We start from the raw sequence: 111,708 nt of genomic DNA, 5'->3' as shown, positions 1-111,708 counted from the left end.
TGACGAAGTCGACGCGATGTACAACTCGCTGTTCCGCGAACTCCTCACCTATATGATGGAAGATCCGCGCAACATCACGCAGTGCACGCACCTGCTGTTCTGCACCAAGAGCCTCGAGCGCGTCGGCGACCATGCGACCAACATCGCCGAAGCTGCCTACTACCTCGAAACCGGTCGCCACCTCGGCGCCGAGGAACAGCAGCGCCAGCCGCGCTAAGTCCCTTCGCCGTCTCATTGCGACGGCGAAGGTCTAAGCCTTTGATTTACAGAGCTTTCAGGTCCGTAGCTTTCCTGAAAGCGCTCTAGGGGTGATCCGATGTCAGCCACCATCCTGATCGTCGAAGACGAAGCCGATCTGGCCGTCCTGCTGCGCTACAACCTCGAAGCCGAAGGCTTCCGGGTCGCCACTGCCGCCTCGGGCGACGAGGCGGTGGAGCGCATCCGTGACGGCGTTCCGGACCTCATCCTGCTCGACTGGATGTTGCCGGGCCTTTCCGGCATCGAACTCTGCCGCCGCTGGCGCTCACGCGAGGAAACCGCGCGCACCCCGATCATCATGATCACCGCCCGCGGCGAGGAAGAAGAACGCGTCCGTGGCCTTGCCACCGGCGCCGACGATTATGTGGTGAAGCCGTTCTCGATCCCCGAGCTGCTGGCCCGCATCAACGCGCTGCTCCGCCGTTCGAGCCCGCAGCTCGTCACCGCGGTGCTGAAGGCCGGCGACCTCGAGCTCGATCGCACCAGCCACCGCGTCCGGCGCGGCGGCCGCGAGGTGCATCTCGGTCCCACCGAATACCGCCTGCTCGAATACCTGATGCGCCACCCCGGCCGCGTCTACTCCCGCGAGCAACTGCTCGACGGGGTCTGGGGCAACGACGTCTATGTCGACGAGCGCACCGTCGACGTGCATGTCGGGCGCCTGCGCAAGGCGATCAACCGCCACCGCGACGCCGACCCGATCCGCACCGTCCGCGGCGCCGGCTATGCGTTTGACGAGCGGTTTGCGGCGGTCAGCTGAGCGCCACATCAAGGGTGGGGGTGCCCCACGCTCTGATGTGGAGCCCCCTAAATCACCCGCTCCGCGCAGATCCGATAACTGTCCGCCCACGGCCGCAGCCGCTCGAACGTCGCGCTGGCCGCCAGCACATCGGCATCGGCATAACGCCGGCCGATGATCTGCATGCCGACCGGCAGCCCATCCACCAGTCCGGCCGGGATCGACGCAGCCGGATGCCCGGTGAAGTTGAGCGGGTAGGTGAGGCACCAGCCGATCCCCTGGTCGACCGCCTCGCCGTTCACCTCGCGCGGCCCGTGCGTATTGCCACCAACCTCGTTCTTCACCGGCAGCGCGGCAACCGTCGGGGTGATCACCAGGTCATAGGTGGCGAACGCGGCCTGGAACGCGTCGTAAATCTCCGACCGCATGGCCTGGTCGCGTCGGAGGTCGGCTGCCGTCATCGTCTGCCCGTAGCTTTCGATCCAGTGCAGGTACTCCGGCGGGAAGTCGCCGCGGTGGTCCGCCAGAAGGTCGAGCCCGCCCGCCTTTACCGCCTCCAGTGTCCCCATGTTCAATGGCATCATCAGCCGCAGCCAGAGCTCGCTCAGTTCGCGCTGCGAATAGCGGATGCCGAGCTTGATCTCTTCGACGTGCGCGCCGGCTTCGCTGAACGCCGCGACGGCCCGCTGTACCGTTTCCGCCACCCGCGGATCGACCGGGAACACATCGAGGTTGGGGCTGTAGCCGATCCGGAAACCCTTGATCGATTGCTTCAGCGCACCGAGATAGTCGACCGTCTCGCTAAGGCTCAGCGGGTCGCGCGGATCGTACCCGCCGAGCACACTCATCGCCAGCGCCGCATCTTCCACCGTGCGGGTGATCGGCCCCTCGAACACATAGGGCAGGTCGCCGGCAAAGGCGTTGGGTCGCATCACCACCGGCACGCGCCCGAAAGCCGGCTTGTAACCATAGACTCCGCACCAGGCTGCCGGGATGCGGATCGAGCCGCCGGCATCGGTGCCCTCGGCGATCGACACCAAGCCGTCGGCGACGATCGCCGCGCTGCCGCCCGATGAACCGCCCGGGTTGCGTGTGGTATCGAACGGGTTATTGGTCGCCCCGAACAGGTAGTTGTCGGTCACCCCGCGCAACCCCATCACCGGGGCATTGGTCTTGCCCACGAGGATTGCGCCGCCCTTTTCGATCCGCTCGGCGAACGGGCAGTGGAACTGCGCGATATTGTCCTTGAGCGCCCGCACCCCGCCGAAGGTCGTCGGCCAGCCGGGCTTGAAATCGAACAGGTCCTTGATCGCTGCGGGTACCCCGTGCAGCGGCGGCAACGTCGCACCGCTCATCACCGCCGCCTCGGCTGTTTTCGCCTCGCGCCGCGCATCGTCGAAGCCGAGATAGATCAGCGCATTGAGGCTCGGGTTGCGCGCCTCGATCCGGCTGATGGTCGCCTCCATGAGCTCGACCGGCGACACTTCGCGCTGGCGAATCCGCCGCGCCAGTTCGGTGGCGCTCAGATAGGAAAAGTCGCTTGTCGGCATGTTTGCCCCCCGCTTGTTGTTGAGGGGGATACTCGACAGGAAGCGCGCCCCGCACAATGCACCGTTCGACGGGGCAGCGGGCGCCTACCATACCAATTCCCGCTTGCCTTAACCCGCTGCTTTTGTTCAGGTCTCCCGCCGGTCAGCGGCGAGGGAAGCGGACTATGAAGACAGCATTGGTCGTATGGGGCGGGCTCGAGCTGCACGAGCCCGAAAAAGGCGCGCATATCGTGCGCGAAATCCTCGAGGGCGAGGGTTTTGAGGTCGATGTCACCGGCGACTACACGGCGCTCGGTGGCGAAAGTGTCGGCTCCTACGACCTGATCGTGCCGCAGATCACCGGCGGCGAGCTCGACCGCGAGAACTCCATCCGCTTCTGCGCCGCCGTCGAAGCCGGGACCGGCCTTGCTGCTTTCCACCACGGCCTCGCCACCAGCTTCCAGGGCAATGCACGGATCCGCTTTCTCGGCGGCTGCACCTTCGCCACCCACCCGGGCGATATCATCAGCTACCAGGTCGACCCCAAGGTGACGGACGACCCGATCATGGCGGGCATCAAGAGCTTCGAGCACACCTCGGAGCAGTACTACATGCATGTCGACCCCACCGTTGAGGTGCTCGCCACCACCACTTTCTCGGGCGAGCACGCCTTCTGGAAGAAGGGCGCCGAGATGCCGGTAGTCTACAAGTCCGCTTATGGCCGCGGTCGCGTCTTTTACACGGCGCTCGGCCACAAGCCGGCCGAGCTAGACAAGCCCGAGATCAAGACCATCCTGCACCGGGGGCTGCTATGGGCGGCCCGCTGATCCCCTCCCGTCCGGTCGGCGCGACCGGCCTCGAGATCAGCCGCATCGGCTTCGGCGGCGCGCCGCTCGGCGACCTCCGGCGGGCACCGACCGATGCCGGGGCCCGCGAAGTGCTTGAGGCCGCCTGGGATGCCGGTATCCGCTATTTCGACACCGCCCCGTTCTACGGCGCCGGCCTGTCGGAGCGTCGGATTGGCGATTTCCTGCGCGATAAGCCGCGGGATAGCTATGTGCTTTCGACCAAGGTCGGCCGGTTGCTGGTCCCCGACCGCGCCTTTTCGATGGAGCGTCACGGCGATCCACGCGCCCTGCCGTTCCGGCCGAAGTTCGATTTCACCTATGACGGGGTGATGCGGAGCTACGACAACTCGCTGCAGCGGCTGGGGCTCGAGAGCATCGACATCCTGTTCCTCCACGATATCGGCGCCTTCAGCCAGCGCGAGCGCCATGCCGAGACCATGAAGCAGGCACTCGAAGGCGGCGGTATCCGTGCGCTCGAAGAGCTGCGGGCCTCGGGGGCGGTGCAGGCCATCGGGGCGGGGGTCAACGAGTGGCAGATCATCGATGAGCTGATGAACCATGCCCGCTTCGATATCTTCCTGCTCGCCAATCGCTACACCCTGCTCGACCAGCAGGTGATCGACACCCTGCTGCCGCGGGTGAAGCGCGAAGGCGTGGCGATTGTCGACGGCGCCCCGCTCAACAGCGGTATCCTCGCCACGGGTCCGGTTCCCAACGCGATTTATGACTATGCGCAGGCGAGCCCCGAGATGATCGAGAAGACCCGCCGCATCGAGGAGTTGTGCAGCAAGCACGGCACCACGCTGATCCGCGCTGCCCTCAACTTCCCGCTCGGCCATGAGGCGATCACCGCCATCATCCCCGGCTTCTCCAATGTTGCCGAGTTCAACGACAATCTCGCCGGCTACCGCAAGCCCATTCCCGACGCGCTCTGGGCCGAGCTCCGCGAGGCGGGCCTGCTGCATCCGAAAGCGCCTGGCCCCGTTACCCCGGTCCTGGCGTAAGATAGGCTTCAACGTCCAACCCCCGGAGGCCCCATGGGCGAACGCATCAAACTCACCGCTGCCGATGGCTTCGTCCTCAACGCCTACCGCGCCGCCCCGGAAGGCAAGCCGCGTGGCGGCGTGGTGCTGATCCAGGAGGTCTGGGGCCTCAGCAACTGGATCCGCAGTGTTGCCGACCGCTGGGCCCGCCACGGCTACCTCACCATCGCTCCGGCGATGTTCGACCGCGCCGAGTATGGCTTCGAGAGCGAGAACTATGGCGCCGACCACTTTCCGCTGGTCGGCGAGCTGATGAAGAAGTTCTCGATGGATAGTGCCATGACCGACATCGAAGCCGCCATCGCGGCCGCTTCCGAAGCCGGCAAGGTGGGCATCACCGGCTACTGCTTCGGCGGCCGCGTCAGCTGGATCGCCGCCAGCAAGCTTGAGGGCCTCAGCGCTGCTTCCGGCTACTATGGCGGTGGCGTGCCGAACTATATCGAGCTGACACCCAAGGTGCCGATCGAGATGCATTACGGCGACAAGGACCAGGGCATCCCGCTCGAGCAGGTCGAGCAGTTGAAGGCCCGCCACCCCGAAGCCGACATCTACGTCTACAGCGGTGACCACGGCTTCTGTAACAGCGACCGGCCGGAAAAGTTCGACGAAGCCTCGTGCACCAAGGCCTCGGTGCGCTCGCTGGAGTTCTTCCATAAGCACCTCTGACCTCGCCCGTCACCTCGCCTATCTCAAGGAGGCAGCGGCCGACGCCAAGAAGGCCATGCTGTCGCGCCGGAAGGCGATGCTCGCGGCCCATCTCGTCGATGCCTACGCCGACCGGGTCTTCAGCTCCCGCGCCGAGCCGGCGGCCGATGTGCTGGAATTTCGCTCCGGCTTGGCCGGCGCCCACCCGGCGCTCGCCACCATCTTCGAGGTGGTCGCCGGCCGCGCCCAGCTCGTCACCGAAGCCGTCGAAGTGCCGCTTGTCGACTACGGCAAGCTCGGCGTCGAGGATTTCATGGTCAGCCTCTACAACGGCCACACCGTGCAGCGCCTGCGGATCATTGGTCCGGATGGCAGCCGGCAGGACGTGCATGAGGTGCTCGCGGCGGCGGTGGCCTACCTTGGAGGTGAGGGGGCAGCGCGCTAGTTCGAGGGGGTGGCACCACCCCCTCCGAGCTTCGCTAGTTCGCTTGCGCTCACAAGCTGCGCTTGCCTCCCCCATCGAGGGGGAGGTGGGGGCCGGTGCGTGGATTGGATCGTGCCTCACACACTGAACGGCACCTCCCCCTTGATGGGGGAGGATGGGAGGGGGTGGGGCGGCAGGCGGGGTGGGGCGGTTGAGGTTCCAGACTGGCTCGACTACTGCTTCATCGCCTCCAGCAGCTCCAGCAGTTTCTGCGTCGTCTGCCAGCTGCGGATGGTCATCGATTTATAGAGCGGGGACTCCATGATCTTGCTGAGCCGGCTCTTGGTCCGCTCGGCGCTGAGCCGCTGCGAGTAGATCATGCCCTCGCCGGGCCACACCTGGTCGACGCCATCGCGCGGCTTGAACAGAGCAAAGGCCTCGTCGCGGTCGATGTCCATCAGGAACACCGCATCGCTGTGATATTTGTCGGGCGTGTCGCCGAACCCTTTGGGGCGTTTGTCGACAATCGCCTTTATCTGGTCGTGGCTGAGCACCAGCACTTTGACCAGCTCGTCATCCAGCTTGAACGCCGAGGTCAGCCCGTCCTCGATCTTTCGGGCGATGCTCGAGGCCGTGAGTTGCGAGCGGAACATGGCGTTGCCTGAGGCGATGTAGGTCGAGACATCCTCGAGCCCGATCTCCTCCAGCAGTTTCTTCAACCCCGCCATCGGCACCTTGTTCTTGCCGCCGACATTGATGCCGCGCAGCAGCGCCAGGTACGTCGTTGTCGCCATGCTGTCCTCCCGCTTCGCTCAGACGCTACAAACGACAAAGGCCGGGATTGCTCCCGGCCTTTTGGTGAAACCTCAAGCGATGCTCAGCGCTTCTTCTTGTCGATCTGGTGGTAGGCCCGGCGCGAGTGGAACTCGCAGTAAGGCTTGCCCTCGTTCGAGTGCTGGCCGCAGAAGTAGAAGTCCGGGGTCAGCGGATCGCCGATCGGCCACTTACAGGTGTGTTCGCTGAGCTGCAGCAGGGTCAGCCGCTGTTCCACCGGAATGAAGAGTTCGGCCGCCTGCGGCGCCATCTCCATCTCGACCGCGAATTCCTCTTCCATCTTCAGCGCCGTCGCGCCGTGAATGGCACCGCCACCGCCGCCGCCCCCGACATTCATCGAGTTGCGGGTCTTCATCACCGTGCCCAGCCCGCTCGAACGCGAGGTGCTGGCAGGCGACGAGACGCGACGGGCAGCCGGGCGCGGTGCGCTGCGCACCCGCGGGGTCGACGTCGCCGGTTTGGCACGGCCCGAGAGCTTCAGCCGATGCACCTTGCCGATCACCGCATTACGGGTAACGCCTTCGCCCAATACGCCCGCGATCTGACTGGCGCTCAGCCCCTCAAGCCAAAGTTTCTTGAGCAGCTCGACGCGTTCTTCAGTCCAGCCCATCAACTATCCGCTCCTAAACCGCCATTCAGGACTCTGACAGACTCCTCAGCCGTGCCGTTGCCTCAGCAACAGCCCGATACGCTACGCATCGTAGGTCTGATGGGTCCGCCACACGAGATATCGTGTCCCAATGCCTTGATACTACACGGGTCGCGGAATCCGGTGCAAGAGTCGCCGCCGTTTTACACGGGGAAAAAGCGTCTGCAATTTGGCCGTCGTCGGAAGCCGCTTCAAATCAGGCACTTGAGGGTGGCAAGCCCCGTTTCCGTTGACTTAAGTACTCCACAAAGGCATATGGAGAGCCTGCAACGCGCCGCATTTTCGCAGCGCGTTTTTGGTTTTTGTGGGGCTTTTGCAACAGTCCCGGAACGAGCCCATGAAAGGGGTGCGAAGATGTCTGCGCTGTACGGTACGTATGCCCGGTCCGACCTCGCTTTTGAGCGGGGCGAGGGCGTGCGATTGTTCGCGCAGGACGGCACGCCCTACCTCGATTTCCACGCCGGCGTGGCGGTCAATGCGCTGGGCCACGGCGACCCGCACATGGTGGCGGCGCTGAAGGCGGCGGCCGAGAAGGTCTGGCACACGGCCAACACCTTCACCATTCCCGAGCAGGAGCGGCTCGGCCAGCGGCTGGTCGAGAACACCTTCGCCGACGCGTGCTTCTTCACCAACTCGGGTACCGAGGCGGTGGAGTGCGCGGTCAAGACCGCCCGGCACTATTTCTGGGCCAAGGGTGAGACGGACCGCTACGAGATCATCGCCTTCACCGGCTCCTTCCATGGCCGCACCATGGGCATGATCGCCGCCTCCGGCAACGAGCACTATCTCGAAGGTTTTGGCCCGGCGCTTGAAGGCTTCAAGCATCTGGCGCCCGGCGACCTGAAGGCCGTCGAGGCCGCGATTACTCCCAAAACCTGCGCCATCCTTATCGAACCGGTACAGGGCGAGGGCGGCGTCACCGCCATGACCGCCGAGTATATGCGGGGCCTGCGCGCCCTCTGCGACAAGCACGGCATGCTGCTGATCCTCGATGAAGTGCAGTGCGGTTACGGCCGCACCGGCAAGTTCTTTGCCTATGAGTGGAGCGGCATCGAGCCCGACATCATGGCCGTCGCCAAGGGCATCGGCGCCGGCTTCCCGCTCGGCGCCTGCCTCGCCAAGGGCGAGGTGGCCAACTCGATGATCCCCGGCACGCATGGCTCGACCTATGGCGGCAACCCACTGGCCTCGGCCATGGGCAATGCGGTGCTCGACCGCATGCTGGCGCCCGGCTTCTTCGATCATGTCGACAAGATGGGCCAGCGGCTCAACTGGCACCTGCAGCAGCTGGCGCAGCGCTTCCCGAGCCAGGTGCTCGAGCTGCGCGGCAAGGGCCTGCTCGCCGGCATCCGCATCGCCTCGCCAGTGCGCGACGTGGCAGCGCGGCTGCGTGACGAGCATCACATGCTGGCCATGACCGCCAATGAGAACGTGCTGCGCCTGTTGCCGCCGCTGGTGGTGACTGAAGCCGATATCGAGGAGGCCGTAGGCAAGCTCGCGGCCGTCTTCGAGGCCATCGAGGCCGAAGCCCCCAGCAAGGCGGCAACTGCCTGATCCCATTCACGGCACGCGATCTGAAGGGCGGGAGACAGCAGCTCCCGCTCGGCGCGTTCCGAAAAGGAGAGGTCCCAAAATGACCGCTACCCCACCTAGGCACTTCCTCAATCTCGACGATTTCGATGCCACGACGCTGCGCGGCATGCTCAACCAGGCCGTCGAACTCAAGGACCGACTGAAAAAGGGCGATCGACCGCTGCTCCTCAAGGACAAGGTGCTGGCGATGATCTTCGAGCGCCAATCCACCCGCACCCGCGTCAGCTTCGATGTCGGCATGCGCCAGCTCGGCGGCGAGACCATCTTCCTCACCGGCCAGGAAATGCAGCTGTCCCGTGAGGAAACCCTCGCCGACACCGCCAAGGTGATGTCGCGCTATGTCGATGCGATCATGATCCGCATCCTCACCCATCAGGATCTGCTCGACCTGGCCGAGGCCGCCACCGTGCCGGTGATCAACGGCCTGACCCGCCGTGCTCATCCCTGCCAGGTGATGGCCGACGTCATGACCTTCGAAGAGCACCGCGGCAACATCAAGGGCGCCAAGGTGGCCTGGGTCGGCGACAGCAACAATGTGCTGGCCAGCTGGGTGAACGCCGCCGAGCTGTTCGGCGCCGAGCTCACCATCGCGGTTCCGGAGGAATATGCCCCGGAAAAGGACCTGCTCGCCGACATCAAGAAGGCCGGTCCGGCCGTCCGGCTGATCGAGGATCCCGAGGAAGCGGTGCGCGGCGCCGACCTCGTCATCACCGACACCTGGGTGTCGATGGGCGATACCGATGCCGCCGAGCGTCGCCGGGCCTTGAAACCCTACCAGGTGAATACCCAATTGATGGGCTTGGCCGAAAAGGACGCGCTGTTCATGCACTGCCTTCCGGCCCATCGCGGCGACGAGGTGACCGACGAGGTCATAGACGGGCCGCAATCGGTGGTCTTTGATGAAGCCGAAAACCGGCTTCACGCCCAGAAGGCGATCCTGTGCTGGGCACTGGGCCAAGACCGGCAGAACATCTAGCCGTTCTGCGATACTATTATGCGCGACACGAACCAGCGCGGGACCTCGATCCAATAGCGGAGCGGGGTCGCTTCCGCGAGATTGGAATATGGATGACTCAGACTGAGCTCAGCACCTATGGCCTCGATCGCCCGGAGTCGGGCGATGATGTCGTGGTGCCCTTCACCCTCGATGGGCTCGACAGCCGCGGCCGTGTGGTTCGCCTTGGGCCGGCGCTCGATGCGATCCTCACCCGCCACAACTACCCCGCTCCGGTGGCGCGCCTGCTCGGCGAAGCCGTGGTGCTGGCATCGCTGATCGGCTCCTCGCTGAAGTTCGAGGGCCGCTTCATCATGCAGACCCAGACCGATGGGCCGGTGAACCTGATCGTCGTCGACCTCGATGCGCCGGATGGCCTGCGCGGCTATGCCCGCTTCGATGCCGACGCGGTGATGATGGCGATCGAGCGCGGCGAGACCAAGCCGGGGCAATTGCTCGGCAAGGGTCACCTTGCCATGACCGTCGACCAGGGCGTCCATATGGAGCGCTATCAGGGTATCGTGGCGCTCGAGGGCGGTACGCTCGAGGATGTGGCGCATGCCTACTTCCAGCAATCCGAGCAGATTCCGACCCTGGTGCGCCTCGCCGTCGCCGAGCATTCGGTGCGCGGCGCCGGTGGCCCGCAATGGCGGGCCGGTGGCGCGCTGGTGCAGTTCCTGCCGCCGCACGGCCAGTCGGTGATGCCGGACCTGCCGGGCGACGGCGATTTCGACAACCCTGAGATGGTCGACCCGGATTTCGTCGAAGACGACAAGTGGACGACCACCCGGGCGCTGCTGTCGACCGTCGGCGACGACGAGCTGGCCGACCCCGACGTCTCTGCCGAGCGGCTGTTGTTCCGGCTGTTCCACGAGACCGGCGTCCGCGTCTTCGAGCCGATCGCGCTCGAGGAGCGCTGCACCTGCTCGGCCGAACGGATCGAGGCGATGCTGCGCGACAATTTCTCGGCCGAGGAACGCCAGGAGATGGTGGTCGACGGTGAGATCGAGGTGGTCTGCGAGTTCTGCTCGGCCGACTATCACTTCAAGCCGCACGAGTTCGACGAGCAGCACCCGCACCAGCATTAGGCTGGCTCTCTTACCTGAGCGTGCAGTCGGCGGCCCTCTCCCGTTTACGGGGGAGGGAGGACCAGCCGAAAGGCTGGTGGGAGGGGGGTGCCACAAACACTGCCCTGCGCCCGTCCGCCCACCTTCAGAGCGTGGGGCACCCCCCTCCCACCACGCTTTCGCGTGGTCCCCCCTCCCCCGCAAGCGGGAGAGGGCACGTCGACTGCTGGTTTTAGCGGTGAACTCAAGTGCCCCAGCCAGTGGCCACAAGCGCACGTGACTCCGCCTCCACAACGGGAGTAAAATCCCCTTGTCAGCGGAGGCCTCCCATGTCCGACGCCACACATCCCCGGTTCGGCTCCGACGAATACCGCGCGCTTGGCTCGCTCGCGGTGACCCTGCTGGTCATGGCCGTGCTGCTGTTCCTGCCCGCCGGCACGCTCGAGTGGCCCCGGGCCTGGTGGTACCTCGCGATCTTCGTCGCCGCGATCCTCGTCGCGATCGTCTACATCTGGCGCGTCGATCCCGAACTCTTCGCCATCCGGCGCAAGCCTCAGGCTGGCGGCAAGTCATGGGACCTCGCCTTCGTCGCCGTGACCCTCACCTCGATGGCCGCCATCCTGCCGGTGGCCGGGCTCGACTATCGCTTCGGCTGGTCGCAATTGCCCGATGGGGTGGTCTGGCTTGGTTATCTGATCTTTGCCGCCGGCTTCTGCCTCACCGCCTGGGCGCAGGGCGTCAACCGGCACTTCGAGCTCACGGTGCGCATCCAGACCGATCGGGGGCACAAGGTCATCGATGCCGGCCCTTACGCCACGATCCGCCATCCCGGCTATATCGGCGGCGTGGCGCTCGGCATCGGTACAGCGCTGGCGCTGGGCTCACTGGTGGCGGTCATCCCCGCCGCCATCTGCACCGTCGCCCTGGCGCTGCGCACCCTCGCCGAGGAAGCCACCCTCAGCGAGGAGCTCGAGGGCTATGCCGATTACATGCACAAGGTCCGCTTCCGCTGGATTCCGGGCGTCTGGTAACTCCAGGCCACCGCCTCACTCGCTGGCCAGCGCCACCACCGGATCGAGCCGCGCTGCCGAACGCGCCGGCATGAAGCCGAACAGCACGCCGATCAGGCTCGACGAGACGAACGCCGCGATGATCGTTGTCGGCGAGTAGATGAAGCTGAGCCCGCTCACCAGTTTCTCGACGCCGAAACCGATCCCTAGCGACAGCAGAACGCCCACCGTGCCGCCGATCAGGCAGACCAGCACCGCCTCGATCAGGAACTGCTGCAGGATATCGCCCTGCCGTGCCCCGACCGCCATGCGCACCCCGATCTCCCGGGTCCGCTCGCGTACCGACACCAGCATGATGTTCATCACGCCGATGCCGCCGACGATCAGTGAGATCACCGCGATCGCCGAGATCAGCAGCGTCAGGGTCTGCGCGGTCGACTGGATGGTCTCGCGGATCGTGTCGGTGTTCTGCAGGCTGAAATCCACCGTGCCGTGCCGCTGCTCGAGCAGCGCCTGGATCTCCGCCTGTGCCTCGGTGACATCGGCGCTGTCGGCGATGCGGACGGTGATGCTCGAGAGCCAGCTCTGCCCCAGGATCCGCGACATCGCCGTGGTGTAGGGCATCCAGATGCTGATCGAACTCGACTGCGGGCCGAAATTGTTGGTGCTCGCCGCCACTACGCCGATGATCCTCAGCGGCACGTTGCCGACCAGCACCACTTGCCCGACCGCATCTTCGCCATTGGTGAACAGCGTGTCGCGCGCCGTGGTGTCGATCACCGCCACCTGCGCCAGCGCACTGGTGCTCGTCGCATCGAAGGCTGCGCCTTCGATGAAGCTGCGGTTGTTCACCCGGAAGTAGTCGGCGCCGACGCCCTGGATCTGCGCCGCGGCGCTGACATTGCGATAGCGCGCCTGGCCGCTGCTCGACACCTGCGGCGTGACGCTGTCGGCGTATTTCTCGGCCGCAATAGCTGCCGCATCCGCCGGCACCAGCGTGCGGATCGCATCGCGCCGCCGATCCGCGGCGCTGGTGCCGGGCATGACGTTGATGGTGTTGGTGCCGATCGAGCTGATCCGGTCGAGTACCGTCTGCTGGCTGCCTTGCCCCAGCGCCACCACCGACACCACCGAGGCGATGCCGATGATGATGCCGAGCATGGTGAGGAAGGTGCGCAGCCGATGGCTCGACAGCGCCCTGAGCGCCATCTGGAACGCCTCGCCGACCCGGTCCAGCGCCTCGCGCCAGCGCGGGATCCGCCTGATCGTCTCGACGGCCTTCTGCACCGGCGGGGCAGTTTCATCCTTGCGCCGGTCGGCGACGATCACGCCGTCGCTCAGCTCCACCACCCGGTCGGCCTCAGCCGCGACGGTCGGATCGTGGGTAACGATGATGATGGTGTGGCCTTCGGCGTTGAGCTCCTTGAGCAGCGCCATCAGCTCCTTGCCGCTCCTGGAATCGAGCGCTCCGGTCGGCTCGTCCGCGAGGATGATCTCGCCGCCATTGATCAGCGCCCGGGCCACGCTGACGCGCTGCTGCTGGCCGCCGGACAGCGCGTTCGGCCGGTGCGTCAGGCGCTCACCCAGCCCCAGCCGTTCCAGCAGCTGGTGGGCCCGCTCCCGCCGCGCTTGTTTCCGGGCGCCCGCATAGATCGCCGGCACCTCGACATTCTCGAGCGCATCGAGATCGGCCAGCAACTGGTAGCGCTGGAAGATGAAGCCAAAATGCTCGCGGCGCAGTTCGGCCAGCTCATCGGGCTGGAGCCGCGCGATGTCGCGTCCGGCCAGCCGATATTCGCCGGTCCAGCCATTGTCGAGGCAGCCCAGCACGTTCATCAGCGTCGATTTGCCCGAGCCTGATTGGCCGATGATGGCGATCATCTCCCCGGCCGCGATGTCGAGGTCGATATCCCTGAGCACCGTGATGCTCTCGGCCCCGATCGGATACTCCCGGCGCAGTTGCCGGATGGAAATCAGCGGTTCGGTCATCGCCGCGGCCTCAGCGCCCGAACCCGCCCGGCGGGCCGCCTCCGGCGAGGATGTTCCGGTTGGCGCCCTGGCCGTTACCGCTGCGGGCCGCCGGAGCGGCTGCCGTGGCATTGACCACCAGATCGCCTTCGTCGAGGCCCGAGAGCACTTCCGCCGTCACGTTGTTGTTGAGCCCGATGGTGACCTGCTTGGGCTCGGCCGCCTCCTTCTGCTGGTCCCACACCTGAAGCGTGTAGCTGCCGTCGCGGCCCTTGCGGCCGAGCACCGAGGCCGGAACCGTCAGCACGTCATCGGCTGATTTCAGCACGATCGTCACCTGTGCCGTCATCGAGATGCGCAGCTTATGGCCGGGGTTATCCACGTCGAACAGACCATTGTAATAGACTGCAGTGCTCGATGAGCTCGATGTGGTGTCGTCCGAGGCAATCGAATCCGGCGCCGGCTCGACCGCGCGGAGCGTTGCGTCGATGCGGGTATCCGGGTCACCGAGGATGGTGAAATAGACCTGCTGTCCCGGTTCAACCCGCGGCACGTCTGCCTCCGAGATCTCGGCCTTCACCACCATCTTGTCGAGGTTGGCGAGCTTGACGATGGTCGGCGACGAATTGTTGGCGTTGACCGACTGCCCGACCTCCACCGACACGGCGACCACCGTGCCGTCGGAAGGGGCCACGATCTTGGTGCGGTCGAGGTTCAGCTCCGCCGCTTCGACATTGATCTGGGCCTGCTGGATCTGCGCCTCGATCGCCTGCAACTGGCCTTCGGCCGTCTGCACCGCCAGTTGCGCCGTCTGCAGGTCGGCGTCCGAGATCAGCTTTTGCGGGCTGAGCTTCTCGGCCCGGTCCAGGGCGGTCTTGGCTTGTCCGAGGTTGGCGGTCTGGATGGTCTTCTGCGCCTCGGTATTGGCGAGCGAGGCCTGCGCCGCCTTCACTGCGTTCTGCTGGTTCAGCGAGTCGATTTCGGCGATCACGTCGCCGGCCTTCACGTCGTCGCCGAGCTGAACGTTGAGCGTCTTGATCCGACCCGAAACTTCGGCGCCGACGCTGACCAGCGAACTGGCCTGGATCACCCCGGACGCGAGCACCGTCTCCTCGATAGTGCCGCGCGCCACCGGCGTTGTGCGTGGCACCTCATCCTTGGCAGGTGCACTGAACACCAGCCAGCCGGCGCCGCCCGCGCCGAGCAGCACCACGAGGACGATCCATTTCAACCACCGCTTCATCGCCGCACCTTCGAAGCCCAATACCCATTGCGCTTAAAGTAGAGCGCACCGGTCAAGACGTCGCATTAGAGCTTGGTAAGGTGGGTGAATTCTTCGCAAGGTCGGGTCGGTTCAGCCAACTGTCAGCTAGGCTTCGCTATCGTCGGCTATCGCAATCTGAATTCAGGCGATGGAAATGACGATGCCCAGATATACCGTCACGCTCTACGACTTCCGGGCCAAGCCACCCAGCGTCAGCCTGCCGCAGACGGTAGAGGCGCCTGAACCGATGTCGGCGGCGCGTCAACTGACCGACGAACCCCTGATGCTGAACGGCCATTTCGGCAACCTGGTCGCCGAAGTAACGCGCTTCGACGGCACCCAGCTCGCCCAACGGGTGATGTTCTACCGCAAACCCTAGATCGAACGGTTGCGGGCTGCGTCGACTCTGCTATTTTGCCGCTACCCTGCTGTTCGAGCAGGGAATTTTTTGAGGCATATTATGAAGAAGACCTATTCTAGGCCTGTGCTCGTCAAGGAACAGAAGCTGAGCTCGATCACTGCCGAGCCGACTTCCAGCAAGGGCAACAGCAATCCCCCGTGATCCGGGAGGCCGGAGCGCTGCTCCGGTCTTTCTTCGTGTGACAAAAGACAAAAATGCGGTTCTCGCACGCGGCGATTCTGCTAGCGTGCCGCGGTCGCCGTTGGGGCGCATGTGGAAACAGTTATGAAGAAAATCTATACTAAGCCGGCGCTCGTCAAAGAGCAGAAGCTGACAGCGATTACTGCCGTGCCGCTTTCCAGCAAAGGGTCGCAGCCGCCGCAGTGATCTGAGGCGGCCCCAGGCTGGCCGGGCCGGCCGACGTTGCAGAAACTGGAGATAAAGATGAAGAAGATTTACGCTAGGCCGACGCTCGTCAAGGAGCAGAAGCTGAGCACGGTCACCGCTGCTTCAACGTCCAGCAAGGGGCCGCTCCCGCCGGGCTGACCCGGGCGGCGCGACCACCTGACCTGAACACGGTTCGCCCACTGCGGCGCACAGTCCTCGATTTCCGCGGTCCTTCAATAGGTGGACGGCACGGTGACGAGGGTTTCGGCCATGGCGCGGTCATGCTAGCGTTACTCGGTGGCCCTTAGCAGGCCGTTGGGAGTGAACATGAAGAAGAAGATTTACGCCAAGCCGACGCTCATCAAGGAGCAGACGTTGACCTTGATCACTGCCAAGGTAATCAACAGCGGTTTGCCGCCGACTTGATCGCCTTGATGGCGAGACGTCAGCCCTTGAGGGCAGGGAGCAGGACTATGAAGAAAGTCTATTCCAGACCGACTCTCATCAAGCAACAGCGGTTGAGTGCAGTTGCGGCTGCGACTGCCAGCATGCCTGTCAAAAAGTGACCCGCTCGGGGCCGCTCCTGCGGCCCTCGACCTTCGACTGTGGTGCGTAGATGGATGCAGTGTACCGCCTCGGCGACGACGTTTCGTTCGAACCGGTAGGTGAGGGTGCTGTCATTCTGCTGCTTGGCAGCGGGCAGCTCTACTCGTGCAACGACACCTCGCTGTCCTTCCTTCAACATCTCGATGGCGTCCGCAACGTCGAAGACGTGGCGCGTCGCATGGCCGATGAGTTCGAGATCGACGCCGCGACGCTTGCCGACGACCTGCCGGAGCTGATCGCCGGTCTGGTTGCAGAAGGCATCATCGTGCATGCCGCCTGAGGCAGCCGACGCGCCTGGGCCACAAGCTCTCGATCGGCTGGTGTTTCGCCTCCGGCTTTGGCTGAGCGCACGGACGCTTCCGGCTCGTATCGCTGGACGCGGCTTCTCCGAAATCCTGACGCAGGCCTCGTCGGCTCAGCCCGATACCTGGCCGCGATTTCCAGTGCCCTATATTGCCAAACGGGTAGGCCGTGTGGCGCGATGGCCGATCCTGATGCGCAACAACCGTTGCCTCCGGACCGGGCTGGTCGGCTTCGCCGCACTCCGGCGCTGCGGCTATGATCCGAAACTGCATTTCTCCGTCGACCCCAAATCGGTCGGCAAGCCGCGCCTCTCCGCCCATTGCTGGGTGACGCTCGACGGTGTCGAAGTCATCAACGCCAGCATTCCCGGCCAGGTGCAGATCCACGTCCACGCCGCTCCGGCGCTCGACCATCACGACCCGCGGGGAGCCCGAGCATGATTCAGAAATTCTTCGATCTGCAGGGCGCATCCCTGCGGGTGTCCGCGATTTCGCCGGTGCTGGTCGACTGCTACGGCCGCATCTTTGCCGGCCGCTCGCGTCCGCTGCCGACCGCACCGCTGGCCTATGGCCTGACCATCATCTCCGGCGAACCGCTATCGATGCCCGAGGGAACCGATCCGCTCTACGAAGGGCCGATCCTCGACGAGGGCGAGGCCTGCTTCTGGCAGGGCCCGGAAGGGCGCACCCTGGTGTTCCCCGGCGTCATCTCGCTGACTCTCTCCGACAAGGCGCGAGAGGCCACCATCACCGTGGCGCCGGGCGCCGAAGAGCGCATCGTCATGACTTGCGGGCAGCTTGCGCTGCAGGCGGCGCTCATCGCCGCAAAGCAGTTTCTGGTGCACGCCGCGGGATTGACCCTGCCGGATGGCCGCGTAGCGCTGATTTTCGGCAAGAGCGGCGCCGGCAAGACCACCTCGACCCTCGCTCTTGCAGCGGGCGGGCTAGGCCTTTGCTCCGATGATGCGATGGCGTGCAACGTCAGTGGCGATCGCCCGACCGCCTGGGGCATGCCTCGAAGCCTCAAGGTCCATCGCCGCACCGCCGAGATGCTGCCCTGGGTGCAGCCGCTGCTGAGCGGCGATTGGAGCGTCGAGGACGAGCGGCCGGTGACCCTGTCGGCGCTTCGCACCACCGTCAGTGTCGAGAGCATCGCCGCCCGCGAGATCGCCGCTGTCTTCGTGCTCGAACGCAGTGGCGTGACGGCGAGCCGTTGCGCGCCAACCAGCAAGGCCGAGGTGCTTGCCCTCGCAGCTGCAGACAACCTGCGCTCCACGCGCGCGGGAGTACCGCAGGTCGAGCGCGAACTGTTCCAGCGGCTCGGCGAGCTGGTGCGCGCCGTGCCCACCTATCGGCTATCTGCCGGGTCCAATCCGACCGATCTTGCGCCCGTCATGCTGGCAGCGCTCAATATCCAGAAGATCATCGCATGATGGCGGCCGAGCTCGACAAGCTGCTCTGCCGACTGGCCGACCCTGAGGCGACCGCTGCCGCCGTGCCGGCGGGCGCCGTTGATCGGCTGCTCAAGCTGGCGCGCGATCACAATGTCCTGCCTGTAGTGACCCGCAAGCTCGCGGCGCAGCACAGCACTGGCGACCTCAGGGTGGCGCAGAGCGAGTTGACGATCCTCGTCGGCCTGTCGATGCACCTACGCGGCATCGCCGCCAAGGTCGACCGCTACATTGCCGAGAGGCAGCTCGAGGCGGTGATCGTCAAAGGCCCGGTCTTCGCGCGCCAGCTCTACCCGACGCCGTCAGATCGTCCGTTCACCGATATCGACATCATGGTCGCGCCCTCGGCCCGCGCCCCGATCGGCGAGCTGCTGACCGGGCTGGGCTACCAGCTGTTCCGCAAGCCGCTGCTCGATCACACCGAGCAGAATCAGGAAGAAAAGTGGATCCAGCCCGACATGGATGCACTGCTGATCGAAGTGCACGGCAACCTGGTGCACTATCAGGGCCTGCGCCGGCGCGTCAGCTTCGGCTATGGCGAGTTCATGGCCAGTGGCCAGGGCAACGCGAGCGCCGGTCTGCCGCAGTTCTTCGTGGCAGTGGTCCATGCCGCGCTCGGCCACAAGTTCCACCAGCTCCGCCTGCTGGTCGACGTGCTGCAGGCCTTTCGCCATCTCACGCCCGATGAGGTGACCGCGCTGCCGGATATGGCGCGCCGGCTGGGTCTGGGCCTCGAGGCGCGCCTCTGCCTTGAGCTGGTCGCCGCGCTGTTCGAGGTCCCCGGGGCCGGCGCCGCTGCCGGTCGCATCGCCGGCGGCAGCGCCAGCAGCCTCGCGACGCGGCTTGTCGATGGCGCGGCAGTGCTGGCTGCGCCGACGGCTTTCCTCTCGAAAGTCCGCCGCCACAGCTTCCGCGGCCTGCAGCGCATCGTGCCGCGAGGCGCCGGATGATCGGCAATCTGTCCTTCACCGGCATGCTTCCGGCCACCGCGACCCTCGTCGACGTCCGGACCGGCATGGCGCTTGACGCCGAGGGTATCCGGGGGCGGGTGAAGGAGAAGTCTGCCGAGCTCTCGCACCACGGGGTAGCGCCCGGCGCTCGGGCGGTGGTGGCCGAGGTCAATCCGGTCGATTACCTGATCGCCATCTTTGCCTGCTGGGAGATCGGACTCGTCGCGGTGGCGGTCAATCCGGGCCTTCGGCCGGAAGAATGCGAGAACGTGCTCGAGACCACCGGTGCATCGCTATGGCTCGGGCCGCAGCGGCCGCGCATGGAAATATCGGGCACCGCCGGAGCCGTGCCGTTGCGCCTCGATGATCCGGCGCTCATCCTGATGACTTCGGGCACCACCGGCCGACCCAAGGGCATCGTGCATTCGGTGCGGAGCCTGTTCGCCCGCGCCGCGCTGAACATCGCCGAGATCGGCCCCAAGGTGCTGCGCGAAACGCTCTGCGTGCTGCCGGTGTTCTTCGGCCACGGCCTCATCGGCAATGTCCTGACGCCGTTGCTGGCTGGSGGCCGCGTGCATCTCTGGCCCAGTCCGGCGCTCAACGAGCTTGCCGGCCTTGCCGGCTACCTGACGTCGAACCGCATCAGCTTCATGAGTTCGGTCCCCTCGTTCTGGAAGCTCGCACTGCGCCTCTCGGCCCGGCCCGGGCCGGTGCTCGAGCGCGTGCATGTCGGTTCGGCGCCGCTCTCGATCGAGCACTGGCGGGCCATCGCCGAGTGGTGCGGCACGGGCCGGGTGTTCAACATGTTCGGCATGACCGAGACGGCGAACTGGATCGGCGGCGGCAGCCTCGATGAGGCCGAGGCGCGCGACGGCTATGTCGGCCGGCTCTGGGGCGGCAGCGTTGCCATCGATGGCGACGGGCGGGGCGAAGTGCTGGTGCAGAGCCCATCGATGATGCTGGGCTACTGGCAGCGGCCCGATCTCGACGAGGCGGCGTTCGTCGACGGTTGGTTCCGCACCGGCGATATCGGCGAGCTCGATGAGCAAGGCAAGCTGATCCTTGTCGGGCGCAGCAAGTCCGAGATCAACCGCGGCGGCATCAAGATCCAGGCCGAGGAGATCGACATGCTGCTGGAGCGGCATGAGGCCATTGCCGAGGCCTGCGCCTTCGGCATTCCCGATGCGATTGCCGGTGAGGCGGTGGCGGCGGCCATCGTCCTCGCTGATGGAGCAGCGTTCGATCCCGAAGCGCTGAAGGCCTGGTGCCGGGCGCGCGCGCGTGACGAGGCGGTGCCCTCGAAGCTGTTCGCCGTCGCCGCCATTCCGCGCAACGATCGCGGCAAGATCGTCCGCGCCGACGTCCGCGCCATGGTCGAACGCCAATGAGCAAGCTGGTCATCGGTCCGCTGGAAACCGAGCGCTTCATTTTGAAGCCGATGGGGATGATCGAAACCCTGCGCGTCACCAATAGCTGGCGGTATGACCCGGACATCCTCAATGGGCTGATGCAGACGACCAAGCCGCGGTCGTTGCCGCACTGGTTGCTGCGCGGGCCGCTGCCTCGCAGCAAGAACCGCTTCGCTTTCGCCATTATCCCCAAGGGCGAAGCGGCGCCGATCGGCGCTCACATGGTACGGCTGCAGGGCTACCGCTCGGCCTTCGGCACTGTCGCAGTGCATGATCGCAACTGGTGGGGCAAGAACGTCGTGGTCGAGGCCCGCGCCCGGCTGCTCAACCACTTCTTCGCCCATTGCGGCATCGAGCGCTTCTATGGCGTGGTGGATTCCCGCAACGCCTCGTCGATCTTCAGCTATCGCCGGCTTGGGTTCGAGCATGTCGGCACCTGGCACCGCCAGAAGCAGAATCCGGTCACCGGCGAGATCATCGACTTCGTCAACTTCGAGATGTTCCGCGATCAATGGATGCGTGGGCCGTTCTGGGAGGCACCCGATGAGCCTTGATGAGCGGGCCTGCGTCATCGTCGGCGAGGCGCTCAATTGCCCCGGCGCCATCGCCATCGGCGCCGACATGAGCTCGGTCGCCGCCTGGGATAGCCTCGGCCATATGGCGATTGTCGCCGGCATCGAGAACGAGCTCGGCCGCAATCTGACGGCCGAGCAGATCGCTTCGATCACCTCAGTCCGGCGCGTCGCCGAACTGTTGGGCGGCTAGCTCGCACTAGACCTGGCTGAGCCCGTACTCGAGATCGCGGATCAGATCGTCCGCATCCTCGAGCCCCACCGACAGCCGCAGCAGCCCGGGGGTGATCCCCGATTCGAGCCGCACGTCCTCGGTGAACCGGGCATGCGTCGTGGTGCCCGGATGGGTGATCAGCGACTTGGCGTCGCCAAGATTGTTCGAGATCAGGATCACCGCCAGCGAGTCCGACAGCGTGAATGCCGCCTCGCGCCCGCCCTTCACCTCGAACGCCACCAGCGTCGAGCCGTTCGCCATCTGCCGCTTCGCCAGCTCGTATTGCGGGTGCGACGGGTGGAACGGATAGGAGATCCGGTCGATCTTGGGATGGTCGGCGAGGAACTCGGCCACCTTGGCAGCGCTCTCGGTCATCTGCCTGACGCGGATCGGCAGCGTCTCGAGCCCCTTCAGCAGCACCCAGGCATTGAACGGCGACAGCGACGGCCCGGTCTGGCGCAGCAGCGTGTGCACGTCGCCCTCGATCAGCGCTTTCGAGCCGAGCACGATGCCGCCCAGCGCCCGGCCCTGGCCGTCGATATGCTTGGTGGCCGAATAGGTGACGAGATCGGCGCCCAGTTGCAGCGGCTTCTGGAACAGGGCGGTGGCGAACACATTGTCGACGATCAGCTTGGCGCCATGCGCCTTGGCGATCTTGGCGACGGCAGCGATGTCGACCAGCTCGAGCGTCGGGTTGGTCGGCGTCTCGATGAAGATCACCTTGGTATTGGGCTGCATCGCCCGTTCAAAGTTCGCGGGGTCGCGCCCATCGACCAGCGTCGAGTTGACGCCGAACCGCGGCATCAGGTCTTCGACCACATAACGACAGCCGCCGAACAGCGCCCGCGCCGCAACGATATGGTCGCCGGCCCGCACCTGGCTCATCACCGCGTTGGTAACGGCGGACATGCCGGTGGCGAAGGCCCGCGCCGCTTCCGCCCCTTCGAGCAGCGCCATCCGGTCCTGGAACATGTCCATCGTCGGGTTGGCAAAGCGCGAGTAGTTATGCGCCGGCTTGTTGATCTTGTTGAGGAACAGGTCCTCGGCATATTGCGAGCTCGGGTAGGAATAGCCCGAGTTCATGAAGATGGCTTCCGAGGTCTCTTTGAACTGGCTGCGCTGTGTGCCGCCATGGACGAGCATCGTGGCTGGGGCGCGGTTCTTTTCGTCGCTCAGCGGGTTCTTCGACTTCGACATGTCCTTGCCTCGAAAACAAAAAAAGCCGGCACGCATGGGCGGCCGGCTCGAAGGTCCCTTTAGCGACTTGTTTTAGGTGGCTGCAATCAGACCGGCCAAATCACCACCATGCACTTCTGGCGTTACCGCAAAGGCGCATAGCGTGGATATACGACCCATGCGGTCTTGGCGTCAACGCCTCAGGTTGCTAGGGGATGTAGCCGGAGCGCTTTCAGGAAAAGTTGCAGACTTTTCCGGTTCGAAAGCGTGACAAAATCAAAACCCTGCAGCGTTTCGCCGTTTCACCGAAACGGTGAAACGCTTCAGGTTGCGGGGTAGACCATTGGATAGTGAACTTTGGGCCAAGGGCGTGTTTCCCGCTCGTTTCATCGAGCGTTTGGCAGCGCGCGGCAACATCGTCACCGATCGACCGTTCGATGCTGACCAGGTGCAGCCGGCGAGCCTTGACCTGCGGCTGGGCAAGGTCGCCTATCGCATTCGCTCGAGCTTCCTGCCCGGCCCCGAACACACCGTCGCCGAGCGCATCGAGACGCTGAAGCTGCATGAGCTCGATCTCACCAACAGCGCCGTGCTCGAGCGCGGCTGCGTCTACCTGGTGCCGCTGCAGGAGAGCCTGAACCTGCCGGACACCGTGTCGGCCGGGGCGAACCCTAAAAGCTCCACCGGCCGGCTCGATGTCTTCACCCGCGTTATCGGCGACCACGCCCGCGGCTTTGACACCCTGCCGCACGGCTACAAGGGGCCGCTCTATCTCGAGATCAGCCCGCGCACCTTTCCGGTCCGTGTGCGCACCGGCTCACGGCTCAGCCAGATGCGCTTCCGCGTCGGCGACAGCCGGCTGAGCCTCTACGAACACAAGTCGCTGCACAACGTCGAGACCCTGGTGTTCGACGCCAATGCCGAGGTCGGCGAGGGCGTGCTGTTGTCGATCGATCTGAAGGGCGCCGACCGCAACGGCCTGATCGGCTTCCGCTCGAAGCGCCACACCCCGGTGATCGACATGGACATCAAGGACAATCTCGATGTCCTCGATTACTGGGAGCCGCTGATCAAGCGCGGCGCCGACGAGTTCATCCTCGATCCCGACGAGTTCTACATCCTCGTGTCGCGCGAAAGTGTGCACGTCCCGCCGGCCTATGCCGCCGAGATGGTGCCGTTCGATCCGCTGGTCGGCGAGTTCCGCGTCCACTATGCCGGCTTTTTCGACCCCGGCTTCGGCCATTCCGCCGCCGGTGGCACCGGCAGCCGCGCCGTGCTCGAAGTGCGCAGCCGCGAGGTGCCGTTCCTGCTCGGCCACGGCCAGACCATTGGCCGCCTGATCTACGAGCGTCTCGCCGAGGCCCCCGATCGGCTCTACGGCACGGGCCTGGGCTCCAATTACCAGGCCCAGACGCTGAAGCTGAGCAAGCACTTCAAGCCGTTCGCGCTGTAGCGCCGACGCCGATCACCCCCGCTGCGCCGCGGCTGCGCTTGCTCGGTCGCAAACAGCGCCGGCGAGCAGGTCGGTCCCTCAGTACTGATCCGACGAATTTACTTGCACCAACTGTCGATCAGGCAGCGGGCAAGTCTGTCCGCCTTGCGTTGCCCTCTCGCACAGGCCGTCTAGAGCAGTCGTTACGCAGCGATTTCAGCCACTTGCTTGGTTGTCAAGTCGCCCGCGAGCGTGCCTGCGTAAATCTTCGTTAAGGTTAAGTAATTCTCAACAGGTTATCGACAAGGTGGCGTAAGCCGGGGGTTTTGCCGGCATTGATCATACTTGGCTCATTTGAAGGTGGGTGGGGGCATGCGCCTGAAGGTTGCGCTTTTGGCTGGTATCAACGCGGTTCTGCTGGGGACGACGGCCGCCAGCGCCGCCGACCTGGATCAACTGGTCATCGAGGAGCCCGGGAACCCCTGGGTCGTGACCATCGGCGCCGGCGTGGCGGGGTACGCTGTGCCCGGAGTCGTCGGATCCTACTTCGAGGTCGATGGCAGCCAGGTCGAGCTGGAGTCCGATGGACTGGCGCTGGGTGGCCTCGTTGGCATCAGCGCGTCCACGCAGCTGGGTGAGCAGAACGGTACCATCAGTTCGCTCGGCATCTCCGGCTTCATGTCGTTCGCGACCCGCAGCTCCAGCAGCACCATGACCCTGGGCAATGACAGCTCGCTGTTCATCCCCGGCATCACCACCCCAGCGGGCACGATCACCCTGACCACGGACCCTGCTGGCCCGACGGCCGGCGCCGTGGTCAGTGGCACCGCTGACATGAACCAGGTAGCAGCTGTTCTGTCCAACTCGGGAGGCGCCACCAACGGCTACGGCGTCAATCCCGACGCAGCGGGGGGCGGCTTCTCATACGTCGGCATCGCGACCCTGACTGGCGCTCCGAACCTCGCCTATGCCTTCGGCGCCATCGCCGATGAAACCGGCGGCGTTTTCCTCGCCGTCGGCGACCTCGAGGGCTGGACGGTCAACACCGACATCTCGCACGACATCGTCTACACCGGCGGCGACGTAACCTTCGCCCTCACCAAGGCCCCAGAAGCGGGCGAGCCCACCATTACCGGCTATGCCGGTCCGAGTTACCGCTTCCTGGGGCAGGGTATCACCACCGAGATCTCGGTCGACCCGGCTGAGCTCCAGCCCACCGCGCCCGCCAATTTCGCCTATCCGCTCTACACCCAGACCACCGACGAGACGCTCGACTCGCACTATGTCGGCGGCATCGTCGGCGGCAACATCACCATGCCGGTCGCCGAGACGGCGAGCCTCACGCTTGGCCTCGAAGGCGGCGCCTATTTCATGGGAACCAGCTACGACGTGCGCGAGACCTACGCCGTCTCCGGCGGCGTGCCGAGCGCTGTCGACCACTCGGTCGAGAATGTCATCGAGATGGGCGAAGACAGCGGCTTCGCCTACGCGGTGCGGACCCAGGCGAACTACACGACTGCCATAGGCGAGGCGATGCAGTTGAGCTTCGGCGTCGGTGGTGAGTATTTGTCGCGGGTCGCCTCCATCGGGCGCGATCCGGCAGCGATCGCCAGTGCATTCCCCGACCCGGTCGCTGGGGACGACGCCACATATGTGGGGCCCAACGACAACCGTGGCGGCAGCTTCCTGACTTTCGGCGATATGTGGTCGTTCACCTTGACCGCCGGAATTGCCGGGCAGTTCTGATCAGACGCCGGCATATGGGCAAAACGGGCGGCGCAGGGCGTCGCCCGTTTGTTTTTGGCTCGCTACAGCATGTCTCCCGAAAGTGGGTACCGGTTTCGGGACAAAGACATGCGTGGAAACAAATAGCTAAAGCGCATGGAGCGAATCTGAAAGATCGCGACGCGCTTTAGCCGCGAGCATCGCGCAGCTTATTCCTGCGTGATGATGGCGATCTGACCGACGCCGACCTGGCTGACGACGGCAGTGTTGCCGGTGCCCTTCTGATCGATGATCGAGAGCTGCAGGAGGCCATCCTGAATGGTCACGGCCTCGTTGAAATCGCCGCGCTGCGTGGTGCTCGACGCCTGCAGCGAGCCCCACTGCTCGGTGTGGGAGAAATTGCCAACGCCGCGCTGCTTGGTGTGCGCCGCCTGGAAGCCGGGGAAGCCGACCTGCAGGGTGTTCGAGTAGTTGGCCGCACCCTTCTGGGTGGTCACTGCGATCTGGGTGCCCACCACGGGCGAGGCTTGGGTGATATAGGCAGTGTTGATGCCCCAAGCGAAGGCGGAGTTCGTGGCGAGAAGCACGACGGCGGCGGAAAGAACAACGCGATACATCTTTATTCTCCTGAGGAATGAAAGTCGCTTTGAAATAAACAGCGACCGAAATCCCCGCCGCTGCCGCCGGTGAAAGAAACTCAGGAGGCTAAATTCTACAACAACGTTATCGTAATGCTGTGGTGAGGTGAGTAATGGGAAGTCCTGCATATTTACCAATTGAAACTGCAGGGCAGATCGAAGTGATGGGGTATTTGAGTATTTCGATCGTCATCTGAGACGCGGCGGGCCAGGGCATACCGTTCCGATGACGCTGGTGAACCAGCAACCTGGTATGAATGTCCTGTCTGGTGATGCGCTGTCGCCGCTGTCCGGATCGATCTGCCCCGGAGCGGCCGAGGTCGGCTGCGGCGCCCTGGACCTGGGGCGCGGATGCGCCATGGCCGGTCGGCCGGTAACCATCCTCATGGTATACATGTGGTAAACGCCGAAAACCGGCCTAGAACTGGCGGCGAGCTCGAGGATGGACTGCAGGCGACGGCGACGTGCCGGACCTCAGCAAAATCGGGACGACAACGTTGTTGCGGAAGAAGGGGCGAGTAACCTTCTCGGCGCTTGTGACAAGAGTACAAACGCATGGGTTTTGCGCAGAACAGTCTCACCAGCTGCATCTATGACATGGCGCTGGGCCGCTCGAACTGGGACACCATCCTCGATATCCTCGCGGCAACCTTTCCCGGCTGCATCATCACGGGGTCGGCAGACAACGTCGCAACCGGCACGAACCTCGCCTTCGCCTCGCGCGGCTTGGCGCCGTCGGCTGTCGCCAGCTATGTCTCCACCTATGCCTCGCTGAATCCGATCCTGCCGGCGACCGCCTTGCTCGCCGCCAACCAGGTGTTCCACGATAACCATCTGCTCGATCGCGCCGTGACCGCCGCAGCGCCCTTCCACCGCAAGTGGGTCGCGCAACTGGGGGATTTCGCCGCGTCGTCGGGGGTGGTCCTGCTCCGCCAGGGCACCCGCCAGCTTACGCTCGAGGTGCGTTACTCGGCACAGCGGCAGGCCGAGCTGCGGCCGCTTATCGCCGGCGTGCTCTCCGAGGCCGCTCAGCATTTCGAACGCGCCTTCGAGATCGCCAGCCGCACGCGTTTTTCCGGTGGCCGCGGCTATCTGGAGGGCGTGGTCGCCGACTTGCCGTTCAGCGTGTTCTTCGTCTCCGAGGACATGCGGATTCACTATTCCAACGTCCATGGCGAAGCCCTTCGTCGTCAGCACGGTGGCCCGTTCAGCAGCGCCGATGGCATCCTGCGCGCGGCGGACGAGCGGGCCGACCACCAGCTGCGCACGCTGGTGGAACGCGTGACCACCTCCAAGCGCACCCCAACCTCGGTGCAGCAGATTTCGCTGGGTGGAATGGACGAGCGCTACTTCGCCATCGCGCGGCTGGCCTTGCGCGGCAACCAGCACTACCAACTGCACGACGCGGTCCTCGACCCCGGGCCGCTGGTGATGCTCATCATCCACGGCAGCCTCGAAATGTCATCGTTGCCGACCGACCTGCTCTGGCGCGCCTTCTCGCTCACTGAATCCGAAGCCCGTCTGGCCGAAGCGCTGCTCAACGGCGCCACGTTGGCGGATTTCGCCAAGGAGCGTGAGGTATCCAAACAGACCCTGCGCAACCAGTTGGTGGGGGTCATGCGCAAAACCGGCACGCGACGGCAGTCGGAACTGGTGTCGCTGCTGACGCGCCTTGCACTCACCTGCCTCTAGGCAAACTCCTGCGCATCGGCTCGCCGGACGGCAGTTCGATGTCATCGATGAAGCAATAGCGCCAGTTCTCGCCGATCTCGTAGGACTGGATCACCGGATGGCCCGTGGCATGGAAATGCCGGCGGGCGTGGCGGTTGGGCGATTCATCGCAGCAGCCGACATGGCCGCAGACGAGGCACACCCTCAGGTGGACCCAGTCGTCGCCGCGCGCCACGCACTCGGGACAGCTGTCAGCCGAGCTCGGCTCGACATCGCGGATCAGTGCATCATGGGCGCAACGCCCGACCTCATCGAACGACATAGGTCTTCTCCGGTGTCGCCGGGTGGCCCAGCCGCAACGGCAAGACGATGCGGAACTCCGTCCGTCCGGGGCGAGAGGTGAAACTGATGCGTCCGCGGTGCCGGTTGACCACGATATTGTGCGCGATGTGGAGCCCGAGGCCGGTGCCGACGCCCTGCGCCTTGGTGGTGAAGAACGGCTCGAAAATGCGCCGCCCGACCTCCTCGGGGATGCCCGGTCCGCTGTCGGCGATCAGCACTTCGACTTCATCGCCCAGCCGCTTTGCCCCCACTTCGAGCCGGCCCTCGCCGCCCATCGCCTGCACGGCGTTGTCGATCAGGTTGGTCCACACCTGGTTGAGCTCGCCGGCATAGGCCTCGATCCGGGGGAGGGCCGGCTCGTACATTCTCGTGACCGCCACCCCATGCTTCAGCTTGTGATTGAGGATCATCAGCGTGTCGTCGAGGCTCATGGCGATATCGACATCCTGCACTGGCGCCTGGTCGAGATAAGCGTAGGCCTTCACCGACTTGACGATGCCCGAGATGGCCTTGGAGGCGACCTCGATTTCTTCCATCAGCTGCTGCGCCGCCAGCCCGCGCCCCAGCCACTGCAGCACCGGATCGACATGTGCCGTCGCAAAGGTGGCCAGCACCCGCTCCAGCCGTTCGACCGACCAGCCATAGGCCGCCATGGCCGGAGCGATTTCCCAGGGTTCGGCCACCCCGAGCGTTTCGAGCCGCTGGCTGAGGCGAGATTCGATCCGCCGTGCTTCGGCGTCCGAGCAGCGGGTCGCGCGGCAATCGGCGATGCTGCGCTCGAGTTCCGCCAGCCCCTGCCGCTCCTCTTGTGTCATCGCCAGCATGCTGAGTTCGACCGTCCGGCGGCGCCACCCCTCGAATGCTTCGCTGAGATAGCCGGTCGAGCGCTGGATCGCCGCGGCGGGGTTGTTGAGTTCATGCGCCAGCCCCGCCGCCAGGGTACCCAGCGCCGCCAGCTTGTCCGACTGCACCAGCGAGGCTTCGGTGCTCCTCAGCCGCGAGGTTACCGTGCGCAGCAGCGTTGCCGCCGCCTCCGGCCGGCGCGCCAGCAGCTGGCGGAACGCCTCCGAGCCGATGGCGAGCAACTCGCTCGGCTCGGTGGCCCGCACCGATGCGGTGCGCGGCGCCTGCTCGAGCAGCGACATCTCGCCGAGGAACTCGCCCGGCCCGCGCGTTGCCAGCGTCACCTCGTGCTCGCCATCCTGCTTGGTCACCTCCACGGCGCCTGCGAGGATGATGTAGAGCGAGCCGCCTTGCTCGCCCTCACGGATGAACACTTCGCCGGGGGTGACGTTGACCCGCTGGCCGGCATGCCAGAGCTCGCTGGCTTCGGCTTCGCTCAGTTCGGCAAAGATCGGCACCTGGCGGATCAGGTCGGTGCTGTGTCCCGCGTCGGTGGCGGCTGCGGACATGGCTCAGCCACCGGCCGCCGGCGGTGGCCGCTGCGCCGGGGCAGGGCCGCGCAGATGCTGGTGCACAAAGGTCACCGCCATCGCCCCTTCGCCGACCGCCGACGCGATCCGCTTGGTCGATTGCCGCCTTACGTCGCCGGCGACGAATACCCCTGGCACGCTGGTTTCCAGCCAGAACGGCTCGCGCTCCGCCATCCAGCCTTCGGGCTTGCGCCCGGGCTCGCGCACCAGGTCCGGACCCGAGAGGATGAAGCCCTGCGCATCGAGCTGCAGCTTGTCCTTCAGCCAGTCGGTGCGCGGCGAGGCGCCGATGAACACGAACACCGCCCGCGCCGGCACCTCGGTCACCGTGCCGCTGGCGCTGTCGAGCACCGCCACCTTTTCGAGACTTTCCTCGCCGATCAGCGCACTGATCGAGGCGCCGGTCTCGACCGTAACGTTCTCGGCCTCCTCGATCCGCTCGATCAGGTATTGCGACATGCTGTCGGCGAGCGATTTGCCGCGCACCAGCAGCGTCACCGAGCGGGCAAAATGCGCGAGGTGCAGCGCCGCCTGGCCGGCCGAGTTGCCGGCGCCGACGACGAACACGTCCTGGCCGGCGGTGCCCATCGCCTCGGTCATCGCCGCGCCGTAGTAGAGCCCGGCTCCGGACAGCCGCTCCGCCCCCGGCACGTCGAGCAGCCGATAGGAAACGCCGGTCGCGACGATCAGCGCCTGCGCCGCGACCTTGCTGCCATTGCTGAGCGTCAGGATGTGATAGCCGTCCTGCGTCTCGAGGTTCAGCGCTTCCACCGGCGTCAGGATCTCGGCGCCAAAGCGCCGCGCCTGCTGCACGCCCCGGCGCGCCAGGTCGGCGCCGCTGAGCCCGACCGGAAAGCCGAGATAATTCTCGATCCGCGAACTGGTGCCCGCCTGTCCGCCGGGCGCTTCACGCTCGATCAGCAACGTCCTGAGCCCTTCGGACGCCCCGTACACTGCCGCCGCCAACCCAGCCGGGCCGGTGCCGACCACCACGAGGTCATAGGTCTCGGCCACCGCATGGGTGTGCAGCCCGACTTTTTCGGCCAGCGCCGCGATGGTCGGACGCGACAGCGCCGTGCCGTCGGCGAGGATAACCAGCGGCAGCGGTTCGGCCGCGGCCCCCGCCAGCTCACGCAAGGTCGTCGCCTCGGCGTCGGTCTCGATGTCGAGCCAGCGATACGGCACGAGGTTGCGGGCGAGGAAGTCGCGCACCCGGTGTCCATCGGCCAGCCAGCGATGGCCGACCACCCGCACCCCCTCGAACACCGGCTGATAGTTGGCCCGCCAATCGTCCAGGAGGTCATCGAGCACCGGATAGAGTTGTTCCTCCGGCGGGTGCCACGGTTTCATCAGGTAGTGGTCGAGCTTCACCTCGTTGATCGCCCGGATCGCCGCATCGGTATCGGCATAGGCGGTGAGCAGCACGCGCCGCGCCTCAGGGTAGAGTTCCATTGCCCGCGCCAGAAACTCGACGCCGCTCATCTCAGGCATCCGCTGGTCGGCGATGAACAGGGCGATCACCCGGTTGGCGAGCTTGAGCTCGCCCAGCACCTCCAGCGCCTCCGCCCCGGAGGCCGCGCGTTCGATATCGTAATGCGCGGCGTAGTGCCGCCTGAGGTCGCGCGTCACCGCGGCGAGAACCGAAGGTTCGTCGTCTACGGCAAGGATCACCGGTTTTTCCATGGCTAGGCCTGGATGATGTGGGGCAAGGCCGCCGTCGGCGGAGGTAGCTTGATCTCGTCCCGAAGGCTCGCCGCCTCCTCGCGCGCCGCGGCCGCCGCCTCGCGGTCGTCCAAGGCATCAGCGACGTCGCCGAGCACGCTCAGGGAATTGGCGAGATAGGGCTTCAGGTCCATGCGGCGGAAATAGGCGATGGCCGCAACGATGGTGTCGCGCGCTTCGCTTGCCCGCTTGAGCCGGAGGAGCGCCCGCGAGAATGGCATGGCCAGTGCCGCGACGACGAAATCGTCGTCGGTCGACCGGGCGCTGTCGATGGCGCTGCGCAGCTTCTCGACCGAACCCGTCGAGCCCTGCTCGAACTCAGCCTCCGCCACCCCGGCGCGGATCAGGTTGATGTAGTAGTCCATGCCCACCGCATCGGCGAGCTTCAGCGAGCGCCGGAACTGCGCCAGCGCATCATCGATATTGCGTTTGTCGAGCTCGCCGCGACCCACTCCGAAATAACCGGCGCAGGCGCATTCGAGCCCGTTGGCCGACATAGCCAGATCCGCCCCGATATGCGCGTGCTCGAGCCCCGTCTCGATGTCACCCATATCGTAATACGCCATGCTGGCGCCGATATGCACGTCTGCCCGCTTCACCGGCGAGCCGATGCTGGGGATCAGCGCCAGGGCCTCCTCGACCAGTGCGCTGGCCTCGTCGAACTCCCCCAGTCGCGCCAGCGCAATCGCCCGATAGGTCAGCGCGTGGCCGAGGATATCGGGCGCGTCCTGCTTGCGCGCCATGTCGATCACCTCGGCCAGCTTTTCCTCCCCCGAGCGGGCATCGCGCTCTACCAGCGACCAGGTGGCGATGAACAGCGGCAGCAGCAGCACCTGGTCATCACCGGTCTCGGTTGCCAGCGCCTGCGCCTCTTCGAGGTAGGGGAAGCCGCGCGACGGAAAGCCTGTGACCATGTGGACGTTGCCCATCCACGACAGGGTAAGACCGAGCCTGCGCTTGTCGCCGAGCTCGCGGGCGATCTGCACCGCCCGCTCGATCTTTTCCAGCATGCCTTCGTACTGTCCGCGGCGGTTGCGCACCCACGCCCATTCGAGCACCGCATCGATCAGCTCGGCCGGCATGGCGCCCGGCATCTTCTCGAGCGTCGAGAGAATCCGGTCGCGATGTTCGAGCTCTTCGCGCACGGCATAGACCCGGCGCGCGTTGTCGGCGGCGACCCTCGCATATTGCAATGTCCGCTCGAGATCGCCGGCTTCCTCGAAATGGTGCGCCAGCATCGCCGCGAACTCGTCGCGCCGCTCGGCGAACAGCAGCTCCAGCGCCGAGCCGCAACGTGCGTGGAGGTCCTTGCGCCGCGACCGCAGCAGCAGGTCATAGGCCGCCTCGCAGGTCAGCGCGTGCTTGAAGATATATTCCCGCTCGGGGTCGCGGGCCTTCTCGCGCACCAGTTGCTCGTAGCTGAGCGTCGCCAGATGCGGCTCGATGTGCTCGATCCGCTCCAGCGCCGGCCCGCTATGCAGCACCGATTCCAGCACCCGGTGCTGGAACACCCGGCCGATCACCGCCGCCGTCTGCGCCACCCGCTTGGTGGCGTCGGGCAGCCGGTCGATGCGCGAGCTGAGGACGCCCGCCAGCGTGTCCGGGATGGTCGCCTCGAGGATGGCGCGGGTGGCGCGCCAGTGCTCGCCCTCGCGCACCACCTGGCCGCCGTCGATCAGCGAACGCAGCACTTCCTCGAGATAGAACGGGTTGCCCTCGGAGCGCTCGAGGATCTGCGCCCGGATGCTCTCCGGCAGCTCCTCGATGTGGAGGAGGTTGCCCAGCAATTCGCTCGATCCCGCCGCATCGAGCGGCTCGAGGTCGATGCGCGAAAAACTGCTGCCGAGGCTCCCCTGCAGCCGATCCAGCAACTGCCAGCTTTCCGCCTTGCGGTCGGGCCGCATGATGGTCACCAGCATGATCGGCTCGAACGCCGCCAGCGTCGCCACCTGGGCGATCAGTTCCAGCGTCGCCGAGTCCGACCAGTGCAGGTCATCCATCACCATCACGTAGGGTGTCATGCCGCTATCGGCGTGCATCACGGTCTTGATGGCGTTGACGATCCCCGCCGCAACGCCGTTGACCACCATCTCGCCGGACATGGCGCGCAACGCCATGCGGCTCGCATCGCCTTCGACCGCAATCATCGTTTCGTAGAACGGGATGTCGCTCGGCTTGAGCCCCAGCCTTTCGACCCACGCGGCGATCTTGTCGCGTACGGCGGGCGCCGCATCCATATCGTCGGCCCCGACAATCATCCGGCCCAGCTGTCGCCACGGATAGTAGGGCACCGACTGGCCGTAGGAAATTGCCCGCGATTCCCGCCAGATCGGCCGCGGTTCCGGCAGCGCATCGCGCAGGTGTTTCAGTTCGGCGATCAGCCGCGATTTGCCGAGGCCCGCTTCGCCGAGCACCGCCACCACCGAGCCGATGCCCATGGTGAGGTCGCTCAGCCGGTCGCGCAGCAGCCCGATCTCGCGCTCGCGTCCGACCAGCGGCGAGGACAGCCCCTCGAGGCCCCGCGTCGCCTCGGGCACCGCCTTGATGCCGGCAACCTCGTAGGACTCGACCGCCTCGGTCTTGCCTTTCATCTCGATCCGGCCGCGCGGCCGGAAATCGAACAGCGCATGCACCAGTTTGTGGGTATCGGCGCTGATCAGCACGGTGCCGGGTTCGGCCGCCGACTGCAGTCGCGCCGCGATATTGGCGGCGTCGCCGAGCGCCGTGTACTCGGTCCTGATCGCGTCGCCGACGAAAGCCAGCACCGCCATACCGGTATTGATCCCGACCCGCAGATCGAAATCGACGCCGTGCTGCTGCTTGATGCCACCGGCATAGCGCATCGCCGCGTCCTGCATTTCGAGCCCGGCGCGCACCGCGCGCTCGGCATCGTCCTCATGCGCGATGGGCGCCCCGAACAGCGCCAGCACCGCGTCGCCCATCAGTCGCGAGACCGTGCCGCCATAGTGCGAGACTGCCGCATTCATGAAGGCAAAGGCGCCGTTCATGATGCCGGCCCAATCCTCCGGATCCATCTGCTCGGCAATGGCGGTGGAGCGCGCCACATCGGCGAACAGCACCGTCGCAAAGCGGCGTTCGCCTTCGACGGATCGGGCGACCTCGAGCGCATTGCCGCAATTGGCGCAAAACTTAGCCGCGTCCGGGTTGTTGAAACCACACTTGAGACACGTCTGCATCGCCATCTCTCGAAGGACCTGCCGATCGGACATCAAGCCCATCGGCTACAAGTCCAAGCGCCACCTTAGCGTTCAGAACTGGCCCAAACAAGCCACGGCTTCGGGAGCGTGTCGCGGCTGTCATCGACCGGCTGCGGGAATTGGTCGCAATTGACAAGTCCGTGTGCCGATGTGATCATCAAGTCCTAAGTGCCGGTGCCTAAAGCAAATATGGCTCCGATTCTAGCTGGACTGCGACCATCCGGGCCGTATTTGCTCTGTAGCGACGCGCCACTCATGGCTGAAGACGAGCAGAACCTCTGCTGCGCCCGATGTCTGTTTTGTGCCCCGCATTAGGCGCCGACTGCCTCATCGTCTGCCCTCTGGAGGAGGAGTGGGATGGTCGTAGCAGTCGTTCTCGTCCTGATCGTCGTCGGCTCGGTGGTATTCCACTTCCTGAGCCCCTGGTGGTGGACGCCGATCGCCTCCAATTGGGGCTATATCGACAACACGATCATTATCACCTTCTGGATCACCGGGGCGGTTTTCGCGGCGGTGGTGCTGTTCGTCGCCTATTGCGTCTGGCGCTTCCGCCACAAGGATGGGCAGAAGGCCGACTACGAACCCGAGAACAAGCGGCTCGAGAACTGGCTGATGGGGCTGACTGCGGTCGGTGTCGCCGCCATGCTGATCCCCGGCCTGTTCGTCTGGGGCCAGTTCATCAGCGTGCCGGCCGAAGCCACCGAGGCCGAAGTGGTCGGCGCGCAGTGGCAATGGGCCTACCGGCTGCCCGGCGCCGACGGCAAGCTGGGGCTCTCCGACACGCGCCTCGTTGCCGCCGACAATCCCTATGGCATCAAGCCGGACGATCCGAACGGCCATGACGACGTGTTGATCGAGGCCGACTACCTGCACCTGCCGATCGACAAGCCGGTGAAGATGCTGCTGCGCTCGGTCGATACGCTGCACGATTTCTACGTCGCCGAGTTCCGATCCAAGATGGACATGATCCCGGGCGCCGTCACCTATTTCTGGTTCACCCCCACCCGCACCGGCCAGTTCGAAGTGCTTTGCGCCGAGCTCTGCGGCACCGGCCACCCCTATATGCGCGGCGGCGTCGTCGTCGACACCCAGGAAGATTACGACGCCTGGCTCGCCGGCCAGCAGACCTACGCTCAACTCTATGCGCCGGAGGTGCTCAAGACGGCCGATATCGACTAGTTTTTGTCGCGCTTCCGAACCTGAAAGCGCTTCAAGGCCGCCGGGACTTCCGGGCGCGATTTTGCATCAGATGACGTGCGAGGAGGCACTCTGATGGTCGACGCCACTCACGGGCCCGATGCCCATGCTGCCGAGTTTCCGGATGTCGAACTCTACCATCCGCGAAGCTGGTGGACGCGTTACGTCTTCTCGCAGGATGCCAAGGTCATCGCCATCCAGTACGCCAGTACCGCACTGGCCATCGGCATGCTGGCGCTGGTGCTCAGCTGGCTGATGCGCATGCAGCTGGCCTTCCCCGGCTTCCTCACTTTCATCGACGCTGCCGCCTACTACCAGTTCATCACCATGCACGGCATGATCATGGTGATCTACCTGATCACCGCGCTGTTTCTCGGCGGCTTCGGCAATTACCTGATCCCGCTGATGCTGGGCGCGCGGGACATGGTGTTCCCCTACGTCAACATGCTCAGCTACTGGACCTACCTGCTCGCCGTGCTGGTGCTGGTGGCGAGCTGGTTCACCCCGGGCGGCCCTACCGGCGCCGGCTGGACCCTCTATCCACCGCAGGCCATCCTCTCCAACACCCCCGGCCAGGAATCCGGCATCGTCCTGATGCTGGTGTCGCTGATCCTGTTCGTCATCGGCTTCACCATGGGTGGGCTCAATTACATCGTCACCGTGCTGCAGAGCCGCACCCGCGGCATGACGCTGATGCGCATGCCGCTGACCGTCTGGGGCATCTTCATCGCCACCGTCATGGCCATGCTGGCCTTCCCGGCGCTGTTCGTCGCCTGCGTGATGATGCTGTTCGACAAGCTGCTCGGCACCAGCTTCTTCATGCCGGCTTTGGTCGAGATGGGCGAACTCCTGCCGCATGACGGCGGCAGCCCGATCCTGTTCCAGCACCTGTTCTGGTTCTTCGGCCACCCCGAAGTCTACATCGTGGCGCTGCCGGCCTTCGGCATCGTCTCCGACCTGATCAGCACGCACGCCAGGAAGAACATCTTCGGCTACCGCATGATGGTCTGGGCCATCGTCATCATCGGCGCGCTGAGCTTCGTGGTCTGGGCCCACCACATGTATGTGAGCGGCATGAACCCCTATTTCGGGTTCTTCTTTGCCGTCACTACCTTGATCATCGCGGTGCCTACGGCGATCAAGGTCTACAACTGGGTGCTCACCCTGTGGCGCGGCGACATCCACCTCAATCCGCCCATGCTGTTCGCGCTGGCCTTCATCGTCACCTTCGTCAATGGCGGGCTCACCGGGCTGTTCCTCGGCAACGTGGTGGTCGACGTGCCGCTGTCCGACACCATGTTCGTCGTGGCGCATTTCCACATGGTGATGGGTGTCGCGCCGATCCTCGTGATCTTCGGCGCCATCTATCACTGGTACCCCAAGATCACCGGCCGCATGCTCGACAACACGCTGGCCCACCTGCACTTCTGGGTCACCTTCCTCGGCGCCTACCTGATCTTCTTCCCCATGCATTATCTCGGCATCATGGGGGTGCCACGGCGCTACTTCGAATCCGGTGACATCTCGTTCCAGCCACCCTCGGCGCACGATCTCAACATCTTCATCACCGTGATGGCGTTGATCGTCGGCGCAGCGCAGCTGGTGTTCGTCTTCAACCTGATCTGGTCGATCCGGCACGGCAAGCCGTCCGGCGGCAACCCATGGCGAGCCACCACGCTCGAGTGGCAGACCCCCGAAACGCCGCCCGTCCACGGCAATTTCGGCCGCGAGCTGCCGGTGGTCTATCGCTGGGCCTATGACTACAGTGTGCCTGGCGCCGCCGAGGACTTCATCCCGCAGAACCAGCCCGGCACCAACCCGCCGCATTCCGAAGCACCCAAGAAGCGCCGGGGCGCCAAGTCATGAGCGTCGTGGTGATGTTCTTTGCCATCATCGCCGGCCTCGCCGGCTGGTGGCTGGCGCGCCAGCGGCTGACCGTCAAGCCGTGGCTGGAGCAGGGGGTGATCGAGGGTGTCCCCGATTTTGAGGCCTCTCGCGATCCGGCCAAGCGGGTCGGCCTCGGCTTCCTGCTTGCGGTTGTCGGCTCGCTCTTCGCCTTGCTCACCGGCGCCTATTTCATGCGCCGCGAGCTCGGCGACTGGCAGCCGCTGCCGGTGCCGCCAATCCTCTGGTTCAACACCGCGATGCTGGTGCTGTCGAGCCTCGCGCTCGAATGGACCCAGCGGGCGGTGCGCCAGCGCAACCAGACGCAGCTCCGCCTCGGCCTCGCTGCGGCGGGCGTCTTCGCCATCACCTTCCTGGCCGGCCAGTTGATCGCCTGGGGCGAGCTCGCTGCGTCCGGCTATCTCGTCGACGGCAATCCGGCCAACAGCTTCTTCTATCTCGTCACGGGCCTGCATGGCCTCCACATCCTCGGCGGCCTCGTGGCGCTGGGCTGGGCGGGCATCAAGGCCTGGGGCAGGGGGGGCATCGAGAGCGTCCGGCTCAATGTCGAGCTCTGCGCCACCTACTGGCTGTTCATGCTGTTCGTCTGGATGGTGCTGTTCAGCCTGCTGGCCGGCTGGGCCAGCGATTTCATCGCATTCTGCCAGCAGTTGCTGAGCTGAGGGGAGCCTCACATGTCCGATCCGGCCGTGACCCACACCGACCCGCAACCAGGCCTCACCGGTTTCGTCTCCGACTGGTCGTCCGACAAGACCGCCTTCAAGACCGCCTCCTGGGGCAAGGCGATGATCTGGATCTTCCTGCTCTCGGACACCTTCATCTTCAGCTGCTTCCTCATCGCCTACATGACCGTGCGCATGTCGACCACCGAGGCCTGGCCGAACCCGTCCGAGGTGTTCGCGCTCGAGATTGGCGGCGTGCACATGCCGCTGATCCTCATCGCCATCATGACCTTCGTCTTGATCTCCTCGAGCGGCACCATGGCGATGGCGGTGAACTTCGGCTATCGCCGCGACCGGGTGAAGACCACGGTGCTGATGCTGCTGACCGCAGCGCTCGGCGCCACTTTCGTCGGCATGCAGGCGTTCGAGTGGACCAAGCTGATCTCCGAAGGCGTCCGCCCGTGGGAGAACCCCTGGGGCGCGCCGCAGTTCGGCTCGGTGTTCTTCATGATCACCGGCTTCCACGGCACCCACGTCACCATCGGGGTGATCTTCCTCCTGCTCATGGCCCGCAAGGTCTGGCGCGGCGATTTCGACACCGGCAAAAAGGGCTTCTTCACCTCACGCAAGGGCCGCTGGGAGATCGTCGAGATCACCGGCCTCTACTGGCACTTCGTTGACCTGGTGTGGGTCTTCATCTTCGCGCTGTTCTACCTGTGGTGAGAGGCAATCATGGCTGAAGCACACATGAGCTCACAAACCCTCGCGGCCCCGACCGACCATGCCGAGGGCCAGCAGCACCCCATCCGCCTCTACCTGATCGTCTGGTTCTGGCTGTTCGTGCTCAGCGCCTGCTCCTATGCGGTCGATCTGCTGCAGTTCCAAGGGTACCTGCGCTGGGGCCTGATCCTCATGCTGATGGTGGGCAAGGCCGGGCTGATCATCGCGGTGTTCATGCACATGGTGTGGGAGCGGCTGGCGCTGAGCTACGCCATCCTGGTGCCACCAGTGCTGGTGCTGGTCTTCGTGATCCTGATGGCGTTCGAGGCGGACTACACCTTCTTCACGCGCATGGAGTTCTTCGGCGCGAGCCCCGCAGTGCCCGCGCCGGTGGTGCATTGAAGCTGGTCTGGCGGCCTACTGGGCTGGCGGCGGCGACAGTGACGCGAGATAAGCGATGACGTTCATCGCGTCTTCGGGCTTCGCGAGCCCGGCGAAGCTCATCTTGGTGCCTTTGACGAAATCCTTGGGCTTGGCGAGGAACTGCGCCAGGTTCTCGGGTGTCCACACCAACCCGCCGGCGCCGGCATCCTTCATCGCCTGCGAGTAGTTGAAGCCCTCGTAGGTCCCGGCGGTCCGCCCGACCACCCCCGTCAGCACCGGGCCAACCTTGTTCGTCGCCCCTTCGCCCGCCGCGTGGCAGGACATGCACTTCTTGAACACTGTTTCGCCCAGCGTGGCATCGCCGCCCTGAGCCAAAGCTCCTCCGCCGCTCAGTATGAGAACGGCAATTGCAATCGCAGTCCGAACCATCTCACGACCTCCATGGCCACCCGCACCCGAAAATCAGCTCCCGGGACGTCGGGCCAATGGCGGGAGTATAGCGCTACCAGACCGAACCCCAAAGCGAGTCTACCGCCCCACCTTGACGCCCGCGCCGCACTCCGGCACATACGAACCCGTCGCGGGTGTAGCTCAATGGTAGAGCAGAAGCTTCCCAAGCTTACGACGAGGGTTCGATTCCCTTCACCCGCTCCAGCCCGCCAGTCGGGCCTTTGAGCCACTTTCAGGCCTTGCTGACACTTGGTGGTTTTACACCGGTCGCTTCCTGTTCTCGCCCCCATCTTCAGAATCGCTCCCTGAGCGGCGACCTTCCGCTCGACATGTCTGCCAGGTAGAAGCGCGTTGCAGCTGTGCCCTACATCGCGGCCAGATACCCGGTGCCAGTCGCGCTCCCCGCGTACTTCCTGGCGGGCAACGCTGCCGGTTCGCAGGTGACGGGCGGCCGGTATGCTTAGCGGCGGAGCTGATCGCCACGTGTCAACACGATGTCTCCCGCGAGGGTCGGGAGATCATCCGCCGAGACGGCCCGAAGGGGCTGTCCGAAAAGCGCGAGGTGAACATTGAACCGCTGCTCCCGGATGACCTGGAGCGTCATCTCGGTCGAGCTTGGTAGCACCGCTTCAGCGGTGAGGGGGTTCCACTCAAGGATGAGAGCAATATCAGGATTGTCGGTCAGCGTTCGTCGTGCACCCTTGAGCATCAGTGCCTCGAACCCCTCGATATCGGCCTTGATCAAGTCGACCCTCTTGCCGACTAGCTCATCGTCGATCGTGGTCGCGTCAACCTCGATATGATCCACTGCTTCTGGGTTCTCCTTGGCGAACATCTCGAGCCGCAAATCATGAACTGCGAAGCCTGACATGGCCGCGTGCGACTTGAAGTCGGCGAACTTCAACCTACCCCTGACGTCTGCCACAGCGAGGTTGTGCACGGTGACATTGTTCATGCCGTTGACCTCGGCGTTTAGCCGGATCAGTTCAGCCATGCGGGGGAGGGCCTCGAAACTATGCACTTGGCCAGTAGGGCCAACGATCGAGGCGCCAAACAGGGCGTGCAGTCCCACGTTACCGCCGACATCGACGAAGGTGTCGCCGGGCTTGAGCAGAAGCATCATCACCTCGCGCACCTGAGGTTCCCAGTTCCCGTGCTCGAGGACATGCAGAGTGATGTGCATGTCATTGGCATCGAGGAAGATGCGATGACCGTCGGATGTATGGGTATAGAACCGGTCGTTTCCAACGAAATATGCCGGTGGCGCTGCTGTCGGCACAATGACAGTTGTTGCGCCAGATGACGGGATCGACGAGGCAAGCCGAGCAGCAATACGCGGCGCGAGTCGGTCTGCAAGCGCATCCAGCGCGCGCCGTACCAATTGCTTCATCTACACTACCCCGATCCAGTCCAGCCTCAGCACCACGCCCGGTCCGCACCACCAGTACGAGCGGCAGTAGGGACAGCTCTCGCTCCTGCGGGTGACGCCAAAGTCACCCGAAGTCGCTCACTGCCCCACGCATAGCCGAGTTCCTCAACCGCCGCACCGTCGCGCGGTGGCGCAACCGCGTCAACTCGCCAACACAGGAATTGCCTGGAGTGTGCGGTTCATCATCGCCGCGGCATTGCTTCTCCGCCCTAGGGGGGCTGCCCTGTAGTTCCTGCGCCTGCCAATCCCGCCGACCTGTTCGCCTCGTGAAGTCTGGAAGCTTCCATGAACCAACGTCCCCTGGGGGCGGCGATGCTGCTCGACTTCATCGCCGGCCTCGAGACGCGCGCAAGATGCCTGCTTCAAACGTTGAACACACACACAACGTGTACCCGCAGGCGGTAGGGCTTCACGGACACTCCCGAATCCTTGACGGCACGCCATCGACGCTAATCCGGAGGAACGAATCTTGCTGGGTGTCCATCGTAGGATCTGCGCGCAGTTACCCGAAGCCACTCGCTTCGGTCGGTCGTGAAGACTTCAGGAAGCGGCGCCAGCCATGTACCAAGCAGCGGTCTCGGCCAAGCCTCTTTCAAGCGATAACGGTGCGTTCCACCCGAGTTCATGCCGAATTCGCTGGGTGTCAACGACAAGTGAGCCGATCAACCGCTCGATTTCAGACCGTCTTCCTAACATCTGCGCCGCTGTCCGCAGCAGAGCAATGGGCACAGGCACCAGATGCGAGGGCCTATCCATCAAGCGTGCAAGCAGCTGAACAAGCTCAGGCGTGGAGATCGTCTCTGTGTCAGCGACGAGATAGGCACGGTTTGCGGCGCTGGGGTGCTCTAGACCAATCAGGATTGCGTCGGCCAGATTGTGAACACCAACAAAGCTGCGCGCGTTTCGGACCGCGCCAAAGGGCATCGGAAAGCCCGCACGGCACCACTGTAGCAGTTGCAGGAACCGAGCGCCGACGTTAGGTCCATAAATAAGCGGCGCCCGAAGGATGGTCACCTCAAGGCCCGTTCGTTCGGCGACGTGGACGAGGCCCAGCTCCGCCTCCAGTTTTGAGACACCGTACGGTGTCTGCGGATCAAGCCCAGCCGCTTCCCGCAACACCTCGCCGTTTTGTTGGTGCACGGCAACCGAACTCAAAAAAACCAGGCGACGAACTCCGGCGTTTGCGGCCGCGCGTGCTAGTGTCAGTGTTCCTTCGGTGTTGACTTGGCGAAACGCAGAAATTGGATTCGCGCTGGATTCTCTCAGCACATGGGCGCGCCCGGCGAGGTGCACTACTGCGCTACATCCTTCAATGGCCTCCGACCAATCAGTGTCCGAACTTACCGCGATTCGTTGCAGACCTTCCGAGGCATTCCGGTACCCGGTGGCACGCACCGACCAGCCGCTCTGCGAAAGCGCCTTGTGAACAGTGCGCCCAACGAACCCGCTAGCACCCGTCAGTAGTACAGTCCGACCCGACACTAGCCCCACCCCTTGTCCTCAAGCAAAATGAATATCGAAACCGCCGCACGGTATCCCATCGTGATGAAGCCCTCGTTCTGCCGACAACGGGTTAGGACTGGCGCGACCGGTGGTGCGGGGCCGGCGAAACGGCTGCGTCGCATCCACAGGCGTGTTCGAGCGTACTAGGCCAGTGAGTGGCGATCGAGGGACGATTGACCTACTCCGCAGGACTTCCACGACGGGCACCTACTGGGCAGCGAATGAGCGTCCTCCTCCTACAAGGCGGGACCACCAGGCTTTCCTTGGTTCCGTTAGTGCTTCCGGCTCCGGGCCAGTTGCGGCGCAGGTTGCGTCTTCGCGGAGGGCGGGAGAACGGATGGTTCGCCTCTCTTAGTCAGGTGTACGATGAACTCGTCTCGCTCGCAATTCTCGACTGGCGTGCCGATGTCGATGGCAAAGATCCCCAGCGCTGTCAGTCGGCTAAACACATCGACGAAGCTCTCTGGCGTCCAGACAGTGCAATGCACGTCCAGGTAATAGGTCTCGTTGTGAGTGAACACCGCAAAGTCGAGCGCTTGCTGGTCCGCATATTCACGCGGAACCTGTTCGAACACGAGGCCCTGCTCGAACGGTTGGGGGCGCACCCCCACATCCCTGAAAGACTGGCTCAAAAAGTCCATTACCTGGGCAGGAGTTGGGATGGTCCGATTCTCGATCCAGTTTCCGACGAGTTCGCCGAGGGTAGTCTCTCGCCGATAATAGTCCATCGTCCGCCGCTTATCGGGCACGCACAGCGCTAAAACCGCATCTGGACGCATCACAGATAAGATGTCGTTGACCCAGCCGATCACGTTGGGGGCGTGCTCAATTACGTGCGAGGCCACTGCGTAGTCGAAACGCTCGTTCGTGCATTCGCTGAGAGGCACGCCGCGGCTCCACACAAAGTCGACCGCAGGAACTTCACGACCTACCGCCCCGGGGTTTCGAGACGCCTTTTCGCGCAGTATCTCAGTTGAAGCGTAGTCTGTGTAGGCAACGTTGTGCTCCCCCTTCAACAGCAATGGGTTGGAGTATGGTGCCACTTCAAGACCTCGGCCTTCGAGGTTAAGTTGCCCAAGAACCATCTCTGAACGACTAAGCATCAACGGCGCCCCAAAACATATGGGCAGACTTAGGGCACTGCGCGGTCGGCTGCAACAGTCCGGATGAATGTCCACGCCAATGACTCCGGCTAATTCGTCGATCTTCTTACTGGTTTGGACGCAACCGCCCAGACAGATCGGAGTCTCCCATGACTTTTCCCGGGTCCATTTCGTGGTCCGCTCGCCGAGCAGCAGGTCAATTCCATAAGGCCATCCTTGACGCCTAGTCGATCTATGGCGGCGGCCCGCCTAAGATGAAGCATCGATACGCTATCTGTCTTGGGTAGTATTTAGGGGACGCTTGGAAAGCAATGTTTCATATAGATGGTAGTAGCTTCTGGCCATCGTCTCAGAGGTGAAGTTGCTCTTGAACGAGTCCGCGGCGTGATGTCCCATCCTTTGTGCTATCTCGACATTCTGCGACACATACGTCATGGCGCTGGCGAGCGCCGCTGCGTTCGCAGGAGGCACAACAATTCCGGTCACCCCGTCGGTATTAACGAAACTTGTGCCTGTGCCGATTTCGCACGAAATCATCGGCCGCCCGGCCCTCGCCGCCTCAACCAGGGCGACGCCAAACGCCTCGGAGCGCAGGTGCGAAGGAAAGACGAATGCCTTGGATAGTTCGAGCAGTGCCTCTTTGTCCTCGTCGGATACTTTGCCTACGATCTTGGCGTTCGTCAGATCATTATGCCCCAGGTTCTCAACTTCCTCTCTGCCGGCACCTGCGATAACGAGGGGGAGCCCAGAGAGTCTTGCTGCCTCGATCAGAAATTCCAGGCCCTTGTAGTATCGAGGCGCGCCCACGAACAGAAAGAACCCTTCGCCTACGCGCTCGCGCCACCTGGACAAGGTCGCCGAGCTGAAGGCCGGCCTGACTCCGTCGATGCCAAGTGGAATCATCGAAGTTTTGCCGCGGTATCTCTGCAGGACGGGGCTGCTCTCTAGATAGTTCGGCGAGGTGGCAACGATGCAATCGACCCGGTCGAGGAAGCGGTGCATCAGTGGACGATAGAGCGCCAGCAGACGCTCCTGTCGCACGATATCGGAATGATAGGTCACAACGGTCGGGCATTTGGGCGGTTTGAGCAGATGGACGACATCCATCATTGGCCACGGGAAATGAAAGTTGACGATGTCGGCCTTGCTCGACAGCTGCTCGAACTTCTCGACTACCGATAGCGAGAGACCAGTGGATGCCACGTAGAGGTCAAGCTTGGCCTGGTGGGCAAAGTGATGGGCGATCGGCAGCGGTGCGCTGGACGGGTGAGGGCTCAGCGAGAGGACGTCACTGTGCACCCCCAGGGAATAGGTCCCTTCCGCGATGTTCCAGATGACCCGCTCGATTCCAGTGAAACTCTCGGGAAGGTAAGTCTTGAAGAGGTGGAGTACTTTCAGGAGATCACTGCCTTATCGAATCGAAGCTTGCCCATTCAGCGATGCTATGAACGGACGGCCCCGACGCTCGCTAACACTGATGCTATCGGCCCTTTGCCGGCAGCCGAAACCAGATCCCACATTGCTTCAATCGAAGCAATCTCCTCCGCCCTGTGTTGAGGCGTACCGTCAGCCCGTACTTGGATGGAGGCCCAACTGCATGGGTAGTTTACGCGGGCGGATAGGAGAGGTCGAGGCCGCCTTTGCGGGGCGCGTCGTTCACAGACAAGGCCTCCTGATAGGCGGCCACCCTGTCTGGCGTGATGAGTGCTGCTCAGCGGTGGATCGGGGAGAAATTACAGTGTATGGCACGTTCCACGCAGGGGCGGGCGGCAATGTGCCCAGCCCGCTAGTTTGATCGCCCGCTTGGCGGAATGCCAGCGACGCATTCTTAGAACGTTGGAATAAGTTGTGCCGAACATTGGATCAGCGGCCCTGCTGGCTGGCTTCGCGGATCTCGCCCAGGCTTGGGCGAGGCGGGAACTGCCGCTATATTTCGCATGGACCGAGACAATCGCTCGCTATCGTCGCAGTGTGCTCGGACCACTTTGGCTCGTGTTTGGCACAGCAATCGGTGTGACTGGGCTAGGGTTTGTCTGGAGTATCCTTCTGAACTCGGACTTCCAGACTTTCATTCCGTCGCTGACGATCGGTCTGATCGTGTGGCAATTCCTTGCCGGGTGTATCACTGAGTCGTCCGGGGTGTTCGTGCGATCGGCGACCGCGATCACCAATATCAAATCACCAAGTTTCATCTTCTCTATTCAGTTGGTTATTCGTCAGCTGATCAATCTAGCGCACAACATGGTCGTGGTTGTTGTCGTTTTCGCGATCTTTCCGGAGACGCTGTCGCCGTCCGCATTTCTGTCGATTGTTGGCCTGGTGATAGTTGTACTGAATATGCTTCCGGTAATTCAGGTATTTGGACTCCTTGGGGCACGGTATCGCGACCTGGAGCCTCTTATTGCCGCCTTCATGCCCATTATGTTCTTTCTCAGCCCGGTGATCTTCCAAACGCGGCAATTGGGCGACGCACAGGTCCTGCTGGAGTTTAATCCGCTGGCGCATTTGATCCGGATCGTGCGTGACCCAATCATGGGCGAGGTGCCGAGCGCCACCAGCTACATCGTGGTTGTGGCACTTACAGCCGCAGCGTGGCTTCTTGCCCTATGGCTGACGGGCAAGAAGGCGGGCCGTTTGCCCTACTGGGTTTAGGATAGATCATGGCGAACCTAGAACTGTCGGGCGTTTCGGTCGAATACCCCATCTACAACTCATCGAGCATGTCGCTGCGTAACAACCTGATTGCCGTCAGTACGGGGGGGCGTATTGCTCAGCAAAGCCGTCGCATCAAGACGGTAGTGGCGCTCGACAACATTAACCTGGAGCTCAAGAAAGGCGACCGCCTGGCGCTTGTGGGCCATAACGGCGCAGGCAAGACCACTCTGCTGCGGACAATGGCCGGAATATTTCAGCCAACCAGGGGAACCGTGACCGCAAATGGTAAGATTTCGACCGTGTTTGGACTGGGAGCAGGCTTGGACGTCGAACTGACCGGCTACGAGAACATCGTGCGCATGTCCATGCTGCTCGGCTCCAGCTACAGCGACGCGGAGGCCTCAATTGCCAGTATCGAGGCATTCACCGAGTTGGGAGGGTTTTTGTCAATGCCTGTGCGCACTTACTCCGCCGGCATGACGACCCGCCTGCTCTTTGCCGTTGCAACCGCGGTCCATCCCGAAATTCTCATTGTGGATGAAGTTCTTGGCGCGGGTGATGCCGATTTCCAGGAAAAGGCTCAGCGTCGAATGGCCGAGTTCATCGAAAAGGCCAGCATCTTCGTGCTTGCCTCCCATTCCGAGGCCCTGCTCAAGATGTTCTGCAATAAGTTCATGAAAATGGAACATGGCAGGCAGGTGGAGTTTTCTGGAGCGTGATCGGTGTCGATGATGTGAGGAGCAGGTGCACCATGCCGACTTCTCTACCTCAGCGGCATAGGTCGTTGCAGACTGATCAATTCCTTTGTCGACTAAACATGGCGGCAATAAAATAGCTCAGCGGTCACCTTCGTGCCTTTGATGCCTGGACGTAGGCCAAGGCTTGGCTGCGGATGTTGTACGTGCTTTCGTCGCCGAACGGCTTTGTGGGAACCGCCTGAGACATGATCATCTGGGTCTTGGTGGCTAGTTCAAGGTCATTGCCGATGTCAAAGCGGACCACATTGTTGTAAGGGATGAGCTTCATCAGCTCGTCGAACGCAAACGAGGCAGAGGCTAGAACTCGTCCGCAAACGTCCATAGTGATGGAGGCAATGCCCGAACCATCCTGCCCATTCTCATAGTAGGGTAACCACGCGACATCGACTGCACTTGCAACCTGCATAAACTGGTCGTCGCTCAACTCGCCCAGAAAGAATACCCGGCCTCTCAGTAGGCGACTGTTCTTCACTGTCTGCACGAGGGCGGAGAGATAATCGTCCTTGCTACCGTCCGATCTAATCGTCTGAGGATGCTGACGTCCGAAAATTGCTAGCTTGTAGTTCCCGGGGAGCTGACTCAGGGCCTCCAGGGCATCGAAGTGCCCCTTGTTGCGACTGATGTAGCCGAACATCCCGATCAGAACGGCGCCTTTCTCGAGATTGAGGTTGGCCTTGACCTTGTCGAGTGTCGCTGTACTGGACTGAAAACCCTCCTGAACGAGACGCAACGGATGCACGTACACGTTGTCGTAACCGAAGAAGGTGCTGATCTGGCGTTTCGCGCGCTCAGTATGGACAATGGCGGTATGCCCGTTGCGTGCAAGTTCCCTTACGAGCCTGCTGTTTAGTCTGGTGTGTATGCCGGCCTGATAATCCGCCATCAGGCTGTGTAGTGCTGATTTGAGCCTGAGACTCAGCAACTGCTTTATCGCGTTTCGCTTAGCGGTAGGGTTGGGTATGATACGCGGCGAATGCAGAGTTACGCTCGTATTGGGATTGGCCTTCATTAGCTTGCGCAGCCGTTGAAATATATCGCCGGGCAATGTGCCGTAGAGGCCAGCTTCAAGTTGAATGTTCACATAGTCAAACTGTGCCAACCGGCGGCACAGATCATCGACGTGGCGTGTGGCGGCGGCCCTGATTGACGTGTCGATCGACTGCAAGATGGGGAGGTCGAGTTCGACCACCTCAACTTCATAGCCGCTGTATTGCCGAATCGTGTCGTGCAAGATCTTGGTAAAGCTGGCGTTGCCGCAACTTTCCGAGTAGCTGGAAACGATGGCCATTCTTGTCATTTGCGTGCCTTAAGAAAGTTGTTTGCATACCAGTCATAGGTACGCCGCAGGCCGACCGGCAGGTCGATTGCACATGTGAACCCCAGTGCCGTCAGCAACTGGTTGTCGACCACGCGCCTCGGGATCCCAACGGGCTTGTCTGCTTGAAATCGCACTGATTTGACGCCGGCGATGTCCGCGATCGCCTCCGCCACAGTGCGGATCGTGACCGCAGTCCCAGATGAGATATTGACCAAGCTCGGTGCCGGGACGGTCAAGCAATGGAGAACGGCTCGAGCAGCATCTTCTGCATGCAGGAAGTCTCGCTCAGCGGCGCCGTCACCCCAAACCTCGAGGGCCTCTCCATCCTTAGCGCACGAATAGGCCTTTGCGATCAGCGAGGGGATGACGTGGCCGTTGCCGGTGTCAAATCTGTCGCCCTCGCCATACAGATTGGTGAAGATGCCATAGGTGAAACCGATCCCGGCTTCGGATTTCAACAGCCGAAGGTAATTGTAGGCGTGTCGTTTGGCGCTGGCATAACCAAATTCGCCCTGGTGCGGCAAGCCATCAAAAAAGTCCTGCTCACGCAAGGGCATCGTCTTGTAGGGATAAGGGTAAGAGGCCACAGTGCCGGCGAAGAATATATGGGCGGGCGGGAATTTATAGAGGGCCGAAAAAAGGTTGTTGTTAAGCAGTGTATTCTGCTCGATCGACAACATCTGGTTCTTCATATTGCCGGCCAGCCCAAACACGACCGAGGCAAGGTGGATAACCACGTCAGGCCTATTATGCTCGATGAAGCGTAGCACCTTTTCGCCATCAAGCAGGTCCAGTTCGGACCGACTTGGTGTGACGACCTTGCCAATATCGTTCAACCTAAGCTGCCCAAGCAAAGCCTGACCCAGCACACCGCCTGAGCCCGTTACCAGGATTGTGGAATTTGGCCTCAAAGTCGGCAAGGTCACCGAATTATTCCTTAGGAGCGAATTGCATGTAGCCGTGCTGCTTCACCAACTCGTCCTTCTCAGCGGACCTCATGTCCGCATCCATCATCTCATGCACCAGATCGGCAAAGCTCGTCGTGGGTCTCCACCCCAACTTCTCACGTGCCTTCCTGGGGTCCCCGAGCAAGGTTTCGACCTCGGCGGGGCGGAAGTAACGCGGATCAACGGCAACGATGCACTGTCCGGTGTCGGCGTTGTAGCCCTTCTCATCGACCCCGTGACCTTCCCAGCGGATCGGAATATCCAGGTGCGCCGCAGCGCCAACCACGAACTCCCTGACAGAATACTGCTGCCCGGTTGCGATAACGAAATCTTCCGGCCGATCCTGCTGCAGCATGAGCCACTGCATCTCCACGTAGTCGCGAGCATGGCCCCAGTCACGCAGCGCATCGAGATTTCCTAGATAAAGGCAATCCTGCACGCCGAGCTTTATGCGAGCCAGAGCTCGCGTAATCTTGCGTGTAACGAACGTCTCGCCACGAATTGGGGACTCATGATTGAAGAGAATGCCGTTGCAGGCGTAAATCCCGTAAGATTCGCGATAGTTAACCGTAATCCAGTACGCGTAAAGCTTGGCAACGGCATAGGGTGAGCGAGGGTAGAACGGCGTAGTCTCGGTCTGGGGGGTCTCCTGAACTAGTCCGTACAGTTCTGACGTCGAGGCTTGGTAGAACTTGGTCTTCTTCTCTAACCCGAGAATTCGAATAGCTTCCAGAATGCGCAGCGCCCCGAGGCCGTCGGCGTTGGCGGTGTATTCGGGCTCCTCGAAGGAAACTTGCACATGACTCTGTGCCGCAAGGTTATAGATCTCGTCTGGCTGCACGAGTTGGATGATGCGCATCAGACTCGACGAGTCAGTCATGTCGCCATGATGCAGCGTCAAATCTACGCCGGCTTCGTGCGGATCATGATAGAGGTGGTCAATTCGTGCAGTGTTGAAAAGCGATGTTCTGCGCTTTACACCATGGACCGCATAGCCCTTGCTCAATAGCAGTTCAGATAGATAAGCACCGTCCTGGCCAGTTATCCCGGTGATTAGGGCAACCTTCTTGCTCAATCTCGTGTCCTTTGCGTTATTCTCCGGGTGCCAGATCCCCGGCCTTTGGCACTGTGTGGCGCCGAGGCGATCTTGTCCGGTGCCATATCTTGATCGTGCACACATCACAAGAACCAGAGTAGCGGCGGACGACCAAGGAGGCCTCGACGCGCGGGAAGCCCTGCGCAGGCGATGGTAACGCCCGGCCAGCGATATCGTGCCGGCGCGCTCGACGTCGGCCTCGATCATGCCGGTCGGCGAATCGCGGTTCGCTGGGAAGTCGCAGGTCGCAGGCGAGCTATGCGCCGTCACGGCTAACCAGGTGGCGGCGGGTCTCGATGCGGCTGTGGTTGTAGTCCGTCGTGTCGCTGGTTTCGAAAGCGCCGGCCTTCGCGGAGGAAGAAGGCGTGTCTGCCGATTGTCCCTAGGCGCCAGCAGGCCGCGGATCGCTTCGCGCAACAACCGGCCGGCCATCCGCAAACCTCAGTTGAAGTAACTGCCCCGCCAATCCGGCAGTGCCCCTATGGTCTCCCCGGCTTCGTCGAACAGGTGCACGAAGTGCTCCGGGAACCGGATGGAGAGCTTGTCGCCTGCCTTGACGCGGCTGATGCCGCGTAGCGCGAGGGCGAAGGCGTTGTCGGCGCTGTCCTTCGCATGAACGATGGTGCCTGAGCCGAGTACCTCGGTGGTCGTGGCGGTGACTTCGAACGGTCCTTGTCCGAGTTCGGCGTGCTCGGGGCGGATGCCCAGTGTCACCTTGGTTCCGTCGGCGAACGCGAACTGGCGGCCGGGCAGGGGGATCACCGCGCCGGAGGCGAGTTCCACGGCGGCGCCGTCGGCGAGGCGCCGTAGCCTGCCCTGCAGCGTGTTCATCGGTGGGGCGCCGATGAAATGGGCGACGAACAGGTTCCTGGGCTGCGCATAGAGCTCGACCGGGCTGCCGACCTGCTCGATGCGCCCTTCGTTCAGCACGACGATCTGGTCGGCCATGGTCATCGCCTCGACCTGGTCGTGGGTGACGTAGATCATGGTCGAGCCGAGCCGCTGGTGCAGCGCGATCAGCTCGCTGCGCATCTTGATGCGGAGCTCCGCGTCGAGGTTGCTGAGTGGCTCGTCGAACAGGAAGGCCTTGGGCTCCTTGACGATGGCGCGGCCGATGGCGACGCGCTGGCTCTGGCCGCCCGACAGCTGGTTGGGCCGCCGGGCGAGCAGGTGCGTGATCTGCAGGATATCGGCGGCCTTGGCGACGCGCGCCGCGATCTCGGGCTTGGCGAGCCGCTGGTTCTCGAGCCCGAAGCGCAGGTTCTGCTCGACGCTCATATGCGGGTAGAGCGCATAGGACTGGAACACCATGGCCATGCCGCGGGCTGAGGGCAGCAGGTGATCGCAGCGAGCGCCATCGATATGCACCTCGCCGCCGCTCACCTCTTCGAGCCCCGCCATCATCCGCAGCAGCGTGGACTTGCCGCACCCGGAGGGACCGACGAACACCGTGAACGAGCCATCCTTGATGGTGAGGTCGATGCCGTGGATCACTTCCAGCGACTGGAAGCTCTTGGTCACCGATTTGAGCTGGATTTCGGCCATGGGCTTTAGTGGAACTCAGAGGTCGCAACGGGGGCTGGGGCGGCGATGGTCCGGCCATCGACGATGATCTTCGTGTCGGGCTGCAGCGATCCGCCCAGCAGCGCGATACTGACCTCGGCGCCCGAACGGCTGAGCGTCCCGAACGCGGTGCCGGCCGACCAGAACAGCCGGTAGTCGCCCGTGAGTTTCGGCGCAAAGCTCAGCCGCCCCGCCACGAAATCGGCCTCGAGGCCCGAGAAGGCGTTGACCAGCTGCCAGGCCGACATCGAGCGGGCGTAGTAGGAGCCGCATTCGATATCGTTCCACGGGTTGCGGGCCGCGCCGTCGTGCCGGTCGCGCGCTGCGCGGACGATGTCGAGGCCCTCTTTGACGAGCCCGTGCATGATCATGTGCGAGGCGGACATGTATTCGATGCCGGTCCAGACTTCCTCTGCATAAGGCGCGGCGACCATCGGCTGGCGGATGCCGTCGGGATAGGTGGCGATCAAGAGCCCGCCCTCGTCCTCGAAGGCATAGTTGCGGCAGGGGTTGAAGTGATCGGCGAGGCTTGGGCGGAAATTGTTGGCATGAACCGAACGCAACGCCGTCTCGATCTGCCCCTGGTCGAGGAAGCGGCCGATGCCCGCGACTTCGGCGTGCCACTGCCCGAGGATCTGGTCGGAGATACAGCCCTCGCCCACCTGGTACTTGATCTCGCCGAACTCGTCGGACCAGTAGACGTCCATAAAACTGTCGGCGAGGACGCCGGCGGCGCGGCCGACATCGAACGGGGTGAGCACCGACTTGTCGGAAAGGTCGATCTGCTGGATGAACCAGCGGCCGTTGAACAGTTCGCGGTCGATATACTCCGCGCCCGCCTTGCCCATGCGTGCAGTCGCCGCGGAGAGCTCGTCATCGCCGACCACTGCGGCCATCTCCGAGGTGGCGAGCAGCGCCGCCACATACATCGAGCCGAGCCATGAGTTGGGGCCGAACAGCTCCATGTCGAGCGTCTGGTGCTGGCGGCCGGAGAGGATGCCGGTCTGGCCGGGATCCCAGCGGTCGGGGTTGTCCTCGCTCCAGGCGTATTCGATGGCGCGCTTCACCTGCGGCCAGTAGCGCTTCAGCCACTCGGTGTCGCCGCTCAGCTTCCAGTCGCGAAACGTCTTGATGATGGCGCCAAAATGCCCGTCGGCGCAGGGGCCGATAATGTCAAAACCGTTGCCGAGCGGCAGCTTCTGGCGGAAGGTCAGGCCGCCGGATGGCAGCATGTTGTAAGTGAACTCGGTCTCGCGCAGGGTGCGCTCGATCGCCGGGAACAGGTGGGCGAGCGCCTGCTGGTAGTTCCACACATGCGTGCACGAGCCTTCGCACGAGCCGTCATTGGCATGCTGGCCTTCCCAGGCCCAGAGCTCGCCGCCCTCGAGCCGGATCACCGTGGCAGTGCGGAGCAGCGCCAGGGTTGCGCTTGCCGCGTCCTTCACTTCGGCCGGCAGCGTGCTGCCGAACAGCCCGTCGCGGAAGGCGATAGTGCGCCGCTTCAGCTCGTCCCAACGGCTGAGGGCGTCGGTGGCGGTCGCCAGCGAGTCGGCCCATTGCGTAGAGTAATAGTTCGTCCAGGCCGGCGTCGCGCGATCGGGGATGATGCCATCGGGCTTGGGGCGATGAGCCCAGTAGACGTCGCCCTTGGGGAAGTTCCACGAGATGACGAAGCGTACGGTCTTGCGACCGCCCGCCGGCACAGTGATTTTCGCACCCAGCGTCGTGTGCTCGGGCTGGAAGTACATGTGCTTGCTGCGTGGCTTGTCGTAGTGCCGGGTCGGGAGCGGACCGGAACGGGCGAACTCCTTCCAGTAGACGCTCAGATCGTCGAACCACTGCCCGCGGAAGTGATAGTCGGTGTGCTCGACCAGTTCGGCGTCGGTCGCGATCGTCAGGTCGCCGCGCTCGGTTTCCTTGAGCTCGGGGTCATCAGAGGTGAGGTGCATGGCGCTCACGCCGCTCGCCTGCCGGAAGCTGTTCCTGCCGCTGTTCGCGCCATAATTCCCCAGCGTGCCGGCGAGCGTGTAGGTCAGCGCATCAGGGCTGGTATTGACGATCTCGAACTCCAGCATCGCGGCGGGCATCGAGCTGTCGCGATCCTCATGCGGGATGAACGGCGAGAACGCCGTCAGCCGGACGCCGCCGGGAAAACGATCGTCGGAAAACACCAGGTCGGCGGTAGGAAAGCGCCCGTAGAACTCGACATTGCGGAAATGCGGCACGCCGACCAGGGTCTGGCGGTTGGCGCCGTGCCCGAACCCATCGAACATCTTGCGCATCCCCGGCGCGCCGGCCGGGTTGAGATCATAGGGGCCGTTGAGCACGCGGGCATCGACGAGCTGGCCGTCCTTCTCGGCCTTGATGGCGAAGTGCGAGTAGCCGTTATAGCTCTGCAGCGCCGGGCGGTTGCGCAGCGACCAGTCGATCAGCCGGCCGCTGCCCGAGATGGAAAAGCCGCCCGAGCCGATGCCGCCCAGCGGGAAGGCAAGGTAGCGGGAACGCTCGCCGGCATAATGAAAGCGCGCGTCGATAGAGGCGAGATCGTCCCACATAAGATGCAAAATCCTGGTTCTTAGTTTTTGATGCCGCTCATCGTGATGCCTTCGATCACGAACTTCTGGGCGATGAGGAAAAGCAGCACGACGGGCAGGATGGACATGCTCATCGCTGCCATCACCAATGAAAGGCTGCCCGAGCCGAGATAGCCCCGCAGCACGTCCATCGCGACCGGCAGCGTCATCGAGGTCTCGCGGCCGAGCAGCACGCGGGCCTGGAAATAGTAGTTCCAGGTCTGGGTGAAGGTGATGATGCCGAGCGCCGAGAGCGCCGGCCTCAGCTGCGGCAGCGAGATGCGCCAGAAGATCTTGAGGTAGCCCGCGCCATCCATCAGCGCGGCTTCCTCAAGTGCCTTGGGCTGGCTCAGCATGAACTGGCGCATCAGGAACACCCCGAAGCTCGAGGTGAGGTACATGAGCCCGAGCCCGATCGGCTGGTTGATCAGCCCGACCTGGGCATAGCCGAGATAGATCGGCAGGATCGTGACCTGTGCCGGGAACATCAGCCCGATCAGCAGGATGACGAACAGCGTGTCGCGGCCGCGGAACTCGAGCCGGGCGAAGGCGAAGGCGGCGAGCGTGCAGGTGACCAGCTGGCCCACCGTCACCACCACCGCGATCAGCAGCGAGTTGCCGTAGATCTGCAGGAACGGCACGCGCGAGGCGAGCACGGCGGCGTAGTTGGAGAGGTCGAGGCTGGTCGGCCAGAAGGTCGGCGGCAGCTTGTAGGCTTCCGATACCGGCTTGAACGACACCGAGAACAGCCACAGGAACGGCAGCAGCATGCCGATGGCGAGCACCGCGATAACGGCGATGATGGTGTAGTCCAGCCAGCGCTTGGCGGCCTGGGTCTGCATGGCGGTGTTCATCGCTGCACCCACTTGCGCGACAGTGCTTGCTGGATGGCGGTGATGACGAGGATGATCACCGTCATCACCACCGAAATGGCGGCGGCATAGCCGATCTGGAAGCTGCCAAACCCCTGCTCGACGATGAGGATCGAGAGCGAGCGCGTGGCGTCGCCAGGGCCACCCTGGGTCAGGATGACGATCGACTCATAGACCTGCAGCGCGCCGATCGAGGCGTAGACGATGCAGAAGAACACCACAGGCGAGATGTAGGGCAGAGTGATGCGAAAGAACTGCCGCCAGGCCGGGGTCCCGTCCATCACCGCCGCTTCCATGATGCTTTTGGGCACGCCCTGCAGCGCGGCGATGAAGATGATCATGAAGAAGCCGGTGTTCTTCCACACATCCATGATGACGATCGAGGTCATGGCGGTCGAGGCATCGGTCAGCCAGCGCACCGCAGGCAGGCCGAGCACGCGCAGGAAGTAGTTGATGACGCCGAGATCGTCGCCGAAGAAGTAGCTCCAGACGATCGAGACGAACGCCGCGGCGATGATCACCGGCAGGAAGAAGGCGAGCCGGAAGAAGTAGAGCAGCCAGCCCGGCATGGCGCGATTAAGCGCCAGGGCGAGGATCAGCCCGATCGAGACGTTGAAGGTCACCGCGAAGAAGGTGAAGCGCAGCGTGTTCCACAGGATCTCGAGCGAGCGCCGATCGGTGAAGAAGCGCTGGAAGTTCTCGAGCCCGACCCAGCGCGAGCCGAGCATCGGATCGTAATAGGCGAAACTGAGGATCACGGTGAGGATCACCGGCGCCAGCACGAAGGTCAGGTAGAGCACCGAGGTGGGCAGCACGAAAAGGTACCCGGTCCGCGCCTGCGTGCGGCGGAGATCGGAGGGCTTTCGTAGCGCGGTCATGCTTGCTGTGGTCACGGTGTTTCAAACCCGACTGATAGAGACGGCCCCCTCCCTCGCCATTCGAGCGTAGCTCTCATGGCCTTCTCCCCTCAAATCGCTCCACTGGAGCGATTTGCCCTGTGGGACGGCTCGAAGTCCCCCATGAAGGGGGAGGTGAAGAGGCGGGGCTCTGTCTTCGATTGTGCCACGCTCACTGGCGGGGCACCTCCCCCTTCATGGGGGAGGATGGGAGGGGGCCGTCTTTCTCAGTGGGCCCCCTCCCACGTGAGGAACTCAGCCGCCCAGCTGCTGCTTCAGGCGGGTGAAGGACTCGCTGAGCTCGGCGTCGGCGGCCTTGGTGCCGTCGGCGATGCTTTCCTGGCCCGACATCATCGCGGTGTAGTGCCGGATGAAGATCTTCTCGACTTCCTGGAAGTTGGCAGGCGAGGGGACAGGCGTCGTGAACGGCAGCGTCTCGTAGTAGAGGAAGGCGCTGGGCGGGAAGGCGAGGAAGGCCTCGGAGGACGCGGCCGACTTGCGGCCCGGCACGCCACCACCACGTTCGCCCTGCTCGCGCTGTGTCTCCTCGCTGGTAAGCTCGAGCACCAGCGCCTTGGCGAGATCGGCATTCGCAGCGGACTTGGCGATCGCATAGGCGCCGAAGCCGATGATCGTGGCTTCCTTTTCCTTCTGCGGCGGCACCGCAATGTCCATGTTGAGGTTGTTCTTTTTGGCGTTCTGGACGATCCACTGGCCGCGGTTGATCATCGCCACCTGGCCGGCGAAGAACTGGTTGTCCATCGCCTCGGCGCCCGGGATGGGCGAGACGCCGTCGACATGGATCAGGTCGTAAAGGAACTGCAGCGTCTCGGCGACCTTGGGATCCAGCATGTTTGATGCGGTCCAGTCGGCGCTGAGGATGTTGGTGCCGTTGGAGAAGAACCAGGGCAACACGAAGAAGTTCTGGTTCGGCACTTCGTAGCCGAACTGGCTGACGTTGCCCGAGCCGTCCTTGACGGTGAGCGCCTTGGCGGTCTCGCGGAACTGCTCCCAGGTCCAACCGCGCGCCGGGTAGGCCACGCCTGCCTTATCGAACAGGTCGCGGTTGTAGTTGATCATGATGTTGTTCCAGCCGATGGGGATGTAGTTGATGTTCCCCTTGTACGAGCCCTGTTCGAACAGGCTGGGTGCGAAGTCCGAGAAGCCGGAATTGGCAGCGACGAAGTCGTTGAGCGGCAGGAACAGGCCGCGCGCCGAGAAGGCCTGGAAGGTCTCGATGGCGGTGCCGTAGACATCGGCGGCCGAGCCCGAAGTGAACTGGCCCAGCACCTTGGTGACGTAGTCGCCCCAACCGGTCGAGATCGGGTCGATCGAGACCTCGACAGTCACGTTCGGATAGGCCTTGTTGAAGCGCTGAATGGCGCTGTTGATGCCGGCGAGCTCGGCATCGCCGCCGAATGTCTGCAGCTTCAGCGTTGCGGTGGCATCCGACTGCGCCACGGCACGGCCGAGGCCGAGTCCGGCGCCTGCCGCCAGTGCCGCCGAAGACACCAGCAGGTTACGGCGTGAAATCCTGAACATACTCAATCCTCCCTCTGCGCTATCAGGCGCTTGTCGCTGACCGATCCCCCGGTCGAAACGTTTCGTGTTGCTGCCCTTGTTAGACGCCGGCTGGAGTTCGGCTCCATCCGCCGCTGGTCATTTGCGAACACGAAACGTTTCGTATACAGCATTTCGCAGCGCATTTGGCAAGGGCCACGGCGACCGAGGATTTGATTTGGCAACCATTCGGGATGTGGCAAGGCATGCAGGCGTGGCCATTTCCACGGCCTCGGCGGCGCTGAACCGTTCGGCTCCGGTGAGCGCCGACGTGATCGCCAAGGTCGAGGAGGCGGTGCGCGAGCTGGGCTATGTGCCGCATGGCGGGGCGCAGAGCCTGAGGAGTGGCCAGTCGAGACTGATCGGCCTGATCGTCCCCTCGATCACCAACCCGCATTTCGCCGCCGTGGCGCGGATCATCGAGAATGTCTGCCTCAATGCCGGCTATCTCTCGATGGTGTTTTCCACCGGGCAGGATTCCGAGCGTGAGAACCATATCCTGCGCATGCTGCGCCAGCAGCGCGTGGCCGGGTTGATCATCATCCCCACCCGCTCCGACGCCGAGCACGGCGAGCGGCTCAGAAGCGAGATCCACGTACCGACCGTCCTGCTCGACATGTATGTCGAGGGGCTCGCCTACAACGTCGTCAAGCTGGACAATGTCGCCGCCACCCGCATGGCGACCGAGCACCTGATCGGGCTCGGCCATCGCCGGATCGCCGTCCTCACCGGCATCGCCGAGCTCGCCACCAGCAAGGACCGCCTTGCCGGTTACCTCGAAGCCCATCGGGCCGCCGGCCTCACGGTCGAGCCCGGCATGCTGCTCAAGGGCGACTACGACCAGTCGCTGGCCGCCAGCAGTGTGTTCGAGGTTATGCGATCGCCCGAGCCGCCGACGGCGCTGCTGTCGATCTCCAACATGATGACGCTGGGGGCGCTCCATGCGCTGCACGATCTCGGTCTCGCGGCTCCCGGAGATCTGTCGATCGTCGGCATCGACGATTTCGACTTTGCCGAACTCCTCGCGCCGCCGCTGACGGTGGTTCGCGTGCCGCTGGCGCCGATGGCCGAGCGGGCCATCGAGATCATGCTCGATCTCATTGCCGGCCGCCGCCGCCCGAGCAGCACGACGGACCTGTTCACCCCCGAACTGGTGCTCCGCAGCTCCACCATCCCTGCGCCGAAATCGGAAAACTGACACCGACCAGGAGCACGGTTTGTTACCCCGCGCCGGTCGCTGCCGGGTCGGGGACGGCGATCCAGCCCTGGGGCAGGAAGCCGCGGGCGTCGATCGGCCAGCTGGCGTCGGCGGGGAGTTGCGGTTTGCCGTCGACGCAGGCCCAGGTCCCGCTTGGCGCCAGCAACTGCTCGACATTGGGGTTGCGCTCGCAGAACTCGCGCATCTCCAGCACCGTCGGCGCCATGTCGCAGATCGGCCCGACATAGGACGTGCAGGCCAGCACCGCGCCCTCGAAGCAACGCCAGCGCACCCGGTCGCGCGCCGAGCCGGCAGGGATCAGCAGCGCGCTGGTCATCGCCATGACGGTGGCCGGACCGCTGTAGCGATGGTCCACATAGTCGATCGTGCCCACGGCGCGGCAATAGGCGAAGGGGTCGTCGTAGCTTTCCGGCGCCGCCGCCGCAGCAACGCGCGTCGGCGTTGTTGCCGGCTCGCTGAGCAGCGGGGCAGCCGGCGTAGCGGGCGCTGCAGCAGCGGGCAGAGGGGCGGAGAGAGCGGCGACGGCCGGGGTCGCCGTGGCAGGGGCGTCGAGTGACCGGGCTGTCGACGCATCGGCTGTCGTTGCCGGCGGTTGCAGTTTCGCTGCGGCAACTGGCGTGGCGGCCCCGGGGGCAGGCGCTTCGCCGCTGGCCGCGACCATCGGGGTGTTCAGTGGGCTGAGCAGGGCGTCGAGCGAGCCGTCGCGGTAGATCAGGTAGCCGCCCGCCGCAAGGATACCGATACCCAGCACAGCGCCCACCGCCGCCAGCGCTGCGACCCAGACGCTGCCGCGTCGGGTCCTGCGCCGGCCCTGTGGCTCGCGCCGGGGTTCCGCCTCGCGCTTCCGCTCGCGGTTCTCCGGCTCGCGTCGCCGTACCTCGGGGTCCTGTTCCCGCATCTCGGCTCGCAGCTCGGGTGCAGCCTTGGTCCGCGGTGCTTCCGGTTCCGGCCGCAGCTGCTCGCGCCGCGCCTCGGCCCACATGTCGGGATCGTGCCGACGCGGCGGCTGCTGCGCATCGAGATCCTGCCAGCGCGGCGGCATGCTCGTTGGGCGGGAGGTGACCGTCACATCGTCGAGCGTCAGCGGAATGGCCCGCTTGGGCGGTGGCGCTGCGTCCTGCCGCGGCATCAGCAAGGGGTCCATCCGCAGCGCTGCCTCGCGCTCGAACTCGCTGTCGCCCTCTTCGGGCGGCTCGGCCGCGAGCTTCCGGTTGCGCCGGGCCAGTCGTCGCCGTCGCACCTGCAGTTCCCCGGCGAGGAACGCGAACAGTGCCGCGATACCGGCCGCGCCTGCGGGCGCCAGCAGGTGGTAGGTGAACAGCTGCGGCACCGAGATGGCGACCACCAGCCAGCCCGCCGCCGCGCCGATCAGCAGCAAGGCGGCAAAGCCCGGCGTCACCGTGGCGAGCACGCCGCCGAGCAGCGCGGCGCCGGCGATGGCGTACCAGATGATGGTGCCGAGCAGCCGCTCGTTCGAGGTCGTCGTCCAGAAGTCGAGGAATGGTGAAATGAGGTCGACGCGCAGCGCACTCGGCGCCAGGAGCGCAAACAGCCCGGCAATCAACCCCAAGAACAGCGCGGCAATTCTCACCGTTTATTTCCCCGATGGTCTTTGTTGCGCCCCCGCGGGCGAAGCATGCCCATGGGCGCACCCAAGCGCAAGTCGGCATGCGTGCTCGATGCACTGTAACTCGCCCATGTTGCTGTCGCGTATTGCCTTTCAGCCCGCTCTCGTGATGATGAAGGCATGAAAGTCCTCATCCTCGGTTCGGGCGTCATCGGCACCACCTCTGCCCATTATCTGGCGCAGGCAGGCCACGAGGTGACGGTGATCGATCGCCAGCCGGGACCGGGGCTCGAGACCAGCTATGCCAATGCGGGCGAGCTGTCCTACGGCTACGCCTCGCCCTGGGCCGGGCCGGGTATCCCGGTCAAGGCGATCAAGTGGCTGCTGATGACCGATGGCCCGCTGGTGCTCAGGCCCAAGCTCGATCCGCGCATGTGGATCTGGGGCCTGCAGCTGCTGGCCAACTGCACCGAGCGCGCTTATGCCGTCAATAAGGGCCGCATGGTGCGGCTGGCCGAGTACTCGCGTGACAGGATGATCGCCCTGCGCGCCGAAACCGGCCTCGCGTTCGACGGCCGCCAGCAGGGTACGGTGCAGCTGTTCCGCGAGCAGAAGCAGCTCGATCACGCCGCCGACGACATCGCCGTGCTGAAGCGGTACGGCGTGCCCTACGAGGTGCTCGACCCCAAGGGCTGCGTCGCGGCGGAGCCGGGGCTTGCCACGGCGACGGTGCCGTTTGTCGGCGGGCTGCGGCTCGCCAACGACGACACCGGCGACTGCAAGATGTTCACCGAAGCCCTGGCGGGGCGCGCCGCCAGCCACGGCGTCGCCTTCCGCTACGGCACCAGTATCGACCACATTGCCACCGAGGCGGGCGCGGTGACCGGCGTTGCCACCGACAAGGGCATGTTGACCGCCGACGCCTATGTCGTGGCGCTCGGCAGCTATTCGCCGCTGCTGCTGCGCCCCCTCGGCATTGGCCTGCCGGTCTACCCGATCAAGGGCTATTCGCTCACCGTGCCGATCACCGATGCCTCGGTGGCGCCGGTTTCGACCGTCATGGACGAGACCTACAAGGTGGCGACCACCCGGCTCGGCGATCGTATCCGGGTGGGCGGCACCGCCGAGATTGCCGGCTACGACACGACGCTCCACCCCGCGCGCCGCGGCCCGCTCGACCGCTCGCTGCGCGAGCTGTTCCCCAATGCCGGAGATGCGTCGAAGGCCAGCTTCTGGTGCGGGCTCAGGCCAATGACGCCGGATGGAACGCCGGTGCTGGGGCGCTCGAAGTTCTCCAACCTCTACCTCAACACCGGTCACGGTACGCTTGGCTGGACCATGGCCGCCGGGTCCGGCCGCGTGCTGGCCGACATCATTTCCGGCCAGACACCCGACATCGAAGTCGCCGACCTCGGGCTAAGCCGCTACGCTTATGCCTCGGGCTAAGCCGTTACGCTTACGCCTCGGGCTAAGCCGTTACGCTTCCTGATCCGTGCTGCGCTCCAGCGGCTCGAAAACCGAGAGCTTGGGAACAGCCGGCATCGGCCCTCGCCTTTGCCGGCGAATTGGGCGATAAGCCGAGGATCGCTCGCCCCGGGACGTCATGCGCGCCTTACTATTCGCCCTCGCTCTGCTGCTCGCCCCGTCGGCGCCGGTGATGGCGCAGGCGCTGCCCTATCATATCGATCCCGGCGCGCGCGAAATCGTCCCCAGCCTCGCCGCGGTGCCGTCGATCCGCTTTCTCACCACTGCCGACTTTCCGCCGTTCAACTTCCGTGACGACAAGGGCGAACTGGTCGGCTTCAATGTCGACCTGGCGCGGGCGCTCTGTGCCGATCTTGCCATAGCCTGCACGGTGCAGGCCTGGCCATGGGATCAGGCAGCGCGGGCGCTGGAGGACCGGCAGGGCGATGCGCTGATCGCCGGGCTGGCGCTGACGCGCGAGAACGGGGCGCTGTTCGATTTTTCGCAGATTTACCTGATGCTGCCCGGCCGTTTCGTCACCCCCGTTGCCGCAGCCGCCGGGTTCGAGCCCGCATCGCTCGATGGCAAGCGGGTGGCGGTGCGCCGCGGCTCGACCCATGCCGAGTTCATCCGTCGCTACCTGCCGGCAGCCGGGCTGATCCAGTTCGACAGCGAGATCATGGCGCTCGATGCGCTGTCGAAGGGCGAAGCAGACGCCTATTTCGGCGATGCGATGCGCGCCTCGTTCTGGCTCAACGAGCATGTCGGTTGCTGCGAGTTCGCGGGCGAGGCGTATTTCCGTCCCGACCTGTTCGGCGATGGTCTGGCCGTCGCCGTGCCGGCGGGCGCCGACGCCGTCCGCCAGGTCATCGACTACGGCCTCGCCCGACTGAAGCGCTCGGGCGCCTACGACGAACTCTACCTGCGCTGGTTCCCGGTGAGTTTCTATTAGAGCGCTTTCAGGAAAAGTTGCAGACTTTACCGGTTCGAAAGCGCGACCAAATCAAAAACCTAGAGCATGCACCGATTCAAAGAAGCGGTGAAATGCTCTAGGCCGCGCGCATGCGGGCGCGGGCGCTTGCTTCGATCGCGGCGGTGACCAGCCGGTCGACGTCCAGCCGATCGCGCACCATCTCGAGCAGGCGCAGCTCCTCCTGCGGCAACTGCACGTCGACCACTGCGACCTCGACGGCGAGCGCGTAGGCGGTGTCGTGCAGGCGCTTCGGCACAGCGGCGATGGCATCGTTGAGCACCGTGTCGAGGCCGGCGCTGTTGGTCTTGTCGACCGCCGCGTTGGCCACCGCCGAGAGCCGCTCGAGATCGAAATCGGCGAAGACCGGCGAGCGCACGACCAGGCTGCCGATCACATCCAGCTCGTGGTCGGAAATGCCCTCGTCGGACGAGGCGGTGACCACCATGATGTGGATGAGAGCGTCCTGCAGGGAAATGGCCATCGGGTCCTCGAAAGCGAGATCAGGAAAAGTCGCAGACTTTTCCGGTTCGATCTCGCGATAACCGAGATCTCGCTGGAAAAGTCCCGCATAACTAGGCACCGCACCGGCGCTTGGCAAGGCAGGGCCGGGGCGCTTCCCATTGACGCCCGTAGCCGGCTGGTGCAATTGAGCGCCTTCTCCCCACTCAGCATCTGAGGCCTGCCGTGCCCGCGCCGCTTCCGACCCTCGACCCCGCCTTCTTCGACGCCGCCCAGACGGCGCGCGCCTGGCCGTTCGAGGAAGCCCGGAAACTGGTGGCTCGGGTCGAGCGGCTGGGGCTGGAAGAAGTGCTGTTCGAAACCGGTTACGGTCCCTCGGGCCTGCCGCATATCGGCACGTTCGGCGAAGTGGCGCGCACCACCATGGTCCGCACTGCCTTTCGGCTCCTGACCCGCGACGAGATCCCGACCCGGCTGCTCTGCTTCTCCGACGATATGGACGGCATGCGCAAGATCCCGGAAAATGTGCCGGATCGCGCCGCGCTCGAGCCTTACCTGCAGATGCCGCTGACCGCTGTGCCGAACCCGTTCGGCGGCGATTATCCGAGCTTTGGCGACCACAACAACACCATGTTGCGGCGCTTCCTCGATACCTTCGGCTTCAACTACGAGTTCGCCAGCGCCACCGAGTACTACAAGGCCGGCCGCTTCGATGAGGTGCTGCTGCGCGCCGCCGAGCGCTATGCGGAGATCATGGCGGTGATGCTCCCCAGCCTCGGCGAGGAGCGGCAGGCGACCTATTCGCCGTTCCTGCCGATCTCGCCGATTTCGGGCCGCGTGCTCTACGTGCCGATGAAGCACGTCGATGCCAAGGCCGGCACCATCACCTTCGTCGACGAGGATGGGCGCGACGCCACCCTGCCGGTCACCGGCGGGCATGTGAAGCTGCAGTGGAAGCCGGATTTCGGCATGCGCTGGGCGGCGCTGGGCGTCGATTTCGAGATGTTCGGCAAGGACCACCAGACCAACCAGCACCTCTACGACAAGATCTGCGCCATCCTCGGCGGCACCCCACCCGAGCACTATGTCTATGAGCTGTTCCTCGATGACCTGGGCCAGAAGATCTCGAAGTCGAAGGGCAACGGGCTGACCATCGACGAGTGGCTGACCTATGCCGGCACCGAGACCCTCAGCCTCTACATGTTCCAGAAGCCGCGGGTGGCCAAGCGCCTCTATTTCGACGTGATCCCGCGTGCCGTCGATGAGTATTACCAGCACGTCGCCGCCTATAACGGCCAGGACGCGGCAGCTGCGCTCGAGAACCCGGCCTTCCACATCCATTCGGGCAAGGTCCCGGTGGTCGATATGCCGATCTCCTTCGGGCTGCTGCTCAACCTCGCCTCGGCTGCCAACGCGCATGAGAAGTCGGCGCTGTGGAACTACATCTCGCGCCGCCTGCCAGGCGAGACGCCGCTGACCAACCCCGAGCTCGACCGGCTCGCGGGTTATGCGGTGCGGTACTTCAACGACGAGGTGAAGCCGACCAAGACGTTCCGCGCTCCCACTGACAAGGAACGCGCCGCGTTGCAGGATCTCGCCGACCAACTCGCCGGCAAGGAAGCGCTCGAGGCCAAGGAACTGCAGGACATCGTCTATGCGGTCGGCAATGCGCACGCCTTCGATCCGCTGCGCGATTGGTTCGGCGCCATCTATCAGGTGCTGCTCGGCGCCGACCAGGGCCCGCGCTTCGGCTCGTTCATCGCGCTTTACGGCGTGGCCGAGACCCGCAAGCTGATCGCCGATGCGCTGGCCGGCAAGCTGGTCACTGCAGCCGATTGAACGGCTGACGCTCAGTCGGCGCGGAGGAACGCCACCGAGCGTTCGAACGCCGCCTCGGCGGCCGCGGCATCATATTCCGGCCGGTCGGCTTCGGCGAACCAGTGCGTGGTGCCGGGGTAGACGATGGCGGCGCTCGGCGGACCGGCGGCCTCGAGCTTTCTGATCATCCCGTCCTGATCGTCAGCGAACGGGTCGGTCTCGGCGAAGTGGCCGAGCACCGGCACCTTCAACCTGACTTCGCGGTCGGCGTAATAGGTGACGACGCGCCTGAGCGGCAGCTCCTCCTGTAGCTGGAGCAACTGGAAACCGCCGAACGAAAAGCCCAGCCCACCGACGCCACCGGTCACCGCCGCATGTGCGGCCAGGGTGCGGACATTGTCGGCGAGCAGCGCCGGGGCCGATTGCCAGTAGCGCTCCAGCAGCCCCTGCGCCGTATCGCGCTCGGTCGCGACGTTACCCTCGAAGGCGTCGGCCAGCCCGACGACGAAGCCGCGCTCGGCGAGGCGCCGGCCAAAATCCAGCACTGTCTGGTTGCGGCCCCACCACGGATGGATGACCAGCACACCCGGCCCGCTGCCGTCAGGGGGCAGGACGATCTCGAGTTGTTCGGTCACTGGCTGGCCCAGACGATGCGGCCCATACCCTCGACGTCCTTCATCGCGAGGATGCGCGGTGGATGGGCGGGGTTGAGCGAGTGGAGTTCGACCAGCTTCGGGGTCAGCCGGTACAGCACTTTGACCAGCACCTCGCCGGCCCTCGTGCGCACCACCACGCGATCGCCACGGCGCATCTGCATGGTGGGGGACACCACGATGATGTCGCCATCGCGATAGAGCGGTTGCATCGAGTCGCCCGAGACTTCTAGGGCGTAGCTGCCGTCCTCGGGCGCCGACGGGAAGGCCACCTCGTCCCAGCCCTGGCCTTGCGGGAAGCCGGCCGCATCGAAGAAGCCGCCCGAGCCGGCTTGCCCGAGACCGAGCAGTGGGACAGACGACCGCGTAGCGTTCGGCGCCCGTACCTGCATAAAGGCGCCGCTGCCGGCGAGGAAGGCATCGAAACTCTCGTTGGTCGCTTCCAGCACCTTGGCGACGCTCTCGGTCGAAGGCCAGCGCTTGCGCCCGTCCTTGCTGATCCGCTTGGATCGGTTGAACGCCGTGGCATCCAGACCCGCAAGCCGCGCCAGCCCGGACGCCGACAGCCCGTGCCGTCCGGCGATCGTGTCGATGGCGTTCCAGATGTCGCTATGCGAGAGCATGCTTTCCGGTCGAGCTCCCCGAGGAATGCTGTCTCCGCGCGGAAACAAGTCCTATCCAAAACCTGGCCCAGACGCTTGTAAAGCGGGCCGGACCAACTTGTGATCGGCGGCCTGACTCTCTAGGGTCCGGCGCGTTCGATCCAAGGAGCATGCCGTGGCCACCCCGGAGTTCATCTACAAGGTCGCGAGCCGCGAGATTTATGAGGCGTCGCTCGCCGCCGGCCGCTTCGTCGGCGAGCCGATCGACCTCAAGGATGGCTATATCCACTTCTCCAGCGCCCCACAGCTCGGCGAAACCATCCGGCTCTATTTCGCCGGGCTCGGCGATCAGGTGCTGTTCCAGGTGCCCGCGGCGCCGCTCGGCGAGGCGCTGAAATGGGAGGCATCGCGCGGCGGCGATCTGTTCCCGCATCTGTTCGCCAGCTTGCCGATGTCGGCGGTTTCCAACATGACACGGCTCGATGTCCCGGCTGACGGCCTCGTCTCACTGCCGGATTGGGTCAAATGATCTTCTCGCGTCTCTCCCCGTTGCTCCGTATGCCGCTGGTCTCGGGCCTGACCCGTGACACGCTGCTGAAGATGGACCCCGAGATCGCCCACGGCGCCACCATCGCGGCGCTGCGGCTCGGCCTCGCGCCGGAGCAGGAGGGCGTCGATCCCCCCGAACTGCACACCACGCTTTGCGGGCTCGACCTCAAGAACCCGGTCGGCATGGCGGCCGGCTTCGACAAGAATGCGGAGGTGCCCAAGCCGCTGGCCCGCATGGGCTTCGGCATGGTCGAGATCGGCACCGTCACGCCGCGCCCGCAGGTCGGCAACCCCAAGCCGCGGCTGTTCCGGGTCACCCCGGCCGATGGGGTGATCAACCGCATGGGCTTCAATAACGAGGGCCATGACGCGGCCTTTGCCCGGCTGAAGGGTGCGCATGTCGGCGCCATCCTCGGGGTCAATATCGGGGCCAACAAGGACTCTGAGGATTTCGTCGCCGACTATGTCACGGGCGTCACCCGCTTCGCCGAGGTCGCCGATTACCTGACGGTCAACATCTCGTCCCCCAACACTCCGGGCCTCAGGAACCTTCAGGCCGACGAGGCGCTGACGCGGCTGCTGGCCGCGGTGCTGAAGGCCCGCTCCAAAGCCTCGGTGCGCGTGCCGGTGCTGCTGAAGATCGCCCCCGATCTCGACGAGAAGGCGCTCGACGGCATCGCTAAAGTGGTGCTCGCCACCGATCTCGACGGGCTGATCGTCTCCAACACCACGCTGAGCCGCGACCCGGTGCAGGGCCTGGAGAATGCCACCGAAACCGGCGGCCTCTCCGGCAAGCCGCTGTTCAACCTCGCGACGCAGAAGCTGGCGCAGGTCCGCCAGCGGGTGGGCAAGCTCCCGATCATCGGAGTTGGGGGCATCCACTCGCCCGAGAGCGCCGTGGCCAAGTTCGAGGCCGGCGCCGACGCGATCCAGCTCTACTCGGCCCTGGTGTTCGGCGGGCTCGATATGCTCGACCGGCTGAAGCGCGGGCTGAGCGCTGCGGTGCGGAGCAGGGGGCTGAAGTCGGTATCGGAACTGACCGGGCTGACGACGTCGGAATGGGCTTCGGGCAAAGCTAGCCTCTAGCGTTCGAGCGTGGGGCCACCCCCACCCTTGATCCCTCCCCACAAGGGGGAGGGAGATCTGACTGCAAGCTATCGGTTCCTGCGTCTCCCTCCCCCTTGTGGGGAGGGCAGCAAAGCTTGTGAGCGAAGCGAGCTAGCGTCGCTGGGTGGGGCCTTGCTCTTGCGCTGCTACGCGTCAAACAACCCCGCCTTCTTCCGCTCCAGCGCCCACCAGTAAAACCCGGCGCGACAGAGGAAGAACAGGTGGATCGAGATCCACAGTCCGGTATTGCCGAACGCCCCCTGCAGCACCACGGCGGCGGCGAGGAACAGGCCGAGCGCCAGCACCATGCCGTTGCGCATCACCGTATTGAGCGTGACGCCCACCAGAATGCCGTCGAACACGAAGGCCGGCATGCCGGTTAGCGAGGAGAGCGCCGCGACCCACAGGAACATCCGGGCATATTCGCGCACCGGTTCGCTCGTGGTCATGAAGTCGATCAGGTACCAGCCGCCGGCGAACCAGACCAGCGCCAGCCCGACCGCGATCAGCGTGCCCCAACGGAATGCGAGGGTGAAGGCGCGGTCGAAGGCCGGCCGCCAGTTGGCGCCGACCGCCTTGCCGCAGAGCTGCTCGGCCGCCTGGGCGATGCCATCGAGGAAGAAGCCCGAGATCATCAGGAAGTTGAGGAGGATGGCGTTGGCGGCGAGCGGCACTTCGCCCAGTCGCGAGCCCTGCGCGGCAAAATAGGCATAGGCGCCCATCAGCGCGATCGAGCGGATCATCAGATCGCGGCTCAGCCCGAACATCCGTCTGAGCGCATGGCCGTGGAACAGCTCGTCCGGCACGATCATTGCCACCACCTTGCCGGCTCCGCCGAAATGCCGGACCAGCAGCACGAGGCCGAGGAGGCACGCCGCGGCCTGGCCGATCACCGTCGCCAGCGCCGCACCGTGCGGGCCCCAGCCAAAGCTCATCACGAACAGGATCGACAGCGGAATATCGATGCCGTGGATCAGCATCTGCAGCATCATGCCGGTCTTGGCCTGCGCCCGGCCATAGAACCAGCCGAGCAGCGCATAGTTGATCAGCGAGAACGGCGCCGCCCAGATCCGTACCTCGAAATACTGCTTCAACGCCTCGGCGACACCGGCGGTCGGCGCCATCGCGAGGTTCGCCAGCGCCAGCAGCGGCAGCTGCAGCGCGATCATCAGCACGGCGGCGATCACTCCGATGCCGATGGCCCGCGCCACATGCAGCAGGCCGTCGCGCGGGTCGCGCGCCCCGATCGCCTGGGCGGTCAGCCCGGCCGTGCCGGTCCTCAGGAAATACGCCATCGAGAAGATGAAATCGAACACCAGCGCGCCCAGCACAACGCCGCCCAGCATTGCCGCATCGCCCTGCCGGCCGATCACCGTGATATCGACCAGCCCGGCCAGCGGCTCGGTGATGAAGGCCACCGAGGCGGGCAGCGCAATGGCCCAGACGTCGCGCGAGCGCACGTCGAACGGATAGGTCGGTCGGGTCAATTGGGCCGTCTGAAATGGAGGCGGGGTGGGCGATTCGATGGAACGGGCTAAACTCTACGCCAGCCGTGCGGCCCGGTCACGCCTCCGCCGGTTCTGGCAACAGCAGTATGACGAGTGCAAGGCCGATCATCGAAATGAACTCGAAGGCCTTCTGCTGGCCGTTCCAGGTTTCCGACTGCCACATGGCGAACCACTCACCGCCGACGACGACGAAACCCAGCCCGAACAACAGAAAGCCCATGGTGAGGCCGGCAGCGGCGATGCCCTTGGCGCGGGCGAACCCCGGACCGGAGACGGCCGCGAGCAGCCGGATCACGCCGATCCACAGCACCAGCGCCGTCAGCGCCTCCCAGCCGATAATGCCCCAATATCCGGCGGTCTGCAGGTTCGGGTCGGTGATCGCCCGCCACTTCAGCGTCGAATTGGGGAAAATGGTGTCCATGCTCAGCACATGCTGCACGAACTGCCAGTTGCTGTCGTAATCGGTGATGTTGCCGTAGGCGATGACCGAAAAGAACAGCGCCACCACCGCCACGAAGCCGATCTTGCAGAAGCGAACAAGCATGGACCTGACCCCGCCGCCGAGACGCCTTAGATGCGTAGCAGGCGCATGGGCGCGGCGGTAGCCGGGTCAGCGCTCGGTCATCAGATCTATGGCGATATCGGCACGGCCGCGGGAGCGTTTTACCAGATCGTAGTTGGCGAGGTCGACGCGCTCGATATGTTCGCGGTTGCGCTCGGCGGTGAACAGGCCGTGCTCGGCATGCCGTGCCAGCAGCCTCGCCTTCACCGTGTGGCGCGGCAGGTCGATGAACACCGCAAGGTCGAGCAGCGGCCGCACCTGCCACCACGGCGCATTGGCCAGCAGCAGGTAGTTGCCCTCGACCACCAGCACCCGCGCGCCAGCCGGAACGATGAAGGCGTCAATCACCACGTCCTCGATTTCGCGCGAATAGCCGGGGCCGCTCACCTGCACCGTCGCCGCCTTCACCCCAGCGAGGAACTCGGCGAACGCCGCGCCTTCGAAAGTGTGAGGCGCCCCCTTGTCCTTCACCGTGCCGAGGCTCTCGAGCTTGGCGTGCCGCATGTGGAAGCCGTCCATCGGCACATAGGCGGCAAGCTCAGGGGTTGCCGCGTTCAGCGCCTCTACCAGCTTCACCGCCAGCGTCGATTTGCCGACCCCCGGCCCGCCGGCGAGCCCGATGGCGATGCGCCCGTCGTAGGTGGTCAGCATGTGCTGCACCCGCTCGACCAGCAGCGCCAGCGCCGCCTCCGGCCTCAGTTGCAACACTTGCTGTTCGTTGTCGTTCATTGGCGGGCCTCCGGCGAATGGCGTAGCGGATTCCGTGCCCGTGGCCCACCCCCCTCCCGGCCTCCCCCACAAGGGGGGAGGTGAAGGGGAGCTTGTGGTGCGGCTTGTGCCAAGTGAACGGAAGCGGCACCTCCCCCCTTGTGGGGGAGGATGGGAGGGGGGGCCACACACGCTGAAGCAAGTGCTCTTGCCCCTTCCACCGCCTCCCCCCATACTAGGCACAAACCGGGAACGCCCCTTGCCCCTCCGCTCAGAGATCACCGACTGGTTCGCCGGCAAGGGCTGGGCGCCGCGCGCGCATCAGCTTGCGGTGCTGGAGGCGACCGAGGCCGGGGACTCGGCGCTGCTGATCGCCCCGACCGGCGCCGGCAAGACGCTGGCCGGGTTTTTGCCCACCATCAACGACCTGATCGAGCACCCGCGGCCCGGGCTGCACACGCTCTACCTCTCGCCGCTCAAGGCGCTGGCGGTCGACGTGCAGCGCAACCTGATGACGCCGATCAGCGAGATGGGCCTTGGCATCAGGGTCGAGGCCCGCACCGGCGATACTCCGTCACACCGGCGGCAGCGGCAGCGTTTCGATCCGCCGCAGATCCTCTTGACCACGCCCGAGCAACTGGCGCTGCTGCTGAGCCATCCGGACTCCGGCAAGCTGTTCGGCTCGCTCCGGCGCGTCGTGCTCGACGAGCTGCACGCCATGGTCACCAACAAGCGCGGCGAGCTGATGTCGCTCGGTGTCGCGCGGCTCGGCTCGATCGCGCCCCAACTCCGGATCACGGCGCTCAGCGCCACCGTGGCCCGCCCGGACCTGTTGCGCGATTGGATCGCGAGCCCGGTGCCGGGCGCCGAGGCGCGGTTGCTGATGGGGCAGGGCGGAGCGAAGCCGCATATCGAAATTCTGAAGTCTGCTGAGGTGATCCCTTGGGCCGGACACTCCTCGCTCTACGCCATCCCCGATCTCTACCGCACCATCAAGGACCACAAGACGACGCTCTTGTTCGTCAACACGCGCAGCCAGGCCGAGATGCTGTTCCAGGAACTCTGGCAGGCCAACGAGGACATGCTGCCCATCGCCATGCATCACGGCTCGCTGGCGGTGGAGCAGCGGCGCAAGGTCGAGGCAGCGATGTCCGAAGGCCGGCTCCGCGCGGTGGTCTGCACCTCGACGCTCGACCTCGGCATCGACTGGGGCGATGTCGATCTCGTGGTGCAGGTCGGCGCTCCCAAGGGCGCAAGCCGCATGCTGCAGCGCATCGGGCGCGCCAATCACCGGCTGGATGAACCGAGCAAGGCGCTGTTCGTCCCCTCCAACCGCTTCGAGGTGCTGGAGTGCGAGGCAGCGCTGGAAGCCGTCGAGCACAACCACCAGGACAGCGAGGATCCGGTATCGGGCGGCCTCGACGTGCTGGCGCAGCACATCCTCGGTATGGCCTGCGCCGATGCCTTCGATCCGCTCGCGCTGCACGCCGAGATCCGCCGCGCCTGGCCCTATCGCGAGCTCAGCTGGGAGCAGTTCGAGCGTACCGTCGATTTCGTCGCCACCGGCGGCTATGCGCTGCGCGCCTATGAGCGCTATGCCAAGCTCCGCCAGACCGGCGACGGCAAGTTCCGCATCTCCAACCCACAGGTGGCCCAGCAATACCGGCTCAATATCGGCACCATCGTCGAGGAGCCGATGGTGAAGGTGCGGCTGGTCAAGGGCCGCGGCTTCACCAAGGGCGCTACCACCGGCCCGATCGGCCGCTTCGGCCGGGTGCTGGGCGAGATGGAGGAGTACTTCTTCACCACCCTCACCAAAGGCGACACGTTCCTGTTCGGTTCGGAGATCGTCGCTTACGAGGGGATGTTCGAGAGCGAGGCCTATGTCTCGCGCTCGCAGGGCAAGGACCCGAAAATCCCCTCCTATATGGGCGGCAAGTTCCCGCTCTCCACCTTCCTCGCCGACGGAGTGCGCAAGCTCCTCGCCCATCCCGACCAATGGCACCTGTTGCCCGACCAGGTGAGCGACTGGCTGCGTCTGCAGCAGGAGGCCTCGATCCTGCCTGCCGAGGACTCGCTGCTGGTCGAGACCTTCCCGCGCGGCGCGCAGAACTACCTCGTCTGCTACCCGTTCGAGGGGCGGTTGGCGCACCAGACGCTGGGGATGCTCTTGACCCGTCGGCTGGAGCGGGCCCGCGCCCGCCCACTCGGCTTCGTCGCGTCTGACTACTCGCTCGCCGTCTGGGGCCTGGGCGATTTTTCGGCGCTGATCCGCACCGACCGGCTGTCGCTCGACGACCTGTTCGACGAGGATATGCTGGGCGACGATCTCGAGGCCTGGCTCGACGAGAGCCAGCTGATGCGCCGCACCTTCCGCAACTGCGCCATCATCGCCGGGCTGATCGAGCGCCGGCACCCGGGCCAGAAGGAGAAGACCGGGCGACAGATCACCGTCTCCTCCGACATCATCTACGATGTGCTCTACCAGCACGAGCCCGACCACATCCTGATCCAGGCCACCCGCCGCGACGCTGCCCGCGGGCTGCTCGACATCGAGCGGCTCGGCCACATGCTCGCCCGCATCAAGCGTCACATCGTGCACAAGCCGCTCGACCGAATCTCGCCATTGGCGGTACCGGTATTGCTCGATATCGGAAAGGTTCCGGTGGTCGGCGAGGCCCGCGAAAGCACCATGGCCGAAGCCGCCGAGGAACTGATCGCCGAGGCCATGGGCGTCAGCCCCGCGTCAAGCGAGATGAGGAAACGGGCGAATTGACTTCAGCCTGGGCAGCGCGCACTGCCCCGATCGATGACAGGGGCGACCCCGTGTACCTGCATTTCGCCGGTCACAGCTTCGAGCCGCTCCCCTCGGGCGCCCTGTGGTGGGCCGCCGAGGGCGTGTTGCTGGTCGCCGACCTGCACCTAGAAAAGCTCTCGTCCTTCGCCAGGCGCGGCAGCCTGCTGCCGCCCTATGATACCGCCTTGACGCTGCGCCGCCTCGAGGCCGACATCGCTGCGACCGGCGCCACCGAAGTTGTCGCGCTGGGCGATAGTTTTCACCGCGACGAGGGCACTTCGACACTGCAGCCGGCCGACCGCCTGCGGCTCGCCACCCTGATGGGCAAGGCCCGTTGGACCTGGATTTCGGGCAACCACGATCCCGCCCCGCACAGCCTCGGCGGCGTTTGCGTCACCGGCCTCAGCCGCGCCGGGCTGACGCTGACGCATGAGCCCGGAGCGGGGCAGGGCGTCATCGCCGGCCACCTCCACCCCGCTGCCCATGTGGCGATGAACGGCCGCTCGGTGCGCCGCCCGTGTTTCGTCCACGATGGCCGGCTGTTTGTGCTCCCCGCCTACGGCTCCGCTACCGGCAGCCTCAATATCCTCAGTCCGGCATTCGTCGGTCTGCTGCACTGGCCGACCCTCGAGGTGGCGATGATCGGGCGGGGGCGGGTGTACCCGGTGAGCCCGAAGCGGCTGGTGCCCGGCTCCGACGCCTGCTGAGCGACGGGAGCCGGCTTCAGGTACGTGCCCGAAAATATTCCGGTCCCGAACCCTTGATCGGCATGTAACACACCACCCACGTGTCAGCCTCAAACGAACGGGACACCTTCGACATGCATGGGATCGTGAAACTCGCTGCCGCCTCGGCGGCCCTGTTGCTCCTCGCTGCGCCGGCGTTAGCGGAGAGCCGCACCGTCGACCTGCCGGCCTTCACCGCGCTCGATATTTCGTCTGGGATCGATGCCATCGTCACTGTCGGCGGTACGCAGTCGATCACTGCTGAGGCCAAGGACAAGCGCCTGCTCGACGACCTGCAGCTCAAGGTCGAGGGCACTACGCTGAAGGCCTACTACGACTGGAGCTTCTTCGACATCTTCACCTTCGGCGACCGCGACCAGATCAAGCTCACCATCACCGTGCCGGCGCTCAGCAAGCTCGAAGCCAGTGCCGGCTCCGATGTCGTCGCTACCGGAGTGACCGGCGACGCGCTGGAGTTCGGGGTTTCGAGCGGCGCCGACCTGTCGCTCAGCGGCGTCGCCGGCAAGTCCATCGATCTTGACGCCTCCTCCGGCGCCGGACTCAAGGTCGAAGGCACCTGCGTCGACGGCAAGGCCAACGCCTCGTCCGGCTCCGACCTCGATGCCGAAGACCTGCTCTGTGCCACCATGGATGCCAACGCCTCCAGTGGTTCCGACCTCGAGGTCTATGCCTCGAAGTCGATCAAGGCCAACGCCTCGTCGGGCTCCGACCTCAGCATCTACGGCAACCCAGCCGAGGTCGACCAGGAAGCGAGCAGCGGCAGCGATATCAAGCTGGAGAACTAGGCTTAGGCACAACCTGGGTTTGGTTAAGCCCACCGGGTCATCCCCGCGAAAGCGGGGAACACCGTTTGCGATCGTGCGGCAGGCACAAAACAGAGGTTCCCGCTTTCGCGGGAATGACCCGGTGGTGGGGCACGACCCTAACTTTGCGCGTATGCGCGCAGGTGGGGATGACGCCGGCCCGGGCGGGAAGGTCTCGCCCTACCGCTTGAACACCACGCCACCGAGCCAGCCGGTGAACAGCGCCAGCGCCACGCAGACCAAGCCGTAGAGCAGGGGCTGCGTGCGCGCCGATTGGCCGAGGAAGCGCTCAAAGCCGATCTTCCTCACCGAGAACCCGTCGGACTTCTCGGCGATCACCTGGCCGTTCTTGATCAGGTAGGTGTGCGCGAGATAAGGCCCCGGCGGCGCGTCGGACGGCAGCGCCACCTGCGCGAAGTAGAAAGTGTCCGAACGGAACACCACGCCGTTCTCGTTGAGCTTGAACATGCCCTTCTGCTGCATCAGCCGGGTGAGTTCGCCGCCGAACACCGTGGCATCCCACCAGCCGGCTTTGGCGGTGTAGCGCGCCTGGCTGTCGAGTGGGATTTCCTTTTCCGCCAGCGTGATCGGGTCGGTGATGTTGCTCAGCGGCGCGTCGCTCAGCACCTGGTAGAACGAGGGGAAGCGCTCGAACTCGGCCTGCGAGGTGTTGAGCCAGATGCCGAACTGGTTGGTCTTGCGCCGCGCCACCCGGTTCTGCAGCGGCCCGGTGACGGTGATGATGACGTGATAGGGGCCTTCGACGAAGCGCTGCTCGGCGCCCACTTCCGGCTCGATCGATCCGAACAGCGTCAGGGTCTGGCCGGCAAAGCTCGAGGTGATCGACACCTCGTCCTGGCTGACCTGCGTCACCAGCCGCTCGGCAGAGGCCGGCGAGGCGGCGAGGACCAGCGCCAGCGCGAGCAGCAGCCGGCGCATCAGATCACCCCCGACGCGCCGATCACGGCGGTCGAATAGACATCGCCCGGGGTCAGCACCAGGCTGATGCCGAAGCGGATGGCGACGGCGAGAACGAGGATGGCGAGCAGTGCGCGCAGCTGTTCGCCACGCAGGTATTTGCCGGCCGAAGCGCCGAACTGCGCCCCCACTGTGCCGCCGACCATCAGGCAGAAGGCGAGCAGGATATCGACGCTCTGGCTCGACACGGCGTGGAGGATGGTGGTCGCCGCCATCATCGCCACCACCTGCAGCAGCGAGGTGCCGATCACCATATTGCCGGGCATCCTGAGGATGTAGACCAGCGCCGGCACCAGGATGAAGCCGCCGCCGATGCCCAAGAGCGACCCGACAAAGCCGATGGCGACACCCAGCGCCAGCACCGGGATCACCGAGATATAGAGCCGCGATTTCTTGAATCGCACCCGCCACGGCAGGCCGTGGAACCAGTTGTGCTGGTTGGGCAGCTTTTCCCGCACCACGATCCCTGCACGGCGCTTCATGATGGCGCGCGCCGCCTCGATCAGCATCAACGTGCCGACGAAACCGAGGAGGATCAAGAAGCCGAGCGAGATGACGAGATCGAGTTGGCCAGCGGCGCGCAGCACCTGGAAGGTCGCAACGCCGCCGAACGCCCCAAGCACACCCGACAGCACCAGGTAGAGCGCCATATGCAGGTCGATCTGCCCGCGCCGGTAGTAGCTGAGCGCCCCGGAGGTGGAAGCCGCCACCACCTGGCCGGTTACCGAGGCCACCGCGACCGAGGACGGGACGCCCGAAAAGATCAGCAGTGGCGTCAGCAGGAACCCGCCGCCCACCCCGAACAGCCCCGACAGGAACCCGACCGCGCCCCCGATCCCCACAAGGAAGAACAGGTTCATCGAAAGCTCGGCGATCGGCAGATAGACCTGCACGTGGGGCGTCCAATAGCACTAGGGCATTCCCGAGGCTCTAGCGTGAGGCCGCGACGGAAATGCGACGGTTTTTCGCGAAATGCCACCGAGCATTAGCAGCAAAATACAAAGGCGAGGTTAGCCTACCGGGTGGGTCGGGAATATGGGACTTAAGCCGTTCCACGTGTCGCCGGTAACCAGGTGGATGTGGACCCAGACGGACTGCCTTGTTATCAACCGGCAGCCAGTACTTCTCAGCGCTCGCAATACCAACCGGATGCCGGAAAGGCGGAGGGCAACGTGGCACCTGCTGACGACCCGGACCGCGACAGGGGGGACGAGAGTGTTCCGGAACCGCCCCGCGCCGATCCTGTCGTCGGTGAGTTCGTCACCGAGACCTTTGACTACGATGGCGGTCGGAAGGTCACCGTGTACCTGCCGCCCGGCCGTCCCGAGGCCGTGGTGTTTGCTGGCGACGGCCAGTTGATTTCCGGGTGGGGCGCCTGTCTCGAAGCGGTGGGCACAGTGCCGACCATGATCGTCGGCGCCCATAGGGTTACGTCCGAGGACGAGATGCTCAGGCTGGGCGAGTATTCGCCCCCGATTGATCCGGCGCGCTTTGCGGCGCACGAGCAGTTTTTTGTTCATAGCCTCGGCGAATGGGTCCGATCGAGGTTCGGTGCGGCGCTGCCGGCCGAGCGCACCGCGGTCGCTGGTGTATCGGCGAGCGCCGAACTCTCCCTCGCCATGGGGATGCGACACCCGGATCGCTACCACACCGTGTTCGCCGCCTCTCCCGGGGCGGGGTACCGCCCGCCTGCGGTCATGCCAAAAATGTTGCCGCGAGCCTACCTCACCGCTGGCACCCTCGAACCTTTCTTCCTCGAGAACGCAAACCGCTGGGCCGAGGCCCTGCGGGTCGCCGGCGCGGATGTCGTCATGAACGAGCGCGCCGGCAACCATGGCGACCCATTCTGGCAAGCCGAGTTCGTCAGGATGGTGCGCTGGGCGTTCGGCTCCGGGTGAGCCCGGAACGCGCTGGCGGTTCGATACGACCAACTCACTCGAGCCGCTTGCGAAACTTCATCTCGGCGCGGTGCAGCTTGTTGCGCTTCATCCGGACCCTGCGGCTTTCAGCCTGCGCCTTGGGGTCCTCCTTGCCGACCTGGAATTCCAGCTCGCGTTGCAACTTGCCATAGGCCCGCCAGCGTGCAGCATCGAGCGCGCCGGTAGCGAGCGCCGCGGCGATGGCGCAGCCGGGCTCGCCGTCATGACCACAATCCCGGAAGCGGCATTGCGCGGCGAGCGCCTCGATGTCGGCAAAGGCCGCCGACATCCCGTCACCGGCCTCCCACAGGCCAAGCTCGCGCATCCCTGGCGTATCGAGGATCAGCGCCCCGCTGGGCAGCAGCACCAGTTCGCGATGCGAAGTGGTGTGACGGCCGCGGGCATCGTCCTCGCGGATGGCCTGGGTAGCCATCTGCTCCCGGCCGGCCAGGGCATTGACCAGCGTCGACTTGCCGACGCCTGAACTGCCGAGCAACACGGCTGTCCGTCCTGGCTTGAGGTAGGCGCGCAGTGCGTCGAGCCCGGCTCCGGTCACCGCCGATACGGCGAGTACCGGCACGCCCATCGCCACCGCTTCGATCTCGCTGAGGCGCGCCTCGGCGTCGCTGCACATATCGGCCTTGGTCAGGACGATAACCGGGTCGGCCCCGCTCTCCCAGGCGGTGGCAAGATAGCGTTCGATCCGCCGCGCGTTGAGATCGGCGTTCATCGAGGCAGCCAGCAAGGCGACATCGACATTGACGGCGACAAGCTGGCCGCGCGCCGCACCCGGGCCGCTGGCGCGGCGCGTGAACGTGCTGCTGCGTGGCAGCACATGTTGAATCGTCGCGCTCCCCTCGGTGGGCCGCGCCAGTACCGCAACCCAGTCGCCGGTGACCGGAAGGGTTCCGTCCTCGGCGTCATGGGCGAGCCTGCCGGCTAGCGTGGCCGTGAGTTCGCCCAGCTCGGTCACGATGTCGTAGAGACCGCGCTGCTGCACGATGACCCGCGCCGGGATCAGGCCCGCGGCCGCGTGGGTGGTGAATTGCTGCTTGAGCGCATCGCTCCAGCCGTATTGTTCGAGCAAAATGGAATTCCTTGGATCGGGGCCATGAAGGCGCCAGCCGGAATCCCGTGTGTGCGGAAGTTACGCGGCTGCGCGACGGAAGGCAGTTCTCACAATGTCAGTCATCGGAGCGCCTCCTCTCTGTTGCGCGGCGAGGGAAAGCTAGCCTCGACCCGAGGGCGTGTCAACGCGATCGCGGTGCACCGGCCGCAGAGATTGGCGGAACGCCAGCGGGCTTTGCCTGGTCCACCGCTTGAAGCGCTGACTGAAATAGAACTGGCTGTCGAACCCCACGGTTTCGGCGATCTGCAGCACCGAGAAGCCGGTGCGCGCCAATAGTTCGCTGGCCCGCTGCATGCGGCGCATCTCGAGGTAGCGCTGCACGCTCTGGCCGGTCTCGGCCGTGAACAGATGCGCCAGCCGTGAGCTCGAGAGGCCGACCGCCGCGGCGACGTCGTCGAGCAAAACCTTGCTGGCGAGGTTGCCGTCCAGGTAGTCCATCGCCCGGCGCACGCGCGCGTCGTAATGCGACGTGGCGGCAAGCGGGTTCATCAGGTCGCATTCGAGCAGCAGACCCTCGAGCGCATGCATGGCGAAAGCCTCTCGTTGTCTGAGGTCGCCGTGCAGCAGCCGGTGCACCTCGTGGAAGCGCTCGGCGGCTTTCGGGGGATCGGGCCGCAGCAGCATCAGGCCGGGTGCAATGGCCGGCCAATCAAGCCATTCCAGCCAATGGGCGCGCGGATGGAAGTGCACCCAGAGCAGTTCCCAACCGGCTGCAGCAGGGGCAACCGCATAGTCGTGCAGCGTCCCCGGCCGGATCAGCACCCAGTCGCCGGGGCCCGAAATCAACTCTCCACCGACGTGACCGAAGCGGCCGGCGCCGGTGATGGTCAAGATCAGCAGCCAGTCTCCGACACCATCCGGCCGATGCACTCGATAGCCGGATGTTTCGCGGTAATGACCGGTCAGCAGCCGGATAACAGGGGTGTGCGAGAACTCGTGAGGTTGCGCCATAGCAGAATATTACATGCGATCGACCCAATGTTCCATGTTGCTCCGCGGTCTCGCGAGTTAGCTTGCTCGCAACAGGAGGAACCCAATGGCACTGTCGACCGAGCAGAAGCAGCAGTTCGAGCGTGACGGCTTTCTGGCGCTGCGCGGCCTGTTCAGCCGCGATGAGATCGACGAGATCCGTGACACCTTCATGCACGAGGCCAAGGATGGACCGGTGCCGGGTCTGTCCGACGTGCCCAAGGCGCGCGCCGGGGCGCCGGCCGCCTCGAGCGACCCCCTCGCGCGCTATCCCAGGATGATGCACCCGCATAAGCACATGGACAAATCGGTCGGCCCGCTCGCCTTGCGCTACATGCGGGACCCGCGGCTGCGGCCGATCCTCGCCGAACTGTTCGGCGAAGATCCCTTCGCCTGCCAGTCGATGTTCTATTTCAAGCCGCCCGGGGCCCGCGGACAGGATCTGCACCAGGACAACTTCTACCTCAGGGTGAAGCCGGGCACCTGCATGGCCGCCTGGGTCGCGGTGGATGATGCCGATGCGGGCAATGGCGGCATGATGTGCGTACCCCAGACCGCCAGCCTCGACATTGCCTGCCCCGAAAGGGCCGACCCGACGCTGTTCTTCACGACGGAGCATGTCGAGCCGCCGCCGGGCCTCGAGCCGCAGATGATGGAGCTGAAGGCCGGCGACGTGCTATTCTTTAATGGCAGCGTCATTCATGGCTCGACGCCGAACACCAGCACCGATCGCTTCCGCCGCTCACTGATTTTCCACTACGTGCCGGCCAGCACCGTCGAAATGAGCCACTATTACGAGGCGCTGAGTTTCGACGGTGAGAAGCAGGATATCGCCGTCAACATGGACGGCGGCCCCTGTGGCACGACGCAGGATCTCCCCGCCGGCCCGCACTGAAAGGCGCGGGCGCTGGAGCGCTTTCAGGAAAAGTTGCAGACTTTTCCGGTTCGAAAGCGCGACCAAATCAAAGACTTAGGGCATTGCGCCGATTCAAGGAAACGGTGCAATGCTCTAGGCGGCAGCAGCGCCGAACCGGTCGCGATAGGCGCTGGCCGAGAGGCCGGTGACCTTGAGGAAGACCCGGCGAAAGGCGGATGGGTCCTTGTAGCCGACGTTCCAGGCGATCCGTTCGACGGTGTCGCGGCTGAACTCCAGCCGCTCTCGGGCCAGTGCGATCCTGAGCGCCTGCACATACTCGGTCGGCCTCAGGCCGGTGGCCTTCTGGAAGCGGCGAAGGAAAGTGCGGGTCTCGAGCCCGGCCCGTTCGGCGAGGTCCGGGACATTGATCTCTTCGCTGCGATGCGCCTGCAGCCAGTGCTGCACCCTCAGCACCGCGTCGTCGCCATGTGACAGTCGCGGCGCGAAGGTCGAGTAGTGGCGCTGCTCGCGCCCGGCCGGGTCGACCAGCAGGAACTTGGCCGTGTCGGCCATCACCGTCGGGCCCAGCACGCGATGGACGAGGCGCAGCCCCAGGTCGGTCCAGGCCAGCATGCCGCCGGCAGTGATGATGTCGCCGTCCTCGACGATGATATCGCCGGCCGTGACCTCGACATCCGGAAACGCCGCCCCGAAGGCCTCGGCATAGAGCCAGTGCGTCGTCGCGCGTCGTCCCGACAGCAGCCCGGCATGCCCGAGCATGAAGGCGCCACCGCAGATCGAGGCGATGGTTGCGCCGGTGTCGTGACGCTGACGCAGCCAGCCGGTGAAATCGGCCGCCTCTGCCGCGGTCAACGGATCGGCAAGCCGGCCGGGAATGACGATGTATTCGGGTTGCCCGCTGGCGCCGGGGTCGCTGTCATAGCTGCGCTCGAAGCCGGCCTCGCCCACCCGCCAGTGGCTGGTGCGGATGCGGTCGGCACCGCCATGCTGGCGCGCATAGTCGTTGGCGACCTGGAACGCATCGGTGAGCCCGTGCACCGACGCCATGGCGCAGCCGGGGTAGAGCAGGAGGCCGATTTCGGTGTGTCTCAATGCGTCCATCGTCTTTGTCACTTCTGGCCCCGACTATGTCAGTTGCGGCAATCGTCGCCGGTCAAGCTCAAGCTTAGGGTCATCACATCGCGGCGGACAAGGGTTCGCCCAACCAAGGAGAGACCCAAAATGACCAAGACAATCGTTCTGATCCACGGCGCCTGGCTCAACAGCCTCAGCTGGGAAAACGTCAAGGCCCGCTACGAAGCCAAGGGCTACACCGTGCTCACCCCCGATTGGCCGTTCGACGAACGCGCCCCGTCGGCACTGCGGGCCAACCCGGCCCCGGAACTGGCAAAGATCGGCCAGCGTGAGATCGTCGACCACTTCGACAAGATCATCCGCGCCCTGCCGGAACAGCCGATCCTCATCGGGCACTCGTTCGGCGGCGTCATCGTGCAGCAGCTCCTGGCTCGTGGTCTCGGTGTCTCCGGCGCGGCGATCAACCCCGCTCCCACCCCCGGCGTGCCGCTTGGTCCGCAGGCCATCGTCTCCGCCCTGCCGGTGTTCGGCGATCTGTTCTCGTGGAAGAAGGCCAAGACCATGTCGCTGAAGTTCTTCTCGACGCGTTTTGCCCAGACTGAACCGAACCCCGAAGCCAAGTATGACCGCTACGTCATCCCGACCGCCGGCAAGGTCTACTGGGATGGCGTGATCAACCCGATGCTGATCGACTGGGCCGGGCAGAACCGCGCGCCCCTGCTGCTCATCGGTGGTGGCAAGGACCTGATCGCCGACGCCTCGATGACCGACGCCATCTACCGCAAGCAGAAGCAGGCCGCTTCGACCACCGAGCTCAAGATCTTCGATGATCGCTCGCACTGGACGCTGATGGACAAGGGCTGGGAAGCCGTCGCCGACCTGGCGCTCAACTGGGCCGTCGAACACGCTACCGACAAGCGCCCCGCCCTGCGGCTGGCGGCCTGAATGGCCAAGCCCACCGGTCCCGACGATAACGCGGTTGGGACCGGTCGCCTCAAAAAGTCCGCTTCGGCTCGAAGCGGACTTTTGGCCATCTGATCCTGGGCGAAGCCCGACTGCGACGTCATCTGCGTTCCCGCCTGAGCGGGACCCCAGGGGTTCGCGACCTCAACGCAGATCAAGCCGCAGTTCGCGGGATGGCATAGAGTGGGGCTTCATGTTGGGAGTGCCCATGTCTGCAGTGCTCAAGACCGTCTGGTTCGTCGAGACCCGCTTCCGGGACAATGAGCTTTCGCTTGAGGCGATGGCGGACCATGCAGGCGTTTCACGCTCGCACCTGTCGCGCACCTTTCCGATACTCACCGGCTACCAACTCTCGACTTACCTGCGCGGCCGGCGGCTCACAGAGGCGGCGAAAGAACTCGCCAACGGAGCGCCCGACATTCTCAATGTGGCGCTCGATGCGGGGTATGGGTCGCATGAGGCTTTCACCCGCGCCTTCCGCGACCAGTTCGGGCTGACGCCCGAGGAATTACGGCGGAGGCGTTCGCTCGACACGCTCGATCTCGTGGAGCCTCTGAGCATGGACTCGCCCGAAAAAGTGAAGCTCGCGCCGCCGGCCGTGCAGGATCGGCATGCCCTGCGCATCGCCGGCCTCAGCAACCATTTCACCTTCAGGACGCTGGATACCATCCCACACCTCTGGCAGCGCTTCGGACCCTACCTGCCCGAGATGCGAGTGGATGGACCTCCCCCCGCGTTCGGCGTCACTGGATCGATGCCGGAGGGCAGCGACGGCTTCGACTACTTCGCGGCGGCGCCGTTGCCAAAAGGCCGTGATCTCTTGCCCGGCCTCACCGAAATGACGCTGCCCGCCGGAACCTATGCTCAGTTCAGGCATGAAGGGCACATCTCGGGCATCCGCGCGACCTGTGCGGCCGTATTCGAGAGCGGCATTCCAGCCCTCGGACGTGAGCCGGACACCCGGTGGTTCAGTTTTGTGGAGTATTACGGCCCAGACTTCGAACCATCGACCGGGTTCGGAACTGTGGAGATCTGGGTCAAGCTCAAGCAATGATCGAGAGACTCGTCGCCAACAACCGGGCCGCGGCAAGCGGCTGCACCGCGTTGCAACCTGTGACAGATCCGAGCCAAAGGACATCGGCATGCTGACGCTGCCCAGGATCGTTGATCGCCCGGAGACGCCCTATTTCGCCCTCAAGCGGACCGTCACCCTGCCGTTTGAAGCGGAAATTCCCAGCATCATGGCGACGCTGCGATCCTGCCTGGACACTCAGAATGTCGTGCCCACCGGCCCAGTGTTTTTCAAGCATAACCTCGTCGCCATGCCTGTGATCGAGATGGAATTCGGCGTGCCGGTTGAGCGCTTGCTGCCTGCGGAGGGGGATTTCGTGAGTGGCATCCTGCCGTCCGGACGATATGCCGAAATCACCTATATCGGCCCCTATGACGACCTGATGGAGGTCAACGGCCTGCTCATCATCTGGGCTCGAGGGCTTGGCCATAGCTTCGACGCACGGCCTGAGGGCAGCGGCGAGCGGTTCGCGAACCGGGCGGAAATTTATCGTACGAACCCGGAAGACGACAAAGGCTCCGCGTCGAGCCGGACCACCGTCTCCATCAAGATCAAGGACGAGAATCCTTGAGCGCGTGGGCCTGGAGAGGGGCATGAAGGCAGAAACCGTCATCGGTCCGGTCACGATCATCGAGAAGCCCGATCGGCCTTACGTGGGAATTCGGTTGAACACCCCGTTCCCAGGGATGTTCGCCGTCGCCACACGGGCGCTCAAGGACCTGCGAGCCTGGAGCAAGGCCAACGGCCTCGAGGAGGACGGCCCGTATTTCCTCCGCTACTATCATTGCGATATGCGGGACATCATGGAAATCGAGGCCGGTTTCCTGACTGGAGCCGCTCCGCTCGACCATCCTCAAATCAAGGGCGGCCTGCTCCCAGGAGGCAGATATGCTTCGCTCATTTACCGGGGCAACGGCCTGCGCGGCAATCAGGCGCTCATGCAATGGGGCCGCGATACCGGCACCGCGTTTGCGGCGATCGACCCTATGCGCGCCGAGTCATACTTGTGCCGCTACGAGGCCTATCTGACCGATCCCCGGGTCGAGCCGCGAAAGCTGCTCTGGGATGTTGAGCTGTCGATCAAGCTGGCGAGCTAGACGACACGGGTCCCACCGTGCGCCGCCGGTAAGGCCTGCGCCTGCCTAAACCGGCTGGCTGCCCAGCACCGCCAGCAGCCGCGGATTGATCTCGCCGCTTTCGCTCATCCCGGTGGAGCGCTCGAAACTCTTGATCGCTTCAGCGGTCTTGGGGCCGGCCATGCCGTCGGGGGTGCCGATGTCGAAGCCGAGCTGGTGCAGTGCCATTTGCACGCCCTTCACCACCTTGAGGTTGGTGATCGGGGCCCCCGGGTCGAACTTGTCGCTCCAGGTGCCGATCGGCGCGAAGTTGGCGACGAAATCGATGGGCTGCGGCTGGAAGGCAGCGACGTCGGCGGTCACCTGCTGCGCCGTCGCGGCATCGAGCGAAGCGGCGATATCGTCGCGCGACTTGGCGGCATCCTTGTCACCCTTGTTGGCGGCGAGGCTGAACCACTTGAACGAGGCCGCGAGGTCCTGCTTCACCCCCAGCCCGCGGGCGTACAGCATGCCCAGGTTGAACTGGCTGTCCTTCATGCCGCGGCTTGCTGCTTCCTCGAACCATTTGGCAGCGGCGTCGAACTGCTGCGTGCCAAGTCCGCCGCCGGCATAGAGCGCGGCGAGGTTATGCATCGCCATGCGGTTACCCGCTTCGGCGGCCTGCTGGTACCAGAGGCGCGCCTGGGCGAGATCCTTCTCCACGCCGCGGCCGTTCTCATAAAGGTTGCCCAGCCGGTATTGTGCCGGTGCAAAGCCCTGGCCGGCGGCGCGCTCGTACCACATTGCCGCGGCCTTCAAGTCCTCGGGGACAGCGCGACCTTCGGTGTAGATTGCCGCAACTTCGAATTGCGCCCGTGCATCGCCATTGGCGGCAGCAGCCAGCAGCGGCTCGGGGCCGACAGAAGCCGGCGGCCGGTCGACCTTGACCGGGCTTTCCATCGCGTCGACCAGCGGCTCGATCGTGTCGCTGAGGCTGGCAACCCCGGCGGGCGCCTCGCCTCCGATGGGCGCCTTTTCGGCCACGGCGGTCGCCGCCTCGAAGGCCTGCGGCATTTTCGGGGCTTCGGCGGAGGAGACGAACTTCTGCGGGGCGCCGCCGCCGATCGAGGCGGTGGTCAGCTTGTCGAGCGTCGGGATCACCCGGGGCGTCGCCTTGCCAGGCTGCGCGGCGAAACCTTGCTGGGCTAGCGGCACCGGGGTGAGGGCCGCGTCGCCGACGTCCTGCGTCGCCTGGCTGGTCGGCGGCGGTGCCTCGGCCTCGGACGGCTTCATCCGCTGGTTGATCAGGTTGATGGTGAGACAGGCAAGCGCCAAGACGCTTGCGGCCAAGAGGATCGGCTGCTTATGGCGGAGCAGGAAGCTCTGCTTCGGTTTGGCGTCGTCTGCTGACGGGCTGGTTTCCTCGGCGCCGAGCGCCACGAGGTTGGGCTCGGGCGCGACCGGCAGCACGCGCGCCGCCGGCTCATCCGGCTGCCACTGGCTCGCCGGCTCCTTGTCGCCGGCCAACTGGCGTGGCGCCTTGGCCTTGAATAATCCGGCGAACGGCAGGCCGCTTTTGGCGGTCTCGTCCCCGACCGGCTTGATTTCCTTGGCCTTGGCGAGCTTTTCCGCCTTCACCGGCTTGCTCATCTCGGCGGCCGGCTTCGCTGGCATGGTCACTGCCGGAACGACAGCTGGCGCCTCGGTGCGGCTCGCCTGGAAGCGCGCGAACGCCTTGCCGATCAGCGAGCCACCGGCTGCCGAAACCGGCTCGGCTTTGCCGACTGCCGCCTGGCGGGCCGCACGGCGATGCGCCTCGATGAAGGTGTTGCGGTTGGGCATCGGCGGCTCGTCGGCCACCGACGCAGCCGGACGCAGTTCGGCCTTCGGGCTGGCGACGAACACCTCGTCGGCCGGCAGGTCGAGGGTGGATTTCGGCTGCGGCGGACGCTCGGCGAGGGTCGGGTCGAACGCCGGCTTCTCGGGCTCATCCGTCAGGTCGAGCGAGGGCACCGGCGCCGGTGGCAGCTCAGTGCTCGGCTCGGCCGGGCGCTTGCGCGGCCCGTTCTTCACTTCGAGCGCCGTGCGCAGCGGATTGGGATCGTCGCCGAACGGCTTGTCGAGCAGCGGCGCATCGATGCTTGGGTCGGCCGGCATGCTGTCGCCGAGGTCGACGCGCTGCGGGCGCGACGGCAACTCGTCTTCGAACGACAGGTTGTCGAGCAGCGGCGCGATCGGGTTGAGCGGCTCGCTGATCACCGGCGCGGGGGCTGCAGCCAACGGCTTGCTCTCCGGCTTAGGCATCTCGAGCTTGGGCGCCGGTGTCTCGGGCAGCTTGGCGAAACTTGCGGGAGCCGCAGCAGCCGGGGCAGGGGCCTTGGCCTCCAGTGAGGTCTCGAGCCGCTTCAGCCGCTCGTTCACTTCGCGGATGGTGGCGTCGAGTGCGACCGTTTCGGCGGCCGGCTTTTCCTTGGTGGCCGCTTTCATCGCCTGACTGACGCGTTTCTCGATCTCGGCATAGCCGGCCTCGTCAAGCCCGGCCTTAGCCGGCTGGTCGAGCTGCCGCATGGCGTCCGAGGTGCGCGCTGCCACCAGGTCGGCAAGCTGGTCGAAATCCGGCGCCTCAGTGGCGGCCGGCGCCGCATAGAGTTTTGCGAGGCCGGTGAGCTGCTCGCCGGTCTGATCCATGCGCGCCACCAGCTGGCGCACCTGCGCTTCGAGCTGGCTGATGCTGACCTCGGACGACCGGTCGTCGACCTTGTCGGTCAGGACTTCGAGCTGCTGCTCCAACGCCGCAAAGCGCGGCTCCAGCGCCCCCAGCACGGTGTTGCGCAGCGCCTCCATATCGAGCTTCAGCTCACCGACTTCGGTGTTCCGCCCCTCGATATCGGAGATCCTGACGTTCAGGGCATCGATCAACTCGATCAGCCCCTGCGGCTGCTGCGGCGATCGCATCGCCTGCGCCACGCGCCCCAGTTCCTCGGTGATCTTTTCGAGCTCGGCTGGCGGCATCGCCATGGTCCGCTCGATCGCATCGACCCGATCGTAGATGTTGCGGACGCCATCCTCAATGGCGCCCATCGCCTCCTTGAGGCCATCCTTGGGGCTGTCGACCCGGTTGGCGTACTGCACCTGCAGGTCGGCGAGCCGGCCCACCGTGGCGCTGACGTCGTCGAGCCGCGCCGTCATGCCGCTCACGTCGGAGCGGTCAGCATAGTGCTTCTGCAGCTCAGCCAGCTTACCGACGGTCAGCGACACGTCGTCGAGCCGCTGGTTCAGCGCTGTCATGTCGAGCTTGGGGCCATCGGCGATGAGCTTGGCGAGCCCGGCGATGTGGCCCTCGAGCCGCTTCACCTGTCCGGTTTCGCCCACCGCGCCAGCCAGCAGCTCCACCACATGGCTGAGCTGGCCGACCTGATCGGCGATCTCGCGCACATTGGCGGTCTGGCCTTTGGCCTGCACCCTCAGTTCGCCTTCGAGACGCTCGAGCCGGGTGGAAATGCCGCCCACCGCCTCGGCCAGCTCGTCGAACTGCGGCGCGCTCTGTGGCGGCTGCTGGTGCGGCAGCTGCGGGGCAGGGGCAGCCGGGGCGCCGAAATGGCGCGAACGAATCTGCTGGATCGCCGATTCGAGCGTGTCGCGCGGGTTGGCCGGCGCCACTGGTTCATCGCGGTCGGAGAACTTGTCGATGGCCCGCTGCACCGAGCGCAGCGCTTCGCGATGCCGGGTATCGGGCTCGGCCTCGGTCACCTGGTGACGCAGGTCGCGCATCCGTTCGGCGAGGCCCTGGTAAGTCGGCTCAGGCCTTGCGGTACGGGCGACTTGCGTTTCGACCTGATCCAGCAGCGCCACCAGCTCGCCGCGCAGCTCCTGCCATTCGCCGGAACCCGGTTGGCCGTAGTCTTGCGTCTGGAACGTGGAAGTCGCGCGGGCCATCGGTCGATCCCAAGCACCTGAAACGGAACACCTCAGACCCAGTTCGGGCCATGAGCAATCCGGTTACTCTTGGGAAAACATGGTAAAGATCGCGTTAAGCTCAATCGCATTTTGCGAATCGGCGTCAGCGAGCTGTGGAGAAGGCGAGCGGCCAAATCTCTGTCCCCACGCCCGTCTTAAGTGGGATACAAAAGCGGCAAGCTGCTTGTTAGGTAGGGCGCCCAGGAGTTCACGCGTAAGATGACCACCCGTCGCATCATCATCGTCGATGACCACCCGCTGTTCCGCGCCGCGCTGCGCCAGACGCTGGCCGGCGGCGACCCGTCGATCTCGGTTGAGGAAGCGGGCGACCTTACGGCGCTCAGCGCCGCGCTCGAGGCCGATCGCGATTGCGACCTGGTGCTGCTCGATCTCAATATGCCAGGCGTGCGCGGCTTCTCCGGCCTGTTGCTGCTGCGCGCCCAGTACCCCGAAATCCCGGTGATGATCGTCACCGCCGTCGAAGATGGCGGCATCATCCGCCGCGCCTTCGAGCTCGGCGCCTCGGGCTACCTGCATAAATCGGTCGGCCCGGCCGATATCCGCCGGGCCATCGAAACCGTGCTGTCGGGCGAGGTGTTCGTCCCCGAAGGCATGGAGTTCCCGGCCGAGGACAACCAGTCGGCTTTGATGCGGCGGCTCGGCACGCTCACCCCGCAGCAGGTGCGCGTGCTGATGATGCTCTCGGACGGTCTGATGAACAAGCAGATCGCCTACGAGCTCTCGATCTCCGAGGCGACGGTGAAGGCCCACGTCTCCGCTATCCTGCAGAAACTCGATGTCGACAGCCGCACCCAGGCGGTGATCGCGGCGTCGAAGATCGAGGAAGGCCAGTTCGACGAGTTGCTGTCGGGCGCCTGAGCGACTTCGTCGCCCTGCCGGCCGCCATTGGCGGTCCGCCCGCACATTGGCGGAATTCGCGCTCGTTTTGGCAGCAGCTGTCGCCGCGCTGCTGCGTTGATCGTCCTATGGATATCAGCGGAAACCAGAACGAGAGGAAATCCAATGACGCGCAAGCTGGTGGTGAGCGTCTACATCTCGCTCGATGGGGTGGTGCAGGATCCCGTCGGCATGGAGAACTCCGGCCTCGGCAACTGGGTTGGTCCCTATAGTCGCGGTCCCGAGGGCGACGAGATTATGCGTCAGGAGCTATGGGCCGCCGATATCGCGCTCATGGGGCGCACCACTTATGAAGGCTTCGCCGCGGTGTGGCCGACACTCGATGACCCCGCTGGCTTCGCCAGGCGGCTCAACGGCATGCCCAAATACGTCGCCTCGACCACGCTGCAGCAGGCGGACTGGAGCAACACCACGGTGCTCGCTCGCGACGTGGCCGGGGAAGTCCGCCGGATGAAGGACGACGGAGGTGGCGATATTCTGGTCTATGGCAGCGCCGGACTGGTGCATTCGCTGCTGCCGCATGGGCTGGTCGACCAGGTACACATGCTGATCTATCCGACCGTACTCGGTCGCGGCACTCGGCTGTTCCCCGCCGACTATGCCGCTCGCTTCGACCTCCGCGACCTCAGGCAGCTCGGCTCGGGCATGGTGCACGCCGTCTACGCGTCGTCTGTGGGCTGACCCGCAGGACCCCATTGGGGGCCACCCGCAGCCGCAATGCGGAACGGCTGTATCTGCGGTTGGTGAGCGTGCCGCGCTGCGATATCCTGGTTTGCGATGCCCCGACGATCCGGGAGCTGATTTCGGTCGCGAGGCCAATCAGGGAGATCGTGGATGCTTCGAACTGCGATTGCAATTGCCGCCCTCATGCTGAGCGCCGGAGGGGCCTGGGCTGAGGGCGATGCGGCGTTCGCCCCCGCGGCGTTCGAGCGATGCGCCGGGTGCCATGCCGTGGGGAGCGAGGCGGCCAAGACCGGGCCGTCGCTCAACAACGTGATCGGCCGGCCGGCTGCCACTCTGGAGGGCTTCACCTATTCGCCGGCCATGCTCGAGGCAGGGCAGGCCGGGGTGATCTGGGATGTCGAGACGCTCAGCAAGTTCATCACCAAGCCGCGCAGCGTGGTCAACGGCTCGAACATGGCGTTCACCGGGCTGCGCAACCCCGACGACGTCGCCAGCGTCATCGCCTATCTCGCGACGTTTTCCACGCCACCGGCCCAGTAGCGCTCAGTCCAGTCCTAGGCCTCGACCCGTTTCCGGCCGCGCTGGCCCGCCAGCTGGCTGATCGTGGCGCGCAGCGCTGCCGGCTTCACCGGCTTTGTCACCACGGTGATGCCGCGATCCTCAGCCAGCGCTCGCACCGCCGGGCTGCGGTCGGCGGTAACGAGGGCCGCGGGGAGGTGGCCGCCGACATTGTGGCGCAGCCACTCGATGGCATCGAGGCCGGAGGTCTGGTCGAGGTGGTAGTCCATCAGCACCAGGTCGGGCAGCCAGCCGAGCAGCAGCCCGTCCTTGTCGATGTCCTTGAGCGAGCGGGCCGAGCGCACGTCGCAGCCCCAGCCGCCAAGCAGCCCTTCCATGGCATCGAGGATGGCGCGTTCGTTGTCGACGCAGAGGATCCGCAAGCCGTTAAGGTTGGAGGTCGGTTCGCGCGCCGGACCCTCCTCGGGCATCACCTTGAGCGAGCGATGGTACGGCAGGTAGAGCGAGAAGCGCGAACCGCGCGCCTCCTTGCTCTCCAGCTCCATCGTCAGGCCGAGCGCCGTCACCAGGCGCTTGACGATCGACAGCCCGAGGCCGAGCCCCTGCGCCATCCGGGCGCCATGCTCCAGCCGGCTGAATTCGGCAAAGATCAGCGCGTGCTGGTCCTTGTTGAAGCCGATGCCGGTATCGATCACGTCGAACCGCACCCTGGTGCCACGCAACCGGGCGCCGACCAGCACCCGGCCGCCGGGGCGGGTATACTTGATGGCGTTGGAAACGAGGTTCTGGATGACGCGCGCCGTCAGCGCCCGGTCGCCCACCACGGCGAGCGAGGTATCGACCAATCTCAGGTCGATCTCCTTTTTCAGCGCCAGTGGAGCGAACTCGACATCGACCTTCTTGAGCAGGTCGCGGACCTGGAATGGTGTCGCCGCGGGCTTCACCGCGCCCGCGTCGATGCGTGAGATATCGAGCAACGCCGCCATGATTTCTTCGACCGCGGTGAGCGAGGCTTCGATCGAATGCGCCAGCTCGTCGAGCCCGGTGCCGCCGGCGCGCTCCACCAGCGTCGAGGTATAAAGCCGCGCCGCATTGAGCGGCTGCAGCAGGTCATGGCTGGCAGCAGCAAAGAACCGGGTCTTGTCGCGGTTGGCGGCGTCGGCTTTGGCCCGCGCCACTTCGAGCTCCGAGTTCACCCGGATCAGCGCCGCCGTGCGCTCCTCGACCCGGCCCTCGAGCGATTGGTTGATGCTGGCAAGCTCGGTCTCGGCATCCACCCGCGCTGTCACGTCGGCAAAGCTGATCACCAGTCCGCCATCGGGCAGGCGCGCCGAGTGGAACTCCAGCACCTGGCCCTTGGCGCCGAGCCGCTGGCTGACCGTGGTGTGCGACTGGGTCAGTGTCTGCACCCGCTGTGCCGCGAGCGAAATCGCGTCGCCGGCGCCGAGATCGCCGCGCCGCGCCACAAACAGCGCCATGTCGTAAAGTGCCGTCCCCGAGCGCATCAGGTCAGCCGGCAGCGCCAGCAGCTCGCCATAGCGCGAGTTGCAGGTGACCAGCCGCAGGTCGCGATCGAACACCGCCACGCCCTGCGGGATATGCTCGATCGCCTGTCGCAGCGATTCCTGTGTCTCGGTCAGCGTCTCGACCATCTCAAATTCCGTGCCCCGCCCCAATATCTGCCCCGGCCCCCGCTGTCGCAAGGCCGCACAAAGTCGGGGCTGTTATCCCCGCTTCTTCAATGGGCGGGCCGGGAACGCTCCGCGTCATCGTCCACAGCGACGCCCGGCCGGCGCAACAGTTGAGTTGCTTTGTCGTCCAAACAGGGAAAAACTCAAGCGAGGGCGCGGCTTGGGTCATCTGCCGCCACGGGGAGGCCGGTCGGCGCCGCCAACCAAGGGGACTTACATGTTCAAGGAATTTCGCGATTTTGCCTTGAAGGGCAACGTCATTGACCTGGCCATCGGTGTGATCATCGGCGCCGCGTTCGGCGCCATCGTCTCGTCCGTCGTCGACGACCTGTTCATGCCGATCATCGGGCTGATCCTCAACGGCATCGACTTCTCGAACCTGTTCCTCGTCATCTCCAACCCCAATAATGTCCCGGTCCCGTCGGTCGCTGCTGCCCGCGCTGCCGGTGTCGCGACCCTCAACTACGGCCTGTTCATCAATGCCGTGGTGAAATTCACCATTATCGCCTTCGTGCTGTTCCTCGTGGTCAAGGGCATCAACCGCCTGCGCAGGTCGGAAGCCGCCGCTCCCGCCGCGCCGCCGGCTCCTACCACCGAAGAAAAGCTGCTCACCGAGATCCGCGACGCCATCAAGGCGCAGAAGTAAACCCAACCCGCTCGTGACGTTTTGGAACGCACGCCGCTTGGCCGGCGTGCGTTTCTCGTTTCAGCGCCGTTCGCAGGTCGCCTGAGTTGGATGAACTCTTGGGCAGTTGAGGGCGCTCAAAGTCACCCACCCACGGTGTCACCGTGCATGGGGGAGGGTCGGTGCCCAACGGAGTGCTATCAGGTGAAATGCCTACCCCGGATAATCCACCTGCATCTCCGGCCGCGCCGCAACGAACTCGGGCAGGTCGCGGCATGAGGCGTCGAGCGCTTCGAGCAGCGGGTAGGGGGCGAGGTCGCAGCCGAAGCGGCGGGCATTGGCCATTTGCGGCACGAGGCAGGCTTCGGCAAGGCCAGGGGCCTCGGTGAAGCCGTAGCGGGTCGGGCGTGTCCGACGCGCCAGCGCCGTCTCGAGGCTCTCGAACGCCGTGGCGATCCAGTGCCGGTACCAGCCGTCGATCGCAGCCTCACTGGCGCCGATCGGGCCGGCCAGGTACTTGCGCACCCGGTTATTGTTGATCGGGTGCACATCCGCCGCGATCAAAAGCGCGAAGGCGCGTGCTTCGGCCCGATCGAGTGGATCGGCCGGCAGCAGGGGCGGGTCGGGATAGAGCTCATCCACCAGCCCGATGATCGCCAGCGATTGCGCCACGATCCGCCCGTCGATCTCCAGCGCCGGCATCAACCCCTGCGGGTTGATGGCGCGGTATTCGGGAGAACTGGCCGAGGGCACCGGCACATATTCGTAGCCGATGCGCTTGAGGTTGAGCACGATCCGCACACGCTGGCCGGCGGAGTTCTGGTAGCGGGAATGAAGACGGAGCTGCATGGCGACAAGCTTGGCTGGAGCCGTTGTCACAGTCCAGCGGTTTGCAGACTTGCCAGCGATTTGACAGACTCGACAGCGCCGATATCTTGCGAAGGCAGGGCTGGTGCAGCCCGCCGCTCGCACCCTCACGGGAAAGGTGAATGCACCACCACCAAGCCGGGTTTGACCTTCAACGGACAGCCCGTCGGCAATGCGAGCACTGACCCACGCGCTGTCCGCCAGAGGATCAGACCATGCATTCCTTTCTCGACTCCAAGCATATGGCCAAGGCGCTGCGCCAGGCCCTCGCCGAACGCGGCCAGGAGATTTCGCACTCCGACGCGCTCGAACTGGTCGCCCGCCAGTATGGCTTTGCCAACTGGAACATGCTCGCCGCTCGCATCGAGGCAGCGCAGCTGGCGCCGCTTGAGTTGCCGCCTGGCTGGCATGTCGCCGGCCACACCAATGAGGGGAACTATCGCCTTGGCATCGATCCGAAGGCGCCGGGCACCGCCTTGATCGAAAGCCGCCCGGACCGGGACCAGGCGATCGATCGCGCTGCCGGCGAGACGGCGGTGCTGATGCAGTCGGTCCTCGCCGACCCCTATCGCGGCAGCCGGCTGCGGCTGACGGCGGAGCTGCGTACCGAAGCGGCGGAGACCGCGACGCTCTGGATGCGCGTCGATCCGGCCGAGGGGAGGTACCTGCACTTCGACAACCTGCTGCAGCGGCCTGGTGGTCCGCTTGCCGGCACCCTCGGCTGGACCGAGCGGCAGATCGTCCTCGATGTGCCCGAGACAGCGGCAACCATCCACTACGGCTTCTTCCTGCGCGGCAGCGGCAAGGCCTGGGCCCGGCGTTTTGCCCTCGACCCCGTAGGGGTGGATGTCGCCACCACCGAGCCCGGTCCTCGCTACCTGAGCCGCCCAACCAATCTCGATTTCGGCGGCGAACAGCCGGCGGCTTGATCCGGTTGACTTCGTATCGCCGAAGGTGAGACTGAGCGGCAGGCCCGTGCAGCCTGCCGCTCGCACCCTTTGGGGACGGTGAACCGCGCGACTTCATCCTTGTGGTTTGACCTCGGGCAAGCCGTCAGCAATGCGAGCACTGACCCTTCTTGCTGCCCGGTGAAAGGTTCAGACCATGCATAGTTTCCTTGACGCCAAGCAGATGGCCCGTGCGCTGCGCCAGGGCCTTGCCGACAGGCAACTCGAACTCAGCCATTCCGATTGCCTCGAGCTGGTGGCGCTGCAGTTCGGCTTTGCCGACTGGAACAGGCTCGCCGCCCGCATCAACGCCGAGGCCCAGCCGCCCGCGCTGCCGCCTGGCTGGACCCTCACCGGCATCGGCCGGGGCAACGCCTATCGGGCCGGGCTCGATCCCGACCTGCCGGGCGCCATGCACGTCGCCTCGACCAGCCCCAACGACATCGTCGATGTCGATGAGTTCGGCGGGCTGATGCGCACCATCCCCGCCGCCCCTTGGCGCGGCAAGACGGTTCGGCTCGGCGCCGAACTGATGGGCAAGGCCGTGGAGCGCGGCGCCATCTGGCTGAAGCTCGACGCCGCTGATGGGCGCCCGATCAATGTGGCCAATACCCCGGCTCGCGGCGATTTCGGCTGGACCGGCCGCGAAGTGGTGATGGCAGTGCCGGAAACGGCGGCGCTGATCCGCTACGGCCTGCAGCTGGCAGGCGGTGGCGAGATCTGGGCGCGCGGATTTCGGCTGGAAGAGGCGGCGGGGAACTGACTGACTGAGACACCCCCTCCCATCCTCCCCCATGAAGCGGGAGGTGAAGAGTCGAGACTCTAGTCTTCGATCGTGCCGAGTGAACCAGCGGAGCACCTCCCCCCTTGTGGGGGAGGATGGGAGGGGGCCGTCTGCTTCAGTCGGCAGAGGCCTCAGCCGCCGGCGCCAGTGAGCGTCAGGTCGCCGCTGATCAGCTTGTTCGAGCTGACCTTGGCGGTCGGGCGTTCGCGTGGCAGCTCGAGGCTGGCCCAGACGCTCACCAGCGCGTGGCGGAGCTCGATGATCATCTCGTCGGTGTGGAGCGGCGTCGGCGTGATGCGCAGCCGCTCCGTGCCCTTGGGCACGGTGGGGTAGTTGATCGGCTGGATGTAGATGTTGTGCTTTTCCAGCAGCATGTCGCTCGCCGCCTTGCAGAGGCGCGCGTCACCGACGATCACCGGCACGATATGGGTGTCGGTCTTCAGCACCGGCAGGCCGGCATCACCAAGGATATCCTTGGTCAGCTGCGCCTGGCGCTGCTGGCCTTCGCGCTCTACCGAGGAGAGCTTGAGGTGCTCGATCGAGGCGCGCGCCGCAGCGCACAGCGCCGGGGGCAGGGCGGTGGTGAAGATGAACTCCGGCGCATAGGAGCGAATCGCGTCGATGATCGCCTGGTTGGCGGCGACATAGCCGCCCATCACGCCAAAGCCCTTGGCGAGCGTGCCCTCGATGATATCGATGCGGCCCATCAGGCCCTCGCGGTCGGCAATGCCACCGCCGCGCGGGCCATACATGCCCACCGCGTGCACTTCGTCGATATAGGTCAGCGCGCCGAATTCCTCGGCGAGGTCGCAGATCTCGGCGATCGGCGCCACATCGCCATCCATCGAATAGACCGACTCGAAGACGATGAGCTTGGGGCGCTTGCGATCGACCGACGCCAACAGCTCACGCAGGTGCGCTACGTCGTTGTGACGGAAGATCTTCTTTTCCATGCCCGACTGGCGCACGCCCTGGATCATCGAGGCGTGGTTGAGCTGGTCCGAGAAGATCACGCAATCGGGGAGCAGCCGCGCAATGGTCGAGATCGCGGCCTCGTTGGAGACGAACCCCGAGGTGAACACCAGCGCTGCTTCCTTGCGATGCAGGTCCGCGAGCGAACGCTCGAGCTCGACCAGCGGCCGGTTGGTGCCGGAAATGTTGCGGGTGCCGCCGGCGCCGACGCCGAGTCGCGCTGCAGTGTCCTGCATGGCCGCGATGGTGACCGGGTGCTGGCCCATGCCGAGATAATCGTTCGAGCACCAGATGGTGATCTCGCGCTGGTTGTCGGCACTGTCCCGGAAGATGGCCCGGGGAAACCGCCCGGCAATTCGTTCGAGATCGGCGAAAACGCGATAGCGCTTTTCCTGCCGCAAGGTGTCGACGGCGTCCTCGAAAAACCCGCGATAGTCCATAGTTCCACTCTCGTAGCGCAGGCCTTTCGCCTGCTGGCGACCTCACCGGTCAAGGAGATAGCTATTCCCCAGACCCGGGCATTGACATAGGTCAATTCGCCGCGCGGCGGCTTATACAAGTCATTGGCCGGGCTGCAGCTTGCCGGTGCAGCCTGGAACCATCCTAAACAATGGCGCCTTCGCTGCCAATCAAACAGATGTGCGCAACTCGTCGCATCTGCCTTATCCGACTGGTGATATTCTGCGTTCAGAATGGGTTCAGCGCGATCGTGTCACTGCGCTCGCTAGGCCGTTCGACGTGGGATTAACGGCCCCGATGCCTTTCCGTTGACCCGGTTCCGGCGTCCGCTAGTATCAACCTTACGGAAACAGGGGGATCCGCCATGAAGAGCTTCTCTTCGTCCAGCTTCGCCAACGACCATGCCGAGGTGCTCGACCTGGCGCTTGCCGCCGTTAACAAGCATCCGCAGGCGCTGTTCACCGATTTCCAGTGGTTCCTCTACGAGGCGCGCGACACGGTGTTCTTCACCGCCGCTTCGAAGTCGCATTTCGACAAGGAATCGCTGGGCAATCTGGTCGCCGACATGGTGGCGCTGGCCCCGCAGCTGAGCCACGGCTTCGTCGGCGCCCGGCCGGGCCAGCCGTTCCCCAAGCACCTGCTCGATGCCATCACCCATGTCGAGGAAGTCGACGAGTTCGACGGCTATCCCGACAAGTGGGTGTCGAAATCGCCCGATATCTTCGAGCGTGACGACCTGCCGCTGTTCCGCGTCTCCGCCGTGGTCCGCCGCAGCGGACCCGACGAGATGGGTCGCGCCTCGATGATCCAGGTGCGCTCGAGCCACGCACTGCTCGAAGGCTCCGATTCGGCGCTGCTCACCCGCTCCGCCTCCGCCGGCCATGGCGTGATGAGCGATAAATCCAACAAGGTCGGGCTCGGCGCCCGCATCAAGGGCACCCTGCGTGGTTGGGGCATGACCTTCATGTACGTGACCCTCGCCAACATCCTCGCGCCGCCGGACAAACCGTGGGGCTTCAAGACCCTGGCGCTGAAGCGCCACCGGTTGCGGCTGCTCGCCAATAAGCTCGGCGTGCGCCAGCGCTCGCTGATGTTCGCGCTCGTCACCCACGCCCTCAACGGCGAGGGTGAGGACCGGCACATGTCGAAAAAGGTGATCGGCGCCGCCTACACCATGCTCGATGGCAAGCGCCACGATGCCGATGATGATTTCTTCCGCGTCCGGGCGCTCGAAGCCAAGTTCGAGGTGATCGACGATTTCGTCGCCTATGTCCGCAAGGTCGACGACACCATCGACAAGATCGAGAAGAAGGACATCACCAAGTTCCAGGTGATGATGAACTCGATGTTCAAGGCGCTGCGCGGCCTCAACCGCATCGCGCCGTTCCTGCCCGGCAAGCGCTTCTGGCGTTTCAACGGCGGCATCCACATCGTGCTCACCCTGGTGCCGCCGCACCGCACCTACGGCCCGATGACCCATGGCATGATGGAGCCGATCTACTGCGGCGCCTGGCACCCGGCCGCCAATATCTGCACCTTCTGTCCCGGCCGCGAGTACATCACGCTGAACTTCTCGATGGAAACCCGCCACATCGCCAATGTGGAAAAGATCGAACAGCTGCTGCAAAAGGTCGAAGCGATGGACGTCGCCCCGACCGGCAAAGTGATCGTCGAAGACGACACCGTCTGAGCCAAGGCGAGATAGCGCAGATACCCACCGGCCGTCATCCCGGCGAAAGCGGGGCCCACGGTTGTGCCGGTGGATGGGCCTGAGCACTGGGCTCCGGCTTTCGTCGGGGTGACGGCCGGTGGTTGTCGGCCGGTCGCTGTGGCTGTTGATCGCCGCCACGCGTCACCACCACATCCCGCTTCGGCGGCACCCCGTCCTCGCCGCCCACCATCGGATAGCTGAACAATGGCGCTTGAACTCATCAACCCCAGCGATCTCCCCGTTCCACAAACCTACACCCAGGTCGTTGTGGCCACCGGCAGCAAGTTGGTGTTCATCGCGGGGCAGGAGCCCGAGGATATCCATGGCAAGCTCGTAGGTCGCGGCGATCTGGCGACCCAGGCACGACAGGTTTTCGCCAATCTCGGTCGTGCCCTCTCTGCCGCCGGAGCTCGGACCGACCAGGTCACCAGGATCAACATCTATGTCGTCAACTACGAGCGCGACACGTGCCTGCCGATTATCGAGCAGGCGCGGGTTGCACTGTTCGGCGATCACAAGCCGGCAGATACGGTCCTCGGCGTCGCTGCGCTATCACCCGGCTATCTGATCGAGGTCGATGCAATCGCGGTCGTCGATTGACCGTGAGTGGGGACGAGGGCCACTCAGCCCCTGAACCCACCCAGCTTCGCCACCACCATGTCGTGGTCCGACAGCACCTCGCCGTCCTCGGCCAGCGATGGCACGATGCGGCTGTCCTCCACCAGCAGTCCGCGCGTCAGGAACCAGTCGAGCTTCCAGGTGCCACGCGGGCTGCGGCTCACCCGGCTCGGGCGCGTCGTGGTCTGGCTGATCGGCCCACCATGCCGTTCGAAGCCGCGGCCATAGGCGTGGGCGAACAGGGTTTCCTTCTCGAAGTCGCCGCCATCGGCGAGCCCGGTATTGAGGTCGCCGCCGATGATCACCGGCGCGGCGCCGGCGAGTTCGTCGATCGCGTCGATCAGGCGCCTCACCTGTGCTTCGCGATATCCAGCATCGCCGCGGTTCTCGAGATGCACCGACACCGCATAGAGCGGCCCCTCGGTCGTCTCAACCGCCGTTGCGATGGCGCAGCGCGTGCCCACCCGGCGGGCCGGACTTTCCGGCGTGAACCAGTGCCCATGCGGCTCGAGCCGGATCATCACCGGCGCCTGCAACGCCGCCTTCGACAGCAGCGCGTTGCCGTGAAAGCCATGGCGGTTGAAATCGTCTTCGCAGAACTCGAGCTCCACTTCGGCGCCGAGCTCCAATTCGAGGAATTCGACCCCGAAGGCGTAGTTCATGCCGAGTTCGACCGCGATGTCACGTGAGGTGTGCCGCTGGCCGGTGCGTGCCATGCCGTTGTCGACTTCCGACAGCAGCACCAGTTCCGCGCCTTCGCGCTGCAGCACCGCGGCGGACTTCTCGACATTGTAGCAGCGCTCGAGGTTCCAGGCGGCGACGGTCAGCGGGAACGCCAGCACTTCGCTGCGCGCGGCGACCGGCACTTCGACGCGCTGCAGGCAGGCGAGGCCGGCGAGGGCCTCGGCATGGTTGGCCTCGGTCCGCTCCAGTGCATCCAGCCGGTCGCGCTCGGCCTGCGGCGGCCCTTGCAGCAGGGCAATCTGGGCGGGTTTGACGAGATCGAGAGACATGGGTGTTGGCACTTCGTCAGCGAGGAGGGGAACGCCTCCCCTAGCCAGCCGATATGTCGTCCCGGTGACAAATCGTGGGTTGGCGTAACCCGGAGCGCTTTCAGGAAAAGTTGCAGACTTTTCCGGTTCGAAAGCGCGACAAATCAAGGATCTGGTGCGTATCGCCGTTTCATCGAAACGGTGAAACGCACCGGCGTACGGATCGCGCCTTGTCGCGCGCCTAACCGCGCGCTAAATCCCCCGCCAATACTGTTTCCCGGGGGTTTCCGTGTCTGAATATGCAATCTATCCCAGTCTCAAGGGCATGCCGGTGATCATCTCCGGCGGCGCTTCGGGTATCGGCGAGGGCATGGTCCGCGCCTTCGCGGCGCAGGGCAGCAAAGTCGGCTTCGTCGATATCTCTGGCGAGGCGGGCGACAAGCTGGCGGCCGAGCTGAACGCAGCCGGCGGCACGGTGAGCTTCACCCGCTGCGACGTCACCGACATTGCTGCCTACCAGGCGGCCATCAAGGGTTTCGAGGCGGCACACGGCCCGACCCTGGCGCTGGTCAACAACGCGGCGAACGACCACCGGCACGATATCGCCGAGGTCAGCCCCGAGGATTGGGACAAGCGTATCGCCGTCAACCTGAAGCACGCCTTCTTCGCCGCGCAGGCGGTGGCCCCGGGAATGGTCGCCGCCAACCGCGGTTCGATCATCAATTTCGGCTCGGTCAGCTGGATGACGCTCTCGGCGCAACTCACCGTCTACACCGCCGCCAAGGCCGCCATGCATGGCATGTCGCGCTCGATGGCCAAGGAGTATGGCCAGCATGGCGTGCGCGTGAACACCCTGGTGCCGGGCTGGATCATGACCGAGCGGCAGCTCTCGCTCTGGGCCACTCCCGAGGCGATGGCCTCGCTCGACCAGCAGCAGGCGCTGAAGGGGCGGCTCTACCCCGAGGATATCGCCCGCATGGTGCTGTTCCTCGCGGCCGACGATTCCAAGATGATCTCCGCTCAGGATTTCATCGTCGATGGCGGCTGGGCGCACGGCTGATCGGCCGCAAACGACTGCTTCAACAAGGGGCGTTCATGATCTAGTCTCGCCGCGGGCAAAGGCGGCGAGGCGACACCTTGCTGCCGCAATCGGTGGCGAGAACGTGCGCCACACCTACGGGGGACTCGATGAAATCCAAGATACTGATCGCCGGCCTCGCGGCCCTGTCGCTGAGCGCCTGTACTTCGATCAATCCCTATACCGGCCAGAGCCAGCTCTCCAACACCACCGGCGGCGCGCTGCTCGGTGCGGGCGGCGGCGCCGTGGTCGGTGGCATCATCGGCGCGGCGACCGGCGCTGACCCGCGGGTCGCGGCGCTGATCGGCGCCGGCGTCGGCGGCCTCACCGGGGCGGCCATCGGCAGCTATATGGACCAGCAGGAGGCCGAGCTGCGCGCCCAGTTGCAGGGCACCGGGGTTTCGGTGACCCGCGTCGGCCAGCAGATCATCCTCAACATGCCGTCCAACATCACCTTCTCCACCGACTCGGCGACGGTGCAGCCCAAGTTCAGCGAGACGCTGATCTCGGTGGGCCTGGTGCTGAAGAAGTTCAACAAGACCGTCATCGACGTCTATGGCCACACCGACTCCCAGGGCTCGGACAGCTACAACCTGGAGCTGAGCCAGAAGCGCGCCACGGCCGTGGCGACCATCCTCGCCAGCCAGGGCGTCGACCAGCGCCGCTTCTACATCACCGGCAAGGGCGAGGAGGATCCGATCGCCTCCAACGGCACCGAGTCGGGCCGCGCGCAGAACCGCCGCGTCGAAATCCAGCTCTCGCCCATCCAGGGCTGAGTTCGGCGACATCGAGATCGAGGCCCGGGCATCTCCCGGGCCTTTTTCATTGCCCGGTGGTCGTGGCCGCTGGCGCGGTGGCCGGCGAGCGGGTGGTGCTGGCGAGCAGTTGGAAGCCGAGGAGGATCACCGCCACGATCCCCAAGCCGATCAGTCCGCGTTTCCACCAGTTGGTCGGCCCCGTGCCGCCGATGCTCTCCTCGACATCGCGCGTCACCCTGAGGGTAGAATTCTCCGGCAGCGAGATCGGCTGGCCGTTTTCGTCGATCAGCTGATCCACTCGCGCCACCTTGGGCGTTCGTCTCACGTCGGCACTCATCGCATCTCCCCTCCTAATGGCGATCGAACAAGTGTGTCCCTCAGGTTTTGGTTCCCTGAACGCGCTCCTCAGCGCTCGTTCAGTCGGCCCGGCGCACGGTCGGAGCCATAGAATCAGCCGAGAGGACCAAGACCATGCTCCGCATTGCTCTGCTTTCCGCCGTTCTCGTCACTGCCCTTGGCACCGCGCCCGCCTTTGCCGAGCGCAACAACGGCGACAGCATTCCCCCGAACTGCACGCTCGACCCGTTCACCAAGAAGCTGAATTGCCACATCTGGCCGACCTGCACCCTCGATCCCTTCACCGGCAAGATGAACTGCCCGGTGCCCAAGGCGACAATCCGCAAGCAGAACTGATCAGCCGCGCACAATGATCGGTGTCCCCACCGACACGCGTGAGTAGAGGTCGATCACGTCCTGGTTGATCAGCCGCACGCAGCCCGACGACACCGCCTTGCCGATGCTCCAGTACTCGCGCGTGCCGTGGATCCGGTAGATGGTGTCGACGCCGTTGCGGTAGATGTACATCGCCCGTGCGCCCAGCGGATTGTTCATGCCGCCGGGCATGCCGCCGGCGAACTCGCGCGTTTCGGGCTGCCGCTCCATCATCGAGGCCGGCGGATACCAGGTCGGCCATTGCGCCTTGCGCCCGATACTGCCGCGCCCCGACCAGGTGAAGCCGTCGCGCCCGATGCCCACGCCGTAGCGGATGGCAGTGCCATTGTCCTGCACCAGGTAGAGAAAGCGCGCCGAAGTCTCGACCACGATGGTGCCGGGCTTCTCGCCAGTGGGATCGTCCACCTCGGTCCTCAGGTAGCGCTGGTCGACCTTATTGAGGTCGACGGCCGGCACCGGGAATTTTTCCTCCGGCATCGCACCGTAGATCTGCAGGTAATAGGGCGAGATAATCGCCGGCAGCAGGTTGGGAACCGTCACCTGCCGATTGCCGATGGTGGTCGAGCAACCGGTCAGCGCCAACCCGCCGAAACTCGCTGCGCCCAAGAGAAAGGCCCGCCGCGACGGGCCGTTATTGCCGATCGTCTTCGCCTGCACGGAACTCGCCCCCTGAAAGGCTGCCCACCAGAGCTGATTACTACCTCAGCTTGCGTACCATTATGGCTCAGGCAAGTTGCCTGTCGATCAATTTATCGTTCGGCCCCACGCCGCTCGCGCCAGGTCGCGCAGCTGCAGCGACTCCGCCCAGCGGTCGGTGAGGTCGGTTCCGTCCGCCCCGGCGATGGCGTAGGGCTGCGGGCCGAGCTCGCAAAGGAAGCTGAGCTCCGCATCCGCGCCGGCCCGGTTCTTCCAGTCGGCAAAGCCGTTGCGCCACCAGGTGCCGAACTGCTCGAGCCACGGCGCATGCTGGGGAAACGACAGCGGCAGCTGCACCTGCTCGCTGCTGGCGACCCGGCCGTGAAAGGCCCAGCAATGCTCGAGGATCGTCGTCATCTGCGCCTCGATCTCCTCGGGCACCGGCAAGGCGATCTCGCGCCCGACCACGTAGTGCGAGAGGTCGCCGAGCAGCTTCAGCTCGGGCAGGGCAGCGATCAGGTCGAGGGTGAAATGCAGGTCGTTGGTCATCCGGTCGCGATGCGTCTCGACATAGACCGGGAACGGCACCTGCTCGGAAAGCTTGAGCCAGCCCTCCGCCACTCGCACCGCTTCGGCCAGCGTCCGTGGGCGGAGGTTGGGCTGGATGTTGATGTGGTGCACGCCATAGGCCGCGCCCCATTCGAGCACCGGCAGGAGGCTGTCGATATCGGTGGGAAAGCAGAGACCCTCGACCACCAGCCCGGCGGATTTCGCCAGCCGGCCCGCCCGCTGGGCCATCTCGGGATCGATCCACTGGGTGCCGAAGCCATCGAACCCGGCATTGGCGATGATCTCGACATTGGCCTCGAGCGAGCGCTCGCGCGGCGCCCCCTTGAGGCCGATCATGGTCCACAGCGATTGGAGGACGAGGAGTTTCTGCATCGTGGAGCTTCCGGAGCGTGATCAGGAAAATCGATTGCGCGACAAACAAACTGAGCGGGATCGAGGAAAGTGGCGAACAGCGGGGGCTAGATCAGCACCACGCTTTCCTGCTCGTTGGGGTCGGTTCGGGCGATGATGGCCCGCGCCATCCTGTTGGTCGGGTTGAACGGCTGGTGCGGCACGCCGGCGGGGATGTAGACATAGTCGCCTTCGTTCACGACATCGGTGAACTCGAGGTTCGGCCCGTGCCGGAACGAGGTCGAGCCCTCGATCTGGAAGATCGCCGTCTCATGCGCCTCGTGATAGTGCGGCTTGGCCTCGGCGCCGGGCGGGATCACCGCCATGTGCATACAGATGCCCTTCGCGCCGGCCGACTGCGCCGAAACACCGGCGAAATAGTCGAGCCCCTGCTTGCCGCGGAAGCCCTCGCCGCCCCGGATCACCTTGCACTCAGCCGCCATGACATGTCCTCCGCCATTGAGCGGCACCGTAGTGAACGGGCGTCACAGCAGCAAGACGGTGGTGGGCGTGGAAGGTGTCGGTTCTCCCGTTGCCCACCCCAAACTCGGTGTCATCCCAGCGAAAGCTGGGACCCAACTCACCCCTTGCGCCAGCTGATGGATGGGTCCCAGCTTTCGCTGGGATGACACCCGGTGGTTGCGGAGGGACAGTGCCTACGAAGCGAGCCTTATCTCGCCTCCGGCCCGCTCGGCCGCTGCGTCAGCACCACATCCAGTTCCAGCAGCCGGCCCTGCCGCAACAGCTGCAGCCGGACGCGCCGGCCGATGGCGTCGGCGGTGAGCATCCGCAGCAGCGGACCGGGGCCTTCGACCGGACGACCGTCGAGGCTCAAGAGCACGTCGCCCTCACGCACCCCGGCCCGGGCCGCGGGGCCATCGACGACGATCGAGTGCAGTACTGCCGCCGTCTGCGTGCCGACATGGGCGGCGTCGGCCACCCGCCGCGGCAGGTTCACTGTGTCGGCCGCGACGCCAAGATAGGCGCGCCGCACTCCGCCATGCTGCAGTACTTCGCCCAGCACCAGCTTCACCGTGTTGCTGGCCACCGCAAAGCAGATGCCCTGCGCCCCTGATATCATCGCCGTGCTGATCCCCACCACCTCGCCGAGGCTCGAGACCAGCGCGCCGCCCGAGTTCCCCGGATTGAGCGCCGCATCGGTCTGGATCACGTCCTCGATCGGCCGCCCGGAAGGCGAGCGGAGGCTCCGCCCGAGCGCCGAGATGACGCCGGCGGTAACCGTCGACTCGAACCCCAGCGGGTTGCCGATGGCGATGGCGATGTGGCCGCGCTTGAGCTCGCTGCTGTCGCCCAGCGAGGCGATCGGCAGCGCACTGCCATCGACCTTGAGGATGGCGAGATCTGTGTCGGGATCGGCGCCGAGCACCCGCCCGGCCAGCCGCTGCCCGTCAGGCAGCGCCAGGTGCACGTCCTTGTGGCTGCCGACAACGTGCGAGTTGGTGACCACCAGCCCATCCTGCGACAGCACCACGCCCGAGCCGTGGCCCTTGCCGTCCGTCGTCACCATGCCGACAGCCGGCCCGACGGTCTCGGCGACCTCGGAAACGGTGAGCGAATAGACATCGAGCAGACGTTGGTCGGTGGGGAAGGGCAAGGGCTGAGCCATTGGGATGTTCCGGCAGTTTCGTGTAGCGAGAAATGTGGGTTTCGCGGTCGCCGCCCGCGATCCTGCCCATATGGGGAGCTTTCGAGGTGCCGGGTCCGGGAGCAAGTTTTCGCCAGCATCCGCAACCAGGCCACTCACATGTCCTTCCCCGAACTCCAGGCGCTTTCCGCTTCCCTTGCGGCGCTCACCGCCAGCGTCGCCCCCCGCATCATCGCTCTGCAGGGCCGTGATGGCCGCGAACTCTCGGGTTTCATCTGGCGCACCGCCCTTGCCATCACCGCCGATGAAGTGCTGGAGGGCGACGACGAAATCGCCGCGCTCGGCGCCGATGGCAAGCTCGCCACCGCCCAGATCATCGGCCGCGATCCCAGCACCGACGTGGCGCTGCTTAAGCTCGATACCCCAGAGTTTGCCGACTGGACCCACGCCGCCCCGCCGGCGCCGGGCTCGTTGGCCGTGCTGGTCGGTCGCGGTGAGGACTCGGTGTTGTCGGGCCTCGCCTCGGTCACCGAGGTCGGCTCTGCCTGGCGCAGCATGCGCGGCGGCGAGATCGATGCGCGCATCACGCTCGGGCTTCGGCTGTCGCCGCGCAGTGAAGGCGGCGCCGTGGTGGCGCCCGATGGCAGCCTGATCGGCATGGCCGTTACCGGGGCTCGCCGCCGCACGATCGCCATTCCGGCTTCGACCATCGCCCGCTCGGTGGCGACGCTCAGCGAGAAGGGCTATATCCCGCGCGGCTGGCTCGGCGTCAGCCTCCATCCACTCGCAGCGGCTGGCGGCGCCATCGTCGTCGGTCTCGAGCCGGCGAGCCCGGCTGCCAATGGGGGCTTCCTTGTTGGCGACATAATCACCACATGGGGTGGAGCAGCGGTGCATTCGGTCAGCGATATCGCCGATCGCCTGAACGCCGGCACCGTCGGTAAGACTATCAGCTTGGGAGTGCAACGCGGTGGCAGTGCATTGGAACTCGAGATCACTATCGGCGAACGTCCGCGGAGCTGAAGCTTCGGTTGGGCAGTCCGTCCTCGGCGGGCTGGTCCTCGGCGTCGCCTTCGATCTCACCGACCCGGCCCTCGAACAGGTACTCCGTACTCTGATCGCCGGCCGTCATGACCTTTACGAGGCCGACGCCGAGGAGGCGGCGGTCACCATTACCGATCGCCCGGCTGCGCTGGGCGGCGTCACCGGTGCGCACCGCGTGCTGCGCGTCGGCGCCGACGAAGCGCGCCGCAACGCCATCGACAGCCTCGACCCCGGCCTGATCCTCGCCGCCGCCCTGCTGATCGGCGCCGGCTATGCGCTGGAGCGCGAGACGGTCGAGCGCGCCAGCAACGAGCGGCTGCCCGCCTCACTCCTGCCGCGGCTCAGCCAGCGCGAACGCCAGGTCGCCGAATTGCTGGTCGATGGGGCCTCCAACAAGGTGATCGCCCGCGCCCTCGATATCTCGGTGCACACGGCCAAGTTCCACGTCACCGCGATCCTCGAAAAGCTCGGCGCCCGCAACCGCGCCGATGCGGTGTCGATCATCCTGCGCGAAGGCTTGGTGGCGATCTGACCTGGCTCCCCTCCCCTCGAGGGGAGGGGCTGGGGGTGGGGGTCCATCGGTGATCACCGGGACCACCCCCTCCCTCAATCCCTCACCTCCTAGCGGACGCGTAGCGTCGCGGGGGGAGGGAGGCGACAGCTGCAGCACCGTGCCAAATATCTAATGCTGCCCCGGCGTCATCAGCGTCGAGAAAATCCGCCCGATCAGGTTCCGCTCGGCCGGCTTATCGACATGCTCGTGGTTGAGCTCCACCAGCAGCGCCGAGGTGGCGTCGAGCCGCTGGCTCTGCAACTGGGCAATCCTGAGCGCCAGCTCCGGGTGCTTTTCGAGGATGCGCATGGCGTCGCGCACCACCCGCACCTTGCTGTCCCGCTCGGCCCGGACGGTGGCGCTGTGCGGCCGGCCGAGCAGCACTGACATCTCGCCGATCATTGCGTCGGAATGCTCGATCGTCGCGATCGCCACCCCGTTCCGCTCGACCACGAACTTGCCGCTCTCCAGAACGTAGAGATCGCGCCCGGGCGTGCCCTGCGTGACCAGCTCCTCGCCCTTGGCGACATCGAGCGTTGGCGATGAATAGGTGAGCGTCAGCAGGCTGGCCATGGTTCATCCCCGCATGAATAGGCAGCGGAGCCTAACCCGTTGCGGGCGCGCCATGAAGGGCCATTCTACACCATGCGCAGCAGCACATCGGCGACCAGGTGGTCGCTGCCCTTCTTGAGGATCAGGTCGGCCCGCCTCCGCGTCGGCGCGATATTGTCCATGAGGTTGGGCAGGTTGATCGAGCGCCAGTTGTCGAGGCCGAACTTCCCCGCCTCGTCCTTGCTCATGTCGGCATAGCGCTTGAAGAACGAGTCGGGGTTACGGAACGCCGTCTCCCTCAGCCGGAAGAAGCGCTCGAGATACCAGGCTTCGAGATCCTCGGGGTCGGCATCGATATAGATCGAGAAGTCGATGAAGTCCGAGGCATAGAGGATCGGCGCGCCGGCCTTGCCCGGCGCCCCAGGCTGCAGGATGTTGAGCCCCTCGACGATCAGAATGTCGGGCTGGTCGACGATCAGGTGCTCGCCCGGCACCACGTCATAGACGAGGTGGGAGTAGATCGGCACTTCGAGCGCCGGTGTCCCCGATTTCACCGCCGCCAGGAACGCCACCAGCCGCGCCCGATCAAAACTCTCCGGAAAACCCTTGCGCCGCATCAACCCGCGCTCGATCAGCGTGGCGTTAGGGTGGAGGAACCCGTCAGTGGTGACGAGATCGACCTTCGGGCTCGACGGCCAGCGCTGCAGCAGCGCCCTCAGGATACGGGCCGTGGTGGATTTGCCCACGGCCACGGACCCCGCGACGCCGATGATGAACGGTACCTTCGGTGCACCGGTATTGAGGAAGCGCTGCGACACCCGATGCAGCCCCTGGATCGCCTCGACATAGAGCGAGAGGAGGCGCGCCAGCGGCAGGTAGACCTGCTCGGCCTCTTGAAGCGAGATCGGGTCCGACAGGGCCCGCAGCCGCATCACGTCGTCGGCGCTCAGCGTCATCGGCTCGTCGGCGCGCAGCGCCACCCATTCCGCCTTGCTGAAGTGGTGGTAGGGGGAGAGTTCAGCCGGCTGCGTCATGCGCGCGTCGGCCCGCCATTGAGCCGCGCGGCGATCACCTTTGCCAGTCGCTCCGCCACTTCAAGCTTGTCCAGCTCGGGCCACGCCTCGGCGCCCGCGGCGCTCAAGAGCGTCACCTTGTTGCGGTCGCCACCCATGGCGCCGCCTTCGGCCGAGACGTCGTTGGCGACGATCAGGTCGGCGCCCTTGCGCCTGAGCTTGGCCTCGCCATTCGCCACCACATCGCGCGTTTCGGCGGCGAAACCGACGACGATCCTGGGGCGCTGGGCATGGTGTCCGACTGTCGCGAGGATATCGGGGTTCTCGACCATGCTGAGGCTGGGAACAGCGCTTGTCCCAGGCTGCTTCTTGATCTTGTCGGAGGCGACGCTGTCGACCCGCCAGTCCGCCACCGCGGCGACGAACACCGCACCGTCGGCGGGCAGGGCGCTTTCTACGGCGGCCAGCATCTCACGCGCCGTCTCGACATGCGTGGTGGCGACGCCATCGGGATCGGCAATCGATACCGGCCCGGTGATCAGCCGCACGTTTGCCCCGAGCTTCGCCAGCGCCGCGGCGATGGCATGCCCCTGCTTCCCCGACGACCGGTTCGCGATGTAGCGCACCGGATCGATCGGCTCGTGCGTCGGCCCCGAGGTGACGATGAATGTCTTGCCCGACAATGGCCGCGCCGGCGCCAGCTGCTCGACAATGGCCGCGAGAATCTCCGCCGGCTCGGCCATCCGGCCTTCGCCGGCCTCGCCCGCTTCTGCCATCGCGCCAGATTTCGGCCCGACGAATTGGACGCCGTCGGCCAGCAATGTCGCGTGGTTACGCCGGGTCGGCGCCGCCGACCACATCAGTGGGTTCATCGCTGGCGCCATCAGCACCGGCTTGTCGGAGGCGAGCAGCACGGCGCTGGCGAGGTCGTTCGCCGCGCCAGTCGCGACTTTCGCCATCAGGTCCGCCGTCGCCGGCGCCACCACGATCAGGTCGGCCTCGCGCGACAGCCGGATATGGCCGACATCGTGCTCGTCATTGCGATCGAACAGGTTGGTGAACACCCGGTCGGCGCTGAGGGTCGCCACCGAAAGCGGCGTCACGAACTCGGCCGCCGCCGCCGTCATCACGCAGCGCGCCTTGGCGCCTTCGTCACGCAGCCGCCGGATCAGCTCCAGCACTTTGTAGGCAGCGATCCCGCCGCCGATGATCAGCAGCACCCGCCGATTTTGCAGTTTCATGCTGAGCTACCACCGCATCATGAGACGGCTAGCCCTCTACACGATCTGCCGGCGCCCTCATACCCACCAAAGGGCGACCGAGCTATTCACTGCTCGCTGGACTGGGCCGTGTCGTA

The 111,708-nt window shown here is 65.0% G+C and carries 108 protein-coding genes, 1 tRNA gene and 1 riboswitch (2 of these 110 running past the window's edge); of the genes, 59 read left to right on the top strand and 50 right to left on the bottom strand.

Going from position 1 to position 111,708, the window contains the following annotated elements; all coding sequences use genetic code 11:
• Both phoU and phoB read left to right on the top strand, forming a co-directional pair.
• On the top strand, positions 1 to 217 hold the end of the coding sequence (gene phoU, locus ASC68_RS27870; RefSeq protein WP_055887815.1) for a phosphate signaling complex protein PhoU. The gene continues 479 nt to the left of window position 1, outside the view; only the last 217 of its 696 coding nucleotides appear in the window; its start codon lies off the left edge, out of view; the stop codon is at positions 215 to 217.
• 99 nt (positions 218 to 316) lie between these two features.
• Entirely contained in the window at positions 317 to 1,018 is a 702-nt protein-coding gene (gene phoB, locus ASC68_RS27865; RefSeq protein ID WP_055047977.1) for a phosphate regulon transcriptional regulator PhoB, read from the top strand.
• Between the two features lie 47 nt (positions 1,019 to 1,065).
• Here the strand turns inward: phoB and ASC68_RS27860 are convergent, their stop codons facing one another.
• Complete coding sequence (locus tag ASC68_RS27860) at positions 1,066 to 2,547, bottom strand: amidase (protein WP_055887814.1); 1,482 nt, start codon at positions 2,545 to 2,547, stop codon at positions 1,066 to 1,068.
• Between the two features lie 164 nt (positions 2,548 to 2,711).
• On the opposite strand from ASC68_RS27860, the gene ASC68_RS27855 reads away from it, so the two are divergent.
• Genes ASC68_RS27855 through ASC68_RS27840 form a run of 4 tightly spaced genes read left to right on the top strand, consistent with a single transcriptional unit; the run spans position 2,712 to position 5,507 of the window.
• Positions 2,712 to 3,353: a ThuA domain-containing protein gene (locus ASC68_RS27855; RefSeq protein WP_055887811.1), complete on the top strand. Its 642-nt coding sequence runs from the start codon at positions 2,712 to 2,714 to the stop codon at positions 3,351 to 3,353.
• On the top strand, positions 3,338 to 4,378 hold the full coding sequence (locus tag ASC68_RS27850) for an aldo/keto reductase (RefSeq protein WP_055887809.1): 1,041 nt from the start codon (positions 3,338 to 3,340) through the stop codon (positions 4,376 to 4,378). The genes ASC68_RS27855 and ASC68_RS27850 overlap by 16 nt, the downstream gene beginning before the upstream one ends.
• A 33-nt stretch (positions 4,379 to 4,411) precedes the next feature.
• Positions 4,412 to 5,083 carry a dienelactone hydrolase family protein gene (locus ASC68_RS27845; RefSeq protein ID WP_055887806.1) on the top strand — a complete coding sequence of 224 codons (672 nt, stop codon included), beginning with the start codon at positions 4,412 to 4,414 and terminating at the stop codon, positions 5,081 to 5,083.
• Positions 5,084 to 5,138: 55 nt separating this feature from the next.
• The gene (locus ASC68_RS27840) at positions 5,139 to 5,507 is read left to right on the top strand and encodes a hypothetical protein (protein WP_055887803.1); all 369 of its coding nucleotides are present in this window, start codon (positions 5,139 to 5,141) and stop codon (positions 5,505 to 5,507) included.
• Between the two features lie 212 nt (positions 5,508 to 5,719).
• On the opposite strand, the gene ASC68_RS27835 is transcribed toward ASC68_RS27840, so the two are convergent.
• The gene (locus tag ASC68_RS27835) at positions 5,720 to 6,280 is read right to left on the bottom strand and encodes a DUF1697 domain-containing protein (RefSeq protein WP_055887800.1); all 561 of its coding nucleotides are present in this window, start codon (positions 6,278 to 6,280) and stop codon (positions 5,720 to 5,722) included.
• A gap of 83 nt (positions 6,281 to 6,363) precedes the next feature.
• Positions 6,364 to 6,930 (bottom strand): GcrA family cell cycle regulator, encoded by a 567-nt coding sequence (locus ASC68_RS27830; protein WP_055887798.1) that lies wholly within the window; start codon positions 6,928 to 6,930, stop codon positions 6,364 to 6,366.
• 393 nt (positions 6,931 to 7,323) lie between these two features.
• On the opposite strand from ASC68_RS27830, the gene ASC68_RS27825 reads away from it, so the two are divergent.
• The 4 genes from ASC68_RS27825 to ASC68_RS27810 all read left to right on the top strand — a co-directional run bounded on the left by ASC68_RS27825 (position 7,324) and on the right by ASC68_RS27810 (position 11,654).
• Entirely contained in the window at positions 7,324 to 8,523 is a 1,200-nt protein-coding gene (locus tag ASC68_RS27825; RefSeq protein ID WP_055887795.1) for an aspartate aminotransferase family protein, read from the top strand.
• Between the two features lie 79 nt (positions 8,524 to 8,602).
• The gene (argF, locus tag ASC68_RS27820; RefSeq protein WP_055887793.1) at positions 8,603 to 9,538 is read left to right on the top strand and encodes an ornithine carbamoyltransferase; all 936 of its coding nucleotides are present in this window, start codon (positions 8,603 to 8,605) and stop codon (positions 9,536 to 9,538) included.
• Positions 9,539 to 9,630: 92 nt separating this feature from the next.
• Entirely contained in the window at positions 9,631 to 10,644 is a 1,014-nt protein-coding gene (locus ASC68_RS27815; protein ID WP_055887790.1) for an Hsp33 family molecular chaperone, read from the top strand.
• Between the two features lie 308 nt (positions 10,645 to 10,952).
• Entirely contained in the window at positions 10,953 to 11,654 is a 702-nt protein-coding gene (locus ASC68_RS27810) for an isoprenylcysteine carboxylmethyltransferase family protein (protein ID WP_055887786.1), read from the top strand.
• A gap of 15 nt (positions 11,655 to 11,669) precedes the next feature.
• On the opposite strand, the gene ASC68_RS27805 is transcribed toward ASC68_RS27810, so the two are convergent.
• Together ASC68_RS27805 and ASC68_RS27800 are read right to left on the bottom strand one after the other, a co-directional pair.
• On the bottom strand, positions 11,670 to 13,622 hold the full coding sequence (locus ASC68_RS27805) for a MacB family efflux pump subunit (protein ID WP_055887783.1): 1,953 nt from the start codon (positions 13,620 to 13,622) through the stop codon (positions 11,670 to 11,672).
• Positions 13,623 to 13,632: 10 nt separating this feature from the next.
• Positions 13,633 to 14,844 (bottom strand): efflux RND transporter periplasmic adaptor subunit, encoded by a 1,212-nt coding sequence (locus tag ASC68_RS27800; protein WP_055887780.1) that lies wholly within the window; start codon positions 14,842 to 14,844, stop codon positions 13,633 to 13,635.
• 181 nt (positions 14,845 to 15,025) lie between these two features.
• Here ASC68_RS27800 and ASC68_RS27795 point away from each other — a divergent pair, with 181 nt between their 5' ends.
• From ASC68_RS27795 to ASC68_RS27760, 10 genes are all read left to right on the top strand, one after another.
• Positions 15,026 to 15,244, top strand: coding sequence for a hypothetical protein (locus ASC68_RS27795; RefSeq protein WP_156384754.1), 219 nt, complete (start codon positions 15,026 to 15,028; stop codon positions 15,242 to 15,244).
• Between the two features lie 306 nt (positions 15,245 to 15,550).
• A complete protein-coding gene (locus ASC68_RS28880; RefSeq protein ID WP_156387480.1) occupies positions 15,551 to 15,652 on the top strand; it encodes a putative RiPP precursor in 102 nt (33 codons plus the stop codon).
• Between the two features lie 57 nt (positions 15,653 to 15,709).
• The gene (locus ASC68_RS28875) at positions 15,710 to 15,811 is read left to right on the top strand and encodes a putative RiPP precursor (protein ID WP_156387479.1); all 102 of its coding nucleotides are present in this window, start codon (positions 15,710 to 15,712) and stop codon (positions 15,809 to 15,811) included.
• A 457-nt stretch (positions 15,812 to 16,268) separates the two neighbouring features.
• Positions 16,269 to 16,538: a PqqD family protein gene (locus ASC68_RS27790; protein WP_055887770.1), complete on the top strand. Its 270-nt coding sequence runs from the start codon at positions 16,269 to 16,271 to the stop codon at positions 16,536 to 16,538.
• Positions 16,528 to 17,001, top strand: a complete 474-nt coding sequence (locus tag ASC68_RS27785) for a lasso peptide biosynthesis B2 protein (RefSeq protein WP_055887767.1) — start codon at positions 16,528 to 16,530, stop codon at positions 16,999 to 17,001. The genes ASC68_RS27790 and ASC68_RS27785 overlap by 11 nt, the downstream gene beginning before the upstream one ends.
• The gene (locus ASC68_RS27780) at positions 16,998 to 17,993 is read left to right on the top strand and encodes a hypothetical protein (protein WP_055887764.1); all 996 of its coding nucleotides are present in this window, start codon (positions 16,998 to 17,000) and stop codon (positions 17,991 to 17,993) included. Before ASC68_RS27785 ends, ASC68_RS27780 begins: the two co-directional genes overlap by 4 nt.
• The gene (locus ASC68_RS27775; protein ID WP_055887761.1) at positions 17,990 to 18,961 is read left to right on the top strand and encodes a nucleotidyltransferase family protein; all 972 of its coding nucleotides are present in this window, start codon (positions 17,990 to 17,992) and stop codon (positions 18,959 to 18,961) included. Before ASC68_RS27780 ends, ASC68_RS27775 begins: the two co-directional genes overlap by 4 nt.
• On the top strand, positions 18,958 to 20,349 hold the full coding sequence (locus ASC68_RS27770; RefSeq protein ID WP_055887756.1) for a class I adenylate-forming enzyme family protein: 1,392 nt from the start codon (positions 18,958 to 18,960) through the stop codon (positions 20,347 to 20,349). The genes ASC68_RS27775 and ASC68_RS27770 overlap by 4 nt, the downstream gene beginning before the upstream one ends.
• Positions 20,346 to 20,924: a GNAT family protein gene (locus ASC68_RS27765; protein WP_055887753.1), complete on the top strand. Its 579-nt coding sequence runs from the start codon at positions 20,346 to 20,348 to the stop codon at positions 20,922 to 20,924. Before ASC68_RS27770 ends, ASC68_RS27765 begins: the two co-directional genes overlap by 4 nt.
• Entirely contained in the window at positions 20,914 to 21,135 is a 222-nt protein-coding gene (locus tag ASC68_RS27760; RefSeq protein ID WP_055887749.1) for an acyl carrier protein, read from the top strand. Before ASC68_RS27765 ends, ASC68_RS27760 begins: the two co-directional genes overlap by 11 nt.
• A 6-nt stretch (positions 21,136 to 21,141) precedes the next feature.
• Here the strand turns inward: ASC68_RS27760 and metZ are convergent, their stop codons facing one another.
• A complete protein-coding gene (gene metZ / locus ASC68_RS27755; protein ID WP_055887745.1) occupies positions 21,142 to 22,353 on the bottom strand; it encodes an O-succinylhomoserine sulfhydrylase in 1,212 nt (403 codons plus the stop codon).
• Between the two features lie 38 nt (positions 22,354 to 22,391).
• Positions 22,392 to 22,470: riboswitch (SAM riboswitch) on the bottom strand.
• Between the two features lie 205 nt (positions 22,471 to 22,675).
• On the opposite strand from metZ, the gene ASC68_RS27750 reads away from it, so the two are divergent.
• Together ASC68_RS27750 and ASC68_RS27745 are read left to right on the top strand one after the other, a co-directional pair.
• On the top strand, positions 22,676 to 23,785 hold the full coding sequence (locus ASC68_RS27750) for a 2'-deoxycytidine 5'-triphosphate deaminase (protein WP_055887740.1): 1,110 nt from the start codon (positions 22,676 to 22,678) through the stop codon (positions 23,783 to 23,785).
• A 351-nt stretch (positions 23,786 to 24,136) separates the two neighbouring features.
• Positions 24,137 to 25,510, top strand: a complete 1,374-nt coding sequence (locus tag ASC68_RS27745) for a hypothetical protein (protein ID WP_055887737.1) — start codon at positions 24,137 to 24,139, stop codon at positions 25,508 to 25,510.
• Between the two features lie 188 nt (positions 25,511 to 25,698).
• On the opposite strand, the gene ASC68_RS27740 is transcribed toward ASC68_RS27745, so the two are convergent.
• Positions 25,699 to 26,106, bottom strand: coding sequence for a hypothetical protein (locus tag ASC68_RS27740; RefSeq protein ID WP_055887733.1), 408 nt, complete (start codon positions 26,104 to 26,106; stop codon positions 25,699 to 25,701).
• 618 nt (positions 26,107 to 26,724) lie between these two features.
• On the opposite strand from ASC68_RS27740, the gene ASC68_RS27735 reads away from it, so the two are divergent.
• A complete protein-coding gene (locus tag ASC68_RS27735; RefSeq protein ID WP_156387478.1) occupies positions 26,725 to 27,819 on the top strand; it encodes a helix-turn-helix transcriptional regulator in 1,095 nt (364 codons plus the stop codon).
• Here ASC68_RS27735 and ASC68_RS27730 read toward each other — a convergent pair.
• The 4 genes from ASC68_RS27730 to ASC68_RS27715 are packed head-to-tail and all read right to left on the bottom strand — an operon-like array spanning position 27,806 to position 34,492.
• Positions 27,806 to 28,120: a UBP-type zinc finger domain-containing protein gene (locus ASC68_RS27730; protein ID WP_055887727.1), complete on the bottom strand. Its 315-nt coding sequence runs from the start codon at positions 28,118 to 28,120 to the stop codon at positions 27,806 to 27,808. The genes ASC68_RS27735 and ASC68_RS27730 overlap by 14 nt on opposite strands.
• On the bottom strand, positions 28,107 to 29,552 hold the full coding sequence (locus ASC68_RS27725; RefSeq protein ID WP_055887724.1) for a cyclic nucleotide-binding domain-containing protein: 1,446 nt from the start codon (positions 29,550 to 29,552) through the stop codon (positions 28,107 to 28,109). Before ASC68_RS27725 ends, ASC68_RS27730 begins: the two co-directional genes overlap by 14 nt.
• 3 nt (positions 29,553 to 29,555) lie before the next feature.
• Positions 29,556 to 31,244, bottom strand: coding sequence for an FAD-dependent oxidoreductase (locus tag ASC68_RS27720; RefSeq protein ID WP_197421426.1), 1,689 nt, complete (start codon positions 31,242 to 31,244; stop codon positions 29,556 to 29,558).
• A 14-nt stretch (positions 31,245 to 31,258) separates the two neighbouring features.
• Positions 31,259 to 34,492, bottom strand: coding sequence for an adenylate/guanylate cyclase domain-containing protein (locus tag ASC68_RS27715; protein ID WP_055887717.1), 3,234 nt, complete (start codon positions 34,490 to 34,492; stop codon positions 31,259 to 31,261).
• 378 nt (positions 34,493 to 34,870) lie between these two features.
• Here ASC68_RS27715 and ASC68_RS27710 point away from each other — a divergent pair, with 378 nt between their 5' ends.
• The 5 genes from ASC68_RS27710 to ASC68_RS27690 all read left to right on the top strand — a co-directional run bounded on the left by ASC68_RS27710 (position 34,871) and on the right by ASC68_RS27690 (position 39,399).
• On the top strand, positions 34,871 to 35,692 hold the full coding sequence (locus ASC68_RS27710) for a cytochrome c oxidase subunit II (RefSeq protein WP_055887714.1): 822 nt from the start codon (positions 34,871 to 34,873) through the stop codon (positions 35,690 to 35,692).
• Between the two features lie 93 nt (positions 35,693 to 35,785).
• On the top strand, positions 35,786 to 37,576 hold the full coding sequence (locus tag ASC68_RS27705) for a cytochrome c oxidase subunit I (protein WP_055887709.1): 1,791 nt from the start codon (positions 35,786 to 35,788) through the stop codon (positions 37,574 to 37,576).
• Complete coding sequence (locus ASC68_RS27700) at positions 37,573 to 38,277, top strand: cytochrome c oxidase subunit 3 (RefSeq protein WP_055887705.1); 705 nt, start codon at positions 37,573 to 37,575, stop codon at positions 38,275 to 38,277. The genes ASC68_RS27705 and ASC68_RS27700 overlap by 4 nt, the downstream gene beginning before the upstream one ends.
• A 12-nt stretch (positions 38,278 to 38,289) precedes the next feature.
• On the top strand, positions 38,290 to 39,000 hold the full coding sequence (locus ASC68_RS27695) for a heme-copper oxidase subunit III family protein (protein ID WP_055887701.1): 711 nt from the start codon (positions 38,290 to 38,292) through the stop codon (positions 38,998 to 39,000).
• Between the two features lie 9 nt (positions 39,001 to 39,009).
• Entirely contained in the window at positions 39,010 to 39,399 is a 390-nt protein-coding gene (locus ASC68_RS27690) for a cytochrome C oxidase subunit IV family protein (RefSeq protein WP_055887698.1), read from the top strand.
• 15 nt (positions 39,400 to 39,414) lie between these two features.
• Here ASC68_RS27690 and ASC68_RS27685 read toward each other — a convergent pair whose 3' ends face one another.
• Positions 39,415 to 39,756: a cytochrome c family protein gene (locus tag ASC68_RS27685; protein WP_248310614.1), complete on the bottom strand. Its 342-nt coding sequence runs from the start codon at positions 39,754 to 39,756 to the stop codon at positions 39,415 to 39,417.
• A 205-nt stretch (positions 39,757 to 39,961) separates the two neighbouring features.
• Between ASC68_RS27685 and ASC68_RS27680 the strand changes: the two genes are divergently transcribed.
• A tRNA-Gly gene (locus ASC68_RS27680) sits at positions 39,962 to 40,035 on the top strand.
• A gap of 256 nt (positions 40,036 to 40,291) precedes the next feature.
• Here the strand turns inward: ASC68_RS27680 and ASC68_RS27675 are convergent.
• The 4 genes from ASC68_RS27675 to ASC68_RS27660 form a co-directional block, all read right to left on the bottom strand.
• The gene (locus tag ASC68_RS27675; RefSeq protein ID WP_082528536.1) at positions 40,292 to 41,221 is read right to left on the bottom strand and encodes an FkbM family methyltransferase; all 930 of its coding nucleotides are present in this window, start codon (positions 41,219 to 41,221) and stop codon (positions 40,292 to 40,294) included.
• A gap of 579 nt (positions 41,222 to 41,800) precedes the next feature.
• Positions 41,801 to 42,742: an NAD-dependent epimerase/dehydratase family protein gene (locus ASC68_RS27670; RefSeq protein ID WP_082528546.1), complete on the bottom strand. Its 942-nt coding sequence runs from the start codon at positions 42,740 to 42,742 to the stop codon at positions 41,801 to 41,803.
• A gap of 293 nt (positions 42,743 to 43,035) precedes the next feature.
• Positions 43,036 to 43,848 carry a methyltransferase domain-containing protein gene (locus ASC68_RS27665; protein ID WP_248310618.1) on the bottom strand — a complete coding sequence of 271 codons (813 nt, stop codon included), beginning with the start codon at positions 43,846 to 43,848 and terminating at the stop codon, positions 43,036 to 43,038.
• A gap of 288 nt (positions 43,849 to 44,136) precedes the next feature.
• Complete coding sequence (locus tag ASC68_RS27660) at positions 44,137 to 45,264, bottom strand: glycosyltransferase (protein ID WP_055887687.1); 1,128 nt, start codon at positions 45,262 to 45,264, stop codon at positions 44,137 to 44,139.
• 450 nt (positions 45,265 to 45,714) lie between these two features.
• Between ASC68_RS27660 and ASC68_RS27655 the strand changes: the two genes are divergently transcribed.
• Positions 45,715 to 46,518 (top strand): ABC transporter permease, encoded by an 804-nt coding sequence (locus ASC68_RS27655; protein WP_055887684.1) that lies wholly within the window; start codon positions 45,715 to 45,717, stop codon positions 46,516 to 46,518.
• Between the two features lie 8 nt (positions 46,519 to 46,526).
• Positions 46,527 to 47,240: an ABC transporter ATP-binding protein gene (locus ASC68_RS27650; protein WP_055887681.1), complete on the top strand. Its 714-nt coding sequence runs from the start codon at positions 46,527 to 46,529 to the stop codon at positions 47,238 to 47,240.
• Positions 47,241 to 47,364: 124 nt separating this feature from the next.
• On the opposite strand, the gene ASC68_RS27645 is transcribed toward ASC68_RS27650, so the two are convergent.
• From ASC68_RS27645 to ASC68_RS27610, 8 genes are all read right to left on the bottom strand, one after another.
• On the bottom strand, positions 47,365 to 48,567 hold the full coding sequence (locus tag ASC68_RS27645; protein WP_055887678.1) for a glycosyltransferase: 1,203 nt from the start codon (positions 48,565 to 48,567) through the stop codon (positions 47,365 to 47,367).
• Positions 48,568 to 48,572: 5 nt separating this feature from the next.
• A complete protein-coding gene (locus ASC68_RS27640) occupies positions 48,573 to 49,523 on the bottom strand; it encodes an NAD-dependent epimerase/dehydratase family protein (RefSeq protein WP_082528534.1) in 951 nt (316 codons plus the stop codon).
• A 4-nt stretch (positions 49,524 to 49,527) separates the two neighbouring features.
• Positions 49,528 to 50,619, bottom strand: a complete 1,092-nt coding sequence (gene gmd, locus ASC68_RS27635) for a GDP-mannose 4,6-dehydratase (protein WP_055887671.1) — start codon at positions 50,617 to 50,619, stop codon at positions 49,528 to 49,530.
• Between the two features lie 462 nt (positions 50,620 to 51,081).
• Positions 51,082 to 52,185: a sn-glycerol-3-phosphate ABC transporter ATP-binding protein UgpC gene (ugpC, locus tag ASC68_RS27630; RefSeq protein WP_055887668.1), complete on the bottom strand. Its 1,104-nt coding sequence runs from the start codon at positions 52,183 to 52,185 to the stop codon at positions 51,082 to 51,084.
• Positions 52,186 to 52,190: 5 nt separating this feature from the next.
• Positions 52,191 to 54,758, bottom strand: coding sequence for a GH116 family glycosyl-hydrolase (locus ASC68_RS27625; RefSeq protein ID WP_055887663.1), 2,568 nt, complete (start codon positions 54,756 to 54,758; stop codon positions 52,191 to 52,193).
• A 20-nt stretch (positions 54,759 to 54,778) separates the two neighbouring features.
• Positions 54,779 to 55,630: a carbohydrate ABC transporter permease gene (locus tag ASC68_RS27620; protein WP_055887660.1), complete on the bottom strand. Its 852-nt coding sequence runs from the start codon at positions 55,628 to 55,630 to the stop codon at positions 54,779 to 54,781.
• Positions 55,627 to 56,526: a sugar ABC transporter permease gene (locus ASC68_RS27615; protein ID WP_055887656.1), complete on the bottom strand. Its 900-nt coding sequence runs from the start codon at positions 56,524 to 56,526 to the stop codon at positions 55,627 to 55,629. The genes ASC68_RS27620 and ASC68_RS27615 overlap by 4 nt, the downstream gene beginning before the upstream one ends.
• 273 nt (positions 56,527 to 56,799) lie before the next feature.
• Positions 56,800 to 58,086 (bottom strand): sugar ABC transporter substrate-binding protein, encoded by a 1,287-nt coding sequence (locus tag ASC68_RS27610; RefSeq protein WP_055887652.1) that lies wholly within the window; start codon positions 58,084 to 58,086, stop codon positions 56,800 to 56,802.
• 214 nt (positions 58,087 to 58,300) lie between these two features.
• Here ASC68_RS27610 and ASC68_RS27605 point away from each other — a divergent pair, with 214 nt between their 5' ends.
• Positions 58,301 to 59,302 carry a LacI family DNA-binding transcriptional regulator gene (locus ASC68_RS27605; RefSeq protein WP_282569979.1) on the top strand — a complete coding sequence of 334 codons (1,002 nt, stop codon included), beginning with the start codon at positions 58,301 to 58,303 and terminating at the stop codon, positions 59,300 to 59,302.
• A gap of 22 nt (positions 59,303 to 59,324) precedes the next feature.
• On the opposite strand, the gene ASC68_RS27600 is transcribed toward ASC68_RS27605, so the two are convergent.
• On the bottom strand, positions 59,325 to 60,914 hold the full coding sequence (locus ASC68_RS27600) for a hypothetical protein (RefSeq protein ID WP_156387476.1): 1,590 nt from the start codon (positions 60,912 to 60,914) through the stop codon (positions 59,325 to 59,327).
• A gap of 156 nt (positions 60,915 to 61,070) precedes the next feature.
• On the opposite strand from ASC68_RS27600, the gene ASC68_RS27595 reads away from it, so the two are divergent.
• On the top strand, positions 61,071 to 62,336 hold the full coding sequence (locus ASC68_RS27595; RefSeq protein WP_055887641.1) for a D-amino acid dehydrogenase: 1,266 nt from the start codon (positions 61,071 to 61,073) through the stop codon (positions 62,334 to 62,336).
• 157 nt (positions 62,337 to 62,493) lie between these two features.
• Positions 62,494 to 63,306, top strand: coding sequence for a transporter substrate-binding domain-containing protein (locus ASC68_RS27590; protein ID WP_055887637.1), 813 nt, complete (start codon positions 62,494 to 62,496; stop codon positions 63,304 to 63,306).
• A gap of 97 nt (positions 63,307 to 63,403) precedes the next feature.
• Here ASC68_RS27590 and ASC68_RS27585 read toward each other — a convergent pair whose 3' ends face one another.
• Positions 63,404 to 63,808, bottom strand: a complete 405-nt coding sequence (locus ASC68_RS27585; protein ID WP_055887634.1) for a tellurite resistance TerB family protein — start codon at positions 63,806 to 63,808, stop codon at positions 63,404 to 63,406.
• Between the two features lie 203 nt (positions 63,809 to 64,011).
• On the opposite strand from ASC68_RS27585, the gene ASC68_RS27580 reads away from it, so the two are divergent.
• Positions 64,012 to 65,625 carry a lysine--tRNA ligase gene (locus tag ASC68_RS27580; RefSeq protein WP_055887630.1) on the top strand — a complete coding sequence of 538 codons (1,614 nt, stop codon included), beginning with the start codon at positions 64,012 to 64,014 and terminating at the stop codon, positions 65,623 to 65,625.
• A gap of 11 nt (positions 65,626 to 65,636) precedes the next feature.
• Here the strand turns inward: ASC68_RS27580 and ASC68_RS27575 are convergent, their stop codons facing one another.
• Positions 65,637 to 66,239, bottom strand: coding sequence for a dienelactone hydrolase family protein (locus ASC68_RS27575; RefSeq protein ID WP_055887626.1), 603 nt, complete (start codon positions 66,237 to 66,239; stop codon positions 65,637 to 65,639).
• Complete coding sequence (locus ASC68_RS27570) at positions 66,236 to 66,880, bottom strand: helix-turn-helix transcriptional regulator (RefSeq protein ID WP_055887623.1); 645 nt, start codon at positions 66,878 to 66,880, stop codon at positions 66,236 to 66,238. Before ASC68_RS27570 ends, ASC68_RS27575 begins: the two co-directional genes overlap by 4 nt.
• A gap of 154 nt (positions 66,881 to 67,034) precedes the next feature.
• Between ASC68_RS27570 and ASC68_RS27565 the strand changes: the two genes are divergently transcribed.
• Positions 67,035 to 67,388 (top strand): DUF952 domain-containing protein, encoded by a 354-nt coding sequence (locus tag ASC68_RS27565; RefSeq protein ID WP_055887618.1) that lies wholly within the window; start codon positions 67,035 to 67,037, stop codon positions 67,386 to 67,388.
• 29 nt (positions 67,389 to 67,417) lie between these two features.
• Entirely contained in the window at positions 67,418 to 68,494 is a 1,077-nt protein-coding gene (locus tag ASC68_RS27560) for a quinone-dependent dihydroorotate dehydrogenase (protein ID WP_055888009.1), read from the top strand.
• Between the two features lie 167 nt (positions 68,495 to 68,661).
• On the opposite strand, the gene ASC68_RS27555 is transcribed toward ASC68_RS27560, so the two are convergent.
• The 3 genes from ASC68_RS27555 to ASC68_RS27545 form a co-directional block, all read right to left on the bottom strand.
• Positions 68,662 to 70,002 carry an MATE family efflux transporter gene (locus ASC68_RS27555; protein WP_055887614.1) on the bottom strand — a complete coding sequence of 447 codons (1,341 nt, stop codon included), beginning with the start codon at positions 70,000 to 70,002 and terminating at the stop codon, positions 68,662 to 68,664.
• 76 nt (positions 70,003 to 70,078) lie between these two features.
• Entirely contained in the window at positions 70,079 to 70,567 is a 489-nt protein-coding gene (locus ASC68_RS27550; protein WP_055887611.1) for a DUF2165 domain-containing protein, read from the bottom strand.
• Positions 70,568 to 70,633: 66 nt separating this feature from the next.
• The gene (locus tag ASC68_RS27545) at positions 70,634 to 71,314 is read right to left on the bottom strand and encodes a hypothetical protein (protein WP_055887607.1); all 681 of its coding nucleotides are present in this window, start codon (positions 71,312 to 71,314) and stop codon (positions 70,634 to 70,636) included.
• Positions 71,315 to 71,525: 211 nt separating this feature from the next.
• Between ASC68_RS27545 and ASC68_RS27540 the strand changes: the two genes are divergently transcribed.
• From ASC68_RS27540 to ASC68_RS27530, 3 genes are all read left to right on the top strand, one after another.
• On the top strand, positions 71,526 to 74,069 hold the full coding sequence (locus tag ASC68_RS27540; protein ID WP_055888006.1) for a ligase-associated DNA damage response DEXH box helicase: 2,544 nt from the start codon (positions 71,526 to 71,528) through the stop codon (positions 74,067 to 74,069).
• Positions 74,066 to 74,797: a ligase-associated DNA damage response endonuclease PdeM gene (gene pdeM / locus ASC68_RS27535; protein WP_082528530.1), complete on the top strand. Its 732-nt coding sequence runs from the start codon at positions 74,066 to 74,068 to the stop codon at positions 74,795 to 74,797. The genes ASC68_RS27540 and pdeM overlap by 4 nt, the downstream gene beginning before the upstream one ends.
• A gap of 113 nt (positions 74,798 to 74,910) precedes the next feature.
• Entirely contained in the window at positions 74,911 to 75,621 is a 711-nt protein-coding gene (locus ASC68_RS27530; RefSeq protein WP_055887604.1) for a head GIN domain-containing protein, read from the top strand.
• A 198-nt stretch (positions 75,622 to 75,819) separates the two neighbouring features.
• Here the strand turns inward: ASC68_RS27530 and ASC68_RS27525 are convergent, their stop codons facing one another.
• Both ASC68_RS27525 and ASC68_RS27520 read right to left on the bottom strand, forming a co-directional pair.
• The gene (locus ASC68_RS27525; protein WP_055887602.1) at positions 75,820 to 76,578 is read right to left on the bottom strand and encodes a TIGR02186 family protein; all 759 of its coding nucleotides are present in this window, start codon (positions 76,576 to 76,578) and stop codon (positions 75,820 to 75,822) included.
• Complete coding sequence (locus ASC68_RS27520) at positions 76,578 to 77,510, bottom strand: sulfite exporter TauE/SafE family protein (protein ID WP_055887600.1); 933 nt, start codon at positions 77,508 to 77,510, stop codon at positions 76,578 to 76,580. The genes ASC68_RS27525 and ASC68_RS27520 overlap by 1 nt, the downstream gene beginning before the upstream one ends.
• Before the next feature lie 279 nt (positions 77,511 to 77,789).
• Here ASC68_RS27520 and ASC68_RS27515 point away from each other — a divergent pair, with 279 nt between their 5' ends.
• A complete protein-coding gene (locus tag ASC68_RS27515; RefSeq protein ID WP_055887598.1) occupies positions 77,790 to 78,515 on the top strand; it encodes an alpha/beta hydrolase-fold protein in 726 nt (241 codons plus the stop codon).
• Between the two features lie 34 nt (positions 78,516 to 78,549).
• Here ASC68_RS27515 and rsgA read toward each other — a convergent pair whose 3' ends face one another.
• Together rsgA and ASC68_RS27505 are read right to left on the bottom strand one after the other, a co-directional pair.
• Positions 78,550 to 79,623, bottom strand: coding sequence for a ribosome small subunit-dependent GTPase A (rsgA, locus tag ASC68_RS27510; protein ID WP_156387474.1), 1,074 nt, complete (start codon positions 79,621 to 79,623; stop codon positions 78,550 to 78,552).
• A gap of 141 nt (positions 79,624 to 79,764) precedes the next feature.
• Positions 79,765 to 80,616, bottom strand: a complete 852-nt coding sequence (locus tag ASC68_RS27505; protein WP_055887591.1) for a helix-turn-helix domain-containing protein — start codon at positions 80,614 to 80,616, stop codon at positions 79,765 to 79,767.
• Between the two features lie 85 nt (positions 80,617 to 80,701).
• Here ASC68_RS27505 and ASC68_RS27500 point away from each other — a divergent pair, with 85 nt between their 5' ends.
• A complete protein-coding gene (locus tag ASC68_RS27500; RefSeq protein WP_055887587.1) occupies positions 80,702 to 81,529 on the top strand; it encodes a phytanoyl-CoA dioxygenase family protein in 828 nt (275 codons plus the stop codon).
• A gap of 114 nt (positions 81,530 to 81,643) precedes the next feature.
• Here the strand turns inward: ASC68_RS27500 and ASC68_RS27495 are convergent, their stop codons facing one another.
• Positions 81,644 to 82,612 carry a GlxA family transcriptional regulator gene (locus ASC68_RS27495; RefSeq protein ID WP_055887582.1) on the bottom strand — a complete coding sequence of 323 codons (969 nt, stop codon included), beginning with the start codon at positions 82,610 to 82,612 and terminating at the stop codon, positions 81,644 to 81,646.
• 120 nt (positions 82,613 to 82,732) lie between these two features.
• Between ASC68_RS27495 and ASC68_RS27490 the strand changes: the two genes are divergently transcribed.
• The 4 genes from ASC68_RS27490 to ASC68_RS27475 all read left to right on the top strand — a co-directional run bounded on the left by ASC68_RS27490 (position 82,733) and on the right by ASC68_RS27475 (position 85,717).
• Positions 82,733 to 83,530, top strand: coding sequence for an alpha/beta fold hydrolase (locus tag ASC68_RS27490; protein WP_055887579.1), 798 nt, complete (start codon positions 82,733 to 82,735; stop codon positions 83,528 to 83,530).
• Positions 83,531 to 83,756: 226 nt separating this feature from the next.
• A complete protein-coding gene (locus ASC68_RS27485; RefSeq protein ID WP_055887575.1) occupies positions 83,757 to 84,602 on the top strand; it encodes a helix-turn-helix domain-containing protein in 846 nt (281 codons plus the stop codon).
• Between the two features lie 88 nt (positions 84,603 to 84,690).
• Positions 84,691 to 85,191, top strand: coding sequence for a GyrI-like domain-containing protein (locus tag ASC68_RS27480; protein ID WP_055887571.1), 501 nt, complete (start codon positions 84,691 to 84,693; stop codon positions 85,189 to 85,191).
• A 22-nt stretch (positions 85,192 to 85,213) separates the two neighbouring features.
• Positions 85,214 to 85,717: a GyrI-like domain-containing protein gene (locus ASC68_RS27475; RefSeq protein WP_055887566.1), complete on the top strand. Its 504-nt coding sequence runs from the start codon at positions 85,214 to 85,216 to the stop codon at positions 85,715 to 85,717.
• 45 nt (positions 85,718 to 85,762) lie between these two features.
• On the opposite strand, the gene ASC68_RS27470 is transcribed toward ASC68_RS27475, so the two are convergent.
• The gene (locus tag ASC68_RS27470; RefSeq protein ID WP_055887561.1) at positions 85,763 to 89,611 is read right to left on the bottom strand and encodes a peptidoglycan-binding protein; all 3,849 of its coding nucleotides are present in this window, start codon (positions 89,609 to 89,611) and stop codon (positions 85,763 to 85,765) included.
• Positions 89,612 to 89,851: 240 nt separating this feature from the next.
• Between ASC68_RS27470 and ASC68_RS27465 the strand changes: the two genes are divergently transcribed.
• The 3 genes from ASC68_RS27465 to ASC68_RS27455 all read left to right on the top strand — a co-directional run bounded on the left by ASC68_RS27465 (position 89,852) and on the right by ASC68_RS27455 (position 91,774).
• Entirely contained in the window at positions 89,852 to 90,511 is a 660-nt protein-coding gene (locus tag ASC68_RS27465; protein WP_055887557.1) for a response regulator transcription factor, read from the top strand.
• Between the two features lie 144 nt (positions 90,512 to 90,655).
• Positions 90,656 to 91,231: a dihydrofolate reductase family protein gene (locus ASC68_RS27460; protein WP_055887554.1), complete on the top strand. Its 576-nt coding sequence runs from the start codon at positions 90,656 to 90,658 to the stop codon at positions 91,229 to 91,231.
• Positions 91,232 to 91,384: 153 nt separating this feature from the next.
• Positions 91,385 to 91,774: a cytochrome c family protein gene (locus ASC68_RS27455; protein WP_055887550.1), complete on the top strand. Its 390-nt coding sequence runs from the start codon at positions 91,385 to 91,387 to the stop codon at positions 91,772 to 91,774.
• A gap of 14 nt (positions 91,775 to 91,788) precedes the next feature.
• On the opposite strand, the gene ASC68_RS27450 is transcribed toward ASC68_RS27455, so the two are convergent.
• Positions 91,789 to 93,405, bottom strand: coding sequence for a PAS-domain containing protein (locus ASC68_RS27450; RefSeq protein ID WP_055887546.1), 1,617 nt, complete (start codon positions 93,403 to 93,405; stop codon positions 91,789 to 91,791).
• Positions 93,406 to 93,661: 256 nt separating this feature from the next.
• On the opposite strand from ASC68_RS27450, the gene mscL reads away from it, so the two are divergent.
• On the top strand, positions 93,662 to 94,090 hold the full coding sequence (gene mscL, locus ASC68_RS27445; protein ID WP_055887542.1) for a large conductance mechanosensitive channel protein MscL: 429 nt from the start codon (positions 93,662 to 93,664) through the stop codon (positions 94,088 to 94,090).
• Between the two features lie 192 nt (positions 94,091 to 94,282).
• Here mscL and maiA read toward each other — a convergent pair whose 3' ends face one another.
• Positions 94,283 to 94,918, bottom strand: coding sequence for a maleylacetoacetate isomerase (gene maiA / locus ASC68_RS27440; RefSeq protein WP_055887539.1), 636 nt, complete (start codon positions 94,916 to 94,918; stop codon positions 94,283 to 94,285).
• 233 nt (positions 94,919 to 95,151) lie between these two features.
• On the opposite strand from maiA, the gene ASC68_RS27435 reads away from it, so the two are divergent.
• Positions 95,152 to 95,865 carry a glyoxalase superfamily protein gene (locus ASC68_RS27435; RefSeq protein ID WP_055887535.1) on the top strand — a complete coding sequence of 238 codons (714 nt, stop codon included), beginning with the start codon at positions 95,152 to 95,154 and terminating at the stop codon, positions 95,863 to 95,865.
• 175 nt (positions 95,866 to 96,040) lie between these two features.
• Positions 96,041 to 96,646 carry a glyoxalase superfamily protein gene (locus ASC68_RS27430; RefSeq protein ID WP_055887531.1) on the top strand — a complete coding sequence of 202 codons (606 nt, stop codon included), beginning with the start codon at positions 96,041 to 96,043 and terminating at the stop codon, positions 96,644 to 96,646.
• Between the two features lie 152 nt (positions 96,647 to 96,798).
• Here the strand turns inward: ASC68_RS27430 and hemA are convergent, their stop codons facing one another.
• Positions 96,799 to 98,079, bottom strand: coding sequence for a 5-aminolevulinate synthase (gene hemA / locus ASC68_RS27425; RefSeq protein ID WP_055887529.1), 1,281 nt, complete (start codon positions 98,077 to 98,079; stop codon positions 96,799 to 96,801).
• Positions 98,080 to 98,462: 383 nt separating this feature from the next.
• Here hemA and ASC68_RS27420 point away from each other — a divergent pair, with 383 nt between their 5' ends.
• Positions 98,463 to 99,788: a hypothetical protein gene (locus tag ASC68_RS27420; RefSeq protein ID WP_055887526.1), complete on the top strand. Its 1,326-nt coding sequence runs from the start codon at positions 98,463 to 98,465 to the stop codon at positions 99,786 to 99,788.
• A gap of 225 nt (positions 99,789 to 100,013) precedes the next feature.
• Positions 100,014 to 100,409, top strand: a complete 396-nt coding sequence (locus tag ASC68_RS27415) for a RidA family protein (RefSeq protein WP_055887523.1) — start codon at positions 100,014 to 100,016, stop codon at positions 100,407 to 100,409.
• Between the two features lie 23 nt (positions 100,410 to 100,432).
• Here ASC68_RS27415 and ASC68_RS27410 read toward each other — a convergent pair whose 3' ends face one another.
• Positions 100,433 to 101,440: an endonuclease/exonuclease/phosphatase family protein gene (locus tag ASC68_RS27410; RefSeq protein WP_055887522.1), complete on the bottom strand. Its 1,008-nt coding sequence runs from the start codon at positions 101,438 to 101,440 to the stop codon at positions 100,433 to 100,435.
• A 268-nt stretch (positions 101,441 to 101,708) separates the two neighbouring features.
• On the opposite strand from ASC68_RS27410, the gene ASC68_RS27405 reads away from it, so the two are divergent.
• Positions 101,709 to 102,479, top strand: a complete 771-nt coding sequence (locus ASC68_RS27405; protein WP_244488535.1) for an SDR family NAD(P)-dependent oxidoreductase — start codon at positions 101,709 to 101,711, stop codon at positions 102,477 to 102,479.
• A gap of 128 nt (positions 102,480 to 102,607) precedes the next feature.
• Complete coding sequence (locus tag ASC68_RS27400; protein ID WP_055887516.1) at positions 102,608 to 103,273, top strand: OmpA family protein; 666 nt, start codon at positions 102,608 to 102,610, stop codon at positions 103,271 to 103,273.
• 46 nt (positions 103,274 to 103,319) lie between these two features.
• Here ASC68_RS27400 and ASC68_RS27395 read toward each other — a convergent pair whose 3' ends face one another.
• Positions 103,320 to 103,592: a hypothetical protein gene (locus tag ASC68_RS27395; RefSeq protein WP_156384748.1), complete on the bottom strand. Its 273-nt coding sequence runs from the start codon at positions 103,590 to 103,592 to the stop codon at positions 103,320 to 103,322.
• A gap of 134 nt (positions 103,593 to 103,726) precedes the next feature.
• Here ASC68_RS27395 and ASC68_RS27390 point away from each other — a divergent pair, with 134 nt between their 5' ends.
• A complete protein-coding gene (locus tag ASC68_RS27390) occupies positions 103,727 to 103,948 on the top strand; it encodes a hypothetical protein (protein ID WP_055887509.1) in 222 nt (73 codons plus the stop codon).
• Here ASC68_RS27390 and ASC68_RS27385 read toward each other — a convergent pair whose 3' ends face one another.
• From ASC68_RS27385 to ASC68_RS27370, 4 genes are all read right to left on the bottom strand, one after another.
• The gene (locus ASC68_RS27385) at positions 103,949 to 104,644 is read right to left on the bottom strand and encodes a L,D-transpeptidase (RefSeq protein WP_244488534.1); all 696 of its coding nucleotides are present in this window, start codon (positions 104,642 to 104,644) and stop codon (positions 103,949 to 103,951) included.
• 87 nt (positions 104,645 to 104,731) lie between these two features.
• Positions 104,732 to 105,565 (bottom strand): hypothetical protein, encoded by an 834-nt coding sequence (locus ASC68_RS27380; RefSeq protein ID WP_055887505.1) that lies wholly within the window; start codon positions 105,563 to 105,565, stop codon positions 104,732 to 104,734.
• Between the two features lie 86 nt (positions 105,566 to 105,651).
• Positions 105,652 to 106,026 carry a cupin domain-containing protein gene (locus ASC68_RS27375; RefSeq protein ID WP_055887502.1) on the bottom strand — a complete coding sequence of 125 codons (375 nt, stop codon included), beginning with the start codon at positions 106,024 to 106,026 and terminating at the stop codon, positions 105,652 to 105,654.
• 227 nt (positions 106,027 to 106,253) lie between these two features.
• A complete protein-coding gene (locus tag ASC68_RS27370) occupies positions 106,254 to 107,210 on the bottom strand; it encodes a trypsin-like peptidase domain-containing protein (RefSeq protein WP_055887499.1) in 957 nt (318 codons plus the stop codon).
• Between the two features lie 138 nt (positions 107,211 to 107,348).
• On the opposite strand from ASC68_RS27370, the gene ASC68_RS27365 reads away from it, so the two are divergent.
• Both ASC68_RS27365 and ASC68_RS27360 read left to right on the top strand, forming a co-directional pair.
• The gene (locus ASC68_RS27365) at positions 107,349 to 108,212 is read left to right on the top strand and encodes a S1C family serine protease (RefSeq protein WP_055887496.1); all 864 of its coding nucleotides are present in this window, start codon (positions 107,349 to 107,351) and stop codon (positions 108,210 to 108,212) included.
• Positions 108,160 to 108,765, top strand: a complete 606-nt coding sequence (locus ASC68_RS27360; RefSeq protein ID WP_055887493.1) for a LuxR C-terminal-related transcriptional regulator — start codon at positions 108,160 to 108,162, stop codon at positions 108,763 to 108,765. The genes ASC68_RS27365 and ASC68_RS27360 overlap by 53 nt, the downstream gene beginning before the upstream one ends.
• A 150-nt stretch (positions 108,766 to 108,915) precedes the next feature.
• On the opposite strand, the gene ASC68_RS27355 is transcribed toward ASC68_RS27360, so the two are convergent.
• From ASC68_RS27355 to ASC68_RS27340, 4 genes are all read right to left on the bottom strand, one after another.
• Complete coding sequence (locus ASC68_RS27355) at positions 108,916 to 109,359, bottom strand: cyclic nucleotide-binding domain-containing protein (RefSeq protein WP_055887490.1); 444 nt, start codon at positions 109,357 to 109,359, stop codon at positions 108,916 to 108,918.
• 65 nt (positions 109,360 to 109,424) lie between these two features.
• Positions 109,425 to 110,372 carry a type I pantothenate kinase gene (gene coaA / locus ASC68_RS27350; protein ID WP_055887486.1) on the bottom strand — a complete coding sequence of 316 codons (948 nt, stop codon included), beginning with the start codon at positions 110,370 to 110,372 and terminating at the stop codon, positions 109,425 to 109,427.
• A complete protein-coding gene (coaBC, locus tag ASC68_RS27345; protein ID WP_055887482.1) occupies positions 110,369 to 111,592 on the bottom strand; it encodes a bifunctional phosphopantothenoylcysteine decarboxylase/phosphopantothenate--cysteine ligase CoaBC in 1,224 nt (407 codons plus the stop codon). Before coaBC ends, coaA begins: the two co-directional genes overlap by 4 nt.
• 86 nt (positions 111,593 to 111,678) lie before the next feature.
• Positions 111,679 to 111,708, bottom strand: partial view of a helix-turn-helix domain-containing protein gene (locus tag ASC68_RS27340; protein ID WP_082528528.1) — the 3' end only. The gene runs 420 nt beyond the window's last position; 30 of the gene's 450 nt are visible here — the last part of the coding sequence; its start codon lies beyond the right edge, outside the window; the stop codon is at positions 111,679 to 111,681.

Source organism: Devosia sp. Root105, from assembly GCF_001424865.1.
Lineage (GTDB): Bacteria > Pseudomonadota > Alphaproteobacteria > Rhizobiales > Devosiaceae > Devosia_A.
The sequence above is the reverse complement of the archived record's forward strand: the minus strand, read 5'-3'. Positions and strand labels throughout refer to the sequence as shown.

What these genes read in the sequence shown, in the direction of transcription:
- phoB (WP_055047977.1), top strand. Translation starts at nt 317, where the DNA reads ATGTCAGCCACCATCCTGATCGTCGAAGACGAAGCCGATCTGGCCGTC.
- ASC68_RS27860 (WP_055887814.1), bottom strand. Translation starts at nt 2,547, where the DNA reads ATGCCGACAAGCGACTTTTCCTATCTGAGCGCCACCGAACTGGCGCGG.
- ASC68_RS27855 (WP_055887811.1), top strand. Translation starts at nt 2,712, where the DNA reads ATGAAGACAGCATTGGTCGTATGGGGCGGGCTCGAGCTGCACGAGCCC.
- ASC68_RS27850 (WP_055887809.1), top strand. Translation starts at nt 3,338, where the DNA reads ATGGGCGGCCCGCTGATCCCCTCCCGTCCGGTCGGCGCGACCGGCCTC.
- ASC68_RS27845 (WP_055887806.1), top strand. Translation starts at nt 4,412, where the DNA reads ATGGGCGAACGCATCAAACTCACCGCTGCCGATGGCTTCGTCCTCAAC.
- ASC68_RS27840 (WP_055887803.1), top strand. Translation starts at nt 5,139, where the DNA reads ATGCTGTCGCGCCGGAAGGCGATGCTCGCGGCCCATCTCGTCGATGCC.
- ASC68_RS27835 (WP_055887800.1), bottom strand. Translation starts at nt 6,280, where the DNA reads ATGGCGACAACGACGTACCTGGCGCTGCTGCGCGGCATCAATGTCGGC.
- ASC68_RS27830 (WP_055887798.1), bottom strand. Translation starts at nt 6,930, where the DNA reads ATGGGCTGGACTGAAGAACGCGTCGAGCTGCTCAAGAAACTTTGGCTT.
- ASC68_RS27825 (WP_055887795.1), top strand. Translation starts at nt 7,324, where the DNA reads ATGTCTGCGCTGTACGGTACGTATGCCCGGTCCGACCTCGCTTTTGAG.
- argF (WP_055887793.1), top strand. Translation starts at nt 8,603, where the DNA reads ATGACCGCTACCCCACCTAGGCACTTCCTCAATCTCGACGATTTCGAT.
- ASC68_RS27815 (WP_055887790.1), top strand. Translation starts at nt 9,631, where the DNA reads ATGACTCAGACTGAGCTCAGCACCTATGGCCTCGATCGCCCGGAGTCG.
- ASC68_RS27810 (WP_055887786.1), top strand. Translation starts at nt 10,953, where the DNA reads ATGTCCGACGCCACACATCCCCGGTTCGGCTCCGACGAATACCGCGCG.
- ASC68_RS27805 (WP_055887783.1), bottom strand. Translation starts at nt 13,622, where the DNA reads ATGACCGAACCGCTGATTTCCATCCGGCAACTGCGCCGGGAGTATCCG.
- ASC68_RS27800 (WP_055887780.1), bottom strand. Translation starts at nt 14,844, where the DNA reads ATGAAGCGGTGGTTGAAATGGATCGTCCTCGTGGTGCTGCTCGGCGCG.
- ASC68_RS27795 (WP_156384754.1), top strand. Translation starts at nt 15,026, where the DNA reads ATGCCCAGATATACCGTCACGCTCTACGACTTCCGGGCCAAGCCACCC.
- ASC68_RS28880 (WP_156387480.1), top strand. Translation starts at nt 15,551, where the DNA reads ATGAAGAAAATCTATACTAAGCCGGCGCTCGTCAAAGAGCAGAAGCTG.
- ASC68_RS28875 (WP_156387479.1), top strand. Translation starts at nt 15,710, where the DNA reads ATGAAGAAGATTTACGCTAGGCCGACGCTCGTCAAGGAGCAGAAGCTG.
- ASC68_RS27790 (WP_055887770.1), top strand. Translation starts at nt 16,269, where the DNA reads ATGGATGCAGTGTACCGCCTCGGCGACGACGTTTCGTTCGAACCGGTA.
- ASC68_RS27785 (WP_055887767.1), top strand. Translation starts at nt 16,528, where the DNA reads ATGCCGCCTGAGGCAGCCGACGCGCCTGGGCCACAAGCTCTCGATCGG.
- ASC68_RS27780 (WP_055887764.1), top strand. Translation starts at nt 16,998, where the DNA reads ATGATTCAGAAATTCTTCGATCTGCAGGGCGCATCCCTGCGGGTGTCC.
- ASC68_RS27775 (WP_055887761.1), top strand. Translation starts at nt 17,990, where the DNA reads ATGATGGCGGCCGAGCTCGACAAGCTGCTCTGCCGACTGGCCGACCCT.
- ASC68_RS27765 (WP_055887753.1), top strand. Translation starts at nt 20,346, where the DNA reads ATGAGCAAGCTGGTCATCGGTCCGCTGGAAACCGAGCGCTTCATTTTG.
- ASC68_RS27760 (WP_055887749.1), top strand. Translation starts at nt 20,914, where the DNA reads ATGAGCCTTGATGAGCGGGCCTGCGTCATCGTCGGCGAGGCGCTCAAT.
- metZ (WP_055887745.1), bottom strand. Translation starts at nt 22,353, where the DNA reads ATGTCGAAGTCGAAGAACCCGCTGAGCGACGAAAAGAACCGCGCCCCA.
- ASC68_RS27745 (WP_055887737.1), top strand. Translation starts at nt 24,137, where the DNA reads ATGCGCCTGAAGGTTGCGCTTTTGGCTGGTATCAACGCGGTTCTGCTG.
- ASC68_RS27740 (WP_055887733.1), bottom strand. Translation starts at nt 26,106, where the DNA reads ATGTATCGCGTTGTTCTTTCCGCCGCCGTCGTGCTTCTCGCCACGAAC.
- ASC68_RS27735 (WP_156387478.1), top strand. Translation starts at nt 26,725, where the DNA reads ATGGCGCTGGGCCGCTCGAACTGGGACACCATCCTCGATATCCTCGCG.
- ASC68_RS27730 (WP_055887727.1), bottom strand. Translation starts at nt 28,120, where the DNA reads ATGTCGTTCGATGAGGTCGGGCGTTGCGCCCATGATGCACTGATCCGC.
- ASC68_RS27725 (WP_055887724.1), bottom strand. Translation starts at nt 29,552, where the DNA reads ATGTCCGCAGCCGCCACCGACGCGGGACACAGCACCGACCTGATCCGC.
- ASC68_RS27715 (WP_055887717.1), bottom strand. Translation starts at nt 34,492, where the DNA reads ATGCAGACGTGTCTCAAGTGTGGTTTCAACAACCCGGACGCGGCTAAG.
- ASC68_RS27710 (WP_055887714.1), top strand. Translation starts at nt 34,871, where the DNA reads ATGGTCGTAGCAGTCGTTCTCGTCCTGATCGTCGTCGGCTCGGTGGTA.
- ASC68_RS27705 (WP_055887709.1), top strand. Translation starts at nt 35,786, where the DNA reads ATGGTCGACGCCACTCACGGGCCCGATGCCCATGCTGCCGAGTTTCCG.
- ASC68_RS27700 (WP_055887705.1), top strand. Translation starts at nt 37,573, where the DNA reads ATGAGCGTCGTGGTGATGTTCTTTGCCATCATCGCCGGCCTCGCCGGC.
- ASC68_RS27695 (WP_055887701.1), top strand. Translation starts at nt 38,290, where the DNA reads ATGTCCGATCCGGCCGTGACCCACACCGACCCGCAACCAGGCCTCACC.
- ASC68_RS27690 (WP_055887698.1), top strand. Translation starts at nt 39,010, where the DNA reads ATGGCTGAAGCACACATGAGCTCACAAACCCTCGCGGCCCCGACCGAC.
- ASC68_RS27675 (WP_082528536.1), bottom strand. Translation starts at nt 41,221, where the DNA reads ATGAAGCAATTGGTACGGCGCGCGCTGGATGCGCTTGCAGACCGACTC.
- ASC68_RS27665 (WP_248310618.1), bottom strand. Translation starts at nt 43,848, where the DNA reads ATGGTTCTTGGGCAACTTAACCTCGAAGGCCGAGGTCTTGAAGTGGCA.
- ASC68_RS27650 (WP_055887681.1), top strand. Translation starts at nt 46,527, where the DNA reads ATGGCGAACCTAGAACTGTCGGGCGTTTCGGTCGAATACCCCATCTAC.
- ASC68_RS27645 (WP_055887678.1), bottom strand. Translation starts at nt 48,567, where the DNA reads ATGGCCATCGTTTCCAGCTACTCGGAAAGTTGCGGCAACGCCAGCTTT.
- ugpC (WP_055887668.1), bottom strand. Translation starts at nt 52,185, where the DNA reads ATGGCCGAAATCCAGCTCAAATCGGTGACCAAGAGCTTCCAGTCGCTG.
- ASC68_RS27625 (WP_055887663.1), bottom strand. Translation starts at nt 54,758, where the DNA reads ATGTGGGACGATCTCGCCTCTATCGACGCGCGCTTTCATTATGCCGGC.
- ASC68_RS27620 (WP_055887660.1), bottom strand. Translation starts at nt 55,630, where the DNA reads ATGAACACCGCCATGCAGACCCAGGCCGCCAAGCGCTGGCTGGACTAC.
- ASC68_RS27615 (WP_055887656.1), bottom strand. Translation starts at nt 56,526, where the DNA reads ATGACCGCGCTACGAAAGCCCTCCGATCTCCGCCGCACGCAGGCGCGG.
- ASC68_RS27610 (WP_055887652.1), bottom strand. Translation starts at nt 58,086, where the DNA reads ATGTTCAGGATTTCACGCCGTAACCTGCTGGTGTCTTCGGCGGCACTG.
- ASC68_RS27595 (WP_055887641.1), top strand. Translation starts at nt 61,071, where the DNA reads ATGAAAGTCCTCATCCTCGGTTCGGGCGTCATCGGCACCACCTCTGCC.
- ASC68_RS27590 (WP_055887637.1), top strand. Translation starts at nt 62,494, where the DNA reads ATGCGCGCCTTACTATTCGCCCTCGCTCTGCTGCTCGCCCCGTCGGCG.
- ASC68_RS27585 (WP_055887634.1), bottom strand. Translation starts at nt 63,808, where the DNA reads ATGGCCATTTCCCTGCAGGACGCTCTCATCCACATCATGGTGGTCACC.
- ASC68_RS27570 (WP_055887623.1), bottom strand. Translation starts at nt 66,880, where the DNA reads ATGCTCTCGCATAGCGACATCTGGAACGCCATCGACACGATCGCCGGA.
- ASC68_RS27560 (WP_055888009.1), top strand. Translation starts at nt 67,418, where the DNA reads ATGCCGCTGGTCTCGGGCCTGACCCGTGACACGCTGCTGAAGATGGAC.
- ASC68_RS27550 (WP_055887611.1), bottom strand. Translation starts at nt 70,567, where the DNA reads ATGCTTGTTCGCTTCTGCAAGATCGGCTTCGTGGCGGTGGTGGCGCTG.
- ASC68_RS27545 (WP_055887607.1), bottom strand. Translation starts at nt 71,314, where the DNA reads ATGAACGACAACGAACAGCAAGTGTTGCAACTGAGGCCGGAGGCGGCG.
- ASC68_RS27530 (WP_055887604.1), top strand. Translation starts at nt 74,911, where the DNA reads ATGCATGGGATCGTGAAACTCGCTGCCGCCTCGGCGGCCCTGTTGCTC.
- ASC68_RS27525 (WP_055887602.1), bottom strand. Translation starts at nt 76,578, where the DNA reads ATGCGCCGGCTGCTGCTCGCGCTGGCGCTGGTCCTCGCCGCCTCGCCG.
- ASC68_RS27505 (WP_055887591.1), bottom strand. Translation starts at nt 80,616, where the DNA reads ATGGCGCAACCTCACGAGTTCTCGCACACCCCTGTTATCCGGCTGCTG.
- ASC68_RS27500 (WP_055887587.1), top strand. Translation starts at nt 80,702, where the DNA reads ATGGCACTGTCGACCGAGCAGAAGCAGCAGTTCGAGCGTGACGGCTTT.
- ASC68_RS27495 (WP_055887582.1), bottom strand. Translation starts at nt 82,612, where the DNA reads ATGGACGCATTGAGACACACCGAAATCGGCCTCCTGCTCTACCCCGGC.
- ASC68_RS27490 (WP_055887579.1), top strand. Translation starts at nt 82,733, where the DNA reads ATGACCAAGACAATCGTTCTGATCCACGGCGCCTGGCTCAACAGCCTC.
- ASC68_RS27485 (WP_055887575.1), top strand. Translation starts at nt 83,757, where the DNA reads ATGTCTGCAGTGCTCAAGACCGTCTGGTTCGTCGAGACCCGCTTCCGG.
- ASC68_RS27480 (WP_055887571.1), top strand. Translation starts at nt 84,691, where the DNA reads ATGCTGACGCTGCCCAGGATCGTTGATCGCCCGGAGACGCCCTATTTC.
- ASC68_RS27475 (WP_055887566.1), top strand. Translation starts at nt 85,214, where the DNA reads ATGAAGGCAGAAACCGTCATCGGTCCGGTCACGATCATCGAGAAGCCC.
- ASC68_RS27470 (WP_055887561.1), bottom strand. Translation starts at nt 89,611, where the DNA reads ATGGCCCGCGCGACTTCCACGTTCCAGACGCAAGACTACGGCCAACCG.
- ASC68_RS27465 (WP_055887557.1), top strand. Translation starts at nt 89,852, where the DNA reads ATGACCACCCGTCGCATCATCATCGTCGATGACCACCCGCTGTTCCGC.
- ASC68_RS27460 (WP_055887554.1), top strand. Translation starts at nt 90,656, where the DNA reads ATGACGCGCAAGCTGGTGGTGAGCGTCTACATCTCGCTCGATGGGGTG.
- ASC68_RS27455 (WP_055887550.1), top strand. Translation starts at nt 91,385, where the DNA reads ATGCTTCGAACTGCGATTGCAATTGCCGCCCTCATGCTGAGCGCCGGA.
- ASC68_RS27450 (WP_055887546.1), bottom strand. Translation starts at nt 93,405, where the DNA reads ATGGTCGAGACGCTGACCGAGACACAGGAATCGCTGCGACAGGCGATC.
- mscL (WP_055887542.1), top strand. Translation starts at nt 93,662, where the DNA reads ATGTTCAAGGAATTTCGCGATTTTGCCTTGAAGGGCAACGTCATTGAC.
- maiA (WP_055887539.1), bottom strand. Translation starts at nt 94,918, where the DNA reads ATGCAGCTCCGTCTTCATTCCCGCTACCAGAACTCCGCCGGCCAGCGT.
- ASC68_RS27435 (WP_055887535.1), top strand. Translation starts at nt 95,152, where the DNA reads ATGCATTCCTTTCTCGACTCCAAGCATATGGCCAAGGCGCTGCGCCAG.
- ASC68_RS27430 (WP_055887531.1), top strand. Translation starts at nt 96,041, where the DNA reads ATGCATAGTTTCCTTGACGCCAAGCAGATGGCCCGTGCGCTGCGCCAG.
- hemA (WP_055887529.1), bottom strand. Translation starts at nt 98,079, where the DNA reads ATGGACTATCGCGGGTTTTTCGAGGACGCCGTCGACACCTTGCGGCAG.
- ASC68_RS27420 (WP_055887526.1), top strand. Translation starts at nt 98,463, where the DNA reads ATGAAGAGCTTCTCTTCGTCCAGCTTCGCCAACGACCATGCCGAGGTG.
- ASC68_RS27415 (WP_055887523.1), top strand. Translation starts at nt 100,014, where the DNA reads ATGGCGCTTGAACTCATCAACCCCAGCGATCTCCCCGTTCCACAAACC.
- ASC68_RS27410 (WP_055887522.1), bottom strand. Translation starts at nt 101,440, where the DNA reads ATGTCTCTCGATCTCGTCAAACCCGCCCAGATTGCCCTGCTGCAAGGG.
- ASC68_RS27400 (WP_055887516.1), top strand. Translation starts at nt 102,608, where the DNA reads ATGAAATCCAAGATACTGATCGCCGGCCTCGCGGCCCTGTCGCTGAGC.
- ASC68_RS27395 (WP_156384748.1), bottom strand. Translation starts at nt 103,592, where the DNA reads ATGAGTGCCGACGTGAGACGAACGCCCAAGGTGGCGCGAGTGGATCAG.
- ASC68_RS27390 (WP_055887509.1), top strand. Translation starts at nt 103,727, where the DNA reads ATGCTCCGCATTGCTCTGCTTTCCGCCGTTCTCGTCACTGCCCTTGGC.
- ASC68_RS27380 (WP_055887505.1), bottom strand. Translation starts at nt 105,565, where the DNA reads ATGCAGAAACTCCTCGTCCTCCAATCGCTGTGGACCATGATCGGCCTC.
- ASC68_RS27375 (WP_055887502.1), bottom strand. Translation starts at nt 106,026, where the DNA reads ATGGCGGCTGAGTGCAAGGTGATCCGGGGCGGCGAGGGCTTCCGCGGC.
- ASC68_RS27370 (WP_055887499.1), bottom strand. Translation starts at nt 107,210, where the DNA reads ATGGCTCAGCCCTTGCCCTTCCCCACCGACCAACGTCTGCTCGATGTC.
- ASC68_RS27365 (WP_055887496.1), top strand. Translation starts at nt 107,349, where the DNA reads ATGTCCTTCCCCGAACTCCAGGCGCTTTCCGCTTCCCTTGCGGCGCTC.
- ASC68_RS27355 (WP_055887490.1), bottom strand. Translation starts at nt 109,359, where the DNA reads ATGGCCAGCCTGCTGACGCTCACCTATTCATCGCCAACGCTCGATGTC.
- coaA (WP_055887486.1), bottom strand. Translation starts at nt 110,372, where the DNA reads ATGACGCAGCCGGCTGAACTCTCCCCCTACCACCACTTCAGCAAGGCG.
- coaBC (WP_055887482.1), bottom strand. Translation starts at nt 111,592, where the DNA reads ATGAAACTGCAAAATCGGCGGGTGCTGCTGATCATCGGCGGCGGGATC.